The 105,810-nt window shown below is 56.3% G+C and carries 97 protein-coding genes and 2 pseudogenes (1 of these 99 cut by a window edge); 46 read left to right on the top strand and 53 right to left on the bottom strand.

What is annotated here, in order from left to right:
- Nucleotides 1-135: 135 nt before the first annotated feature.
- The 5 genes from BL107_RS07085 to menD are packed head-to-tail and all read right to left on the bottom strand — an operon-like array spanning nt 136 to nt 5,639.
- The gene (locus BL107_RS07085; protein ID WP_009789616.1) at nt 136-882 is read right to left on the bottom strand and encodes a hypothetical protein; all 747 of its coding nucleotides are present in this window, start codon (nt 880-882) and stop codon (nt 136-138) included.
- A gap of 12 nt (nt 883-894) precedes the next feature.
- Nucleotides 895-2,436 (bottom strand): glycogen synthase GlgA, encoded by a 1,542-nt coding sequence (glgA, locus tag BL107_RS07080; RefSeq protein WP_009789615.1) that lies wholly within the window; start codon nt 2,434-2,436, stop codon nt 895-897.
- A 59-nt stretch (nt 2,437-2,495) separates the two neighbouring features.
- On the bottom strand, nt 2,496-3,041 hold the full coding sequence (locus BL107_RS07075; protein ID WP_037988245.1) for a L,D-transpeptidase: 546 nt from the start codon (nt 3,039-3,041) through the stop codon (nt 2,496-2,498).
- A gap of 4 nt (nt 3,042-3,045) precedes the next feature.
- Entirely contained in the window at nt 3,046-3,915 is an 870-nt protein-coding gene (menB, locus tag BL107_RS07070; RefSeq protein WP_009789613.1) for a 1,4-dihydroxy-2-naphthoyl-CoA synthase, read from the bottom strand.
- Nucleotides 3,916-3,920: 5 nt separating this feature from the next.
- Nucleotides 3,921-5,639 (bottom strand): 2-succinyl-5-enolpyruvyl-6-hydroxy-3-cyclohexene-1-carboxylic-acid synthase, encoded by a 1,719-nt coding sequence (gene menD / locus BL107_RS07065; protein ID WP_009789612.1) that lies wholly within the window; start codon nt 5,637-5,639, stop codon nt 3,921-3,923.
- 78 nt (nt 5,640-5,717) lie between these two features.
- Here menD and lepB point away from each other — a divergent pair, with 78 nt between their 5' ends.
- Together lepB and BL107_RS07055 are read left to right on the top strand one after the other, a co-directional pair.
- Nucleotides 5,718-6,308 carry a signal peptidase I gene (gene lepB, locus BL107_RS07060; RefSeq protein ID WP_009789611.1) on the top strand — a complete coding sequence of 197 codons (591 nt, stop codon included), beginning with the start codon at nt 5,718-5,720 and terminating at the stop codon, nt 6,306-6,308.
- 48 nt (nt 6,309-6,356) lie between these two features.
- The gene (locus BL107_RS07055) at nt 6,357-6,707 is read left to right on the top strand and encodes a DUF760 domain-containing protein (RefSeq protein ID WP_009789610.1); all 351 of its coding nucleotides are present in this window, start codon (nt 6,357-6,359) and stop codon (nt 6,705-6,707) included.
- 28 nt (nt 6,708-6,735) lie between these two features.
- Here BL107_RS07055 and BL107_RS07050 read toward each other — a convergent pair whose 3' ends face one another.
- Both BL107_RS07050 and BL107_RS07045 read right to left on the bottom strand, forming a co-directional pair.
- Nucleotides 6,736-7,464: a 16S rRNA (uracil(1498)-N(3))-methyltransferase gene (locus BL107_RS07050; protein WP_009789609.1), complete on the bottom strand. Its 729-nt coding sequence runs from the start codon at nt 7,462-7,464 to the stop codon at nt 6,736-6,738.
- A 27-nt stretch (nt 7,465-7,491) separates the two neighbouring features.
- Nucleotides 7,492-8,676: a DUF4336 domain-containing protein gene (locus BL107_RS07045; protein ID WP_009789608.1), complete on the bottom strand. Its 1,185-nt coding sequence runs from the start codon at nt 8,674-8,676 to the stop codon at nt 7,492-7,494.
- 114 nt (nt 8,677-8,790) lie between these two features.
- On the opposite strand from BL107_RS07045, the gene BL107_RS07040 reads away from it, so the two are divergent.
- The 4 genes from BL107_RS07040 to BL107_RS07025 all read left to right on the top strand — a co-directional run bounded on the left by BL107_RS07040 (nt 8,791) and on the right by BL107_RS07025 (nt 11,617).
- Entirely contained in the window at nt 8,791-10,014 is a 1,224-nt protein-coding gene (locus BL107_RS07040) for a hypothetical protein (protein ID WP_009789607.1), read from the top strand.
- A 124-nt stretch (nt 10,015-10,138) separates the two neighbouring features.
- The gene (locus BL107_RS07035) at nt 10,139-10,624 is read left to right on the top strand and encodes a hypothetical protein (protein WP_009789606.1); all 486 of its coding nucleotides are present in this window, start codon (nt 10,139-10,141) and stop codon (nt 10,622-10,624) included.
- Entirely contained in the window at nt 10,608-10,976 is a 369-nt protein-coding gene (locus BL107_RS07030) for a hypothetical protein (protein ID WP_009789605.1), read from the top strand. Before BL107_RS07035 ends, BL107_RS07030 begins: the two co-directional genes overlap by 17 nt.
- Nucleotides 10,973-11,617 (top strand): HD domain-containing protein, encoded by a 645-nt coding sequence (locus BL107_RS07025; RefSeq protein ID WP_009789604.1) that lies wholly within the window; start codon nt 10,973-10,975, stop codon nt 11,615-11,617. Before BL107_RS07030 ends, BL107_RS07025 begins: the two co-directional genes overlap by 4 nt.
- A gap of 9 nt (nt 11,618-11,626) precedes the next feature.
- Here BL107_RS07025 and BL107_RS07020 read toward each other — a convergent pair whose 3' ends face one another.
- Nucleotides 11,627-11,935, bottom strand: a complete 309-nt coding sequence (locus BL107_RS07020; protein WP_009789603.1) for a hypothetical protein — start codon at nt 11,933-11,935, stop codon at nt 11,627-11,629.
- A 117-nt stretch (nt 11,936-12,052) separates the two neighbouring features.
- Here BL107_RS07020 and BL107_RS07015 point away from each other — a divergent pair, with 117 nt between their 5' ends.
- Genes BL107_RS07015 through BL107_RS06995 form a run of 5 tightly spaced genes read left to right on the top strand, consistent with a single transcriptional unit; the run spans nt 12,053 to nt 25,419 of the window.
- On the top strand, nt 12,053-15,631 hold the full coding sequence (locus tag BL107_RS07015; RefSeq protein ID WP_009789602.1) for a TM0106 family RecB-like putative nuclease: 3,579 nt from the start codon (nt 12,053-12,055) through the stop codon (nt 15,629-15,631).
- Nucleotides 15,628-18,711 carry an ATP-binding protein gene (locus BL107_RS07010; RefSeq protein ID WP_009789601.1) on the top strand — a complete coding sequence of 1,028 codons (3,084 nt, stop codon included), beginning with the start codon at nt 15,628-15,630 and terminating at the stop codon, nt 18,709-18,711. Before BL107_RS07015 ends, BL107_RS07010 begins: the two co-directional genes overlap by 4 nt.
- Nucleotides 18,708-19,160 carry a hypothetical protein gene (locus BL107_RS07005; protein ID WP_009789600.1) on the top strand — a complete coding sequence of 151 codons (453 nt, stop codon included), beginning with the start codon at nt 18,708-18,710 and terminating at the stop codon, nt 19,158-19,160. Before BL107_RS07010 ends, BL107_RS07005 begins: the two co-directional genes overlap by 4 nt.
- Before the next feature lie 10 nt (nt 19,161-19,170).
- Nucleotides 19,171-22,182 carry a DUF1156 domain-containing protein gene (locus BL107_RS07000; protein WP_009789599.1) on the top strand — a complete coding sequence of 1,004 codons (3,012 nt, stop codon included), beginning with the start codon at nt 19,171-19,173 and terminating at the stop codon, nt 22,180-22,182.
- A gap of 6 nt (nt 22,183-22,188) precedes the next feature.
- A complete protein-coding gene (locus BL107_RS06995; protein WP_009789598.1) occupies nt 22,189-25,419 on the top strand; it encodes a DEAD/DEAH box helicase in 3,231 nt (1,076 codons plus the stop codon).
- A gap of 18 nt (nt 25,420-25,437) precedes the next feature.
- On the opposite strand, the gene rmuC is transcribed toward BL107_RS06995, so the two are convergent.
- The 4 genes from rmuC to BL107_RS06975 form a co-directional block, all read right to left on the bottom strand.
- Entirely contained in the window at nt 25,438-26,847 is a 1,410-nt protein-coding gene (gene rmuC / locus BL107_RS06990; RefSeq protein ID WP_009789597.1) for a DNA recombination protein RmuC, read from the bottom strand.
- Nucleotides 26,848-27,168: 321 nt separating this feature from the next.
- Nucleotides 27,169-28,260, bottom strand: coding sequence for a type III polyketide synthase (locus tag BL107_RS06985; RefSeq protein WP_009789596.1), 1,092 nt, complete (start codon nt 28,258-28,260; stop codon nt 27,169-27,171).
- A gap of 3 nt (nt 28,261-28,263) precedes the next feature.
- Nucleotides 28,264-29,409, bottom strand: a complete 1,146-nt coding sequence (locus BL107_RS06980; protein WP_009789595.1) for an NAD(P)/FAD-dependent oxidoreductase — start codon at nt 29,407-29,409, stop codon at nt 28,264-28,266.
- Nucleotides 29,410-29,423: 14 nt separating this feature from the next.
- Entirely contained in the window at nt 29,424-30,140 is a 717-nt protein-coding gene (locus tag BL107_RS06975) for a class I SAM-dependent methyltransferase (protein WP_009789594.1), read from the bottom strand.
- A gap of 171 nt (nt 30,141-30,311) precedes the next feature.
- Between BL107_RS06975 and BL107_RS06970 the strand changes: the two genes are divergently transcribed.
- The 3 genes from BL107_RS06970 to BL107_RS06960 are packed head-to-tail and all read left to right on the top strand — an operon-like array spanning nt 30,312 to nt 34,070.
- Entirely contained in the window at nt 30,312-31,172 is an 861-nt protein-coding gene (locus BL107_RS06970) for a phosphatase PAP2 family protein (RefSeq protein WP_009789593.1), read from the top strand.
- A 52-nt stretch (nt 31,173-31,224) separates the two neighbouring features.
- Nucleotides 31,225-32,532 carry a YegS/Rv2252/BmrU family lipid kinase gene (locus BL107_RS06965; RefSeq protein WP_037988241.1) on the top strand — a complete coding sequence of 436 codons (1,308 nt, stop codon included), beginning with the start codon at nt 31,225-31,227 and terminating at the stop codon, nt 32,530-32,532.
- A complete protein-coding gene (locus tag BL107_RS06960) occupies nt 32,529-34,070 on the top strand; it encodes a metallophosphoesterase (RefSeq protein WP_009789591.1) in 1,542 nt (513 codons plus the stop codon). The genes BL107_RS06965 and BL107_RS06960 overlap by 4 nt, the downstream gene beginning before the upstream one ends.
- A 46-nt stretch (nt 34,071-34,116) precedes the next feature.
- Here BL107_RS06960 and BL107_RS13235 read toward each other — a convergent pair whose 3' ends face one another.
- Entirely contained in the window at nt 34,117-34,248 is a 132-nt protein-coding gene (locus BL107_RS13235; RefSeq protein WP_009789590.1) for a hypothetical protein, read from the bottom strand.
- Between the two features lie 44 nt (nt 34,249-34,292).
- Between BL107_RS13235 and BL107_RS06955 the strand changes: the two genes are divergently transcribed.
- Genes BL107_RS06955 through BL107_RS06945 form a run of 3 tightly spaced genes read left to right on the top strand, consistent with a single transcriptional unit; the run spans nt 34,293 to nt 36,629 of the window.
- The gene (locus BL107_RS06955) at nt 34,293-35,075 is read left to right on the top strand and encodes a GTP-binding protein (protein WP_009789589.1); all 783 of its coding nucleotides are present in this window, start codon (nt 34,293-34,295) and stop codon (nt 35,073-35,075) included.
- A 37-nt stretch (nt 35,076-35,112) separates the two neighbouring features.
- Nucleotides 35,113-35,928, top strand: a complete 816-nt coding sequence (locus tag BL107_RS06950) for a metallophosphoesterase (RefSeq protein WP_009789588.1) — start codon at nt 35,113-35,115, stop codon at nt 35,926-35,928.
- Nucleotides 35,925-36,629, top strand: coding sequence for a phosphoesterase (locus BL107_RS06945; protein ID WP_009789587.1), 705 nt, complete (start codon nt 35,925-35,927; stop codon nt 36,627-36,629). The genes BL107_RS06950 and BL107_RS06945 overlap by 4 nt, the downstream gene beginning before the upstream one ends.
- A gap of 12 nt (nt 36,630-36,641) precedes the next feature.
- Here the strand turns inward: BL107_RS06945 and BL107_RS13320 are convergent, their stop codons facing one another.
- From BL107_RS13320 to BL107_RS06935, 4 genes are all read right to left on the bottom strand, one after another.
- Entirely contained in the window at nt 36,642-36,872 is a 231-nt protein-coding gene (locus tag BL107_RS13320) for a hypothetical protein (protein WP_369791569.1), read from the bottom strand.
- A gap of 7 nt (nt 36,873-36,879) precedes the next feature.
- Nucleotides 36,880-37,323, bottom strand: coding sequence for an AAA family ATPase (locus BL107_RS06940; RefSeq protein WP_369791568.1), 444 nt, complete (start codon nt 37,321-37,323; stop codon nt 36,880-36,882).
- 535 nt (nt 37,324-37,858) lie between these two features.
- Entirely contained in the window at nt 37,859-38,026 is a 168-nt protein-coding gene (locus BL107_RS12935) for a hypothetical protein (RefSeq protein WP_009789584.1), read from the bottom strand.
- A gap of 285 nt (nt 38,027-38,311) precedes the next feature.
- On the bottom strand, nt 38,312-39,946 hold the full coding sequence (locus BL107_RS06935; RefSeq protein WP_156779499.1) for an FAD-dependent oxidoreductase: 1,635 nt from the start codon (nt 39,944-39,946) through the stop codon (nt 38,312-38,314).
- A 436-nt stretch (nt 39,947-40,382) separates the two neighbouring features.
- Between BL107_RS06935 and BL107_RS06930 the strand changes: the two genes are divergently transcribed.
- The 3 genes and pseudogenes from BL107_RS06930 to BL107_RS06920 all read left to right on the top strand — a co-directional run.
- Entirely contained in the window at nt 40,383-41,285 is a 903-nt protein-coding gene (locus tag BL107_RS06930; protein WP_037988236.1) for a MoxR family ATPase, read from the top strand.
- Nucleotides 41,272-42,129, top strand: coding sequence for a hypothetical protein (locus BL107_RS06925; protein WP_009789581.1), 858 nt, complete (start codon nt 41,272-41,274; stop codon nt 42,127-42,129). Before BL107_RS06930 ends, BL107_RS06925 begins: the two co-directional genes overlap by 14 nt.
- Nucleotides 42,126-43,373, top strand: a pseudogene (locus tag BL107_RS06920) (transglutaminaseTgpA domain-containing protein); the annotation flags it as partial. The gene BL107_RS06925 and the pseudogene BL107_RS06920, both read left to right, overlap by 4 nt.
- A 475-nt stretch (nt 43,374-43,848) precedes the next feature.
- Here BL107_RS06920 and BL107_RS13315 read toward each other — a convergent pair.
- Nucleotides 43,849-43,911: a hypothetical protein gene (locus BL107_RS13315; protein ID WP_369791580.1), complete on the bottom strand. Its 63-nt coding sequence runs from the start codon at nt 43,909-43,911 to the stop codon at nt 43,849-43,851.
- A 131-nt stretch (nt 43,912-44,042) separates the two neighbouring features.
- On the opposite strand from BL107_RS13315, the gene BL107_RS12040 reads away from it, so the two are divergent.
- From BL107_RS12040 to BL107_RS06905, 3 genes are all read left to right on the top strand, one after another.
- Complete coding sequence (locus BL107_RS12040; RefSeq protein WP_156779417.1) at nt 44,043-44,291, top strand: DUF3721 domain-containing protein; 249 nt, start codon at nt 44,043-44,045, stop codon at nt 44,289-44,291.
- Nucleotides 44,288-44,563: a hypothetical protein gene (locus BL107_RS06910; RefSeq protein ID WP_009789578.1), complete on the top strand. Its 276-nt coding sequence runs from the start codon at nt 44,288-44,290 to the stop codon at nt 44,561-44,563. Before BL107_RS12040 ends, BL107_RS06910 begins: the two co-directional genes overlap by 4 nt.
- Before the next feature lie 145 nt (nt 44,564-44,708).
- Nucleotides 44,709-45,191: an ureidoglycolate lyase gene (locus BL107_RS06905; protein WP_009789577.1), complete on the top strand. Its 483-nt coding sequence runs from the start codon at nt 44,709-44,711 to the stop codon at nt 45,189-45,191.
- 47 nt (nt 45,192-45,238) lie between these two features.
- Here the strand turns inward: BL107_RS06905 and BL107_RS12625 are convergent, their stop codons facing one another.
- On the bottom strand, nt 45,239-45,394 hold the full coding sequence (locus BL107_RS12625) for a hypothetical protein (protein ID WP_009789576.1): 156 nt from the start codon (nt 45,392-45,394) through the stop codon (nt 45,239-45,241).
- Between the two features lie 98 nt (nt 45,395-45,492).
- On the bottom strand, nt 45,493-45,660 hold the full coding sequence (locus BL107_RS12930; RefSeq protein WP_009789575.1) for a hypothetical protein: 168 nt from the start codon (nt 45,658-45,660) through the stop codon (nt 45,493-45,495).
- Between the two features lie 248 nt (nt 45,661-45,908).
- Between BL107_RS12930 and BL107_RS06900 the strand changes: the two are divergent.
- Nucleotides 45,909-46,307: pseudogene (locus BL107_RS06900) on the top strand (septal ring lytic transglycosylase RlpA family protein).
- 4 nt (nt 46,308-46,311) lie between these two features.
- Here the strand turns inward: BL107_RS06900 and BL107_RS06895 are convergent.
- The 3 genes from BL107_RS06895 to BL107_RS06885 all read right to left on the bottom strand — a co-directional run bounded on the left by BL107_RS06895 (nt 46,312) and on the right by BL107_RS06885 (nt 48,352).
- The gene (locus BL107_RS06895; RefSeq protein WP_009789574.1) at nt 46,312-47,139 is read right to left on the bottom strand and encodes an SDR family NAD(P)-dependent oxidoreductase; all 828 of its coding nucleotides are present in this window, start codon (nt 47,137-47,139) and stop codon (nt 46,312-46,314) included.
- 328 nt (nt 47,140-47,467) lie between these two features.
- Nucleotides 47,468-48,064 (bottom strand): DUF411 domain-containing protein, encoded by a 597-nt coding sequence (locus tag BL107_RS06890; protein ID WP_009789573.1) that lies wholly within the window; start codon nt 48,062-48,064, stop codon nt 47,468-47,470.
- Nucleotides 48,065-48,106: 42 nt separating this feature from the next.
- Nucleotides 48,107-48,352: a hypothetical protein gene (locus BL107_RS06885; protein WP_009789572.1), complete on the bottom strand. Its 246-nt coding sequence runs from the start codon at nt 48,350-48,352 to the stop codon at nt 48,107-48,109.
- A 168-nt stretch (nt 48,353-48,520) separates the two neighbouring features.
- On the opposite strand from BL107_RS06885, the gene BL107_RS06880 reads away from it, so the two are divergent.
- On the top strand, nt 48,521-48,994 hold the full coding sequence (locus BL107_RS06880) for a hypothetical protein (protein ID WP_232192821.1): 474 nt from the start codon (nt 48,521-48,523) through the stop codon (nt 48,992-48,994).
- A 196-nt stretch (nt 48,995-49,190) separates the two neighbouring features.
- A complete protein-coding gene (locus tag BL107_RS06875; protein WP_232192819.1) occupies nt 49,191-49,565 on the top strand; it encodes a 4a-hydroxytetrahydrobiopterin dehydratase in 375 nt (124 codons plus the stop codon).
- A 49-nt stretch (nt 49,566-49,614) separates the two neighbouring features.
- On the opposite strand, the gene BL107_RS06870 is transcribed toward BL107_RS06875, so the two are convergent.
- Nucleotides 49,615-49,938 (bottom strand): hypothetical protein, encoded by a 324-nt coding sequence (locus tag BL107_RS06870; protein ID WP_009789569.1) that lies wholly within the window; start codon nt 49,936-49,938, stop codon nt 49,615-49,617.
- Nucleotides 49,939-50,017: 79 nt separating this feature from the next.
- A complete protein-coding gene (locus tag BL107_RS06865; protein ID WP_009789568.1) occupies nt 50,018-53,713 on the bottom strand; it encodes a hydantoinase B/oxoprolinase family protein in 3,696 nt (1,231 codons plus the stop codon).
- 74 nt (nt 53,714-53,787) lie between these two features.
- Here BL107_RS06865 and BL107_RS06860 point away from each other — a divergent pair, with 74 nt between their 5' ends.
- The 3 genes from BL107_RS06860 to BL107_RS06850 are packed head-to-tail and all read left to right on the top strand — an operon-like array spanning nt 53,788 to nt 56,724.
- Nucleotides 53,788-54,744: a permease gene (locus BL107_RS06860; RefSeq protein WP_037988847.1), complete on the top strand. Its 957-nt coding sequence runs from the start codon at nt 53,788-53,790 to the stop codon at nt 54,742-54,744.
- Between the two features lie 10 nt (nt 54,745-54,754).
- Nucleotides 54,755-55,408, top strand: coding sequence for a TIGR03943 family protein (locus BL107_RS06855; RefSeq protein ID WP_009789566.1), 654 nt, complete (start codon nt 54,755-54,757; stop codon nt 55,406-55,408).
- Complete coding sequence (locus BL107_RS06850) at nt 55,405-56,724, top strand: hypothetical protein (RefSeq protein WP_009789565.1); 1,320 nt, start codon at nt 55,405-55,407, stop codon at nt 56,722-56,724. Before BL107_RS06855 ends, BL107_RS06850 begins: the two co-directional genes overlap by 4 nt.
- Nucleotides 56,725-56,991: 267 nt before the next feature.
- Here the strand turns inward: BL107_RS06850 and BL107_RS06845 are convergent, their stop codons facing one another.
- Nucleotides 56,992-58,071: a hypothetical protein gene (locus BL107_RS06845; RefSeq protein ID WP_009789564.1), complete on the bottom strand. Its 1,080-nt coding sequence runs from the start codon at nt 58,069-58,071 to the stop codon at nt 56,992-56,994.
- Nucleotides 58,072-58,119: 48 nt separating this feature from the next.
- Entirely contained in the window at nt 58,120-59,037 is a 918-nt protein-coding gene (locus tag BL107_RS06840; protein ID WP_009789563.1) for a metal ABC transporter substrate-binding protein, read from the bottom strand.
- 97 nt (nt 59,038-59,134) lie between these two features.
- Between BL107_RS06840 and BL107_RS06835 the strand changes: the two genes are divergently transcribed.
- Together BL107_RS06835 and BL107_RS06830 are read left to right on the top strand one after the other, a co-directional pair.
- Nucleotides 59,135-59,830, top strand: a complete 696-nt coding sequence (locus BL107_RS06835) for a metal ABC transporter ATP-binding protein (RefSeq protein WP_009789562.1) — start codon at nt 59,135-59,137, stop codon at nt 59,828-59,830.
- Complete coding sequence (locus BL107_RS06830; RefSeq protein ID WP_009789561.1) at nt 59,823-60,599, top strand: metal ABC transporter permease; 777 nt, start codon at nt 59,823-59,825, stop codon at nt 60,597-60,599. The genes BL107_RS06835 and BL107_RS06830 overlap by 8 nt, the downstream gene beginning before the upstream one ends.
- 495 nt (nt 60,600-61,094) lie before the next feature.
- Here the strand turns inward: BL107_RS06830 and BL107_RS06820 are convergent, their stop codons facing one another.
- Genes BL107_RS06820 through BL107_RS06810 form a run of 3 tightly spaced genes read right to left on the bottom strand, consistent with a single transcriptional unit; the run spans nt 61,095 to nt 63,487 of the window.
- The gene (locus BL107_RS06820) at nt 61,095-61,325 is read right to left on the bottom strand and encodes a hypothetical protein (RefSeq protein WP_009789559.1); all 231 of its coding nucleotides are present in this window, start codon (nt 61,323-61,325) and stop codon (nt 61,095-61,097) included.
- A complete protein-coding gene (locus tag BL107_RS06815; RefSeq protein WP_009789558.1) occupies nt 61,322-62,479 on the bottom strand; it encodes a glycoside hydrolase family 10 protein in 1,158 nt (385 codons plus the stop codon). Before BL107_RS06815 ends, BL107_RS06820 begins: the two co-directional genes overlap by 4 nt.
- A gap of 12 nt (nt 62,480-62,491) precedes the next feature.
- Nucleotides 62,492-63,487 (bottom strand): ribose-phosphate pyrophosphokinase, encoded by a 996-nt coding sequence (locus BL107_RS06810; protein ID WP_009789557.1) that lies wholly within the window; start codon nt 63,485-63,487, stop codon nt 62,492-62,494.
- Nucleotides 63,488-63,543: 56 nt separating this feature from the next.
- Here BL107_RS06810 and BL107_RS06805 point away from each other — a divergent pair, with 56 nt between their 5' ends.
- Nucleotides 63,544-64,074 (top strand): hypothetical protein, encoded by a 531-nt coding sequence (locus BL107_RS06805; protein WP_037988234.1) that lies wholly within the window; start codon nt 63,544-63,546, stop codon nt 64,072-64,074.
- On the opposite strand, the gene BL107_RS06800 is transcribed toward BL107_RS06805, so the two are convergent.
- Entirely contained in the window at nt 64,034-64,993 is a 960-nt protein-coding gene (locus BL107_RS06800) for an LCP family protein (RefSeq protein ID WP_009789554.1), read from the bottom strand. The two genes, BL107_RS06805 and BL107_RS06800, sit on opposite strands and share 41 nt — an antisense overlap.
- A gap of 84 nt (nt 64,994-65,077) precedes the next feature.
- On the opposite strand from BL107_RS06800, the gene BL107_RS06795 reads away from it, so the two are divergent.
- Nucleotides 65,078-66,106, top strand: coding sequence for an NAD(P)-dependent oxidoreductase (locus tag BL107_RS06795; RefSeq protein ID WP_009789553.1), 1,029 nt, complete (start codon nt 65,078-65,080; stop codon nt 66,104-66,106).
- A gap of 39 nt (nt 66,107-66,145) precedes the next feature.
- Nucleotides 66,146-67,699: a 4-alpha-glucanotransferase gene (gene malQ, locus BL107_RS06790; RefSeq protein WP_009789552.1), complete on the top strand. Its 1,554-nt coding sequence runs from the start codon at nt 66,146-66,148 to the stop codon at nt 67,697-67,699.
- A 346-nt stretch (nt 67,700-68,045) separates the two neighbouring features.
- On the opposite strand, the gene BL107_RS06785 is transcribed toward malQ, so the two are convergent.
- From BL107_RS06785 to BL107_RS06770, 4 genes are all read right to left on the bottom strand, one after another.
- Nucleotides 68,046-68,939 carry a RodZ family helix-turn-helix domain-containing protein gene (locus BL107_RS06785; protein ID WP_156779415.1) on the bottom strand — a complete coding sequence of 298 codons (894 nt, stop codon included), beginning with the start codon at nt 68,937-68,939 and terminating at the stop codon, nt 68,046-68,048.
- On the bottom strand, nt 68,936-69,679 hold the full coding sequence (locus tag BL107_RS06780) for a pseudouridine synthase (protein WP_037988230.1): 744 nt from the start codon (nt 69,677-69,679) through the stop codon (nt 68,936-68,938). The genes BL107_RS06785 and BL107_RS06780 overlap by 4 nt, the downstream gene beginning before the upstream one ends.
- A 412-nt stretch (nt 69,680-70,091) precedes the next feature.
- Nucleotides 70,092-70,511, bottom strand: coding sequence for a hypothetical protein (locus BL107_RS06775; protein WP_009789549.1), 420 nt, complete (start codon nt 70,509-70,511; stop codon nt 70,092-70,094).
- A 42-nt stretch (nt 70,512-70,553) separates the two neighbouring features.
- On the bottom strand, nt 70,554-72,203 hold the full coding sequence (locus tag BL107_RS06770; protein ID WP_037988844.1) for an AarF/ABC1/UbiB kinase family protein: 1,650 nt from the start codon (nt 72,201-72,203) through the stop codon (nt 70,554-70,556).
- Between the two features lie 49 nt (nt 72,204-72,252).
- On the opposite strand from BL107_RS06770, the gene BL107_RS06765 reads away from it, so the two are divergent.
- Both BL107_RS06765 and BL107_RS06760 read left to right on the top strand, forming a co-directional pair.
- Nucleotides 72,253-73,653, top strand: a complete 1,401-nt coding sequence (locus tag BL107_RS06765) for an aminotransferase class I/II-fold pyridoxal phosphate-dependent enzyme (RefSeq protein WP_037988229.1) — start codon at nt 72,253-72,255, stop codon at nt 73,651-73,653.
- 44 nt (nt 73,654-73,697) lie between these two features.
- The gene (locus tag BL107_RS06760; RefSeq protein ID WP_037988227.1) at nt 73,698-74,603 is read left to right on the top strand and encodes a phosphatidate cytidylyltransferase; all 906 of its coding nucleotides are present in this window, start codon (nt 73,698-73,700) and stop codon (nt 74,601-74,603) included.
- A gap of 44 nt (nt 74,604-74,647) precedes the next feature.
- Here the strand turns inward: BL107_RS06760 and BL107_RS06755 are convergent, their stop codons facing one another.
- The 5 genes from BL107_RS06755 to BL107_RS06735 all read right to left on the bottom strand — a co-directional run bounded on the left by BL107_RS06755 (nt 74,648) and on the right by BL107_RS06735 (nt 80,394).
- Entirely contained in the window at nt 74,648-75,256 is a 609-nt protein-coding gene (locus BL107_RS06755) for a DUF2993 domain-containing protein (RefSeq protein WP_369791567.1), read from the bottom strand.
- A gap of 7 nt (nt 75,257-75,263) precedes the next feature.
- Complete coding sequence (locus tag BL107_RS06750; RefSeq protein WP_009789543.1) at nt 75,264-76,130, bottom strand: alpha/beta fold hydrolase; 867 nt, start codon at nt 76,128-76,130, stop codon at nt 75,264-75,266.
- Nucleotides 76,127-77,227, bottom strand: a complete 1,101-nt coding sequence (locus BL107_RS06745; protein WP_037988223.1) for an iron-containing alcohol dehydrogenase family protein — start codon at nt 77,225-77,227, stop codon at nt 76,127-76,129. Before BL107_RS06745 ends, BL107_RS06750 begins: the two co-directional genes overlap by 4 nt.
- Entirely contained in the window at nt 77,227-79,758 is a 2,532-nt protein-coding gene (locus BL107_RS06740) for an ATP-dependent Clp protease ATP-binding subunit (protein WP_009789541.1), read from the bottom strand. Before BL107_RS06740 ends, BL107_RS06745 begins: the two co-directional genes overlap by 1 nt.
- Nucleotides 79,759-79,947: 189 nt before the next feature.
- A complete protein-coding gene (locus BL107_RS06735) occupies nt 79,948-80,394 on the bottom strand; it encodes a GNAT family N-acetyltransferase (RefSeq protein ID WP_009789540.1) in 447 nt (148 codons plus the stop codon).
- Nucleotides 80,395-80,451: 57 nt separating this feature from the next.
- On the opposite strand from BL107_RS06735, the gene lysA reads away from it, so the two are divergent.
- From lysA to BL107_RS06700, 7 genes are read left to right on the top strand one after another with little or no spacing between them, the layout of a single operon-like run.
- A complete protein-coding gene (lysA, locus tag BL107_RS06730) occupies nt 80,452-81,831 on the top strand; it encodes a diaminopimelate decarboxylase (RefSeq protein WP_009789539.1) in 1,380 nt (459 codons plus the stop codon).
- A 23-nt stretch (nt 81,832-81,854) separates the two neighbouring features.
- A complete protein-coding gene (gene cdaA, locus BL107_RS06725; protein ID WP_009789538.1) occupies nt 81,855-82,685 on the top strand; it encodes a diadenylate cyclase CdaA in 831 nt (276 codons plus the stop codon).
- Entirely contained in the window at nt 82,682-83,464 is a 783-nt protein-coding gene (locus BL107_RS06720) for an isoprenyl transferase (protein ID WP_009789537.1), read from the top strand. The genes cdaA and BL107_RS06720 overlap by 4 nt, the downstream gene beginning before the upstream one ends.
- Nucleotides 83,461-84,462: a biotin synthase BioB gene (gene bioB, locus BL107_RS06715; RefSeq protein WP_009789536.1), complete on the top strand. Its 1,002-nt coding sequence runs from the start codon at nt 83,461-83,463 to the stop codon at nt 84,460-84,462. The genes BL107_RS06720 and bioB overlap by 4 nt, the downstream gene beginning before the upstream one ends.
- Before the next feature lie 55 nt (nt 84,463-84,517).
- Nucleotides 84,518-85,435: a rhodanese-related sulfurtransferase gene (locus BL107_RS06710; protein ID WP_037988221.1), complete on the top strand. Its 918-nt coding sequence runs from the start codon at nt 84,518-84,520 to the stop codon at nt 85,433-85,435.
- A gap of 40 nt (nt 85,436-85,475) precedes the next feature.
- Nucleotides 85,476-86,447 carry a DUF952 domain-containing protein gene (locus BL107_RS06705; RefSeq protein WP_009789533.1) on the top strand — a complete coding sequence of 324 codons (972 nt, stop codon included), beginning with the start codon at nt 85,476-85,478 and terminating at the stop codon, nt 86,445-86,447.
- A gap of 59 nt (nt 86,448-86,506) precedes the next feature.
- Nucleotides 86,507-87,004: a hypothetical protein gene (locus BL107_RS06700; protein ID WP_037988842.1), complete on the top strand. Its 498-nt coding sequence runs from the start codon at nt 86,507-86,509 to the stop codon at nt 87,002-87,004.
- Here the strand turns inward: BL107_RS06700 and lipA are convergent.
- Nucleotides 86,989-87,888 carry a lipoyl synthase gene (lipA, locus tag BL107_RS06695; RefSeq protein WP_009789531.1) on the bottom strand — a complete coding sequence of 300 codons (900 nt, stop codon included), beginning with the start codon at nt 87,886-87,888 and terminating at the stop codon, nt 86,989-86,991. The genes BL107_RS06700 and lipA overlap by 16 nt on opposite strands.
- Nucleotides 87,889-87,961: 73 nt before the next feature.
- Nucleotides 87,962-88,540 (bottom strand): recombination mediator RecR, encoded by a 579-nt coding sequence (recR, locus tag BL107_RS06690; RefSeq protein WP_009789530.1) that lies wholly within the window; start codon nt 88,538-88,540, stop codon nt 87,962-87,964.
- A 55-nt stretch (nt 88,541-88,595) separates the two neighbouring features.
- Between recR and psbP the strand changes: the two genes are divergently transcribed.
- Nucleotides 88,596-89,174, top strand: a complete 579-nt coding sequence (psbP, locus tag BL107_RS06685) for a photosystem II reaction center PsbP (protein ID WP_009789529.1) — start codon at nt 88,596-88,598, stop codon at nt 89,172-89,174.
- A gap of 118 nt (nt 89,175-89,292) precedes the next feature.
- On the opposite strand, the gene BL107_RS06680 is transcribed toward psbP, so the two are convergent.
- Both BL107_RS06680 and BL107_RS06675 read right to left on the bottom strand, forming a co-directional pair.
- Nucleotides 89,293-91,392: a cation:proton antiporter gene (locus tag BL107_RS06680; RefSeq protein WP_009789528.1), complete on the bottom strand. Its 2,100-nt coding sequence runs from the start codon at nt 91,390-91,392 to the stop codon at nt 89,293-89,295.
- Nucleotides 91,393-91,453: 61 nt separating this feature from the next.
- Nucleotides 91,454-93,268: an ABC transporter ATP-binding protein gene (locus BL107_RS06675; RefSeq protein WP_009789527.1), complete on the bottom strand. Its 1,815-nt coding sequence runs from the start codon at nt 93,266-93,268 to the stop codon at nt 91,454-91,456.
- A gap of 44 nt (nt 93,269-93,312) precedes the next feature.
- On the opposite strand from BL107_RS06675, the gene BL107_RS06670 reads away from it, so the two are divergent.
- Entirely contained in the window at nt 93,313-93,507 is a 195-nt protein-coding gene (locus BL107_RS06670) for a hypothetical protein (RefSeq protein ID WP_009789526.1), read from the top strand.
- A 3-nt stretch (nt 93,508-93,510) separates the two neighbouring features.
- Here BL107_RS06670 and BL107_RS06665 read toward each other — a convergent pair whose 3' ends face one another.
- Complete coding sequence (locus BL107_RS06665; RefSeq protein WP_009789525.1) at nt 93,511-93,798, bottom strand: RNA-binding protein; 288 nt, start codon at nt 93,796-93,798, stop codon at nt 93,511-93,513.
- Nucleotides 93,799-93,999: 201 nt separating this feature from the next.
- Here BL107_RS06665 and BL107_RS06660 point away from each other — a divergent pair, with 201 nt between their 5' ends.
- Complete coding sequence (locus tag BL107_RS06660) at nt 94,000-94,188, top strand: hypothetical protein (RefSeq protein WP_009789524.1); 189 nt, start codon at nt 94,000-94,002, stop codon at nt 94,186-94,188.
- A gap of 7 nt (nt 94,189-94,195) precedes the next feature.
- On the opposite strand, the gene BL107_RS06655 is transcribed toward BL107_RS06660, so the two are convergent.
- From BL107_RS06655 to BL107_RS06620, 8 genes are all read right to left on the bottom strand, one after another.
- Nucleotides 94,196-94,447 carry a hypothetical protein gene (locus tag BL107_RS06655; protein ID WP_009789522.1) on the bottom strand — a complete coding sequence of 84 codons (252 nt, stop codon included), beginning with the start codon at nt 94,445-94,447 and terminating at the stop codon, nt 94,196-94,198.
- Nucleotides 94,447-96,270: a DEAD/DEAH box helicase gene (locus BL107_RS06650; protein ID WP_009789521.1), complete on the bottom strand. Its 1,824-nt coding sequence runs from the start codon at nt 96,268-96,270 to the stop codon at nt 94,447-94,449. Before BL107_RS06650 ends, BL107_RS06655 begins: the two co-directional genes overlap by 1 nt.
- Nucleotides 96,271-96,371: 101 nt before the next feature.
- Nucleotides 96,372-96,713 carry a phosphomannose isomerase type II C-terminal cupin domain gene (locus BL107_RS06645; RefSeq protein ID WP_009789520.1) on the bottom strand — a complete coding sequence of 114 codons (342 nt, stop codon included), beginning with the start codon at nt 96,711-96,713 and terminating at the stop codon, nt 96,372-96,374.
- Nucleotides 96,713-98,305, bottom strand: coding sequence for an ATP-dependent RecD-like DNA helicase (locus BL107_RS06640; RefSeq protein WP_009789519.1), 1,593 nt, complete (start codon nt 98,303-98,305; stop codon nt 96,713-96,715). The genes BL107_RS06645 and BL107_RS06640 overlap by 1 nt, the downstream gene beginning before the upstream one ends.
- Nucleotides 98,302-101,943 carry a UvrD-helicase domain-containing protein gene (locus BL107_RS06635; protein WP_037988838.1) on the bottom strand — a complete coding sequence of 1,214 codons (3,642 nt, stop codon included), beginning with the start codon at nt 101,941-101,943 and terminating at the stop codon, nt 98,302-98,304. The genes BL107_RS06640 and BL107_RS06635 overlap by 4 nt, the downstream gene beginning before the upstream one ends.
- Nucleotides 101,944-101,951: 8 nt before the next feature.
- Nucleotides 101,952-105,185, bottom strand: coding sequence for an exodeoxyribonuclease V subunit gamma (locus tag BL107_RS06630; RefSeq protein WP_009789517.1), 3,234 nt, complete (start codon nt 105,183-105,185; stop codon nt 101,952-101,954).
- A 230-nt stretch (nt 105,186-105,415) separates the two neighbouring features.
- The gene (locus BL107_RS06625; protein ID WP_009789516.1) at nt 105,416-105,661 is read right to left on the bottom strand and encodes a hypothetical protein; all 246 of its coding nucleotides are present in this window, start codon (nt 105,659-105,661) and stop codon (nt 105,416-105,418) included.
- A protein-coding gene (locus tag BL107_RS06620; RefSeq protein ID WP_009789515.1) for an MgPME-cyclase complex family protein crosses the window boundary here: on the bottom strand, nt 105,661-105,810 show its 3' portion. Its footprint extends 171 nt past the window's final position; the window shows 150 of its 321 coding nt (coding positions 172-321); the start codon falls outside the window, past its right edge; the stop codon is at nt 105,661-105,663. The genes BL107_RS06625 and BL107_RS06620 overlap by 1 nt, the downstream gene beginning before the upstream one ends.

The following is a 105,810-nucleotide window of genomic DNA, read 5'->3' as shown; positions in this document are numbered from 1 at the left end:
CAACGAGGGGCACAAAAAAGTCACCAGGTTGGAGCGAGCGACTGTCGGTACAGATCCGACCGAGGGCCATATCAGGATCTGGAATTGGCCCCAACGGAGCTCCCCAGCAGGCGATCAGCTGACGAACAGTGATGGTCATCCCACTGAGTTGGACTCAAACAAAATCATGCCGCTCCCAACGCGAGCCGAGCGCCCCAAAAGCGTCTGCTGACCATCAACAAGTTGCAAGCTGCTATAGCCCAAATCCCTAGACCGCTGCTGCCAGTCTTCGGCGATGGAGGTTCGCACCGATGGCCCTAGGTTGTTCCAGGCATCCGAAACCTGGAGCACCAGTCGGTTTTGCGCCGGTTGGGGTGTGGCCGATGCCAACAACCCTTCAGGGGCCGATCCATCCAAGAACAGATCCAACAAGGGGTTGAGATCGAGCTCGGGAAGGGGTGGATCCTCGAAGTCGAGCAGCGTTGGTTCGGGCTCCAACGCTGGCTGCGGTTGCGGGGTGATCAGCGGCTCTGGGAGGAGTGGTTCCTGGACAACCGTTTCCGGAAGGACGCCATCCAGCACAAGCCCATCTCTGGCCACAACACCCGGCACTGGTTCAGGAAGGGTGGGATGGGCGCTCTGCCACCAGCGCAGACTGGCCAGAGGCACAGCCACCACCAAGACAAGAACGACAGGCCAAAAAATCGAAGCGAGGTTCCGCGGCCAAAAGCCTGGAACGGAGAGGTCCCCCTCACCGTTTCGCCGCCAAAGCTCCTGCGCCCGTAACTGCAGATCCGCAAGCAATGCCTGCAGATTGCGGGCAAACTCCAACCATGGACTGACGTAGGGAGCCGGGAGGTTGCCTGGCTCCTGACGGGGATCTGATTCGCTGCCGACCTGCACGCTCAAGGGGAGTTAACCAGACCGACGGCCAAACAGTCGGTTTAATGGATTCCGTCCGGGGGGCGTCATCGGCGCGGGGCTGCTGCTGGACGGTTCCATATCGATCTGATCAGCGCGGGACGGATCCGCGTCTTGGCCCCGGGAGAACTGCTCAAGCAACGCTGCGTCGGGAGTGGGCTCCTTGATGCCACAAACGTCTTTGTACATCAAGTCGTACTCCACGGCGGAACGATCCCAGCTGTAGTCCTCTGTCATGCCGCGTTTCTGGAGGTCTTGCCAGCTACTGCGATGGCGGTAAGCCTCCCAAGCACGCACCAGGGCCGTGTAGAAGTCCACTGGCTCGAAACGGTCGAAGCAAAATCCAGTGCCCCGATCCGCATTTGGGTCGTGGGGGGGAACGGTGTCGACCAAACCACCCACTTTCCGCACCACAGGCACGGAGCCATAACGCATGGCATAGAGCTGACTAATGCCGCAGGGCTCGAAGCGACTTGGCATCAGGAACGCATCGCTGCCGGCGTAGATCAGACGGGAAAGATCATCGTCATAGGTCAGAAAAACAGCGCACTTACCCGGATAGCGGGAGGCCAGCTGCCAAAGGCCTGATTCAAGGCCACGATCGCCCGTTCCCAACACCACGATTTGCGAGTCGGTGTAGGAGAGCAAGCGGTCGGCGACCTGCAGAAGGAGATCAACACCTTTCTGATCCACCAGACGTGTCACCATCCCGAGCAGGAATGCGTCATCGCGCACCTCCAGCCCCATTCGCTCTTGAAGCACCTTTTTGCAAACCGCCTTGCCGGTGAGGTCTGCGGCGCTGTAGTTCGCGGGGAGCGCCTTATCGGTGGCGGGATCCCACGCCTCGAGATCAATGCCGTTCAAAATGCCGCGCAATTTGCCCGACACAAAATTGAGCAGGCCATCGAGATTTTCACCGTATTCAGCGGTGCGGATCTCTTGGGCATAGGTGGGAGATACCGCATTCACCCGATCCGCATTGATCAGGGCAGCGGCCATGGTGTGATCCCCCTGCATGTACCAAGGGCACCAGGTGATCCGATCCAGCTTCCAGCGCCACGGACCTTGGTATTTGAGGTTATGGATCGTGAAAACGGTGCTGATCTCTGGGTCTTGATGCATCCAGACCGGAATCATGCCGGTATGCCAGTCGTGGCAATGCAGCACCTGGGGCTTCCACACGTTCCATGAGAATTCCGCCGCTGCGCTGGCAAAAAAGGTGAAGCGCCAATCTTCGTCTTCGCCGCCGTAAATGCGCTCTGGATCGAAAACGGGATGCCCCACCAGATAAATAGTCATGCCATTGGTGGGGTGCTTTGCCTCATAAACGGCAAATTCCGTTCCCATGGTTTGAGCCCGCCAGATCGGCTCATCAGGAATTTGAAGCTTGCTCCAAAGCTGGCTGTAGCCCGGCATGATCAGGCGTACATCGTGGCCGAGCTTGGCCAGGGCGGGAGGTAACGAGCCGACCACATCGCCCATTCCACCCACCTTGATCATCGGCGCGCATTCCGCGGCAGCGAACAGGATGCGCATGGATGAGATACAGCGTTAGCGCGGCGACTTTACGGGGGATTTGCCGATCTGGTCCCGTCTCAAGGCAGCACAGTGACTGGCGTTCCCAGCTTCACTTGGCCGTAAAGGGTGCTCACATTTTCATTCAGTAGACGAACACAGCCGTGGGACACCGCCCGACCCACCGTCCAGCGGTGGGGTGTTCCATGAAATCCAGTGCTGGTGCAGCCCTTAATCGTGATCCATTGATCACCGTCATGGGCATCACGGCCACGGCAATCACGGTGAAAGCCAATCCAGTGGCTGCCGAGGGGATTCGCACTGCTCTGGTCGGCAACGCGATCACCGGACACCGGATGCACCCACACCGGGTTGTCGATTTTTTCCAACACCTTGAAGCGACCGGTGGGGGTTTCCCAGCCGGGCATTCCAATGGCCACAGGGAACGCTTGTCGCAAGGCGCCACTCTCGAGCAGCAACACGCGACGGCGGTCGCGCAACATCACCACGTGAAGGCCTGGCTTTTGACGCAGCTGCTTGGGCACAGCCACCAACGCGGCCATCACTGTGTCCATCGACGCTGCCTGCAACAGCGGTATGGGCTCTGGCAATGGCGACGGAATCATTAAATCAAGGTAACCAGCCCGTTTGGCCGAAGTCGGGAGGACGTTTTTCAAGAAAGGCATCGCGCCCTTCCATCGCCTCATCCGTTCGATAGAAGAGGTGGGTGGCATTGCCGGCCAATTCCTGAAGGCCAGCCAGGCCATCGGTTTCGGCGTTGAAGGCGGCCTTCAAACACCGAATCGCCGTCGGGCTGTGTTGCATCACCTCCCGAGCCCAGCGCACCCCCTCCGCTTCGAGCTCTTCGAGGGGCACCACAGCATTCACCAAACCCATCTCCAAGGCGTCCTTGGCGCCATAGCGCCGACACAGAAACCAAATTTCCCGGGCTTTGCGCTGACCGACCACCCGGGCCAAATAACCAGCACCAAACCCCCCATCAAAACTGCCAACCTTTGGGCCGGTTTGGCCAAAAACGGCGTTGTCGGCCGCCAGGCTGAGATCGCACAGCAGATGAAGCACCTGTCCACCACCCATGGCATACCCCGCCACCAGAGCGACCACCACCTTGGGCAGGCTGCGAATGATCCGCTGCAAATCCAAGACGTTCAGCCTCGGAAGGCCATCGTCACCGACGTAACCACCATCGCCACGCACGCTCTGGTCACCGCCAGAGCAAAAGGCATAAGCGCCATCCTCAGCCGGACCAACCCCTGTGAACAGCACCACACCGATGGCCCGGTCATCGCGGATGCGGGTGAACGCATCACAGAGCTCATTCACCGTCTGAGGGCGGAAGGCATTGCGCTTGGCGGGGCGATTGATCGCGACCCGGGCAATCCCTTCCGCGGAGCGGTCCACCAAGATGTCTTGGTAGGTGCCCCACGGCTGCCATTCGGTCAACGACGCCCCGGGTAGAACCTGTTGCGATTCGGCCATAGCTCCTAAACCCCAGGCTCAACATTCTGGGCAGCCAAACGAAGCTTGCGGCGAAATGCAGCATCGGCATGGCGATCCGTGCACACCCGCAGCAACACCGGACCTTGCTGAGCCAAGGCCCAGGAGAGCGCCTCAGGCAGATCGTCGATCGCTGCGATGGAGCGACCTGGCACACCGTGGGCCGCCGCCAGGGCGATGGGATTCACCCGCTGGGGCATGGCAAACAACGCATCAAACCGCTGTGGCGAATCTTGTTCAATCGGGAGTTGCTGGAAGATGCCCCCCCCACCGTTATCGATCAGCAGCACCACCAATGGCGGGCCATCCGATTGGCCGTGCAACCAACCGTTGCTGTCGTGAAGTAAGGCTAAATCGCCCGTAACCAGGAGCATCGGACCCGTTTCAAGGGCGAGTCCCATGGCCAACGACAAGGTGCCATCGATGCCAGAGGCCCCGCGAAAGCTGAAACAGCGGCGGTTGCTTCCGGCCCGGCCGCTCCAGGTGAGCCAATCGCGCACGGGAGAACTGGCGGCAAGCATCACCGGAAGGCCAGGCGGCAACAGGTCTGCCAGTTGAAACGCCAAGGCGGGTTCAGAAACGGGACCCTCGGGCACCAACTGTTCTTCCAGCCAAAGACCCAAACCCTGGTCGCGCCGCAACCAAGCCGAGTGGTCTGCAGATAGTGGCCGCGAAGCTTGATCCAACGGCTGCGCAGAACACCACGCCGCGAGTCCACCGCTCCACTGCTTGGCCAACCCCAGGGGATCCAAGTAGCGCGGCTCCCCCTCTGTGATCAGCACTTGATCACCTGAGTTGCGCTGGAGCCAGACCTCTAAACGTCGGCTCGCGGGCAACGGGCCCAGCCGCAACACCTGCAAGGGCTCAGGGCTGGTGAGCTGCTCGAGCTGTAGGTCCCAATGGTGCAATCGTCCTGGCAGGTCGACGGGCAAAGCAGCCAAGGGATCGGCCAAAAGAGGCCAGCCGCTGCACACCAACCAAGCGCGAACGGCCTGCTGATAAACGGAGAGATCTTGAGACAGACCACGCCATGGGCCAGCAATGACGACACCGGGCCGCGATGGATCCAATCGGGGGACATCGCGATGGGATTGGGTCGTCGACGGCCGGAGGGGGAAAAGCAATGCTTCGTCGTGGGCTAAGACGGCATCCAGCAGTGGCTGATGCTCTGCCAGCGCTGCATGGATCGGTTCCTCCACGGGAAGGTTGAGATGCACGGGGCCCGCTGCCGCTTGATCTACCGCTTGATTCGACCCGTGGGCCTGGCTCCAGGCCTGAGCCGCAAGCTCAAGCACGGCAGGGGAGGCCATGGCATGCAACCCCTCAGGGGCACCATCGCCAAACCAACGACAGGCGGGACGCAAAAAGTGCTCCTGATTCACCGTTTGATTGGCGCCACACGCCTTGAGTCGGATCGGACGATCAGCGGTGATAACGAGCAACGGTTGACAGGACCGATCAGCTTCAATCACCGCGGGCAGCAGATTGGCGACCGCCGTTCCCGAGGTGGTCACCACAGCCACGCCGGTGCCACCAGCGGTAGCCAGCCCCAATGCCAAAAATGCTGCCGACCGTTCATCAATGGCAGTGTTGAGCTGAAGCTGCCCAGACGACGCCAGCAAACCAGCTGCTGTCGCTAACGATCCAGAACGACTCCCAGGACAGAGCACCAAACGGCGCAGACCAAGCTCGATCAAGCCCTTCAACAGGGTTAGAGAGGCATGGAGATTGTCGCGGGCAATCGACAGGGGAACAGGCCAAGCTTGTGTGATCTTCGGTCAACGATGACCAATCCCACGCCTCCTTCCAACACTGATCAGAACAAAGGCTTCTGGCGCAGCTTGATTCTCTGGGCCGTTCTTGCCCTGTTGTTGCGGTGGTATGTGCTCGAACCCCGCTGGATCCCATCCGGATCGATGTTGCCCACGCTGCAGTTGCAAGATCGAATCCTGGTGGAGAAAGTGCGTCCACGCGTTCAGCGGATTCAACACAACCACCTGCATCGCAATGATGTGGTGGTGTTCGAACCGCCCGAGGCCTTGATTGCTTCGGGCTACGACGCCAAAGCGGCTTTGATCAAGCGTTTGGTGGGCCTCCCTGGAGATGTCGTGGCCGTTGAGGGGGGCGTGCTGATCCGCAATGGAGAGCCCGTCAATGAACCGTGGCTGTCGGAACGCATGGATTACGCCATGGCAGCGATCACCGTGCCGGAGGATCAGCTTTGGGTCATGGGAGACAACCGCAATGCCAGCCTGGATTCCCATCTGTGGGGAACGCTGCCGGAACAGAACGTGATCGGTACCGCGATTTGGCGGTACTGGCCGCTTCGACGGTTCGGTCCGATACGGTTGTCCCCCACCTCAGATCGCGGTTGAAACCAAGGGCTTGGGTTAGTGTCGGGAAACGGATGCAGAGCACACGGGATGTTTAACCCCGAGTTCCTGGCCACAGACAACAGTGACGGACAAGCGGGAAACAGCCTGATTCAGTATCTGCAGGATCAGTCTCCCGACACCCTTCAACGTGTCGCGAAATCAGCCAGCAACGATATTCAAGACATCATTCGGCACAACGTTCAAGGGTTGTTGGGTGTGTTGCCCGGTGAGCACTTTGAAGTGAAGGTGACGGCCAATCGCGACAACCTCGCGAACATGCTGGCCTCCGCAATGATGACTGGGTATTTCTTGCGTCAAATGGAGCAGCGCAAGGAGTTGGAAGAAACCCTGTTCGCTGATGAGCAAATGGCCGTCGACGACGACGAACTCAATCTTTGATAGTTTGCCTTTTTTAAGGCAACCACATTCAAAGCTCGTTTGAACCTGGGAGCGCTTGGGCAAGAACGGTTGTAAGGGCCGTATCAACGCTCAAAATTCGAGTGCCGAGATTGATGCGTTGGGCGATCGTTGTTTCCGCCAATTGGATTTCAAACGGAACAAAACCACCCTCCGGCCCGATCATCACCACCGCTGGGGTTGAAGAGCAATCCGATAGGGCGATTGGGGCCTCCATATCAGCAATCCAACAGGGGCGTCCTGCACAAATCTGAATGAGTTGGTCTTCCACAAACGGTCGAAATCGGGGGCACAAATGAACACGCGGCGCGATGGTATCCCGCGACCGTTCCATACCAGCGACCAAGGCTTGATCAATTGCATCGACTTGTAATAACGGACTCTGCCAATAACTTTTTTCCACCCTGGCGCTGTTGATTAGGTAGAGATTTTGGACACCAAATTCAGCAACAGCGCGAAAAATTCGGCGCAACATTTTGGGCCGAGGCAGGGCTAAAACAAGATCAAAATGATGGCGAGGTGGGGGTGAATCGTGGAGTTCAACGCTTAATTGCACCGCACCATCCTGGATCGATGTCACCTCGCCTTGGCCTTGCAGGCCATCTCTCAAACCAACACGCAGTTGGTCCCCCACAGTTGATTTCAAAACATCGCAAATATGGATGGCACGTTGATCACGAAGTAACACTGAATGATCATCCAGCCAGTGATCCTTAGATGAGAGCAGAATGATATTCATCAGATTATGGAAACACGCAAGTGATCACTAGATCTGTTTTGGAACAACCCCTAAATCAAGGAGTTGTTGATCAATCGAACCCAGAAATTCCCAACTACCGGTGCTGGGAGCCCAATCTCGTTGGGTTAATTGGCCGCGTAGTTCCTGGATGCGCTCAGGGGTGAAACTGAGCGGAGCGCTGTAGTGGGCGGGCACCAGCCAGCAAAGTTCAGAGCGTTGCGACAGTTGATCTAACCAGGCCAAAAGCGTGGCCCGAGCCCGCGGCAGCACCAAACGCTCAAGCACCGGCGCCACCTGGAGGTGGGGCTCCTGCTCTCCCATCAACGCATTGGCGGCCGAACGCCAATCGGGCTCCCACTGGAACGGATAGAGGCCGAAATGGGCACGGGCGGAGCGCAAGCCAGGCTTCATCGCATGCCGTAAAACATCCGCAAACGAGGGAACCACCAAGGGTTCGGGCCTCAAATAGGACGCAAACAACACCAACCGAGCCCAGCCCCGGCGACGGGCCTCCAGGCTGTCGGCCAAAGGTTCATCGCCCCGCTCGCGGGAATGAAACAACAAGGGGGTTGGATCTCGATCAAAAATGGCGGGGGGGTTGGCCGCGATGCCAACCAAGGCATCCGTCACCACTAGGGCAGCGGACGGGCGATGCAAACAACTGATCTCCTGAAAGCGACCCACGCCGAGGTCCAGTGGACCCAGCGAAATCCAGTCGCAAACGTCGGGATGGGGAACGCCATCTTCAAGCAATATCCGGGTCCGACTAGACGGAATGCCAAGCCAACTCAGCGGAAGTTGCACCGGAAAACTCCACTGCCCGGGGCACACCCAAAGCTCGGACTTTGGGAACGCACGCGCCAGCGCCGACAACGGCAATTTGTGCTCCAAACCAGAAGCGGTGGGCAGCACGATCGTGCAGACGGGGCCATGCTCGGCTTCGAGTTCTTTGATCGCGGCGCATAACTCAACCGTGGGCGGCAACGGGTTGATCAACATCAAGCCACCGGTTACCTTCACCACGGTGAGTCGGATCGGCACGGCCACGTAATAAACGCCTTGGAGCTGCTCAAAGCTCCACACCTGTCCGGGGATCAGCTCTTCAACATGGGTGGCTCGCTTGCCGTAGGGGTACAACGGCAGCAGCGGCCACCAAGGCCAGCGTTGATCAGCTGGCGAGATGCCCTCAGTTGCACTCAGATCGCTTGCCATCACTCAAATCGACTGTTCCGTGGTATCAGGTTGTGCAAGTGGGCATAACCTTGTGCAAGTGGCTTTAGGGACATTTTAGGGATAAACTAGGCAGATAAGCCGCCCTGTCCCTAGATGACAGACACCACTGGGCAACGCCGAAACAGCGCAAGGCTGAAGCAGCTCTCCCAGTATCTCCGGACTGTTCATCCAGAGCGACACGGGCTGTCCCTCAGACGTAAAACCAGACCGAATGGTCAGGATTTGGTCTATCTCTCGTTCAGGACGCGACCTGATGGGGGTGGTGACCAGAAGTGGCTGAAACTCACCGCGTCCTATGAGGACACAGACCTTGCTATTTCTCGTGCCATCGATCAGGCACTAGCGGACTTCGACAGCAACATCAGCAGGAATGCAGGTGGTCCGGTTGGCAGTTCTTTGGGCATCCATCTACGACATGCATTAAGTCGCATCGAAACAGACGGCAACTCTGAGAAGCACGCTGCTCGTCGCGTGAAGTGGCTTAAGGGCTGCGTTCAGTGGCTCTCCGAGAACAACGGCAGGGCTACGAGCCGAGAGGATTTGCTGCGTTGGATCGCGAGTTGGCCAGCAGAAGCGAGAAGTCGTCGAGACGCCATCTCCGCTGCCTGCTTGATCTTTGGGATCGCGACGGATGGCAAGCAACTGAACCCTGGCAAGGAGTTTGCTTACCAAGAACCTCAGGCAGGGCAGGGAAGACCGATTGATCCTGATGAGGTACAGCGCGTCATTTTGAAACTCTGGGATCGAGCTGAAACCTCTGAGCTTGCTCATGCAGCCGCTTGGCTCACCTCTTGGGTCGCTCTTACCGGTGCGCGTGGAGCGATGGTGATGGCGTCACAACTGTTGTGGACTTCGCCAGGCAGCGTGGAAGTAGCCGTTGGGGGTTATGTGGAATGCCGTGACAGCAAGAGGGGTAGGAATCGACAAGCCCAACTCTGCCCTTCATGGAGAGAGCTTCTAGAAGCCGTTGGGATTGAAAAACTGAGCACTCCTCCTCAACGCCTCCGAGATGCCGCCAGCCCATGGGATGAGAAACCCAACCAAGATCAACAGAGGAGAACAGAACAAGAACTAAATGCCATTCATGGGTGGATCTGGAGAGAATTCTCAGAAGATCACGGATTGAAAGCTGATCGCGATCTCATCGGGCTACGCACTCTTCGGCACAACGCTGCAAGACGACTGCTGGAAGTGAAACAACTCGACCTTCTCCAGATTGCAGGACTCCTCTCAACCTCTGAAGACATGCTCCGGAAGACCTATTCCGACCATCACCGCTTCCGCTCGAACGAAATCATCCGAGAGGTCTTTGGTTGAAGGTTTGAAATTTCTGAGCTGTCGGACAAAACCTGAGCTGATGCGAATCCTGAATATCCCCTGAGTGGGGGATCTAAAAAGTCGAAACCTCCTGCATGCTCTTAAAAGCACCTGTGGGATCCATATGACAACGTCGTTTCCTTCTACCGGGACGTTTCCAGCAGAACCGACTGAGCTGCAACGGGGCGAGCTGGATGCTGTTTACCTCGAACTGCGCAAGAGCTATCGCAGCCTGATGGTGAGTCGGGGGCTTTACAGGGGCAAAGCCGATCGCAATCGAGCAGCGATGCAACAGCTCGAAACGAAGCTCAGAGAGATTGCCACCCGCGAGGCATCCATCAGACAGGAGGCCTACGAGATGCTGGAGATCGTCACCAATGTTGTGGGCGAACTGGAAGACGCTGGCGACGATCTGGTGAACGAATTTGGGGCCTATCAGATGGGGCGCCGGACTTACCAAGGCGGCAGTTTCATTGGTCGCCTCGTGAAAGCGGTTGCCACCTTCATTCGCCGCTGGACCTCGACGAAGCAGCAACTCGAAGCGATCGTTGAGAAACAGCAAACGATGCAGGCCACGCTCGAGGACGGAATCGATGGGACGACTCGCTGAAGCCCTCCGCGCCAACCTGAAATCCGTTGCGGAGTCCGACGCCAGAGCGCTGCGTGAGATGGACCAGGAGCTCAAAGCTGCAACCTCTGGAGTTGTGCCTGCTGAGGCTCAACTCACGGGCCAGGTGAATGCCAAAGCGCTGCTGGGCAAGGGCAGTTTCAAGCAGCAAACCGTGACCACGCTCAAGCGCCTCTGCAAAGAGAACGGAATCAAGGGCTTCTCCAAACAGAAGAAAGCGGAGCTGTGCAAAACCTTGGAAGCTCAAGGCATTCAGGCACCACCTCCACCGCTCGAGAGCTTCAGCAAAAAGGAGCTTGTGGCCATGCTCAAAACCCTCTTGGAACTGAAATGACAATCACTCCCCGTTACGGGGAAGCACTGCTCTGGACAGAGGCGTTGCATCGCAAACAACGGCGCAAAGGAAAAACTGTTCCCTACATCTCCCATCTGATCAGCGTTAGCGCGTTGGTGTGGGAAGACGGTGGCGATGAAGATCAGGCGATCGCTGCGCTGCTGCACGACGCCATCGAAGACGCTGACCAAACCCATGCTTCGATCACCAAGCGCTTTGGGGAGGCGGTGGCCGACATCGTGCGGGACTGCACCGACACAAGCCCTGATGCTGCATTTGGAGAAAAAGAACCCTGGCTGCTGCGTAAGACCCGCTATTTGGCGTCGTTACAGAAGAAACCATTGACATCCCTTCTCGTGACAGCGGCCGACAAGGCCCACAACGCTGGCGACATGGTGATGGATGCCCGCAAACATCCAGCGATGTGGAGCAAATTCAATGCTGGCCTGGAGGGTTCCGCTTGGTATTTACTGCGGATGCATCAGGAACTGGTGGATCGGCTACCTGAGAGCCGGTCGGTGCAAAAGCTGGAAGAAGCGGTGCAAGAAATTCTGTCCAGCGCGGTTTACCAAGAGTTGGTGCCTCAAGGCCAACCAACAGAAGCTTGGACGCAGAGTTATCCAGAGCGCCATCAGAGCTAAGAACAGCTCCTACGCCAACTCTCGAGCGTCCACTTTTTGCCGAATCGCTCCAAGTAGCTCACGGATTAACGACTGATCGGTAGACATCCCGCCGCTATGACGTTCTCGGCGCGCTTCAAAGAACAAGGCACAGCGAAGTTCCGTGAGTGTTTTGGCCTCTCCACCGTTGGCTAAATCGGCACAAGGTTTAAATCCACCTTGAACGTCGTAGCCGTTGATTGTGTGAGCAAAGCGACTCCATGCATCCCAATTGACATCGGGATCCGGGATGTCGTCCAACTGCAAATCCTGATTACTGATCGGGTTAATGGATGACATTCTTCGATTTGGACTTGTCTGATGAGTTTGGATCGAACAATGAATGACTAAATCCCCCATTTGGGTGATCTCATCCATTTAAGAATTGAACAAACTGATGAGGCATTGATATCGACCATGCCCGTCCGCTTGATCACACCGAGCCAGCTATCGATGTTTTCGATCAGCCCGGTGATCGGCGCGTGGTGGCAGGAGCTGGAAGCGCGCAAGCTGTTTGATGAGACCAAGCCAGCGGTGAGTGAGCTGGATCAGCAACTGTTTGCCGACGGCCTGCGCCATGAGCAGGTGTTACTTAACAAGCTGGAAAAGGAGGGCCACAGCATTGCCCGGCTCCCCGGCAAACAAACCGAAGCCGACTACGCCGCCACCCAGGCTGCGATGGCGGAGGGGTTCGACTTCATCCATCAAGCATCTATTTGCCACGGCGGCATGCGCGGCAGTGCTGATCTGTTGCGCAAGATCGAGCAGCCATCGGCCCTGGGCAATTGGAGCTACATCCCGATTGAATGCAAGCTGGCGAGTAAGCCCAAAACCACCTTCCTGGTTCAAGCGTCGGCCTACTGCGAACTGCTCACTCCGCTGCTGGGGTATCGCCCCAATCAGTTCGAGCTCTATCTCGGCGGTGGCAAGTTTCAGCGCTACGCCACCGATCAATTCTGGGCCTGGTATCAACTGCTGCGTCAACGCTTTGCGGCGTTTCAAGAGAGTTTTGACCCCAGCCAAGTGCCGGAGAATGCCCCTGGTGATCACGGCGGCTGGACGGCATTCATCAACGAACGGCTCGAGCAGCAGCGCGATCTGATGCTTGTGGCGGGCATGCGCCAGAGCCAACGCCAGAAACTACGCTCCGAAGGCATCAGCACGATCGAACAGCTGGCGGCCTTGCCGGCTGGCAGCAGTGTGAAAGGGCTGTCTGGCGAGACCTTGCATGAGCTGCGTCAGCAGGCGGAATTGCAGCTCACGCCTGTGGATGCCAACGGCCGGCCGGCCTATCGGCTTCGGCCGCTGGTGGAGGGCAAAGGATTGGGAGCACTGCCGGCAGCGGATCCCGGCGACATCTGGTTCGACATGGAGGGCATCCAGGATTCCGTTGCGGGAACCAAGCTCGAATACCTCTTCGGCGCTTGCTACCGCGACAGCCCGGAGGGCAAACCCCGCTTCAAAGGCTGGTGGGCCCACAACGAAAAGGAAGAGAAAAACGCCTTTGAAGGCTGGGTGGATTGGGTGGAAGCGCGGCGGCGGAGCCATCCCGGCCTGCACGTCCACCACTACGCGGCCTACGAAAAAACAGCGATGCGGCGGCTGGCGCAGCAGCATGCCACGCGGGAAGCGGAGATCGACGCTTGGCTACGCAGCGGCCTACTGGTGGACCTACTGCCGGTGGTGACCAGCGCGATCGTTCTGGGTGAGCCGAGTTACTCGATCAAGAAGGTGGAGCACCTTTATATGGAGCAACGCCAAGCGGGGGTGACCAACGCCGGCGATTCGGTGGTGGCTTACCTGCACTGGCAGCTCTCCGGCGAGCCGGAGTTACCCGGTGAAGCACCTAAAGCCAGCCCGAAGCTGCAGGCGATTGAGGACTACAACCGCGAAGACTGTGAAAGCACGGTGTACCTGCACGACTGGCTGCTGAAGCTCAGGCGTGAGCAAGGCCTGCCGGAACAGCCCCTGCAGCTGCCTCTGGATGAGGCTGATCAGGAGCCCCGGGAACCACAACCCCTCGAGCTGCTCAGCCAACAGCTGCTCGAAGAGATTCCCGACCACCTGGCAGATGAGGGTGCACTGGGGCCACGCGGGATGAGCTGGCGGGCCCAAAGGCTGCTGGCTCAGCTGCTTCCCTTCCATCACCGCGAAGCCAAGGTGGGCTGGTGGGCCTATTTCGATCGCCGGACCAAGGCCGAACTCAGCCCAGCGGAGCTGATCGACGACGGCGAAGCGATCGCCGACGCCCAATGGGTGGGGATGGACGAACGACCCAGTGCCCGCACCGGCGCCGACATCCACCACTTCCGCTTTGACCCCAGCCAACCGCTGAAATTGCATGCCGGTGCTGGCGACAGTCGGCTGACGGTGGAACTGCCCGCCACCGGCCTGAAGCTGGATGTGGATGCGCTCGATGCCGAACGGGGAACGCTGAGCCTGAAGCTGCCCTGGAGCAAACGCGATCAACGCCTCGCCAATGGCGACGGCGAAGGCATCCCCAAAGACGCCACCTCGGTGATCAAGGTGCCGGCCGACATCAGCAAGAGCCTGCGCGAACGGCTGGAGGAGCAGGCCATGGCGTGGGTGCACGAGCACCAGCCGATCCCACCGGCAATCCTGCAACTGCTGGAACGGCACCCGTTGCCAGCACTACAAGAGCTCAATGCAGCGATTGCCGGAGATCCCAACGCCGTTGCCGATGCCCTGGCGGGGTTTCTGAAGGAGCACTCAGGCATCAGTCTGGCGCTGCAGGGCCCTCCTGGGACGGGAAAAACCACCGTCACGGGCCAGGTGATTGCCCAACTGGTGGCATCAGGCCAACGGGTGGCGATCAGCTCGAACGGCCACGCCGCTATCAACAACCTTCTCAAGAAAGCCAGGAGCACCTGCAGCGCTTCGGGGGTGGCGGGCGAGGTGGTGAAGTGCAGCAACAGCAAGGAAGACGCGCTGACAACCGAAGGCATCAGCGTGGTTAAGCCCGGTCAACTCAGCGATGCCATGGCGGTGGTGGGCGGCACCACTTGGATGTTCTGCAAAGAGGAGCTGGCGGATCAGTTCGATTGGCTGGTTGTGGATGAGGCGGGGCAGATGTCGCTCGCCAATCTGTTGGTGATGGCACGTTGTGCCCGCTCGATCTTGCTGGTGGGCGATCAACAGCAATTGGCCCAGCCCTCCCAGGCCGATCATCCAGGGGATTCAGGTCAGAGCTGCCTGGAGTATTGGATGGAGGGGGCCTCGGTGGTGCCAAGCGATCGCGGCGTGTTTCTCTCCACCAGCTGGCGGATGGAACCAAGCCTCACCGCAATGGTGAGTGCGCTGTTTTATGAGGGCCGGCTGAAGGCCAGCTCCGCCAATTGCAGAAATCGCATCGAATGGGCCAAACCCTGCCAAAGCAGTTGCGGACAGCTATACCCAGGGCAAGGCCTGCTGTTTGATCCGGTGGAGCACAGCGGCAACAGCGTCTGCAGCGAGGAAGAAATCAACCGAATCGAAGATCTTGTCGATGCCCTACTAGGGGACTACTACCAACACGCCAAAGCCGGCGGCATCGCAGAAGGCAAGCTGACGCCAGACAAAATCCTGGTGACGGCGCCCTACAACGTGCAGGTGAACCGGCTGCAGCAACGGCTGAATGGCAAAGCCCGGGTGGGCACGGTGGACAAGTTCCAAGGCCAGGAGGCCCCCGTTGCCATCCACTCGCTCACGGCGAGCAGTGGTGATGAAGCACCACGGGGGCTGAGCTTTCTGCTGGAACCCAACCGCTTGAACGTGGCGATCAGCCGGGCCCAATGCCTCTCGATCGTGGTGGGTTCACCCAGCCTGGCCAGCGGTATCGCCAACACGGTGGCGGAGGCCGAGCAGATCAATCGTCTTTGCCGAATTGCCACCTCTGTCTCCCCCATTCAGGGGATGGCAAGAGCCACAACTGGATCTGAAATAGACAACAGGAACACAGAACCTGATTTGCTCTTTCAGAGCTCAGTGCCGATATGAATACGCCAAACATTTACGAGCTCTGCCGGCCACGGGCCGATGTTTTGGAAGGGAGGATCCGCGATGAGGACTTTGCTGCCGACCTGAGCCAGGTGCTGAAGGGCACGGCTCCAGAGCTCTACAAGAACCCGGCCCTGTTCTTCGCGAATACGCATCCCACAAAAGGCCTGCGGGATCTGTTCTTGGCGGTGGTGGACAGGCTCACCAGCTCCAGCAGCCAGTTGGGCAGCATCCTCCGGCTCGATACCAGCTACGGCGGCGGTAAGACCCATGCCTTGATCGGCCTGAACCATATCCTCACGGCGGCTGATCAGATCCCGAACCTGGCGGAGTTCATTGATCCCGCCCGCCTGCCTAGCCAGAAGGTCACGGTGGCGGCCTTCGACGGGGAGAACGCCGACCCGATGAATGGCCGGCGCATGGAGGGCAACGTGCTCGCCTTCACTCCCTGGGGTGAGCTTGCTGTGCAGCTGGCAGGCCCGGCGGGCTACGAGCGCATCCGCAACAGCGACCGTCTCGGAGCGTCTCCTCCGGGCGCTGAAACCCTGCGGGAGCTGATCGGTGATCGGCCGGTGCTGATCCTGATCGATGAGCTTTCGATCTATCTGCGCAAGATCAAGGGCCCTGCCGCTGGCCAGGCAGCCGAGCAGCTCACCCCCTTCCTCACCGACCTGATCAAGGCGGTGAACTCCTCCCCTCAGGCAGTGCTGGTGTTCACCCTGGCTCTTGGCAAGGGCGGCCAGACGGTGGATGCCTATGGGGAGGAAAACCAGCGGATTGATCGGATTTTCTCTGAGCTGCAGTCAGTTACGGGCCGGCAGATCACGGCTCTTACCCCCACCAGCGAAGACGAAACGGTTCAGGTGCTGACACGCCGCCTGTTCGAGTCGATCGATCACAGCCGGGTGGAGGAGGTGGTTCAGGCCTACCAGGACCTCTGGAGCCGCACCGCTGAGGCCTTGCCGCCGTTGGGGCAAAGCGATGATCGCGCTGCCAATTTGCGCAAGGGCTATCCGCTTCACCCGGAGCTGATCGACACCCTGATGCAGAAGACCTCCACCCTGGAGAACTTCCAGCGAGTCCGGGGCATGCTGCGGTTGCTGGCTCAGACCCTTGGCCAGCTCTGGCGTGAACAGCCACCGGGTGTCACGGCTGTTCATCTCCACCACATCGATCCGGGCAATACGCGGATTCGGCTGGAGCTCTCCACCAAGCTGGGCTTGCAGGCCTTCATCCCGGCGATCAGGGCAGATGTGTCCACCACACAGGGCGAGGGAGGAAATGCCCTTGCCCAGAGGCTGGATGCCCAGGAGTTCACGGGGATGGAGCCCTACGGATCGATGGCAGCGCGCACGGTGCTGTTTCACTCCCTGGCATTTAACGAACCGCTGAAGGGCCTTAGCCGCCTGGAGCTGAACTACAGCCTCTATGCCCCGGCAGTGGATCCGGCTTTTGTTGATAAGGCGGTGCGCCTCCTCCAGGAAGAGTCGGAGTATCTCGACGACAGCGGCAACAGCAAGCTGCGCTTCCTCACCGACGCCAACCTCAACCAAATGGTCAGGAAACGGGAGGGACAGTTCGATCTGGAAAGCGTGCGCGAGGAGCTGAACCGACGCATCGGCACGATCTTCGCCAAGCAACGGCTGGAGCCTGTGCTGTTCCCCTCCAGCCCGGCTGAGATCCCAGACGACACGGATGGGCCATACCTGGCAGTGATCCACTGGGAAGGCCACACCGTGGAACAGGCGAGCATCCAGCTGCCGGAACTTGTGCAGCGGCTGTTCAAAGAGAAGGGTGACAACGCCAATGTGCGCCTGAACCGCAACAACCTGGTGTTCGTCTGCGCCGATGCTCTGCAGGTGGACGACATGCTGCGCAAGGCCCGCACCTACCTGGCGCTGCAGCAGATGCAGCAGGGGGATTTATTCGCGAGCCTCCAGTCACACCAACAGGACCAGGTGAAAGAGCGCTACGGCCAGGCTCAGCAGGGTTTCGCCCTGGCAGTGCAGCAGTGCTATCGGCACGTGTTTTATCCCGAGCGGGGCCAGTGGCCCGAGGTACCTCTCACCCACGCTGCGATCACCGTCACCAACGCCAGCAGTGAGCCTGGGGTGGGCCAGAAACAGGTGGAGCGGGTGCTGCGGGAAGCCCGGGAGCTTGTGTTGGCGGATGACGCGCCGCCGGCCCCGAATTACATGGCCGACAAGACACCCCTCAAGCGCATGGGGGTGATGAGCACGCGGGATCTGCGCAACGAGTACTACCGCGATCCGGCGCTGCCGATCCTGCTGGGAGATGAAGTGCTCAAGAAATGCTTGCGCATGGGCCTGGATCAGGGCCTGTTCGTTTACAAGGAAGGCGATCGCCTCGAAAGCCAGGGCTTACCACCCGGATCCATCTCGATCAGTGAGGACGGCAAGGTTTACATGATGGAGAAGGCGCTGGAGGTAAGCGTCTGGCCGCCGAAAACATCAGCTTCAGCCGCTGAGTCAGGTGTGGATCAACCCACCGTCTTTGGCGGTGAGGGAGTAACAACTCCGGTGACCGGAAGGGAAGAGATGGGAACCACTTTTCAGGTAGGACTTGGCTCCATCAGCACCGGCGGTGGCGGAGCAGGCGTTTCGCCACCTCCAGGGCCTGGGGTGATCGAGCGCACCGACAACGTGAAGACAGCCCTCACCCAGCTGGCCCAGCAGGTGAGCAGCTCGGGCCAGGGGATCAAGAGCCTCACCTGGCGGATGAACAGTGGCGATGGCTTCCTTCCCATGGCTTTGCTCAAGGCCGAGCCTGACGCCACGGTGCGGGTGGAAATGATGGAAGGCGGCTGGAGCAGTGGTGACGGCAATGCCGAATGGAGCTTCGACTTCAACGGCACTCCCGAGGAGGCAACCCATCTGCGGGGCTTCATCGAGGGCCAATGGCGGCGAGGCGGGGAGAGGTCACTAGACATCACCTATCAGCTCCGATACGAGCCTCCCTTGCGCTGGGATGACGGCGGCGAGGCCTGGATTACGCGCCTCACCCGAGCAGGTCTCAGCGCCCAGACCGCCACGATCCGCCTGGAGCTCACCAACCCATGACGCAGGCGATCGCTTCTGGCCGCCCGGCCTACGAACTGCGCAGCAAGCAGCGCGGCCCCAGCGATCTGGAGCTGGAGGTGTGGCAGGTGCCCAGCACAGCTACTCCGGAGCTCAAGGAGCCCAAGCGGGTCGCTGGTTTGAGTGGACACAAACTCCTCATCGTTGAGGGTTCTGTTCTTCGGAAGTTGAAAGCCGAAAAGGTGAGCCTGGCCAAGCTCAAAAAGGGCGAGAGCCGGCGAGACGCTCTTTCTGAAGATCTCGCGATGGCGATAGGTCTGCTGTTCAAGCTGTTGGCTCCCATGCGCAACGTGTCATTCATGGAGAACTGCGCCCGAGGTATTGATGGCATGGCCCGTGAAGAATCGGCCTATTGGCTGGGCATGGCGATGCACCGCAGGAACCCGCGACGGGTGTTGGCGGCACTGCGTCTTCTTCTCTCTGCGAACTGAGTTCAGAACCATGACCAAACGTCTGATCGAAGAGTGGTTGCCAATTGCCGAAATCGGCATCGAAGGCGTGCGTGAACGGACGCCGATGACGCCCTTCCCGGCGCCGAACCGCTTGCATGTGTGGTGGGCGCGGCGTCCGCTGGTGGCTTCACGGGCTGCGGTGTTGGCGTCATTACTGCCGGCCGATGCTGATCGAAGCACGTTCATGCACATGCTCGGGATCCATGGGGATCCGGTGGCGGCGAAGAAGCGGATCGCCAAAGCAACGCGTGAAGGTGTCCGTCTCGGTGCCAACGCCTACGGCTATAGCCGTGCGTTCAGTCACACACCCAGCGAGAAGGAGCTGTTCTGGCTTCAAGAGGAAGCCCAGAAGCTCGGCATTTCTCGGCCAACCGTGCTCGATCCCACTGCAGGTGGCGGGGCGATCCCGTTCGAGGCCCTGCGCCTGGGCTGCACCACCTTCGCCAACGACATCAACCCCGTGGCGGTGCTTGTGGAGAAGGCCACCTTCGAGTGGCCGGCGAAGTTCGGCCCTGCCTTGGTCGATGAGGTGAAGCGGCTGGGCAATGAACTCTCCAGCCGCGTGCGCGAGCGCCTGAGCTGGGCTTTCCCACCGGAACCCTCAGCAGATTGCCGGCCTGATGGCTTCCTCTGGGCCCGCACCATCCACTGCCCATACTGCGCCGGCAGGGTGCCGCTGTCTCCCAACTGGAAGCTGGCGCCTAATGGTACTGGCGTGAAGGTGGTGCCGCAGTTGGGCGATGGCCCAGGTGATGCCAGTCGCCACTGCAGCTTCGTGATCGTGGGCAGTGCTGGCGAGCAGAGTGACGGCACGGTGAAAGGCGGCGATTCCACCTGCCCCTATCCCGACTGCGGCCGGGTGATTGATGCCTCTCAGATACAGGCCCAAGCTCAGGCCGGTGACATGGGAGAGCAGTTGTATGCAGTGGTGTTCAAGCACAAGCTGCCCACCCAGTACACCAAAACCGGCAAGCCCAAGAAAGACAAGTGGGAACGTGGCTACCGAGCCCCACTCCCGGAAGACGACAACAGCGCCGCGATCGAAGCCGCCATGGCGGAGAAGTTGCCGGAGTGGGAAGCGCTGGATTGCATCCCTTCGGAGGAAATTCCCCCTGGCCACAAAACTGGGGACCATGGGGATTCTGTGGGTACTGACTTACCTCTAAAGAGAGGCGACACACACTGGTCAAAAATGTTCTCCCGCCGCCAGCTGCTCTGCCATGGCACCAGCGTGGAGATCTTCCGAGCGCTTCTGAATGAAGAATCGGCCAAGCCTGGTGGGCTCACAGAAACCGCTCGATCCGCTTTCGGCTGCATCGCCCTCGCTCTCGACAAGCTTCGCGATTACAACTCGCGGATGACGCGTTGGCACAGGAGCCGCGAAGTCATGGTCAACACTTTTGACAGTCATGACTTTGGATTCAAGTGGTCCTATGCAGAGATGGCTCCATTGATCGTGGGCCTCGGCTACGACTGGGCCTTCGGGCAGGTGGCCAAGTGCATCGGCGAGCTCACCGACCTCATCTCTCCAGACAATGGGTCGGTCGCTGACGCAGGTCCCCTGTTTTCAGCGAGTACGGCTACAGCTCAGCCCAGCTCCACAGCTCCGGTGGTGATCTCCTGCGGCTCCGGTGATTCACTGGACCACCTCGATGACGGCACGGTAGATGCGGTGGTGATGGACCCGCCCTATTACGACAACGTGATGTATGCGGAGCTGAGCGATTTCTTCTACGTGTGGCTCAAACGCACTGCTGGCCTGCTCTACCCCGAGCTGTTCATGGCGCCTCTCACCGATAAAGACAACGAAGCCGTTGCCAACCCCGCCCTACACAAGGGCAAGAAGGGCGCGAAGGCTCTCGCTGGCCTCGACTACCAGCAGAAGATGGCCGAGATTTTCGCGGAATGTCGCCGCGTCCTTAAGGATGACGGTGTGATGACCCTGATGTTCACCCACAAAGCCACGGGGGCCTGGGATGCACTGACCAAGGGCCTGATCGATGCCGGCTTTGCCATCACCGCCTCCTGGCCGATCAACACTGAGGCTGAGGGCTCGCTCCACATCAAGGACAAGTCGGCCGCCAACAGCACGATCTTTCTAGTGTGCCGCCCACGCCCTGATCAGAAGCTAGAAGACGGGGTGCAGTACTGGGAAGACCTTGAACCCCGCGTGAAGGCGGCTGTGCGCCAGCGCATCGAGCAGTTCCAGGCCGGTGGCATTCGCGGTGTTGACCTCTACCTCTCCTGTTTCGGTCCGGCCCTGGAGGAGTTCTCCCTGCACTGGCCGATCAAGCGCGGCCAGCCCAAGCCCATCGAAGAAAAAACAAAGAAGCGAGGTCGTGCTCAGCTCACCCTCGATGAACTGCTCAAGGAAGACGACCCCTACGCCGTCACCCCTGAAGACGCCCTTGATGCTGCTCGCCGTGAGGTGAAGGCCTGGCGGATGGAGAAGCTCACCTCCGGCTCTCGCCGCGCTCAGCTCGATCCGCTCACCGAGTGGTTCGTGCTGGCCTGGGATGCCTTTGAGGCGCCGCAGTTCCCGTTCGATGAAGCCCTGCGCCTCGCTCGCGTCGTGGGTCTCGACCTTGATAAAGACGTGGTGGGTGTGCTGGCCGAGAAGAAGACCAGCAACCTGATCCTTTGGGACAGCTCCACCCGCGCCACCAAAGGCAAGCTCGGCTCCCCTGATGGCACCCGCTCCTGGATCGATGCCATCCACCACTGTGCCCATCGGGCCCGCAGCATCGACCTCAACGCTGCCAAGCAGTTGCTCGATGACAACGGCCTGGCTAACAGCGCCGACTTCCTCACTGCTCTGGAGGCCGTGCTGGAGGTGCTGCCCCTCTCAGCCCGCTACACCGGCTTTGATCCGGTGAAGGCCGCTGCGCCTGCTGCCTCCGACTTCGAAGCCCTGGAGAACCTGCGTCGGCTTGCCTTAGCGGAGGAGGTGCCGGCACCGAAGCAGCTGGAAATGGTGCTCGCGGAACTGGCTGAGGTTTAGGCAGCCATGGCCGGCCTTGCCGATCACACCTGGAGAGGGCGTTTCAGCAGCTCCCTGGAGAGTCTGCTGGAGGGCTTCTACAAACCGGCCCTGATGGATGCCGTCCGCTACTGGCGCGTCACCGGCTACTTCACCAGCCGCTCCCTGCTTCAGGTACTGGAGGGGGTAGAAAACCTGGTGGCTGCGTCACCTGATGGCCTGGGCCGCGGCCAGATGCGGTTGATCACCGGCGTGTTCCTAAGCGAAGCCGACATCACCGCTCTGGCAGCCGGAACTCCCTCTGAAACTGTTCTCACCGATCACCTCTCAACCCACTTCCCCTTCGAAGGTGTTGAGCCGGGTGGCCAAGGTGACGCCGCTCTCGGGGCCGAGCTCCTGGCGTGGCTGGTGAGCCGGGGCCACCTGGAGATCCGCGTAGGGCTGCCCCTCATCGACGGGCACATCGTCAATGACGGCGCCATCTTCCACGCCAAGGAGGGCGTGATCGAAGACAAGCACGGGCAGCGTTTGGGATTCAGCGGCAGCGTCAACGAAACCCCCAACGGCTGGACCAGCAACTTCGAAACCATCCAGACCTTCTGCTCCTGGAAGCCCGGTGGTGTCGAGGCCATTGATGATCTGGAGGCCGGCTTTCTGCGGCTCTGGCAAAACCAGGACGCCGGCGCCCGAACCTTCACCCTCCCTGAGGCAATCCGCCAGCAACTGGCCATTTATGCGCCGTCCGAGCAGGCACTGCCCCGTCGCCTTAAACCTTTCCTCAACGATCTGCCAGCACCAGAGCCAGAGCCCGTCGTTGAGATCGTTCCCGACATCGATGAACGGCGCCGCATCGTGTGGAGCTACGTGCTCCAGGCCGCCGCTAGCGATCTGCCTGGAGCCGAACGGGTCGGTGAAGGCACCAGTGCTGTCACTCCTTGGCCCCACCAACAGCGCGCTTTCCAGCGCCTCTGGCAGCAGTGGCCGCCCAGGCTGCTGATCGCGGATGAGGTGGGCCTCGGCAAAACGGTCCAGGCCGGCCTGTTACTCCGCCAGGCCTGGTTGAGCGGCCGTGCCCGCCGCATGCTGGTGATGGCGCCTGCGTCGGTGCTCAAGCAGTGGCAGCGGGAACTGCGCGAGAAGTTTGGCCTCGACTGGCCCATCTACAGCGGCAAGTCACTCGACTGGCAACCCACCCGTTTCCGTCCCGATGGGCTCTCTCGGCCGGTAGACCGGAGCAGTTGGACAGCAGAGCCCTACGTGCTGGTCTCCAGCCACCTGATGCGGCGGCGCGACCGCCACAAAGATCTGCTGGAAGCCGAGCCCTACGACCTGGTGGTGCTCGATGAGGCCCACCACGCCCGCACCCGTCGGGAGAACAGCAGCAGCGGTGGCGAGCGCCTCCGCCCCAACACCCTGATGCAGCTCATGCAGCAGCTGAGCCAGCGCACCAATGGCTTGCTGCTGCTCACCGCTACGCCCATGCAGGTGAGTGAGCTGGAAGTGTGGGACCTGCTCGCCCTGCTGGGCATGCCCCCCGAGTGGACCGAAGACGCCTTCGAGAGGTTCTTCGAGTGGGTGGAAAAGGAGAACCCGGATGAGGCCACACTTGCCTACCTGGCTGGGTTGTGGCGCAGCAGTGTGTCGGCGTTTGGCGAGGCACCGGACAATGCCATGCCGGAAGAGCTGCGTAGGACGCCGCTGCGCAAACGCAAGGCCCTGCGCGCCCTCAATGACAGGGACCCCCTCTCCCGCCGCAATCTCAGTGTCGAGATCCGCCAGGCCTCCCTTGCCCTGGCGAAACGCTGGACTCCTGTGCAGGGGCTGATCTCCCGCCACAGCCGCAACCTGCTGCGGGCCTACAAGCAGCAGGGATCGATGGATCTGGCCATCGGAACTCGCCACGTGGACGACCGCTTCCTGGAGAGCACGCCGCAGGAGCGTGCGTTGTACGACGCTGTGGAGGGCTTCATCTCCAGTCAGTACGCCCAGGCAACCGGCCAGAAGAAATCGGCAGTGGGCTTCGTGATGACGATCTACCGGCGCCGCCTCGCCAGCAGCGTGGCCGCCCTGGTCTCCACCTTGGAGAAGCGCCTGGCTGGCCAGCAGCAACAGCTGGAGGAAGACGCGGCTGCCGCAGAAGACGACGACATCAGCGACGAGCAGTCCTTCGACCTGGAGGGCATGCAGAGCGCCTTCCAGGAGCCCTCGCTCCAAGGGGAACTCGAAGCCATCGGGGTGCTGCTCGATCAGGCCAAGCCCCTGGTCGGCCACGACAGCAAGGGGGCCGAGTTCCTCAAGGCCATCGAGCAAATGCAGGACCAGGGCTACAAACAGGTGATCGTCTTCTCCCAGTACACCGACACCGTCGATGCCCTCAAGGAGCTGCTGATCAGCGCAGAGCGCACCAGCCTGATGGCCTTTACCGGTCGCGGCGGAGAGATCCTGCAGAAGGGCGGGGTCTGGAAAGCCCTGAACCGCGAGGCCACCAAACGGGGCTTCAAGGAAGGCAATGCCGAGATCCTGCTCTGCACCGATGCAGCAGCCGAAGGCCTGAACTTCCAGTTCTGCGGTGCCCTGATCAACTACGACATGCCGTGGAACCCCATGCGTGTGGAGCAGCGCATCGGCCGTATCGACCGCATCGGCCAGACCCATGAACAGATGCAGATCGTCAACCTGCATCTCGATGGAACTGTGGAAGCCGATGTTTATCGGGCGCTGAAAGGCCGGATTGCGATGTTCGAGCAGGTTGTGGGCAAGCTGCAGCCGATCCTGGCCAAGGCCTCCAGCTCCATCTCCCAGGCCACCCTCGTCGGCCGTGATCAGCGGGAGAAGGCGAGGGCATCAGCGGTGGCAGCTGTGGAGCAGGAGTCCGAGATCAAGGGCCTCGATCTTGATGATGTCCTTCAGGACCTTGATGCCATCCATGAAGTGGTGAACAGCCTGCAGCCTTCACCGCTCACCCTGGCTGATCTCGAAGCGATCCTCAGACAGCCGTCGCTGCTGCCACCGGGATGCAGCTCTCGACCGATCGGTGCCTACGACTTCGCCTGGACCCAACCCGGCCTCGATGAGGAAATGCGCGTGACCTGCAATGCCTCCTATTACGAGGACAACAGCGACAGCTGCGAGCTATGGGTGCCGGGGAGTCCGTTGTTTCCAACAAAGGCTATGGAAGAGCTCGCGACAGGGGAAACATCAATGAGCAGAGAAGAGTTCTTGCAAACAATTTCAGCAGCTTCAAATCACTCGACGTAACGTCAACAACGGCTGAGATCACTCACCGGCCTGGATCTCCCGTACCACCTCATCAATCTGATCAGCTACATCAATCTCACCGCTTTGCCCTGCCAGCTCGGCAAAACGCCGACCCTGCGGCAACAGCCGGCTTTGCGCTGAACCCACCGCTGCATTGAAGCTCTTGTTCAAGCGATTCAGATTGCTGCCGATGTCGTTGAACTTGTCGATGAAGACGGTAAAGCGCTTGTGCAGTTCCACTGCATTGCTCTGAATCTCATCAATGTTTTTGGCGATCTCTGCCTGCTGGATCGTCATCGCCAATCCTTTCAAGATCGCTAGCAGACTGGTGGGAAAGGTGAGGATGATGTTCTTGCTGAAGGCGTACTCCAGCAGCTGCGGATCACGCTCCAACGCCATCGACAGAGCACCTTCCACAGGGATGAACAGAACCACCCCATCCACCACCTGGCCTAGGGCGCTGAGCTTGCCGGCGTAATCCTTCTTGCTCAGCAGATCAATGTGGCTACGCACCTTTTTCAAATGGTGGCTCAGAGCAGCCTCTCGTTGTGCATCATCAGACGCCTGTAGTGCATCGAGGTAGCTCTCAATCGGTGCCTTGGAATCAACAATCAAGCGCCTTGACCCAGGAATTGTGATCACACAATCCGGCCTGTAAGCACCTTCATTGGTGTCGATATGAACCTGCTCATCAAAATCGCAGTAGCTAATCAGCCCAACGAACTCAAGGATTCGGCGCAGGTTCACCTCCCCCCACTGACCCTTCACATTCGGTGAGCGCAAAGCGGAGGTGAGCTGTTGAGCTGCACCTTGTACGTCTTCGCTGCGCTGGCGTAAGTCCATCGTTGTTTGAGCCAGAACGCCAAGTTTTTCGTTGGAGTCTTTTTGAAGAGCCTCCATCTGCTGGCGCAGCTGTTGCACTTCTTTCGCGAACGGTTCACTCACCGTTTCCTTGGTGCTCTTAAGCAAGGCATCACGGGAGCCATCGAGCATCTGTCCACTCAATGAACGGAATTGAGTAAGGAGATCTGTGCGGGCCTTCGCCAGAAATTGCGTCTGACTTTCTTGGGAACGCAGCTGCTCTGCCACCTCAGCCATTTTTTTGCTTAGAGACTCCTTCTCCTGTCTGATCTGCTCCATCGCAGCCAAAGCAGTGGCATGTGCAGCTTTGAGCGCATCTCGCTCTTGGCTGACCCCTTTTAATTCCGTATTGCTTACAGCCGCAGATTCACGTGCCTGCTGTGCTTCGTGCTGCACAGACTGCAAGTCAGCACTTTGTTGTTCAAGCTGCCTGCTGAATTGCTCTAACCCCTGGTCCGCCTTCAGCAACCGCTCCTCCAGCAAGCGCGCTTCACCAGAACCACCACTGCTGCGGCCTTTGCTAAACACCCGGCTGAGGATGAAGCCAGCAATGACGCCTGCAAGCACGCCAGTTATAAAGAGCAGTATTGGGGCCATTTAGAGAACGTTGCTTTTGCCAGTCTCTTCTTAACTTGACCCTTAGACCTCCCCCACATAGGGGATAGAAAATGAGAATTGCCTTAGAAAACTCAAATCAAAATAGTGGCTGTGTAAGCCACGAAGGCCAGCGTTGATCTGCCCTTGTCAATGAACCGGGTGAGGCACAGACACCCTCGGATCTTTCCAATTCTCCCGCAGGCTCCAAACCATCCGACTGGGCCATGCCCCTGACCATGGAGAAAGGTTTGGTTCACCAGCGACATCCATATCAACGTCCTCAGATGAAAATCACACTTGTCGATCGAAAAGTGCCACCTCGGCGCTTAGGCCAGGGCCAAAGGCCAGTGCAAGACAAGGACCGGAACATTCCCGCCGCCTCAACCGCTCAAGGATGAACAGGATTGTTGCCGACGACATGTTGCCATGATCCTGGAGAACGGCTCTGGAATCGAGCAATAGGTTCGGCTCTAGCGACAAAACCTCGGAACAGGTCGAAAGAATCTTTGGGCCCCCTGGATGCACAGCCCAGCTCGTCACCGCTTCAAGCTCAATGGCCTGCTCTTTGAGCCAATCTCGCAGCCAAGGCAACAAGGCAGCTCCAACCGTTTCAGGAACAAGGGGCGACAAGCCCATGGCAAAACCGTGATCACCAATCTCCCAGTGCATGAGATCTGCACTATTCGGAATCACCATCGAGCCACTACGTCGCAACGCTAAGGACTGATGGGTAGGGGAAGGATTGGCGGAGGCGACAACGGCAGCCGCTCCATCGGCAAACAAAGCGTTGGCAACAACCTTCTCTGGGTGCCAGCCATAGGCCATATGGAGGCTGCAAAGCTCTACAGCGCACAGCAGAACAACAGCCTTGGGATCCATCTCCGCAAAGGCGTGGGCAACACGCAGTCCATTCATGGCACCGTGGCATCCCATGAAACCGATATGGGTCCGCTGAACACTCGGCGCTAGCGCGAGCTTTTCGATCAAATACAGGTCAACACCAGGCGACTGAAAACCGGTGCAACTAACGGTGACGAGATGCGTGATTGCAGCGGCTGAGAGATCGCTATCGCTTAACGCCTTTGCAGCGGCCTCAAGAGCCAATCCACCGGCGTAATCATCAAACGCCTGCATCCGTTCGGCGGTACTCGGGCTTTCGGCGCCGTAGAAACTGAGACGCTCCTGGATCGTGCCATCGTCTCCATCCTTCTCCAGCAGCACACTTCCACGGCTGAGCACCTTGGTTTTCTGATAAATCCGCGATAACAGCCTTGTCTGCTCAGGGGTTTCGGCATTGATCCGATGCGCCACCTGCACTGCGTCTGCCTGGCTCAGTCGCCGAGATGGCACCGCCGTACCAATGCCATGAAGGATGAGAGGCATGGATTAGGAGCTCGCCATCAGGGGAGACACCCGATTGAGGCTGCGAATAACGCGCTGTGGGATCGCAGGCCATTGGCACCCGAGGCTGAACAACGCGTTTGTGGTGAGCGGTTGTCGCAACAACGTCGACAACACACTGCAAACCCGTTGACGGCTAATCGTCAGATCCACCAACCTCCTTTGCCAACGCCGCTCGAGATCCACGGACCATCCCCCCTGAGCTTCCTCCACAAAAGGAGCAACCGCCGCCCCAGCGGCAAGAGCCCAGGCCATGCCCTCACCGGTGAAAGGCTCCACATAACCGGTCGCGTCGCCAAGCAACAAAAAGCGATCCCCTGCAAACAGACCAGCACGACGGGTGAGCGCAGGAGTTAACTGCCAGCGAGACGACTCCAAGCTTCGAGGCAAGGGGAAGCCAGCTTGATAGAGAACGTCTTCTGCCGCACGGACCACACCGCCAGACGACTTGACCACAGCGCGGTCGAAAGCGGCCGCAAGGTTGAGAGCACCATCCTCACGTCGAACCAAGCCGACATAGCCACGCTGGCCAATGGCCATATGGATTGCCCCAGGCTCGTAAGAACCGTCGTCATCATTGATGAGGCAACCTGCCCCAAGCCTCGATTCCGGCGTGCTCCTCGAGCTGGCCGCATGGGTCGGAGACATCACCTGGTGCTGCAGTCCGGCTGCAACGAGCACCACACGGGCCTTGATCCGTTCAATGGGAGCATCACCCGGCGGTCGTAATCGCACCATTCGCCCATCGGGAGTGATCTCCTCAAGCACGGCACTGGTTTGAAAGCGCACTGTTGCGCCAGCAGCCTCAGCCGCGTCGACCAAAGCCTGATCGAAGCGCTCCCGCGAAAGTGCCCAACCGCCTGGCAAGTCAAGCTTGAGCGCCTTACCACCCCAACCAAGACGAAGTTGATCGAGGGGCACAGCACCTTGATCATGAAAGACGTTCGGAAGGCCTGAGGCCGTGAGTGCTGCGAAGGCATTGGCGTTAAAGCAGCAACCACACACCTTCCAGCGGGGGAAGGAACGTTTTTCGACCAGCAAAACTCGTAGTCCGCGACGGGCACAATCAAAGGCGGCCAAGCCACCGGCAACTCCTGCCCCAATCACGATCACATCCCAGCTGTTCTGCATCTCAGGTCTGCATCTCAGTGGGGTCTCCAGCAGAGCCGGTAGCGCTCAGGCCAGGTCCGTTCCAAGGCACAGTCGCGCAAACCAGCTTGCGAGGCGAGGTCCAGGATCTCTGAAGGAGTAAAAGCTCCCTTGACCGACAGTGGACCATCGTGATGAACCACCCAAGATCGGCTCAGAAGTCGCGTACCCATCCAAGCCAAGGAATACCCAAGACGGCTCCTAATTAGATCGTCAACAATCACAAGTCGACGAGCCCTAGCTGCCATCCCTGTGAGGAGTCGCACCACATCGGGTGGATCGAGATGGTGAACAAAAAGGGTGCAGTACACCACGTCAAATTGTTTGGATTCAGACGGGTCCAAAGCATCAGCAACAAAAACACCAACGTTGCTGTCTGATCTGGCCACATTGCGGCGGGCGAGACGCACCGCTTCAGGATTCAGATCGCAGGCTTGAACCGATACATCCAAATCGCGTCTTCGGGCGAGCGCAGCAAGCTCGATCGCCGTATCGCCACCTCCGCAAGCCAGCTCAAGCACGCTCAATTGAGTGGCGGGACTCTCACCTGCGAGCGTCTCAACGTGACGAAACAGCCCTGGCACACAGCGACTGATTCCATTGATCCGACGCAGACCTTGAAGGGCTCGGTCATGCTCGGCTGGATCGAGCCCCGGCTGATCCATGACTTCGGGCCGCCGATCACGTTGCATCGAGGTCCAGCCCAACGACATGTGCTTTCACATTGCTTTTACAAGCTAGGAAGAACGCTGCCGGCGTCGCTGATTAAGGCGCTTCCCATTACAGGCGCGCAAAGGGATGGTCCGGTTTGAGCAGAATCGTCGTGGCGTGATTCACCAACTCAGACCAACGAGCTAGTACTGAACGAGAGAGCAAAAGTTGTCATGCTGCAAACCAGAATCAGCCGATTGATCCTGCTGCTGATCGGAGCAGGTCTAGCTGTCGTTGGTCCTGTTGAAGCAGGTGAATTAACGAGTTACTGCGAATCCAATGTCGGATCACCAAGTGATTTAAAGGAGCTGAAGCATGGTCTTGTGCAGGGCTACCTCGCTCCAGAGACTCTTCCGGACTCCCTCAAACTGCTGGCTCCACCGCCGGCTCCAGGATCAGCGGCACAGGCACTTGATGAGGACATCGCCAGGGCGAATTTTGCACTTGAAGCCACAGCACGCTGGACACAAGCAAGCAAGGATGCCGATCTCAATTTTCCTGCAGCCGCGTCCATCTTTTCCTGCAGCGTGGGAATTGAGATTTCCGAAGAACGCACACCGAGGCTTTACACGCTCCTGCGCCGCTCACTCACTGATGCCGGACTTGCCTCCTACAAAGCCAAGAACCATTACCAGCGAAGCAGGCCATTCATGGGCAATGGGCAGGCGATCTGTACTCCTGACGATGAGGCGATACTTCGAACCGACGGCTCTTATCCATCCGGGCACACCTCAGTGGGCTGGGCCTGGGCTCTGATCCTCAGTGAGATAGCTCCAAACCAACAGGATCAAATCCTCCAACGGGGGTTGGAATACGGAAGGAGCCGAAACATTTGCAATGTGCACTGGTACAGCGACGTGCAAGCTGGGCAGCTCATCGGGGCAGCAACCGTGTCCCGACTGCATACGAATGAAGTTTTCCGAGCAGATTTACGTGCAGCTGCGGAGGAGATTCATGCCCAGACATCACTCGGAAAAACTAGAAACAGTGACGACTGCAAACGAGAGAAGGTGGCTTTAGACAACAACCCTTAATTCAATTAATTTAAAAAAAGATTCCACTCAAAATTATAAATTTAGCGACACAATGCCCTCAACTCTAGTTCTCAATGCCGATCAAAATACTTGTCCAGCGCTTGGAACCTGGGTCAGCAACAACACCAAAATCCTCTCTGGATTTTCATTACTGATTGCAGAAGATATCCTCCAACAAATAGGCACACAAGAGAGTCTGAAAGATCTATCAATTACCCCTTGTCAATCGATCCGTAAAGGTGGTGATATTGCAATGGCAGCAAAGATCCTCCAAGGAGAGATCAGTGCGCTGATTCATTTCCCAGCACCACCCGAGGTTCAAGCCAACAGTGTTCTAACTGAACCACTGATTCGTGCGGCGCTGCTAAACGACCTGCCAATCGCACTGAACCCAGCCTCAGCAACAGGTCTTCTACAAGGTATTAAACGAAGTCGAAGAGGTTATCTCATCTTCAATCCAATCTCTGGTCAGGGGGATCCTGACATCGAACTTGCTGAAATTCGCCGATATCTCGAACCACAATTCATGTTGCAAATCTGGAAAACTCAACCCGGTTTAGACCCAGCCGAACAGGCAGAAGACTTGATCAAGGAAATCAACGCTTTCGATGGGGAAGATGGCGGTGATTCGATCATCATTGCTTCGGGTGGCGATGGAACAGTTGGAGCTGTAGCCAGTGCCATTCAAGGGAGCGATATCCCCCTTGGAATCATTCCACGTGGCACTGCTAACGCATTCTCAGTAGCACTCGGAATACCAACAGGATTAAAAGCCGCCTGTACCAATCTGCTGCTCGGCAATCTCCGTCAGGTCGATGTCGCTATATGCAACAACAAGCCAATGATCCTATTGGCCGGCCTTGGTTTTGAGGCGGGAATGGTAGACAAAGCCAACCGAAAATTAAAAAATATTCTTGGACCCATGGCGTACATCTTCTCGGGTGCGCGACAAATTGTGGATCAGAAACCATTCCAAGCCACCCTACAAATCGATGGCAAAGACTACCGCGTTGATGCCAGTGCAATCACAATCGCCAACGCCGCTCCTGCCACATCAGTGATGGCACAAGGATTCGGCAAGGTCATCCCTGATGATGGCTTACTCGATATCATTGTGGCGTCACCCAAAGACACCATAAGCGGCCTATCTGTGCTCTCCAGTTTGGCCTGGTCAGCTGTGATGAGTAGCAACTCAAACAACAATGACCTGGCCTGTTTTCGTGCCGACCAAATCAAGATTGAATTAAACGAATCTCAGAAGCTGGTCATTGATGGTGAAATTCTTGATGCACAACATGTGATGGTTACAGTGAACTCAAGAGCGTTGCAAGTTGTTGCACCAATACCTCTGAAATCTTGAACTTCGCAAGCGATCCGCCGATCCAAAAGAAGATCAGCAAAATGGCCGCTCGCGTGCGCTGGAAGCATCCGGAGTTCATCCGACAAGGGATCGACCAGACACGACTCGTTTTTGATCAAGAGTTCGAGACACCAGCAGGAGACGACGCCTTTCACTTTTTAGTGATCGGCGATAGCGGCACCGGTCGCCACCGCTTCAACAGTCCCCCCCGTCAAATTGCCGAACGTCTACTACCCCATAAAGCGAAGGCCGCCTATCTGCTCCACACCGGAGATGTCGTGTATCTCGTTGGAGCCGCGGATCAGTACCGCAACAACTTTTTGAAGCCCTATCGGGAATGGCTTCAGCACGGCAAGGATTGGGACACCATCAGCCATCGAGGTCTGGTCTTCAACAAGCCATTCCTCCCGGTGCCGGGGAATCACGATTACTACGACCTTTCCCTTCCCATCGCCTTACTGGCGGGCCTAACCCTTCCCCTACGTCGCCATCTGCAATGGTTCCACGACGTCGACATGGGATGGCGCGGTTCAAAACAAGGAGGAACCTATGCCAGCGTTTTTCTGGATGTGCTCGACGACATTTCTCCTGCTCAACTTCAAGATCACCTCAACACCAATTACGACGCGACGTGGAATAGGCAGCGCTGCATGCGGTACAGGCCCGGCACCAACACCCATCTGCCCAATCGCTACTACCGCTTCCAACATGCCGGCGTCGACGTCTTCGCCCTGGATTCGAACACCCTGATCACCCCCGAGCAATCAACACAGAATCGACTCGAGCTGCACCGTGAGTTGTCGAGTCTTGAGCAGCGACAATCCTCTCTTTACAAAGCTTTGGCCAACAGGAGCTTGGAGGAAGAGAAGCGCGACGAATTGTTCGATGAACTAGAGACGCTCCAGGAGCAATGCTTCGACCTTCAGCGTCGTATCCAACACGTCGCAGTGGTGGACCATGAACAACTGGATTGGCTGAAACAAGGGCTGATCGAATCCCACCGCGACACCAAGGTCAGGGGTCGGATTTTGACCATGCACCATCCCGCCTACGTCACCGAAAAAACAAAATGGAATCAGGCTGACACGCACGCCATCCGACGTCAGTTGCGAGCAGTTTTTGATGGCGTTGCCAGATCCCTAGGGCGAGACCTCAAATCCGCGAAGCCTGTGGATCTTGTGCTCAGTGGCCATGCCCATTGCATGGAAGTGCTGCGCACCCACGACACTGGACATGCCGACAGCCACCTCAACTGGGTGATCTGCGGTGCAAGCGGTTATGGCTTGAGAGATCAGCGACAGGAGGGAAACAAGCTCATGGAGAACGACGCCGACGGGGCCAGCAAAGTGGTAGCCGAAAGCCAACTGTTTATTGGTCGAAAATGGCAAGCCGCTGCAGACAAACCTGCTTACAGCGGCCTTCGAATCGATATTGAGTCTGGACGCCCCCTCAGCATTCGATTAACACCACTGGTGTGTGTCCGCGACGGCTCGACCTGGAACGACGTTGACCCTGATCCAATCACTCTGGTCCCTTGAACCGAAGGTTCAAATGGGGGCACCTAAAAGCAAACCTTTTTCGCCGTTACAGAAACAGCCTCCTACTAGCGATGTTGTATTCAATGGCCTGCCCGCCGTAATGCTCGGCATTGCTGACCTGCGCATTTGATTCAGCGGCAAGAATCATTTGAACGGCCATAATGAGAATGATTCCCATTCCGGCCTAATTCTGAGGCGGGGCGCTGACTTGAGCCTTTCACCATGCAGCAGACCTGGTTGATTACGGGCCCGCCTGGCTGCGGAAAAACCAATTGGATCCGCGAAACCCTGCTGAACCATGGCGGCGCCTGCGTTTATCTCCGTCTCGACGGGTCGACCCACGACGGCCTGGAACTTGGCCATAACGCAGGTATCGACCGCAGCTGGCTGATGGACCAGATCCCCCAGCTGGAGGATGGGTCCGAGCCGCCCTCCGATTCACAGCTGTCTTCGGATGAACGCTTCGTGCTGATAGAGGCCCAACAATTTTCTTCAACAGCCCAGAACGACGACGAACTTGATCCGCAAATCAAGCAGCAATTGCAGCAGTTCAATCTCACGCCAGATCGAACGCTGCATTTCGGGGTGGACCCGGAACTCCCCAAACAAGACACTCTGGACTTCACCAAACTTGAGGCCTGGCACCTCGATCTTCAGGGTTGCGTTTGGGATCCGAACAGCCTCAGCAGCTTCTGGTTCGAGTTGGTGAACGGAGCCTATGGGGATGTGTATCGCGCCAAGGCACTGATGAACATGCCGGATGGGCGCTCTTTTTTCTGCAACTGGATGGTGAGCCAATCGGGATCTCAATTTCTTCCTTTGCAGTCGGTGGTTCCGCCAACCGGCAGGCCCAATCGTCCATCTCACCTTGTGATCCAGGGAAAGGGCTTGATTCCGGCAGGCATCGAAAGCACGATTCACGACTGCTTACTCAGCGACGACGTGCTGGAGCTTCAGCAGGCACCGCTGCGGGACCAACAAGCCAATCTTCAACCCACTCTTTAACCGCTCTACAAACCACTCATTAAACCGCTGCTTAACGATGGCCCACGCTGTGATCTCCTGCCTACACGCCAACCTCGCGGCTTTTGAAGCCGTACTGGACGACATCGACCAACAAGGCATCAAAACCATCACCTGCCTGGGCGACCTGGTGGGCTATGGCCCCCAGCCCAATGAAGTGGTGGAACTCGTACGCCAGCGCGCTATTCCCACCTGCCAAGGCTGCTGGGATGAAGACATCATCGATGGCCTCAACGCCTGTGAATGCAGCTACCCCTCCCAGTTGGCCGAGCGGCGGGGCCATCACGCCCATCACTGGACAGCCGACCGTTTAACGGACGACAACAAAGCATTCCTCGCCCAATTGCCAACCACCCTGCGCAGGGACAAGTTGCTGTTCGTGCACGGGAGTCCCAACAGTCAGCACGAATATTTGCTGCCAGACATGAATGCTTTTGCAGCCTTGGAACGGGTGGAAACCGCAGGAGCCGAAACATTGTTCTGTGGTCACACCCATCAGCCCTATGTACGGGAACTGAGCGGTGGGTCAATTCGCGTCAGCGTGCAGCAACGCGGCAACGAGCCAGCCAGTGAACAGGAGATGACACTGCCGATGCGTCGCATCGTGAATGCTGGCTCCGTCGGAGAACCCAGGCACGGCAGCACCAAAGCCACCTACGTCGTCCATGACGACAACACAGGCGACGTGAGCATTCGTGAGGTGGACTACGACGTGGCCAAAACCTGCCGGGCCATTGTGGAAGCAGGCCTACCCGACGTGTTTGCCTGGCGTTTGAGCCATGGCTTCGAATATGCCGAGCGCGCCGAAGATGCCAGTCACGTGTGCGAGCGATGATTGAACGTTGGGCGCTGGTGAGTGGACTTTGCGGAGATCTTGATCTCTACGAGCGGATCCAATCCGACCTCAAAAAGCAGCGTGGGATAGCCCACCTCTTTGTATTGGGCGACATGATTGGCCCAGATCGGAATTGCGATGCGCTATTGACGCGCTTACGCCAACCGAAGCGCGGCGATCTGCAGCCCAACTGCATCTATGGATGGTGGGAAGAACAGCTATTGGTGGCGTACGGCTACCGGGGGGAACCGGCACAAAGCACCCAAAACAGAACAACATCGATTCAGGAATTGCGGAAGGCAGTAGACCCAGCACACGTCAGCTGGCTGGCTTCGCTGCAGTTCGGCTTCATCGAACTTGATTGTGGACTCATCCATGGCAGCTCCGCCGATGTGGGTGATCAGTTGAAGGACACCACCTCGCCACTGATCCTTTTGGATCGTTTAACGCGCCTAGATGTCAATCGACTCTTTACTGCGCGTAGTGGCCAGCAATTCCGATTAACGCTGACAGGGGGGCAGATCCAATCGAACGTGAAAGATCCCACCGGGGAGCAACAAAACGAGCAAGCGGTTCCCAAACGCAGTGTGGTCGGCATCGGTTCTGGAACGAATTACACCCTGTATGACCCAGCCAGTGACCGCATTGAATTTCTCAGCGTTGTAGGCAGATCAAATCCGTTAAAGCTTGGCTTTGGATGAACTTAAACAGAGTTATGCACAACGATCTTCTAAGCGCGAAACATTCCAGCCAATCGGCATCTGAATCACTTGCCTCTTCGGCATCAACAATTCAATTTCATCGCACGCTTGGGAATAGGCATAAAAACCAGACATCCGTCGCGGATCAGACCGGCCATTTTTCATCACAGCTCGATCAACAGTGACTCCCTGAGTCTCAGCATTTTCAAATGCATTGAGCAAAGGAATTTCGGTACGCAGCACTTCAATATCAAAGCCCTGCAAAATATCCCTGCGAATTCGATCGAAGATTTTTTTCTAGCATCAGCTTCACGATCAGTGCTGCATAGGGGATATCGAACTTATTCAGCATGCATGCCATTTCAACAGTGAGCTCAATGGATCGACTTTGCGCTGTTGTAGGAAGAATAATGAGATCTGAACCTTCAACTAAATTCTTTAGCTCTTCTTCGTTGCTACTGGCCTGACCATCCGTCACCACAATATCGGCACTTCTTGTAGCTTTTGCCGCCGCTTCCATTGGAACGACAGAGAATGGAAGTAGCCCCCTTGAGGCATAGGCGGTGGCTGACCGATTGCGATCAGCATCAACCAACACAACAGAGCGATCAGTCTTGGCCCAATGCGCCGCCAAATGGATGCTGGTACAGGTTTTAGCTACGCCACCTTTTTGCCCAAAAGTAGTGACAAACACAATGAGACTTCACAGTGATTACCTCTTTTACCTCATTATTTGATCAGCGCAAGAGTGGCGATAAGAGGATTCAAATGGCGCGGCACATGCCCCGTGGGATTGAGACCTAGAGAATGAAGGTGATGTTCACCTTGATGGCATAACTTCAAGGTGCCATCAATCCTGGTGGGTCTTTACGACCCGTTCAGACGGTTCTCCCCATGCTCAAAACCAGTTCTTTGAAAGAGAGTTAACCCACGTCATGAGAGGGCGGGCAAGACCTCTGGGGTACCCACTCCCCAGAGGTCTTTTTTTGATCTCCTAACCCAGCAGCAATTTTGTACTCATCCCTACAGGGGTTCTTGACTCAGTGCATAACAATCAACTCGTCACCGCAGGGGTGACGGCGTCGAGCGTGGGGAGGTCTGGGGAGACCTCCCTTTTTTTTATGAGCAACACACATTGTCCCGAGCGTTGACAAACGAATCTTCGGCACAATTCAAGCAATTGTTCAAAAAACCAAAAAGGGAGCGAAGTGCCCCCGTGATTAGCAGCTTCAGTTGGTCTCGGTCACTGCAGCTGGAGCGGCAGCTTTGCCGGACATTTCCTTCAAGGAATCAGCAGCACAAACACTCGAGAGAGCGATCACAACGAGGGCAACTGTGTTGACAACTTTGAGGACAACAGGCAAGTGCGTGTTGACCATGTCACGGACGTTGGACATCGGAAAAGTTCAGAATGAACAATCCCATGGTGCAGGGTCCGTCAAGACAACCAAGAAAACACGAACGAGATGAAGCCTGCGGCAAGGCCAGTACTGACCAATCGAAGATCAGTTCACTTGTGATCCTCTATCGATCAGCACTTTGTACCCGTCCCTACAAAAAAGTTCGAGACGATACATAACAATTGGAAAGTCCCTGAGGGAACGGGGATGCGTCGTACGGGGGAAGGTCTGGGGAGGCCTTCCTTTTTTATGGCCTGAGCCCTTTCGCTGCACCCCAGCCAACTAACTCGATAGCCAGGGCCACTGAATCCCGAGGGATTCGATGGGATCCATCACGAGTTTGTTGAGCGCACGGCCGAGCACCACTTGAGGTTCATCGGCGCGGATCGGCAACACGGGGTGTTGCTGGCCTGAGGATGCGTTGCTGCCCTTCACGATTCCTCGGCGTAGCAACGAATTAGCAGCTTCCAGCCCACTCACATAGGCCCGCTCCTGGCAGAGGCCTTTGGCACCATGCTCTCTTTCGCCCATTCGCACCCAATCTCCGGCGCAAACCACGGACGCCAAAGAGGTTTCCAGTGGAGGCCGCTGAATAAAGCTTCCTGGCGAAAACAGGGACACCGATCGGGGGTATCGACGCACCTCCTGATCCACAACCACAGCCCCACGGAAGGCAGGCTGCGCCATCGGCAGAAGATCCTGCATCAGGCAATCGACAACCTCTTGATCGCTGAGTTCAGCGATGGCGGAGGCGTTGTAAAAGTCGCTTGCGATCACCGAACCCTGTTCAGGCTGATCCCCCCAGAGCGCCTGCTTCGTGTCGTGTTGCAGTTGATCCAGCATGAAGAACGTGGCTCCAGCTCCCTTCAGCGCACTGAACCGTGAGAACACATTGGCGGGATCGGCAACTGAAATCGTGCGATCCAACCACAAACGCACCGACACCACATCGATCGCATCAAGGCTGCCGGCTCGCACCAGCTCGGGCGTCAACGCCGCGCACTCCGGCGAGTTGGCCATCAGCGCTCCCATCCCTTTGGCACCCACAGCCAGCACCACGGCATCGACGTTGTCGACGACACTGCTACGTCCAGTCGTTACCGATCGGGTCTCCACTGACCGCACGCCTCGGGTGTCGGTGGACATCTTGAGTGCTGTAGCCAATGTGCCTCCCATCACCTGCAGCTGATGCTCGTCCTGAAGCCGCTCACTCAAGGGGGCAAATAAGTGCTCGGCGATGCTCTTGCTCTTGATCCAGCGCACATCAAACGAATCTTGATGCGCCAGTGCGTAGTAGTAGAGAAGCTCCATCGTCACGGCTGCCGACAACTCCTCAGGCGGCTTGAACAATCCCACCAACAGAATCGGCCGCAGAAAATCATCAATCATGCGATCACTGATACGGAGCTGCTGAAACAGCGTCAGCGCACTAATCGCGTCGTACTTGCGATACACCGCATCACTGCGATTGAGATCGAGGATTGCGTAGAGCAGGCCCGCGATGCTGAGTCGATCCTGAACGGGTAGACGCTTGAAATTGCTGACCGTTGCAAAGGCCTGCCCCAAAGGACTCGGCAACGCCACGGCGTCACCGAACACAGGAGCCGTTGCCTCCAACCCCTCGGGCGACCAAAACGCACTGGTGGTGAAATCCGTGAAGATCGAACCGAGTCCGAGCTCTGCCGTCAGGGCATCGATATTGGGGTAGTCCTTCCAAAAACCTCGGGTGCCAGCCTCAAACGGCTTGCCGCTTGTGGTGGTGATCGGCTGACTGCCAGTGGGATCAGGCATCCCATCGATCAAGGTGACGCGAACACCGGCTTCGCAGAGAGCCTTAGCCGCCCCCCAACCGGCCCAGCCGGCCCCAACGACAACCACGTGGGATTGAGCTTTGTCAGAAGCAGCCGCGTTGGCCATGGAGCTGTGTTGCATCAACCCAAGCTAAGAAGACAGGCGTGGGGCGAGACGTGCGACCACCAACAGACACCTGAAAGCTTCGCCTTCCATCATTGATCTACGCAAATGCGCATACTCCAGAACACTTTTTATCTCAATTCGTTCTAGACAAAAAATCAATTATCACAATCAACTCAAAACACAGCCGCAAGGAGATTGAGCCCTGCCAAAAGAACAACGACTCCGGACAGCAAAGAAGCAACCAAAAAGTCAATAATTAATAACGAGAGCGCAACATTACTGAACAGTATCAATAATTTCTTCTATCCCTTGGATTAGACGCCGAAGACCATAAGTTTCTTCGCAGCGATCGGAACTTGATCGATAACAACGCTCAGCACCATTTCGTATCCAATGCACAGAAATGAGAAGGTGGACTTGAGGTTGTTTGTTTCCCTTGGCTTCACCCGCGCTCCAGCCACTGATCAACGCCGTTGGTCAGGTCTTGCTCGGCAAGGAGCAGCAGATACGACTGGCCTTGAGTTGTCTGCTGGCAGGAGGCCATCTTTTGATCGAAGACCGGCCTGGCATGGGCAAATCGACCTTGGCCGAAGCCCTCGCTCGGGTGTTTTCCCTTGGATTTAAACGGGTGAGTTTCACCAGTGATTTACTGCCCGCCGATCTCACTGGGATCAATGTGTTCAACACCGCCGAAGCATCGTTTCGCTTTCAACCCGGACCACTATTTACTCAGGTTGTCTTGGCCGATGAAATCAATCGCGCCAGTCCACGCACCCAAAGTGCACTGCTCGAAGCGATGGCAGCGGGACGGGTCAGCTTGGACGGCATCAGCCACGACCTTCCCGAACCATTTTTTGTCATCGCGACGCAAAACAGCCTCGATCAGGTTGGGACAAGCCCGCTACCCGAAGCACAGCTGGATCGCTTCCTCATGCGAGTGAGTCTCGGTTTTCCGGATCGTGAATCAGAAAAGGAGCTACTGCGCGGACGTTTCTCACCAGCCGCCACCACACCTCCATTGCTCGATGGCAAGTCTTTAAAGCAGTTGCAACAGCAATGTGCTGCTCAACATTGCTCAGATGAGTTGATGAATTACGTGCTCGATCTTGTTGCCGCAAGTCGCCATGGTCAGGAGGGTTTATCGCCACGGGCAAGCCAGGCGCTTCTCGCTGCCGCCCGGGCCTGGGCCCTGCTCTTCGGCCGGGATTACGTGACCGTTGAAGACGTTCAGTCCGTCGTGCCAGCGGTGGTCGAGCATCGTTTGGATGCCGGACGTCCGGCAGGTTCAGGGACTCCGTTAAGCACGAAGCTGCTGGAGCAGGTGAATGCCCTCCGCTGAACTCACGCTCGGACTCCGCAACCTGTACATCATTCCGAGTCGCTTCGGGGCTCTTTGGTTGGCAACCGCAGCCCTTCTGCTCTTAGTGGCGATTCAAACCACCAGCAACAGCACGCTGCTGCTGGCCTTTGTGATGCTCGCCGTGATGTTGCTGGCGATGTTTCTCACCCACGACACACTTCAAGGCCTTGTACTGCGCTGTGGTGAACCGGCGCCAACCTTTGCCGCTGAATCAGCCATCTACCCGCTGCTGATCGAAACGCGCCATCGGCGACCTCCGCTTCGTCTGCGATTCCGCAAGGCTCCGGAATCTGCGTTTGTCCAACTCTCCGCTGGTGTTTCGCTGGTTGGGCTGAGCTGGACACCGAAGCGGAGAGGCTGGCAACAACCTCCTCAGCTGCAGATCGAAACCATTGCACCGCTGGGCCTTTTCATCTGCTGGACGCGCTGGCGGCCCCCGACACAACAGTTGATCTGGCCGCGTCGGAGGCCGGGTCCAGTGCAAGAGCAACATCCTCCGCGATGGCGTGATGGCCTCGATGAATGGCAAGACCTACGCCCTTTGCTGCAGGGTGAACGTCCCGCGGTCGTCGACTGGGCAGGGGTTGCAAAAGGGCGCCCATTGCAGGCCAAGGTATTCAGCGTTCCTGAGGATGTGGAGCGGATTCTTAAACCAGCTCCTGGAGTTCCGATGGAGCAAGCAAGGGAGCACTTGGCCGATCGGATCTGGACCCTTCAACAGCGGGGTGAACGCTATGGCCTGCATCTCCCTTCGAAATCGTTGTCGCCAGGAAGGGGGCTTCAACATCGCAATGGTTGCCTCGAGGCGCTCGCGACGGAATGAACCGCACCGCTCGTCAGCGTGTCCTCCAGCCGGGAACTTTCGCCTGGCTGGCCATCCCACCACTCTTGCTGCAATGCCTTGCCCTGAATTGGTCCGCAGCACTCACCTGGCCGACCTTCGGACTTGTGATCTGCGCTCTACTCAAACTTTGGCGGGGTAGCAAACCCTTTGATCGAAGGCTTGCGGCCCTTTTGCAGCTGCTCTCCGCAGGGCTTCTCACCTCTCAATTACAAGGACTTTTGGCAACGATCCTGCAGCTGATCGCGGTCAGTGCAGCCTTTGCTGGTCTCCTGGGCCATGAGCTCGGCGGAATGCTCTCACTCCGTGGACTGTTGCGACGCAGTTTGCAGCTTTTGCTTGCAGCCCTCCCATTGGCCTTGGTGCTGTTTCTATTTGTTCCTCGAATTGCTCCTTTATGGACCACTGAGCTGGGGCCAAAGCGTGGTGCTGTAACCGGCCTTTCATCCAACCTGGATCCACTCAGCATCGAACGATTGGCCACCGTGAATGCATCCGCCGCCAGGGTGAGCCTTTCGGGTGTGGAGACGTTGCCCACCAACGCCTACTGGCGAGTCTTGGTGCATGAACAGTTCGATGGCCGGCGCTGGCAACACCGTGACGCAGCCTTTGCTCGGCAGCCCAACCGAGGATTACTCAATGACTCTGAGATCAGTCAGTGGTGGATCGTCGAACCGTCCTCAACCCGTGCGGTGCCCTGGGATGGCCGCTCCAAACCAACTGCCAAAGACCAGTGGGTGACATCGGAAGGAGAGTTAATGGTGGGAGCAGCGTCACGACAAAAGCGTTCCTTTCGCCTGAGCAAGGGCTCCGACCCAATGGGCTGGCAACGCCGGCCTCCGTTCAAGAGTGAACGAAAGCAGCCACCTGCTTCGTTACCGCGCTTGAACGAACTTGGCGGTCGATTTCGATCCCTACCAACAAACCAAGAGCGGCTAATGGCCGTCGAACGCTGGTTCAAGAGCCAACCCTTTCGTTACAGCCTGAGCCCTGGCTCGATGACGGATCTGGACAGTTTTCTATTCGAGAGCCAGGTGGGCTTCTGTGGCCATTACGCCAGCGCCTTAGCCGCAGTCATGCGCTCGGCGGATGTACCAGCACGGGTTGTCAGTGGCTACTTGGGTGGCCGACAGATCGATCCCATGACTGGCAGTCCTTATATGGAACTGCGGCAAAGTGATGCCCATGCCTGGGTTGAAGTCTGGCTGGAGGGCAGCGGTTGGCGGCAAGTGGATCCGAGCCTCTGGGCTGACCGCAATGCCCTCGACAATGTCAATCAAGGACAACAGCAGACAATCAATCCTTGGTCTGATCCTGCGAATTGGTCGCTAGGGGAGTGGTTGCAGGGTCAGTGGTGGGGGCTTGATATGGCCTGGACACGCTGGTGGCTAGGACTCGACCAAGCCAGCCAACAGGCCTGGCTCCAAGCCGTACTCGGTCCACATCAAAGGTGGCTAGGACTTCTTGTTGTGCTGGCCTGCATGGCCTCCTTATCGCTGGGATTGGTGATGACGCAGCTGCGATTGGGATCTCGCCAGCCCCTGGAGCAGTCTTTGCGCTTGTTGGCAGATTTAGGTGTCACACCGATGCCAGGAGACACTTTTTCTGAGCTCTGCCAGCGAGCGGCCATAGCCCATCCCGATCGATCACGATTGCTTGGCGCCATGGCCCATCACCATCAAGTGCTCACCCACGCCTTACTCAGTGCCGATCAACGGCGAGAACATCTATGTCAGTGGTGGAGGCTCCAAAGGGAACTTGCATCGACGAAGCGAAGAGGGGATTGAACGCAACGAAGCTTCCCCCTCAAAAAGCAACGAAAGCACTAGCCACAGGCAGTGAGACAGATCCATGGGTTAAACCATCAATCCACCCTGCATATGTCTGTGGGCGCCATGCCAATCGCGAGGGAACGCCGATTTCGCCGCTTAATCAACGCGTTCACAGCGGTCACGATTGTTCTAATCGTGACCCCAGCAACGCCTTTGCCAGCCCAGGCCCATCGCAAGGGGATCTACGCGAGCGAAGCTGAAGCATTCAGGCAAGCAGACAAAATTGGTTGCACTGAGGTTCACGAAAACAATGGCCGCTGGATGCCCTGTGCCGATGAGCGTCAATTGCATCAGCAGATGAGACGACAATGAACGGTCGATCCACAGCCACCCAACGCCGAGCCCGGCGCCTGCACCGATGGGTGGTCCCCCTAGCCGCCGCCCCCTTGCTAATCACGGCAGCAACAGGATCGCTATACAGCCTTTTACTTGAGCAAAACATCGACGCCTTTTGGTTACTCAGGATTCATACCGGCCAATTCGGATGGTTCAACCTTCAGCCCTTCTACCCAATCGTGCTAGGGGTTCTCACAATCCTTGTGAGCATCTCAGGCCTTGCATTGCTCCTCAGACCAAACAACTAAGCCCGCGATTCTGAATTACAAAATCATTAGACAAGTTCCAAGCCTAAAAAAAAAACGACTCGTCAAGATTGAGCACAACCTGCAACCATGAACCAGGCTTTGTACAAACCGTCAGCCTCGGCTTCCGTACTGCAATCCAGACAGCATGAGCATGGAAACACTCACAGCCCTGAGTCTTCATCAATGCAACTTTGAGCAGTTTGGTACGGCGATTTTGCCGGTGGACGACATGACACCCCACAGCAAGCGTGATGCCGAACTGAAGTTCAACGGTGCCAATTTGCGCTACTACGTCATGCGTCTTCGTCGACGCCCTGCGGTACTCGGAAGCATGACGCGACACACCTACTCCACCCAATGCTTGAGCTCTGCGGATGCCCAACCCTGGTGGTTAGCCGTGGCTGCAGCGAACCTTCAATCCGAGCAACTTGACCACAGCACCGTGCGATTGGTGGAAGTCCAACCAAGCGAGGCGATCAAACTGCATCAAGGCACCTGGCACGCAGGGCCATTTTTTCTTGCCCCAACCGCCCTATTTTTCAACCTTGAATTAAGCGATACCAACCTCACTGACCACAACTCTCAACCTCTAAAAAAGAAACTCAAGCTAAATCTCAATGGAGAATAGATATCCAAACAAATGAGATTCCAGGAAACTTAAATCAATCAATCTCATTAGCTAGACTTCAAATCATTCTCAAATTCAAGGTATAACGCGCGAGCATCTTTTGGCCGCTTTTCATCAACTAGTAATTCAAGGCGATCTTTCCACCAAAATCCTATTTGCTCATCACGCTCAGCCTCGGGGACTTCACCAAATGGAATCGTCATGTACTGCTAGCAACCCCATTAACGATAGAAAAAGAGAAGCAGCAACTGTGAACTGTCAAATCAGAATTCAGTAGTGATCACTACATCGCACAAATTAATCAAGGACCGCTCTGATCCCCATCAGCCTCAACTCCAAAGCCCTGCAATGGATCTGGTTCCCCGAGGGAAATCGCACGGGCCCGTTGATAAAACATCGTTTCGGTCAAACCAGCAGCTTCTAACCGTGCTGCAACACGAATCCAATTGTTAATTTCTGATTGATGCATCTCAATCCCAGGAATTCAATGATTCAGATGAAAACAAGAACACTACGAACCATCAGTAACACAGGCAACACTCTCTTCTGTAAATCAGCATTTCGAAAAATAGCGCCTCACAAAAGTAGGCCTTGAAACAATTTCAAGGGGTAATAATATAATTTTCGATGGATTGTCAATCAAGTGATCCTCGATACGGTTAGAGCAATCATTCCATTAGTTCAGAGTGAATGATCGACTCCTGCTGCTCCTTTTGATTGCGGTACCAGCCGTCGGCAGAGCAAATCCAACCCAAATCATCGACTAAATCTGTTCTACAAGAGTCTTCCCTCCAAGAACAAAACCATCCAGCATCCAATCTCAAACATCTCGGTGTCGGAATAGCGAGTTGGTATGGGCCTGGTTTTTATGGACGTCGAACAGCCAATGGTGAAATATTGCAGAAAGGAGCGTTCACGGCTGCACATCGCACGCTTCCCTTTGGAACAATTGTTCGTGTGACTAATTTAGAAAATGGAAGATACGTCAATGTATGAATCAATGACAGAGGACCATTTAAATATCACCGCTTGATTGATCTCGCCCATGGCGCAGCCAATGAATTAAAGATGATGCGTGCTGGCGAAATCAATGTCAGCCTTGAATTGATTAATTGATTGATTAGGAGCCCAATAGACGCCGTCTCACCAAGACATCCCAGAGGGCTGAAGGAACGAATGGTTGAAGCAGCACCGCTTCGGATTCACTTCCGCACAGATACCGCGATTTTGGCTGGTTGGTTTCAAGCGCCGTTGCGATAGTTCGTGCCACCAGCTGGGGGTCTGAACCCTTGCGGAAGCTCTCAGCCCATCCGGCGGCCACCCGTCGCATCATCTCTCCCCAAACGGAATCCTTCCCTGCTTCATCCATCGATTCAGCCGATGCTTGTTCGAATCCGGTGCGGATTAATCCAGGCTCGATAAGCACCACTTGAATTCCGAATTGATGCAATTCGAGGCGCATCGCATCACTAATCGCCTCCACGGCATGTTTACTGGCGCAGTACCAGCCGGCACCGGGAGTCGCGAAGCGACCAGCAATCGATGACACGTTGATAATCCGGCCACGACAGCGATCACGCATAGCGGGCAACAGCAGCTGCGTGAGCCCCATCAACCCGAACACGTTCACTTCGAACATGGATCGGGCTCGCTCCAACTCCATCGTTTCCATGGGGCCCACCTCCCCATATCCAGCGTTGTTGACCAAAGCATCCAGCCGTCCTCCGGTCCTGTCGTGAATCTCTGCGGCGAGATCTTCACGGGATCGAGCATCAGCAACATCCAGGGGAAGCACCACAGCCCCACGACGCTGAAGATCGTCCATCGCCCCCTGACGCCGTGCTGCAGCAAACACGTTCCAACCTTGATCCAACAACAGATGCGCGGTGACAGAACCAATGCCGCTGGACGCACCGGTGATCAAAACGGTGCGACGGGAATCTGCCATAACAACGCATGCAAGCAGTGCACTCTGGCGCGAGAACAAGAGGGATGACGACTCCGACTTGATTTCCCAACGCCAAATCCAAAGGCTTTTGCACCTTCATGCCCCAGAGGAAGGAAACAACAGCAAGGCACCCCAACGGATATGGACCCAATCATCTCTTCAAGAATTAGCAAAATTTTCGCGATAGCTTGATACAGATAGAGCCCATTAGTTGAGGGCCTTAATCAGATATTTACGAGCCAGAAAAATATTGATTAATCTCAATTGCTCCGATCAATGATAACTCAAACAAATAATCATTGACATTTACAGACATGGAATCGTTGGCTCAATGTGATCCATAAAAATCAATTTCAACCATCGTGCCGTTGTTGGCAATCGAAAAGACAGAAAAAGGATCGGCAACCATTCCATCAACCTCCATACCAGGGGAACCCATGGGCATCCCTGGAGCCGCCAGACCCTTAATTTCAGGACGCTCCTTCAGCATCCGTTGGATCGATGCAGCTGGAACATGACCCTCCACCACATAACCGGATACACGCGCGGTGTGGCAAGACGCCGAATCTGCCGGCACTCCCATCGCCTCTTTAATGCCATCCATGTCGTCGGCGACATGGTCTTGAACCACAAACCCTGCCTCAGCAATATGGGATTCCCATGCTTCACAACACTCGCAATAGGCTGAACGAAACACCACAACTTCCTCACCAGCCGTGGAAGCCATCGCCGCCGCAGGAGATCCAAAACACAGCAGCAATATCGCAATCATCCACATCAAATGCTGACGCAATCGTGTGATCAAGTAATTGGGGAAGACAAGGTATAACCAGGTGAGAAGCTGATATTTACGGTCTAATAAAATCGATTCAGCCATGGCTTCCATTGCATCGAACTGCCAAATTTCTGTCCAAATGACCAGCATTCAATCCCGTCAGGACATCCCATAAACCAAAGGTGAGCCCTGTCATTGGACATCCTCCTCCCCACCCATGGGCCTTGCATGAAAATTCCAGCTTTCGCCATCTTCAAGCCAAAGCTCCCAAGCGAATTGTGAGCCATCCTTTAAAAACAACTTACCGCCAAACCCCGCCGGTGATGGTTGATATAAATCTTCGATGGCCAACGCAATTGTTCCATCTCTCGTGCACAAAGAGTCAACTGTTTTTCCCAAACGAGACGTGAGATCAGCTTTTAAATCATTAATTGTCATCCGTTTTGTGAGCTCAAGGTTCGACCGTTTGAATCAAGCTTTGGAAAGCATGCCCCGATCTTCAATGCAACGAACACATGCACCCTGTTTCTTCCAGATTCTTTTTAACGACCTGGGAACTCTCCTCGGCAGTATGGAGAGAAGAACAAGGCTGTAATGCTGAACCGATTGCAAGCAGCACTGATCAGCCTGATGGCATCGCTGATCATTCTTTGGGGTCTCCAACCCGTTCAAGCCTGCGTTGAAGGCTTGGCCTGGGGCATGCCCCTCGACCAAGTTCACGCCCATCTCGGTGAGATCCACCAGGCCAATACAACGCATCCAGAACGCTTCTTCGCGCGCAACGTGATGCTGGATCGCCTACCCGTATCGCAAGTGACGTTTGACCTCACCCCAGATACTGGGCTCCAATCGTTGGCCTACGAATTCGCCATCGACGACATGACGGAAGTGTTGGCAGGGCTTCGTGCTCGCCACGGATCTCCGCTCAGCACCAGCTCCATGGATCCAAAACAGAACGAACAAATTTGGGTATGGAACACCGGAGAAGACCTCATCACCGCCGTTAAACACGACGGAACAAACCATCAACAATTTGTGATTGCTTATCGCCCCAGCCGGCTTCGACCAGAAACCCTTTAAAGGTTGGAACAGCTAGCCGGTCTTAATCCTTTTGCCCCGGAAACATACGATTGAGCCTTTTCCGCATGCGACGCATTTGGGTTCGTTGAATCTCATGACGCGTTGTCCGTGTAAATCCGTACAACAGCACCGTGGCCGTTGATGCCAAGGCAACGCAGAAGAGCGTGATCGAAATAGGATCGAAATCGTCCATGGGATGCAGACTAAGAACCGACCACAAATCCACTCGTACATTTTGGACTTAGCCCATCAGTCATGTACGCCATGCCAAATCGGGGCTCCCAAGCTCACGACATCAGAACTCGAGGCGGCACTCCCTGAACTCCCCGGTTGGTCGGTCATCGACAACCACCATCTCAGTCGAACACTTCGCTTTAAAGACTTTCAAAGTGCACTTGATTGGGTGAACGCTGCGGGTCAGATTTGCGAACAGGAAGGTCACCATGCTGAATTCAGCCTCGGCTGGGGGCGTGCTGATGCCACGATTTATACGCACAAAGTGAACGGATTAACACAAGCTGATTTGGTGCTCGCCGCAAAATTTGTGGGAATCACACCCCCACAACTCTGAGCAGAACAAGACCGACTTCCACCGCAATTCTGCCCGCAATCGTTGAGCTTTAACAGTGCTCAAAAACACCTACTCTTGTTTCACTTGCTTGGCTGGATTGTTGACGCCTCTCAGCGAGAAAAGCCTCATCAGCCGCACTTAAAGCATCTTTATCGCTTTGAAAGAAACACCGGTACATCAAATTCTCAATCCGATCAACATCGAGATTGCGATCAGCAACGTCTTGCCAGAGCCGTTTTGTCAGTTCCTGATCGGCAAGCTGAAACTGTGCAACCACCAGATTGCGGGCACAACTGAAGTACTCCTCCTGGTCTGAAGTCACCGGGGAGTTGTATCGAAGCAAATTCGTTTGAAGGGTGTGCAGAAATGCCATACGTCAAACATCGCTACACCAAGCCTGCGCCAAAACGTTGCGGGGGGTGAGCAGCCTTAAGACCAAATCAATGATTCCCTTACGCAGACACTCCATATCCCCCCCCACCGGGCGTCAACATCTTGATCGCCTCCCCTGCCTTGAGCTCCAGCTGAACCAAACCAGGTAATCGCTCTTCCGTTCCATCGGCACGGATCAACTGATTCTCGCCACAAGCACCGCTCGTTCCTCCATCGAGTCCAAAGGGCGCCACTCGCCGTGACCCACTGATCAGGGAGAGGCTCATCGGTTCGAGGAAACGGATGGTGCGCTCCAGCCCATCACCACCTCGCCAGCAGCCATCACCACCGCTACCGGAACGGAGTGCAAAACGCTCTAAACGCACCGGGTAACGAGCTTCCAAAACCTCAGGATCCGTCAGCCTTGAGTTCGTCATGTGCGATTGCAAGCCCACGGAGCCAGCAAAGCCCTTACCGGCACCACCGCCGCCGGCCACCGTTTCGTAGTACTGACAGCGCCCATTGCCAAAGCTGAGATTGTTCATCGTGCCTTGACCAGCAGCGAGCACGCCAAAGGCACCAAAAAGCAGATTGCACAGAGATTGAGACACCTCCACATTCCCAGCCACCACAGCAGCCGGTGCCTCCGGATTCAACAGGCAACCCAGCGGAACGCATATCTCCAACGGTGCAAAGCAACCTTCATTCAATGGAATGTCGTCGTCGAGCAGACAACGGATCACGTACAACACAACCGCACGGGTAACCGAAAGCGGTGCGTTGAAATTTCCCAGCTGCTGTTGCGATGTTCCACGAAAATCCAGCAGCAGTTTGTGTTGATCGCGGTTCTGTTGATCGCGGTGAATGCCAATCTGCACCGCCAGGGTGGCGCCATCATCCAAGTGCAGCTCATGGCTCGCATCAGCCAAACCAGAGATCAGACGCCGAACACAGGCCGCCGCATGATCTTGCAACCCCTGCATCTGTTCCTGCACCATCGCCTCTCCCTCCCGTTCGACCAAGCGTTGGAGCCCTTCGATACCCGCTTGGTTTGCGGCCACCTGGGCCTGTAAGTCGGCTAGTAATTCCTGAGGATTGCGAGGGGGTATCGCCATCTCTCGAAAGGATGTCTCCAAGCTTGAGATGTTGATCGCACCATTGCGCACAAACAACAGATTGCGCAGCAACAGACCCTCGTCATCAATGCTGGTGCTGAACGACGGCATTGAACCGGGACTGATCCCCCCAACATCGGCATGGTGACCACGGCTCGCCACGAAGAAGCTGGGATTCAGACCACCACAAAACACCGGCGTCATCGCCGTGATGTCTGGGAGATGGGTTCCGCCATGGAAAGGGTCATTGCTCAACAGGGTGTCGCCAGGTTGCAAGGGGAGTACCGCGCCAGCAGCCACCTGCTCGAACAGATCACGCACGCTGTCTCCCATGGAACCGAGATGCACAGGAATGTGCGGTGCATTGGCGACCAGTCCACCCTGGGAATCAAACAGCGCACAGGAAAAATCAAGCCGTTCGCGGATATTGACCGAACGACTCGTCAGACGAAGGCGCTCTCCCATTTGCTCAGCGATCGCCATAAAGCGATGGCGATATAGCTCTGCCAGCACAGGATCATCCTGGTTCAACGCTGACTTCTCAACATCTAATTGCTCAGCATCTTTTGAAGCGATGGGCCCCTGTTGCAACACCAAAGCGGCGGCACGATCCACCCGCGCTGTCCAGCCGCTCTCCACCACGACACAACCCGTGGCCTCAGCAATCAAGGCAGGCCCCTCGATGCAAATCCCAACGGGCAACTCCTCCCGATCGAACAAGGCAACGCTCTGCCAGCCCCCATGCCGCAGATGCATGGGTACGCGCTGGGGCATCAAATCCCGAGGCGATTGGCCAGCGTTGGCGCAAAGTTCTGGCGGTTGAAACTGTTGGGGGGCAGCCACCTCCACATTGAGCATCTCCACAATCAACAACTGCTCAGAACGGATGCAGTAGCCAAAGCGCTGCCGATGCCTCTCCTGAAATGCCGTTACCAAGGCAGACGACTTCATTCCCTTCTCGAAAGGCAGCATCAGAGTCTGCTCAGCACCGGGGTAGCGCAGCTCCAAAGACAGCCAAATTTCCGCTTGGTTATGGGAGCGGTCCGATCCATCCCCCTGATCGATCAACTGTTGGCGTGCTTGCTGCGTCAGCTCTTCGGCCCGCTCCAGCAGCGTTACGAGCAACGCATCCGTGAGCTCCGCACCAAGGTGAAATTGCAAGCGTCGACGTTGGCGGGCCTGTCCCATCCCGTAGGCAGACAACACGCCGGCCATGGGATGCAGCAACACCGAAACCAATCCCAGCTCTTCGGCCAGCCGGCAAGCATGCTGCCCGCCGGCACCGCCATAGGCCACCAACACGCCGCCACGGATATCCTGCCCGCGATGCAAGGAAACACGACGAATCGCAGCCGCCATTCGCTCGATCGCCAGTTGCAAAGCACCCTCCGCCAACTGCTCTGGGCGTTGGCCAAGCTCGGTTGCCAACTCCCCAAACTGCTGTTGCACCACCCCAAGGTCTGGCGGTTGATCAGCATGCACACCAAACACACTGGGGAAACGCTGCAGCTGTAGCCGCCCCAGCAGCAGGTTGGCATCGGTAATCGTGAGCGGTCCTCCGGCTCGATAGCAGGCGGGTCCAGGCCGCGCCCCCGCCGAGCGTGGACCCACCCGCACGCGATCGCCGTCCTTTTGCAGCACCGACCCCCCACCAGCAGCCACCGTTTCAATCGGTAAGCGTGGCGCCAGAAGTTGGAGGCCAGCGATGTCGGTTTGCTCCTGCACGAGGCGCAACGCCGCATCTTCAGCCGACTCAACACAAAACACGTCTGTCGACGTACCCCCCATATCGAACCCCAAGACGGGCACTCGCTCAAAGCCGGAGCCCCGTGCCGCAGCGATCGCCCCCACCATCCCAGCAGCAGGGCCCGAAAGAATGGTGTCTTTGGCCATCAGGCCCTTAATCGATTGCAAGGCTCCGCTGGAGGTCATCACTCGAACGGGCGTCGATGACCCAAGCGCCGTTTGCACCTGTTGCAGGTAACCATGCAGCACCGGAGCAACAGCCGCCTCCACCAGCGCCGTCTGACCACGGGGCACCAGGCGTGGCTTGACGCTGACCTGATGGGAACACACCACCCGGTGAAAACCCAGCGCCGTCAGTTCGTCGGCACACTGCAACTCGTGGGCGGGGTTGCGGTGGGCATGCAACAACGCCACCACCACATCATCCAAACCACGGGCGCGAAGCGCCGCGAGACGGTTGCGTAAGTCGTCGTTCCAGAGGGACGACTCCAACTCAGCACCATCGGCATCCAAACGTCCCGGCACTTCGACCACCTCGCTGGCCAAAAATGGGCGTTCCGACTGGACGAATGCAAAGAGATCAGCGCGATGTTGATCCCCGATGCGCAGCAGATCAGCCAAACCACGGTTGGTGAGCAACACCAGCGGTGCACCACGGCGCTCCAATAAGGCATTCGTGGCAACTGTGGTTCCCAACCGAACGCTCTCAATTTGTCCAGGCCCGATAAGTTCCCCGGTCGAGATCCCCAAAAGCTCCCGCATTGCCTGCACTGCTGGATCTCCCTCACCCCCTTCAGAGAGCACTTTTCGGATGTGCAGTGTCCCGGTGGGGTCACAGCCGATCAGATCGGTGAAGGTGCCGCCGCGATCCAGCCAAAAGCGCCAAGCAGCCATGGAGCCCAGAGCCATCTGCATCCCAGGATGAAGCCTTGCCGCTTTCTTTTTCGCAAACGACCTGAGAAGGTGAACACACCTTGTTGGCGCCGAGCTTGGAGAAAGTCTCGACCGCCTGGGCGATCTTCCAGGGCCTCTTGCTGGAAGCCATTCCCTTCCTCTTGTTGGGGGTTGCGATCGCGGGGATGGCGCGCTGGCTGGTTCCCCAGACCGCCTGGGTGCACAGGCTTCCCAAAAACCCACTGCTGGCTCCAATCACCGGGGCCCTGATGGGCTTTGCACTTCCCGCCTGCGAATGCGGCAATGTGCCGGTTGCCAGAAGGCTCCTGGCGAGCGGTGCACCCATGGGCACGGCATTTGGCTTTCTCTTTGCGGCGCCGGTTCTCAATCCCATTGTGTTGGCGAGCACCTGGGCCGCTTTCCCGGATCAACCCTGGCTGTTAATTGCACGGCCATTGGGGGCCTTTGTGATTGCCGTTTTGCTGAGCTTGCTGCTGGTCCAGCTACCGGAAACCCAATTGCTGGAATCGGCTCTTCTCAGCGAACGCAGGATGAGCCAACCCCTAAGCAGGATTGGGCTTTTGCATCGCAGCAGCGGTTTAATCGGTGATCCCCTCAGTGAGATTGCACCAGCCCAACCCGAACGACTCCGACCTTTGGAAGTGCTGGAGCAAAGCAGCCGCGAATTTTTGGATCTGTTAGCCCTGCTCGTGCTGGGTTGCCTGATCGCCGCCCTCGTTCAAACCTGGCTACCGCGCAGTTGGTTGCTCGCCGTGGGTGGGGCCCCAACGGGGTCAATTTTGGCGTTGATGCTGCTGGCCGTGGTGGTGTCGGTGTGCTCCAGCGTTGATGCCTTCCTCGCCTTGGGCTTTGCGGCACAGGTCACTCCCGGTGCACTGCTGGCGTTTCTTCTTTTAGGACCGGTGGTCGACCTAAAACTGGCCGGATTGTTCACTGTTTTGATGCGTCCGCGCGCCATTGCCATCACCGCCATCGCCGCCAGCCTTGGCGTGCTGCTGATCGGCCAATGGGTGAATCTTTGGCAGCTATGAGGCGCAAGGCATGACGCGAGCCGCACTGCTGATTGCTTGGGGCTGGATTGTGCTCTGGAGCGTCATCTCCGGACGCCTCGACTTGCTCCTTCGTGGCGTGTTCCATGGCCTAGTTGGGGTTGCGGGAGCTGCGCTGATCTTGGCGGGAGTTGTCTTGTTGATCCGACGTCGCGGTCGACGTGAACGGTTGCCCTGGCCGTGGTGGAGCAGTGCAGCCATCGCACTCCTTGTCTTACTGGTACCACCCAATCCATCCTTCAGTGATCTCGCCGACAGCCGACCGCAGGGATTACCAGAGCCCCCTGAACTTGCCTTCGTCTTACCACCAGAACAACGAACCCTGACGGAATGGGTTCGACTCCTGCGAAGTCAGCAAGATCCCGATCTTGTGGACGGGAACCCTGTCAACATCAGCGGTTTTGTTTGGACCCAGAAGAATGGCCCAGCTCTGATTGCACGCCTGACTGTGCGGTGCTGCTTAGCCGATGCCACCCCGGCCGGCCTCGCCGTGGATTGGCCCGATGGTTTCGAACCAACAACGAATCAATGGTTGGCAATCCAGGGTGAGATGGCGGTGGCCATGCGTAATGAACAACGGGTGGCTGTGGTGATGCCAAAAACAATCACCCCAATTTCCCGTCCCAAGCGACCGCTCGAACCATGAATCGTCGACTTGGACTCCTGCTCACTCTCACCACAGCGGCGGTCTTGGTGCAGCAGCAGATTCTGCTGCGCCGTCCGCCCCGTTTGGTTCAAATCAAGCCGCAACACCTTCACTCCGGCAGCGCTGGCCTGGATCTGAACTTCAGCAGGCCGATGCAGCTGAAGGCGGTGGACTCGCAAAGTCATCTAGAGCCTGCGCTTCGTCATCACTGGCTGGGGAGCCATGCTGCACTTCGGCTGATCCTCACGCCAACGACTGCCATCAAGGCGCCTATTCAGCTGCACTTGGCGGGACGCGATCAGCGGATGAATGCGCTGACAGCACAAACCTGGTGGTGGGATCCAAGACCATGGCTGCTCGTCACCCGTGAACTGAAGAACGGGCAGCAACTGCAACTGCTCGATCGCCAGGGGACCTGGCGCCCCGTCAGTCCCATTTGGACAAAACTCTCTGCAGTAGTCCCCCTGGGGAATGGCCGTGGTGTTGCCGTCGTGGCAAGTGACGACAACCGAAATGAACAGATCTGGTTGCAACCTCTCAAGCCTCGAAGCTTGCAGCACGATCGCAGTGCTCTGGAACCACCCGAACGACTGCCAGTGCAGCAGTTAATTAATGAGAACGTCTTATTTGGCCATATCAGCAGCAACCTGAACGGCGATTTATTGGTTCAAACCGGGGGCTTCTTACCGGAGACCGAGCGCAACGAACTCATCCAAGCCAACGGGAAACGACGCCAGCTCGATCTGCCATCTGCTGGACCCATGGAGTTACTGCCTGGAGGCGGGGGTTTGGTCGTGCCCTCCTATGACGGAATCAATCTGATGCCCCTCGCCAACAAAGGGGGAACGATGCAGTCGCTTCCAGGAAACCGTGAGCTTGGTGCCTTCTGCGCCGCATCAGGACGAGCCCTGTTAATCCGTCATTGGCCCGACTACCGCAGGTCGATTGAACTGGTGCTTCCTGGAGTCGCTCCCCGCCAACTTTGGCTGGGAGAGCAAGCCATTTTAGGCGTTGCTTGCGATGGAAAAGGTGAGCGGATCTGGGCTGTGATCGGACAATGGACGGGTGATTGGGCAGAGCACACACTCCTCCTTCTGGATGGCGAGGGCAGGGTGGCAAAACGTCAATCGTTAGATGCATGGAGGATGAAAGGAGGTACCCCACTGCAGTTCGATCCAGTCAGTGGTCGTTTGCTACTCACTGTGATTCGAGAACAGCAACACGACGCCCACCCAGCCTTGATTGATGCCGAATCCCTTCAGCTGCAAGAGGTACTTCCAATTGCAGTGGAGCAGGCCGTATGGCTCAACCCTTGAGATGCTTGACCAGGGTGCGCAACCCTGCGGCCGCGATCAGACTAGATAAATCAGTGAGCACAAGTATACAAATCACGTAGATCACAAGCCTGCATCATAAATATTAAATAGCAGCCAGAAGGAAAGCCTTTCTCAATAACAAAAGAAAGAAATTGAACAACTCACCATGGGAATACAGAGAACAAATAATAGATCAACATTAAAAAGCCGCGCTCTACGTGAAAGCGCGGCTTCTGATCCAGGAATAAAGCTAATTAAGCCACGAAATTAAAAGCTGAAGGTAACGCCAGTTCCAACATGGTGTTGCCAGCCTTCACCCCAACCAGGCGCATTGACAGAGCTATAAGTTGGTTGCCAGTGGGCAAACAACGTAGCCTGACCAACAGGAACTGAGACCTCTAACTCTCCAGCAAAATCAGTACGCTGCTTCAAGCCTGAGTAACTTCCAGGCGTATAGAAACGCGGGCCACCATCAAGCTTCACACTGATTTGATCACTACCAATGATGAAACCAAAACCAAGACGCGGGTCCGTGTAGTTCCCCATCCAGGTTCCATCAGATTCCCAACCATGACGATGTTCCAACGATAGGAAGAGTCCGTCAGCAAGACTTTCCAATCCATCACCAAGAGAGAAGTTCAGGTCACCATCACCGAGTGCCCATACGATTTCGGCACCAATTTCATTTTTAAGACCCTGGATGTCATCACCTTGATCTTTGGTGACAAAATAAGGTTTCCAATCAACGGAAACACTTAAGCGGTCATTAGGGGCATATCGAACCTGAAGAAATCCTCGGACGTCAGTCCGCTTATATGAGGTATCTCCATGATCGTGCCCAGCATGGTCATGGCCTGCATGATCGTCGTGATCATCGTGGTCGTCATGATCATCGTGATCGTCATGATCGTCATGATCGTCGTGGTCGTCATGATCGTCGTGGTCGTCGTGGTCGTCGTGGTCGTCGTGGTCAGCATGATCGCCGTGGTCAGCATGATCGCCGTGATCATCGTGGTCGTCGATATGGACCTTGCCGTAGAAGTGCTCCGCTTCTCCCCAAACCAAAGACGGTCCGACAGCAGCCTCTATGGACAAACTGCCACCAGAACCCAAACCCCACTGGAATACTCCACCGAACAATCCATCAAGCGCGTAATGCTTGGGTTTGTCGTCGAGATTCTGTTCAAAACCAGCATGCCCCTCGAGAGTCACGACCGGAGTAAATTCAAATTCACCAGCCTCAGGGACATCTCCACCGCCACCATGGGAACCGTGGGCAACAGAGGGTCTGCCTTGAATCAATGGCAAAAGAAGTAGAGCCAGCAGAAGAGTGCGTTTGCGGGACATAAGAAAAGGAAGAGTTGGAGAAGAGACGAAAATAAAAATAGAAAAGGGTTAGATATCAGCCCAACGATTAGCGAGAACGTTGGCAGCAGCTTCATCGCATGAAGCACCCTGACCTTTCAAAATTGCGCAAATATTTTTTGTGGCAGTTGAAACCGCAGTTTCACCCGGTGCGAGGCCTTCTCCATAAAGAGGAGTGGACGCAATAGGCAATCCGGAGCGTTTACTGATTCGCCTTAACGACTTATTAGCCGGTAAATAAGAGGAAAAAATCACCCTTGCACCAGAGTCCGTTACGGCTTTTGTAATTGCATTCAGACTTGATGGCTTTAAGGCGCCTCCAGTTGTATAGCTATCAAGCATGGAGATTTCTTCAAGATCATATCGATTAGCAAGATGGCTATACGTCTGATGATCAGTCACCAGCACTCTTTGATTGGCAGGCAATTTTGCAAACTGAACGGAAGCCCAAGTTCCAAGATCAGCCAGCACACTCTGAGCATTAGCGGCACGTGAGGCAAACGCCACACGTGCATCTCCCGACAACAAAGGAGAGAGACGATTAGCAATCGCAGATGTCATCGCTGCTGAATTGGCTGGATCATGCCAAACATGGGGATCATTGCCTCGATAGGAGGGCAAAGCCACCTCTCCTACGGCAACGACGGGGGCAGGAACAGAGATGTCCTTGGCAGACGGTGTGAGGTTGAAGCCAATGTGAACAACAAGATCGGCCTTCGACAGAGCTTGCCGGTCACTCGGCTTGAGTCGATAACCATGGGGATCACCACCAGGGGGAATCAAGCAGGTGACACTGACAGCAGTTGCAGCCAAGGTACGCGTTAAGTCACACAGAGTTCCATCCACTGCAACAACAGAAGGTTGCGATGCTTGAACAGGGATCTGGGCGAGCGAAATCGCCAAAAGCGAAGTCAACGAGCCCCGCGCGATCCACGAGGAACGACGCATATGACAAAAATCTGAGAATGATTATCATTCTTCCAACAAGTCAAACTTGCGCAACCACCCTTCAACCGGCTCTTCAATTGCACCAACAGAATTTGTGATGTCGACCCTTGCCAACAATGAAGGGTTACGCGCGTCTCGTGTCTGCTTCAGCTACGGCAACAAGCGGATCATTGACAACATCACCCTGGAACTGAAGCCCGGAACCTTGACGGCACTTGTCGGGCCCAATGGAGCTGGCAAATCAACCTTGCTTCACCTTTTACAAGGGCGATTGCAGCGAGATAGCGGATTCGTGGAATGCAACAGCAGTATTACGGTGATGCCGCAAAGAGCCTCCATTGATTGGACATTCCCCATCACCGTTTTTGAAATGGTGCGCTTGGGAGGAAAAACTTTCAAACATCAGCCAGGAAAGCAGATAGCGAAGCAACTGCTGATGCGGGTTGGAATGGAACAGCTGGCTCAAAGACGGCTAAGCGACTTATCCGGAGGGCAACAACAGCGCGTTTTACTGGCCAGGGCACTGATGCAACAAACCGGGGTCTTACTGCTCGACGAGCCATGTAGTGCAATTGACCCCCCTACGCGCGAACATCTACTTTCCGTGATGCGAGAACAAGCTGATGCAGGACAAACATTGTTGGTCAGCAGCCACGACTGGGGAAGTGCTCTCGACAGCTACGACAAAGTGCTCGTACTCGACAACAAATTATTAGCCAACGGCACTCCCTCAGAAGTCCGAGAAAAACTAAGCGATATGACATGCATGATGGGGAGTCACTGCTGTGGATGAGACCCAAATCTGGTGGCTAATTCCACTTATCATATCTCTATTAATTGGAGTAATTTGTCCTGCCACTGGATCCCTATTAATCACCCAAAGACGCATACTACTGGCCAATCTGATGGCGCATTCGGTGCTGCCAGGATTAGTCATAGCCTTGGCAATTGGTATTGACCCAACAATCGGTGGGCTGATCAGTGGATTACTGGGTGCACTAATAGCAGAACGTCTTAATCAACGATTTAAAGGCCGAGAAGAATCGTCGATGAATACTGTTTTAGCTGGATTTACAGCTCTTGGCGTACTACTTGTACCGTTACTCCAAACCCGCGTCGACTTAGAAACGATTTTATTTGGAGATCTACTGGCAGCAAACAGTAGCGACCTGACCCGAACCTTAATTGCAACAGCCGCAATAATCTTCTTATTGGTGACGCGTTACCAAGATTTGGTGTTCATTGGCGTTGATCCTGACGGGGCACAAGCAGCCAAACGACCAGTCACACAGATTCGTTTCATAGCAATCGTTATCACGGCACTTGTGATCATCAGTGCAATCACCGCAGTTGGAATCATCCTTGTCATTGCCCTGCTTTGTGCACCAGTTCTGATGCACATTGATAAGAGCACGAGCCTCAAACAATTAATCTTAAAATCTTCAGCAACAGGGTTGGCACTCACAAGCGGGGGCATGATGCTGGCGATTGCAGTCGATCTTCCGCCAGGCCCAGTGATTGGCAGTTTATGCATGATCATGCTCATTTTAAAAAGAATTTAAAAAACAATTACCCAGGAAGCTTCACTCTTACGTCTTAAAATCAAGCACAATCCTCACTCTTCATTAGTGATATCAAATGTCCCCAACTTTCGACGGTCGCACCGAGAACATTCACCCCGAATTTCCTTCGTTGCATTTCCAGCAACAAATCAGTTCCGATCTGAAGCGAATCAATGCACGAAAGCATCAAGAAGAAAGCTATAACTTATTGACATAAGCACCATTTTGCTTAAATCCATGGCGGTGCAACAGACATCCACCACGCTTTTGTCACTGCACGGAATATTCAAAATATTTTTCATCGATCAAAACCTCATATATTAACAATAATCGAAGGCTCCCTATCAACACAGAGGTCAGAAACATCCATCCATTCACCTCTAGCCTGAGCCCGAAGTGAAAATTCGTAAAACAATCAAAACACATCATTTTGAATGATTTTTTTAAATACGTAGCAATTTTCAGCACTAAAAATTTTCATATATACGCTGAATATCAAAAGGTGGCCAGGAATCCACCCAACACAGCTGCAATGAGTCCACACGCTAAAACTTGGGAAACAACCTCACGACTATCTTGCTTTTGCCATCGATCGATGGTTTTACAAGCCATGGCGTAGCTTTCGCAATTCACTTGGATTTTATGAACGTATTGATCAACAAATTCTTCGGAAAGCTCTAAGCGGCGTAGACGTGACTTGACTTGGTTGATTTCGAACTGGTTCATTGTTGTTCGAACTCACCAAATTCTTCGAATAGACCGTAGCGACGTTGACGATCCCGCTGTGGGACATGCATCCCCCACAAGCCTTCCCAATAAAAAAAGACGACGCCATGACCACGTTCTCGAGCCAGTTGCACTTTCTCTCTGAGAACCGGAATTGCCGTTGTGCGTGGACCAAAACCAGCCAAAATCCCGATCTGAGTAGGGATCCGCCACTCACGTGCCTTCCGCAACGCGGGTTGATCCAGGTCACGGGCAAACCCTTTCACTGAATGGGCATAGTTCTGAACCACAAGCTCATCGATCAACCCACCCATCGCCCAAAGTTCCCAGTCCTGCAGCCAAAGGTTGTAGGACTGGCGAAATGGACCTGGGGAGAGACTGATGCGCTGCGGCAACTGTTCTTGTTTCAGCCGGGTCCGTAAATCCCGCAACAGCCCCGTGAGTTGCCGCCGTCTCCAACGCATCCAGTATCGGTTGGTGTAATCAACAGGAGGCAACGTTCCCGTTTGTTGCTTGTACAAGTTCGACGTGAAGCGGTCGTAGCCAAATTCCACAGGCCAAGCGAAGTGGTCATCCAATTGCAGGCCATCCATGGAGCATCGCTGGAGGGTTTCCACCACCAAACCAATAAATCGTTCCCTCACCTCTGGATGAGCCGGATTCAACCAAGCCATGCGATGCCGCCCATGCATCGTCATGGTTTGTTCCCCATTCGCCTTCGCTAAAACCCAGTCAGGATGGTCTTTTACGACCCGCGCATCGGCGGGTTCCATCAAGCCATATTCGAACCAGGGCATCACCTTGATCCCGCGCTTCTGGCCTTCGGTAGCAAGGGTACAAATCGGATCGATCCCAACACCAACCTTGGCTAAGGGTGGTTCCACTGGCGCAAACCGACTCTGATGGAATGTGGTTCCCCGGCTCCAAACATTGGGGATCACCCGCGTAAATCCAGCCTGTTGCAGCTGGTCCATCGCGACAGTGATGCGCCAGTGGTCGTAATACAAAGGGCTTGGGCTATTGGTGAGCCATACCCCCATCGTGGTCTTGGTTCGCAACAAACGATCCAAGCTCGATTGCGACTGGGCATCGAGCGTTAAAACACCAACAGTGGAGAGCCCCGCAAGGACGCCGCAAAGCAACCGTTGAAACATCAAAGAGAGGTTTTAACGGAACATTGAGCTCACTGAGCTCTCTTCATGAATTCGCAGGATTGCCTCACCCAACATGTTGGCAGCGGAAAGAATTTTGAGTTGAGGGAAACTTCCATCCAGCTCAATGGGGAGGCTATTTGTAACAACCACCTGCTCAAAAAGGCCTTCTGCAGATAACCGTTCGCAAGCTGGTGGTGAAAAAACAGCATGGGTGGCGCAGGCGATCACCCGTTGTGCACCTTGTTGACGAAGCAGCTTCGCTCCAGCGCAAATCGTGCCGCCCGTATCAATCATGTCGTCGATCAAAACAGCCGTTTTACCCGCCACATCACCGATCACAGTGAGGCTTTCAGCTTGGTTATGACCTGTTCGTCTTTTGTCGATAATCGCGAGGGGCGCATCATTCATTTGCTTGGCAAACGCTCTAGCCCGTGCCACTCCACCCACATCGGGCGACACCACAACAATGTCTCCAAGATTTTGCGTTGATAAGTAATCCACCAGCACCGGTGATCCATAAATGTGATCACACGGAATGTCGAAGTAGCCCTGAATCTGAGCCGAATGAAGATCCATCGCCAACACGCGATCTACGCCAGAGGTCACCAACAGGTTTGCGGTGAGCTTGGCGGTGATCGACTCCCGGCCAGCTGTTTTGCGATCGGCCCTCGCATAGCCGTAGTAAGGAACCACCGCTGTGATTTGTCGGGCAGAGGCGCGTCGACACGCATCCACCATGATCAGCAGCTCCATTAAGTGATCGTTCACCGGAGCACAGGTGGGCTGGATCAGAAAGACATCACAGCCGCGGATCGACTCTTGGATCTGAACGTAGAGCTCCCCATCGGCAAATCGCTTCACAATCCGAGGTCCATCAGGCACCCCTAGGTACGCGGCAATCTCACGAGCCAAACCAGGGTTGGAGGTACCGCTGAAAAGTCGAAGCCTTGGGCTTTCGCCAGAAAACTTCTCTTGCTCGGCCCGCGGTGCTGTCAGGAAGCTGGTCACGGCGGCCGCGGAACGAATTCTGCTGTAATCCGATGGTAGTGGTGAACGCGCCCCCCATGTCCAAAGGTTTTCCGCTGATCCTGGGTGCAGGCCCCATCCCGGAGTTGGCCATGAGGCATGCCTGTGAAGCCATCGCCGAATCCTGTGGTTGTGGCCTGTTGAGTTATGCGTGCGGAGAATCTCCGCACAAGGTGTTGGCGTCGACAGAATCCAGGCGCGATTTGGTTCGACTGTGCGGTGATGCCGCTCGGTTCCATCGCGATGGAGGCAGTTGGTTGGAAGCCATTGCCGACTGGCGCCAACCCGTGTTGCTTTTGGTCCCAGGAGATGCCGATGGAGGAATTCCTGGGGTCGGCCCTGCCTATGCCGCGCTCTGCCGCGAATTAAAAGTGCCCTTGCTTGGCTTGGCGCAGCTTCACGGGGCATGGGATGCAACGGAACGCCGCAAAGACGGACTTCCATGGCGCGGCTGGATTCCAGCTGCGGAGCATCACGATCACAACGATGCTGTGGAAACGTTCAGTCTCTGGCTTCGACGCTCGCTCCTCAGTCCTGTGGCCACAGGGGCCATACCTGATCGGACTTGACTTGGCGCAAAATCTGATTGTCCACCCGCCTGGCCAAGGGAACTTGAGTAATGCGAACGGGTGGCGGACTGGCGATTAAGGCCACCGCCAAACTCAATTGCTCACGACGGCTGAGGTTGGTGTCCAGCTCAGATTCCAGCTGGCCTACCAGCAAGGGCAGCGAGGAGATCACACTCGAGTCCTTCAGCTGCTCAACCAAAGCGACGATCAAATCCTGCTGTCGGGTTCGTCGATTGGCGTTGTCCAGAGGGGTTTCTCGATAACGCACGAATTGTTCTGCCCTCTCCCCATTGAGCCGTTGCCGTCCGGCCTGGAGCTTGATGCTGTAACCCTGAGATTTGTCGTTGTGCTGGTAGGTCTCATTGAGAACCAAATCCACATCACCCAGACCATCCACAAGGGTGCGTAGTGCCATGCGAGGCATCACGACATATCGCTGAGGAGCCTGTTGCGTTTGCCCAAGAATTTCTTGAATGGCATCGTTCAACAGGGCTACACCACCTCTTTGCCAAAGGCTGGCCAGGCTGGTCGGTTGGTCGTTCCCCGGCAATTGCACGGCGATCTCGCTTGGAATCTGCAGCACCTGCAACGGCTCATCAGCGCTCATACGCAGCAGGAGCAGTGCATCGGCATTGGCTCGACCCAAGGGTGCAGCTTGATTTAGCGGTTCCCCGAGCTGATTGGCATCAATCCCCACCACAAGCACCGTCACAGGGCTTGCGGGGAACGGGGCCAAGCTGCTTAGGGCGTCCGACTTGGTTGAAGCCTCTTTGGCGGCGCGATCTGGCTCGGGCCAAAGCAGGCTGAGCATCCAACCAGTCGCGCCCACACCAAGGGCAATCGAGCTCAAGCGCAGCACAGTTCTCCATGGACGACGTCCAAACCAGCGCTTCAGGCGCGTCTCTTTGGAGGAGGTCATCGTCCGCCGCTTCCTGGATTACAGCAGACTTATCTTCACCCCGTTGTCCAGTCTTTAGCGTTGGGGCCTTGCATGTCGTCCTTTATGCCTCTGCGCCACGACTTTCGAGAACGGCCACCCGCAGACGTTCGGGTCGTGGTGTTCGGTGCCACGGGCTACATCGGTCGGTTCGTGGTGAAGGAACTCGTTAAACGGGGCTATCAGGTGGTGGCTTTTTGTCGGGAACGCAGTGGCATTGGCGGACGACAGAACCAAGATCAAGTGGTGGCGGACTTTCCTGGAGCAGAGGTGCGCTTTGGAGATGTCAAAGACGTCAACTCACTGAGCCGAAACGCTTTCCCGCAACCGGTTGATGTGGTCGTGAGCTGCCTCGCCTCGCGAACTGGAGGGAGACAAGACTCATGGGCGATTGACCACCAGGCCACCTTGAACACCTACACCGAAGGTCGGAAGGCAGGGGTTGCCCATTACGTTCTCCTCTCTGCCATTTGTGTGCAGAAGCCACTTCTGGAATTCCAAAAAGCCAAGTTGGCCTTCGAAAAAGCACTGCAAGCCGATGGCGAGATGAGTTACTCCATCGTCCGCCCCACAGCTTTTTTTAAAAGCTTGGGCGGACAGGTGGAAAGTTGCCGCAAAGGGGGGCCCTATGTGATGTTCGGCGGCGGAACACTTGCCAGCTGTAAACCGATCAGTGAGTCGGATCTGGCTCGGTTCATCGCCGACTGCATCTCGGATCCTGAGAAACGCAACCAAGTTCTTCCCATTGGTGGACCTGGGCAGGCCATGAGTGCCCGTGAGCAGGGTGAGATGCTGTTTCGTGCCCTCGGACGTCAACAACGCATGCTGTCCGTGCCGATCGCCCTGATGGACGGCCCGATTGCACTGCTCGAGGGCCTCTCGAAGCTCTTCCCAGGTCTTCAAGACACCGCTGAATTCGGACGGATTGGTCGTTACTACGCCAGTGAATCGATGCTGGTTTGGAACGCCCAAGACCAGCGATACGACGCCGATGCCACCCCGTCTTACGGAGAAGACACCTTGGAGCAATTCTTCGAACGGGTAGTGCGCGACGGAATGGCAGGTCAAGACCTTGGGGATGCCAGCGTGTTCTGAAGGAGTCATCCTTCAGGCATCGAGGAAGCAGAAGCGTTGATGACCGAGGCAACCACCCAGCGGGCCCGCACAAGCGGTGTGTTGCTCCATCCCACGGCACTCCCCAATAGTCCGGTGTGCGGAACCTTTGGGGAGCCCAGTCGTCGCTGGCTCCATCATCTGGCCAGTAGCGGCATCGGGGTATGGCAAATGTTGCCCCTTGCCCCGCCAGATCCGACTGGATCTCCTTACAGCTCCCCCTCCTGCTTTGCCCTCAATGCCTGGTTCCTCGATGCATCGGATCTGGCGAATGAACAGTTCATCAGCCAAGACGCCCTGAATGGTCTGCCTGGAGCATCCGACACAGAGAACGGGGCAACGGTTCTTGATTTCCAGCTCGCTAACCATCGCAGTGAGGCCCTGGCCGATGCCCTGCTCGAGTCTTGGCAACAACAGACGTCAGATCGACAAGAGGCCTTCCGGTGCTGGTGCAGTCAACAATCGTGGCTGGACGACCACGTGTCGTTCAGTGTTTTGCATGCCCAACACAACAACGCATGGTGGACTTGGCCAAAGCCACTGGCACAGCATCAACGTCGTGCACTCAAAGCCTGGGCAGCAGACCATCAAGCAGCGCTGTTGAAAGAGCGCCTGATGCAGTGGCAGCTTGATCGCCAATGGCAAGAGATCAAACGACTGGCCCACGACCTTGGCGTTGTGTTGTTTGGAGATTTGCCCTTTTACGTGAGCACCGACAGCGCTGATGTCTGGAGCCATCGGAACCTATTCAGCGTGAAGGAATCCGGTGAACTAACTCTCCAGAGTGGGGTTCCTCCTGATTACTTTTCCGAAACGGGGCAACTCTGGGGGTCCCCCGTCTATCGCTGGGGACGACACCGCATCACCCGCTTCCACTGGTGGCGCAAACGCATCAGCCGCCAACGGGATTTAGTTGATCTCCTGCGATTGGATCATTTTCGTGCACTCGCCGCTTTTTGGGCCGTTCCAGGAGGTGATTCAACTGCTCAAAACGGCGAATGGCAATCATCACCAGGCCGGGCCTTGCTGGCCAAATTGCAACAAGACGCGGGCGGCAATTTGCCCTTAATTGCAGAAGACCTTGGCGTGATTACGCCAGATGTCGAAGACCTGCGTGATCGATTTGCCTTACCAGGAATGAAAGTTCTTCAGTTTGCATTTGATGGCCAAAGCGACAATCCCTATCTTCCGGAAAACATGGATGGCACCCGCTGGGTGGTCTACACAGGGACCCATGACAACCCAACAACCCTGGGATGGTGGCAACGTCTCGATAGCAGTAGCCGGGAGAGAATTATGAATCGCATCAACGGCGAGATCTCAGCACCGGCCTGGCATTTATTTGATATGGCATTTGCGACATCCGCCACACTTGTGGTGGCTCCACTCCAAGATTTATTGCATCTTGATGATCGTGCACGATTCAATACCCCTGGAACATCATCAGGGAATTGGAATTGGCGCCTGAGTCAGTTTGACAACAATCTGGTGGGGTCTTTGAAGGGCTTTGGAGAACGCGCCAAGGTTTGGGGACGAAACCTTGAGAGCGCTACAGGATTGTTAAACCATGAATAATTTAGGGAAAGCTGATGACGACCAAGGGTGCCTGAGGTCGGCGAAAAGAAGAATCTGAAAGGGTTTTAATGTTGATTCAAATCTGTTTTTTGCAGATATAAAATCTTCCTAAATGGCAATTTTTTTACTACAAAAATAACAAAAACATCGACGACCACCACAACGTTCCAATACCCACAGAACCACTCGCAACGATTCAGCTACAGAGAGGTGAGTAATTACGCCGATGGCACGTGGGAAAGCACACACATAACATCGACTCAAGGGAATGCACCAGCAGCAACCTTAACCAAAGGTTGCTTTTTTATGGGATATTTATAATAGATAGTGAGGATAATTTTAATGCTCAAAGGGAAGATTTTTCCACTCGGTAAACCCCTACGCGCTTGGGAACTTGCTTTAAAGGAACACCGTTCCACATCACCTGTTGAATCTTTTCTGGGGGAGGGGTCATGGTGAGGTCAATGGGTGCTCTCAGCTGCAAGGTGAGCTGACCTTCCCCGGCAGCAAGCTGCACACGATCACCACCCTCGCTGTCGATCTTGAGTTGACTCGGTTCGTTGAACAGCAGTTGCAACACCCCATCGTTTGGATTGACGGACGTGGCAACACCGTTCAGCCAGTCTTGAGGCAAACGCTGGCGGGCCTGTTCGAGGGGGCGCAAACCCTCCAGGCTGGATGAAATCTCAGACTCCGACGTGACAGGCGCCGAAGCGATGACCTGAAGATTGGCTCGCACAGGCTCCAAGGCGAGACTGTTTTGACGGGCAAGAGTTTGCTGCTGACGATTAATCGCCACAAGGCTAAAAAGCATGACGAAGCCATACACAACGCTCCCTTGCCAGGTCGTGAAGACGTCAATACTTCCAAGGGTGAATCGACTAAAACCACGAACGGGTTTCCGCCTCGACTGGGATATGGGAACAGGAAGAACCGGTTCCAAGCAGCCAGATGGGAGTTCAAGCCGCCTTTCAATTTGAGGAAGCATGGAGGCCAAATAGGCCCTTTCAGGCAGACGATCAATCCAGCCACGCTCTAGGGCTTCGAGAACTGGCGTTGTAATCCTGATCTGAGTCGCTAGATCTCTCAGCGTTAAACCCAAGTGTTCTCGACGTTCGCGAATCATGGAGCCAAGAAGCTGAGCCTGCTGCTCGCGACTCACCGAATCACGATCAGACCGCTTCAAAGCAAGTCCAGAACGCATCCACCAACGCTTGGGGAATCTCAATCGCAGATTCATGATTGGTCCATGGACCGAGTTGCGTTCCCATCAACGATGTAGGCCCACTCTCTCGCGTCAAGACGACGCCAACAGCCCTCCGCAAGATCATCGAGATGAATGCCATCGATGGCAACACGCTGCAAATCGATTACAGGATGACCAAGCAACTCAGCGACCCGTCGAATTTGGCGATTCCGCCCCTCCCTTAGCTCAACTTCCAATAAAGATGATGTGCCTCGTGACCGAAGACAACGCACAAGCGCGGGGCGGGTCAAACGTCCGTCTAACTGCAAACCCTCACGCCAACGACGGAGGACAAGGGCATTGGGAATCCCTTTGACCAAAACGCGATAGGTCTTGGCATGGCTGTAGCGGGGATGGGTCAGCCGCAGCGTGAGTTCACCTTGATCAGTGAGCAGCAGAGCCCCACGACTATCAGCATCCAGTCGACCAACAGGGTGCAGACCTGGCCGTTCTTGATGGGGCAAACAATCCAACACCGTGGACCTGCCCTGAGGATCACGACAACTACAAATCACTCCCACTGGCTTGTTGAGCAAGAACACGCGTGGTTCTCGAACTGAAATCAGCGGAATACCATCCACCGCAATCAGCTGACAATCAGGATCGGCCTGATCTCCAAGGCTCGCAACACGCCCATCAACAGTCACACGACCAGCTTGAAGCCAATCTTCTCCACGTCGACGCGAACAAAGCCCCGCAGCAGCCATCAATTTTTGAAGCCTTTGCTGGGTCACGCCATGAAATCAAGCAGACATTGAGATTCAAATCATCATTGAATGTACAAGACAAGCAACAATCTCTGAGCAAGGGAGTCACTCATATAAAGATCACCGAACTCCCAACAAATCCAGAACAAACTAGGGAAAGCAGTCACTGGAACATTTCGACAGAAATGACTTACAAATCAAATAAAAAAGCAAACGAAGGATTCAAACCTCTGCGAGCGAAAAGCAACAAAGAATCATCGCATCAACATCAACGGGCAAACCCTAGATAAAATTTCAAACAAGCGACAAAGAGAAGAAAGAAATTAATGCAAAAGAATGCCTGATAAAAACTTATGAATTAACAAATTGGTGCGTAATAAAAATTATTCAACATGAATATTTGAATCGGGTCTATTAACCACAAGATTTAGGAGGAAAATTAGAAGAATTCGTCGAAATTATCAAAATCGACTGCTTTGAAATTGCCGCTTTCCACTTGTTGCATCAGTCGCTCCAATTGAGCGAACAATGCTCCTCCAGTTAGCAGAGACAGCAATAAAGCAACTAGGAGAGCAGTCCCTGAAGCGAACCCAAAGATTTGCAAGCAGCAACCGATGAACAGCGTTACACCAATCAAGGTTCCTGAAAAACTCAAAAAGATCTCAGCCGTAGCTAGTGGCAACAGGGGCAAGCGATCTTCCTTCCATCCGTCAAGCTTGTTCTGGACAAGGCGACCAAACGTCAATCCGCAGAGAACACCCATCAAAAGGCCAATGCCAGCCATCAAATAGGGGGGCTGGGGAAGAACCGCCATCATCAAGTACTGCTCAATCTGCTCGGCGGTGATCTCCTCAAGCATTGATGCAATTCTCGTAATGGGACGTCGACCTTAGTGGATTGATCAAGCTGCAACGAGCGGATTGAGCCGCTGCAAAAAGTCACCCGCGATTCGACCCGGTCCGAACGTTCTGCCAATCAAACGGGCTAGGGCTCGCACATCTTCGGTATGGAGGCGATCATCACGGATCAAGGTCAGCAAAAGGCGCTTGCGCAGATCAGCACCATCACGGCTAAACAAAAGACGAAGTCCTGCTCCTGCAACGGGTAAGAGTTCCGCGCCAGGGGAGGGCGCGCCTTGCCCAACAACCTCCAAAAGACTTTCCAAGCGCTCGAGACGGAGGCGACCCGACTCATCAAAAATCACGTCCAACAACTTCTCTCGCATCTCGCTGGTATCTCCAGCGAGCAAACGTCTTGCCACATAGGGGTAGGCAACGGAAATAATTTTGAAGTCGGGGTCAAGACGGAGTGCGAGACCTTCCTGACTCACCACCGCGCGAATGATCAAGGCAAATCGCGCTGGAACACGAAATGGATAATCAAACATCAACTCTGAAAAGCGATCTGTGATGGCTTTGAAGTTGAATGAACCCACAGACTCACCAAGACTTCCACCGAGCACTTCTTCAAGGGCGGGGATAATCGGAGAAAGATCTGCGGTTGGGCTTAAAAAACCCAGATCTTGAAAGTCTTCGGCGAGTCCTTCAAAATCACGATTAATCAGATGAACAACCGCACCAGTGAGCGTGAGCCGGTCCCGATCGCTGATCGAGTCCATCATTCCGAAGTCCACGTAGCCAACATGGCCCATGTCACCGCTGCGACCCTGCAAGGCGAAAAGGTTGCCGGGGTGGGGATCAGCGTGGAAGTAGCCGAATTCGAGAAGTTGCTGTAGTCCGCAAATCACACCCGTGCGGATCAAGGCAGCCGGGTCTAAACGCTGATCAATCAACTCCTGACTGTTTCTCATTTTCGAACCCTCAATCCACGTGGTTGTTAAAACACGGGTTGAGCTGAGCATGCGCTCAACACGGGGTACATAAACGGCTGGATTATCAACAAAAAGGGTTGCGAAGCGTTCTGCGTTATCTGCCTCTTGCTCATAGTCAATCTCTTCGAACAAGCTACGGCCGAACTCATCAATGATGCTTCCCAAACCAAAACCAAGATTGAGGGGAAGGAATGGCGCTGTGAGAACACCAAGCGCGCGGATCAAGACAAGATCACGGCGAAGGATAAAGGTGAGATTGGGCCGCTGAACCTTGACCGCCACCCAGGATTGACCTTCAAGTCGTGCTTTATAAACCTGGCCAAGACTGGCGGCGGCAATCGGGGCCGAAGGAAATTCCTCGAAGAGTTGATCCGCTGGGGCTCCCAGCTCCTGTTCGATTCGCGATAAGGCGATCGAGTGAGGGAAAGCGGGAAGGTCGTCCTGCAACCGCGTGAGCTCCTCGAGCCAATCGCGCCTGACGAGATCTGGACGGGTAGAAAGGGCCTGCCCGAGCTTGATAAAACAGGGCCCGAGACCCGTCAGGGTATTGAGAATGCGACGAGCCAACCCGCGTTGAACATCAGCGTCGGAGCTCGAACCCCGCAACAGCAAAACAATGACCAAACCACTGAGAGTCCACAGCACTTGAATTAATCGCGGTATCGCAATCCATGGCCGAAGAAGCAACCACCAAAAATCTCGCCCAGAGTCGTATTGCATCAAGGCGCCCATTCACTGGAGCAGACTCTAAGGACAATTGCTCTCAGCAATGGCGCTTTTGCCACTGTTAAAAAAACGGCTTGGCAGGAGCTTGTTTTTGCCCGCCCACGGCAGAGGACAAGCATTGCCGGAGGAGTTCAAACGTCTTTTGAGGCAAAGGGCTGGCGTCTGGGATCTCCCCGAATTAGCTGAGATTGGTGGACCACTCGAACCTGAGGGGGCTGTAGGCGAAAGTCAACGGAACTCGGCGGCCGCCATGGGGGCTGACCACTGCTGGTATGGCGTTAACGGAGCCACAGGATTGCTGCAGGCAGCCCTCCTGGCAATTGCTCAGCCCGGTGATGCCGTTCTCATGCCACGAAATGTGCACAGAAGCCTGATTCAGGCCTGTGTACTCGGCGATATCGAACCACTTCTATACAACGTTCCCTACCAAACGAATCAGGGACATTCAGCACCGCCAAATCTCGCCTGGATTAAAAAAGTCTTAGCGGAGCTACCTAATCATCAACGCAAGATCAAAGCGGCAGTTTTGGTTCACCCTACTTATCAAGGCTACGCCAATGATCCATCAGACATCATTAATACACTCCATCAACAAGGACTTTCTGTCCTTGTTGATGAGGCCCATGGATCACATTTAGCCGCAGCAATCGATCCTGATCTTCCACTTTCATCATTGCATTGTGGAGCGGATCTCGTTGTCCACTCTCTTCATAAATCTGCGGCAGGACTCGCTCAAACAGCGGTGTTATGGCTAAAGGGAACGAGGGTTGACCGAGAACGTATCGAGCGTTGCCTTGGCTGGTTACAAACAACAAGTCCAAGTTCTTTACTTCTCGCATCATGCGAGTCTGCTGTTAAACAACTATCTAATCCTCGAGGCAAAAGAAATTTAGCGAATCGAATCAATGAAGCCCGCCTGATTAAATCTCGTCTCATTCAATCAGGAGTCCCCCTTATAGAAACGCAAGATCCATTACGGATCGTTCTACACACTGGCTCAGCAGGAATCAGCGGCATCGATGCAGATACATGGTTTATGAAAAATGGGCTGATTGCCGAATTACCTGAGCCAGGAACACTGACATTTTGTCTTGGATTGTCCAAACATCGAAATTTACATTCAAAAATAAGTAGGGCCTGGAAAAAGTTACTTCAAGCCAACCAAAATCAATCAGCTCAACAAGACTTTGAGCCTCCTCCTTTACCACTTCTAACGAGCCCCGAAGTGAAACTAAGCAAGGCCTGGAATGCGCCAAGCAAAGTTGTGACATTTGAGCAATCAGAAGGAGAGGTTGCCAGTGAACTTGTCTGTCCTTACCCCCCCGGGATACCACTTCTCATTCCGGGAGAAAGAGTTGATCATGCTCGAGCACTTTGGCTCGCAGAGCAAAGCCGGCTCTGGAGTGATGTTTTACCAAATGGAATCAAGGTGATGAAGAACTGAGCAACGGAGATCGGTTGATAGGCTGACGGTCATCACGGGTTTGGGTGATCATCGAGGTCTATCCATCAGTTGATCAACCACGATCGACAGAGTCCTCACGCAAACGACTGTTAAGCGGATTAGCCGTTGGTGGTTTTGGCCTCGTAGTTGTCTGCCTTGGTGGATGGTGGTTCACCGCAGCCGTTGGGATTCTCGTCCATCTCGGCCTGTTGGAATTTTTCCGCATGGCCCAATTCAAGGGGATGCGCCCTGCCACAAAAACAACGCTGGTGGCCTGCCAACTGCTGTTATTCAGCACCCAATGGGCGGCTGTTTCTGGAGGATTGCCAGGAGAACTCTCGTCAGCCGTCTTGCCGTTATCAGGAGCAGCGATTTGTGCATGGTTGCTTCTGCAGCCAGTAACGGGCTCCATCGCCGATGTTGCAGCATCCATCTTTGGTTTGTTTTACCTGGGCTTTCTACCGAGTCACTGGCTGTCGCTTCGGAATCTCACACTGGTGGAACTCGCGCCTGGAACCTCAGAACTCTGCACTAGTGGGCTGGCGATCACCCTGTCGGCTTGTCTGATGATTGTGTGCAGCGATATTGGCTCTTGGGCCTTTGGCCGACGCTGGGGGAAACGTCCTCTGTCTCCAATCTCGCCTGGGAAAACAGTGGAAGGTGCCCTAGGTGGATGTCTGTGTGCCATGGCCATGGGCGAAATTTGCGCCCTTGTGATGGGTTGGCCTTATCTCGGTTTACCTGGACTGATTCTTGGCGCCCTCATCGCCCTCATCGCCATGGTGGGCGACCTCACCGAATCGATGATGAAGCGGGACGCTGGTGTTAAGGATTCCGGTGACGTTTTGCCTGGCCATGGCGGGATCCTTGATCGAATTGATAGCTATTTGTTCACCCCTGCCGTGGTGTATTACGTCGTAGCACTCATTCAGCCCCTACTGGTTCGGTGAGGCCGGCTGACTTCCACACAATGAAACGATCACGCGTGAAACGATCACGGCGTGACGTCAGCACAACCGTTGAGATGGAGCTGTCCCCCCTGGAGGGACGCCATGGTGATCTTGATCCCAGGGTCCATGGGGAGCAACATTGATGAGGCATCGGCAGCATCTTGCGATCGAAACCGCAACGTGTTGTCTGAGGCATCGATCCTGAAGCAACGACGCACTGGTTCTCGATGAGCCGCCACTGCCGATTGGAGCTCCATCACATCGTTCTCGATGGTTAAACCACCCAGGGTGGTGAGGCCCATGAGCTGTTCAGCTAGCGAATCGCCTAGCCAGCGCCACGGCTCCGCCAGCAAGGCATCATTCAGTGCGGTGCCACTGATCGACACCTCGCCCTCCACTTGAAAAGGATGCTGAAGAGCCAGCATTTGCCCAGGGCTCAGAACATTTAGATCAACAGTGATCGGACCACTACGAAGTTGAACATGCTGGAGCGGTAAGCCCTTAAACCCCACATCACGGGCGATCAAACTCACCCCTTGAAGACGACCACTCATCAACGTGAATGCCGATCCATGGAGGGTGAGCTCCAAACTGCCGAGCTGATCACAACGTGTCCGGATCCAAAGCTTGAGGGCTCCAGCGAGGAGCGTCATCAAAGGGTCAGCCATGGTCAAAAAAGGTAAGGCAGCGCTCGGCAACGCGTTGGGGGTGATCGAGGTGCGGCAAATGACCACAGGCTTCAAACGTTTCCACCGGCTCAGCCAAAATCTCAAGGGCAGCCCGTTTTTGCGGTTCCCGCAAGATTCTGTCCTGCGCACCCCAGATCACATGGAGAGGTTGGGACGGTAAAGGGATCCCACTGCCAGCGAATCCTCCGCTGCGAGCAAAGGCTGCCAACGCTTCGGCCCAGCCGGGGCACTGAAGATGCAGTGAAGCAATTTGTTCTTCCGCGGCTCCCACCGAGGCGTCGGGATCAGCAAAGGCCTGTCGACATAGACCACGCCGCACTCCTGGCCGGCTCAAAAACCAAGCGCCAAAACGATCGAGTAAGGGCGGCACCGGCATGCGTCGACCCGACAATCCAGCGGGGGCAAGCAGCAGGAGTGATCGCACCCGCTGGGGCACACGACGGGCCAATTCCACGGCCACCGAGCCTCCCATTGATGCACCAATCACCGATACAGGTCTCGCTGACGGCAACTTGTTTAGAAGAGCCTCCAAATGCAGCATCACCGGCTCAGTGCCGTAGTTGGCGGTGAGGGGTCGAGGCGAAAAACCAAATCCAAATAGATCCGGAATGATCAGTTGAAAACGACCGGACAACAACGGTGCCAAGCGCCGATATTCCAAAAAGCTGCTGTCGAAACCGTGCAGGAGAAGCAGGGGCTCACCCTCTCCCAAAACCGCTACAGGGAAGGGATCTTCAACGCCTAAGGACGGAAGCGACCACCATTCGACGGTATCCGTAAGGGCACCGGCTTGAGGATCCAATAAGCCTGAGCGAAGCTCTTCTAAAAGACGTTTCAAGATCGCACTGGGCTGCGTTCAGACAGTCCGACCAAAGCGTCTTGCAGCGCGTCAGGAGTCACCTTAAAAGGCAGATGGTGAAGATCGGAACCGTCTTGACAGGCAAATTCACACACGGTTTGGAGCTCGCTAGCGGTGACGTTCGCGAGACCCAAATCATCAAGGCATACGGGAAGACCAAGACTCTTTAGAACGGGCTTGAGCTGACGGTGGGCCTGAGCAGCAAGGCGGTTGTCGCCAAGATGCTCCTCTAAACGCAGTTGCACAAGAATTCCAAATCCCACTTTTTCTCCATGCAGGACGTGATGGCATGCGGGGAGTTGGGTCAGGCCGTTATGCACGGCATGGGCTGCGACGGTGCGGCAGCGAGCACCGCCGAGTCCTCCCATGACCCCTGCCGTTAAGCCACAGGCTTCAGTGGTGCGTTCCCAAGCAGCACTAGCGGAATCTTCGATCGCAAGGGGACTATCGATCAACAATTGATCGCGCAACACCCGTGCCATTTGCACGGCTTGCTGGACCAAACCATCGCTGCTATCTGCACTACTGACCGATGCTTCGTACCACTTAGCGAGTGCATCTGCGATTCCACTGACCAACGTTCGCTGGGGTGCTTGGCGTATGAAAGCGTGGTCAAACACCAATAACTCAGGACAACGATCCAACGCAACATCCCTCTGGAATGCACCATCGGGGGTGTAGAGATTGGCCAATGCTGTCCAGCCTGCACAGGTGGCAGCGCTCAATGGAACCGTGATGCAAGGAAGCTTTAAGCGGTGAGCAAGCAGCTTTCCTGCATCAAGAACTTTTCCACCACCGGCAGCCAAAATTGCATCACAGGTTTGGGCTTCACCGGCAAGACGATGAAGATCGACTTCACAACAATCAAATCGAAGATTTGCGGCTGTGACCGTAAGACCAACGGCCTCTAGATCGCTGCTGAGTTGGTCTCGCAGGATTTTTGTGGCCATTGAACGACCCAACAAAAGAGGTCGCTGACACAGCTGAGGTAAACGAGGAAGAGCTTCATCCCAAGCTCCTTGCCCCCTCAACAATGTTGCAGGGGCAATGGCCTGGGAAGAAATGGGCGACAACATCAGACGGCAGCACCTGCCAACTCGGGTTGCGCTTCAACACGGCCCATGTGGCGGACGACAACTTTTTTGTTCTCGTCGACGTCAACCTCTGCGTGATCACCATCTTTGATGCGACCCGTCAGAACTTCCTCAGCAAGGGAATCTTCGAGCAAACGCATCACGGCTCGGCGAAGCGGACGAGCGCCGTAGGCAGGGTTGTAGCCCTCTTCAACCAAACGCTCTTTAAAGGCATCCGACACGGTGAGGGTGATGCCTTTCTCTCCCATGCGGCCAAACACTTCTTTGAGCATAATCTCGGCGATCTCTTTGACTTCCTCTCGGTTGAGTTGGCGGAAGACAATGATCTCGTCGAGGCGGTTCAAGAACTCAGGGCGGAAATACTGCTTGAGTTCTTCATTCACAAGGGAACGAATCCTTGTGTATTGAGAATCTTCAGCACTTTCACCAGAGAATTCGAAACCAAGGCCACCGCCTCCTTTTTCAATCACCTTCGAACCAATGTTCGAAGTCATGATGACCAATGTGTTTTTGAAGTCGACTGTGCGACCTTTTGAATCGGTCAGGCGACCATCTTCAAGAAGCTGGAGCAAGAGATTGAACACATCGGGATGCGCTTTCTCGATTTCATCGAACAGCACAACTGTGTAAGGACGACGGCGAACGGCCTCGGTGAGTTGCCCACCTTCGTTGAAGCCCACGTATCCCGGGGGGGAACCAATCAACTTGCTGACCGTATGGCGCTCCATGAATTCCGACATGTCCAAGCGAATCATTGCTTCTTCGCTGCCAAAGAAGTAAGTCGCTAGGGCCTTGGTGAGTTCGGTTTTACCAACACCCGTTGGACCCGAGAAAATGAAGCTCGCAATGGGACGATTTGGATTTTTCAACCCAACGCGTGCACGTCGAATGGCCTTCGAAACGGCCTTGACGGCTTCATCTTGTCCAATCAAACGTTGGTGGAGAGTTTCCTCCATATTGAGCAACTTCACAGACTCACTTTCCGTGAGTTTCTGAACAGGAACGCCGGTCCACGAGGCCACAATGTGGGCAATATCTTCTTCGCTCACCATGGGAGTGGTGTCGACAACAGCTGGAGTCGTTACGGCAGATTCGTCGGATGACGCTTCCTCCGACGACGAACGGCTGGTTTGCATCAGCGCACGAATTTTTTCGCGCAACTCCACTTCTTTTTCTCTCAATTCACCAGCTTTGGCAAAATCTTGATCGCGAACAGCATCCTCTTTATCCTTTTGGACGGTCCGCAATTCCTTATCCACTTCCTTCGCTTCAGGAGGAAGTTTTGAATTCATTAAGCGAACCCGGGACCCAGCTTCATCAATCAAATCGATCGCTTTGTCTGGTAGGAAACGATCCGAGATGTAACGATCGCCAAGTGTTGCGGCAGCAACTAACGCCTCATCAGTGATCTTGAGGCGGTGGTGTTGCTCATAGCGTTCACGCAACCCCCTCAAAATTTCGATGGTGTCATCGATGGAGGGCTCTCCAACATTGACTGGCTGAAAACGACGTTCTAAAGCTGCATCTCGCTCGATGTGTTTTCTGTATTCGTCGAGGGTTGTGGCACCAATGCATTGCAACTCGCCTCGAGCAAGTGCTGGCTTAAGGATGTTGGCGGCGTCGATGGCACCCTCAGCGGCACCCGCACCAATCAAGGTATGGACTTCATCGATGACCAGGATCACATTTCCGGCGGATTTGATCTCCTCCATGATCTTTTTGAGGCGCTCCTCAAATTCACCTCTGTACTTCGTGCCGGCAACCAACAGGCCGATATCCAGAGTCAGCACCCGCTTGTCTTCCAGAATGTCTGGGATATCCCCCTGCTGAATGCGCTGGGCCAAGCCCTCTGCGATTGCGGTTTTACCCACCCCAGGTTCACCGATTAGGACCGGATTATTTTTGGTGCGGCGACCAAGAATTTGAATCACACGATCGATTTCGTTGTGACGACCGACCACAGGGTCCAACTTCGACTCAGTAGCCAGTTGGGTGAGGTTGTTTCCAAATTCGTCCAGGGTTGGGGTTTTGGTGGACCCCTTCGCACCACTGCCACCACCACCAGCGGTGACTTCAGCGGTTTCACCGAGCATGCGAATCACCTGAGTCCGAACCTTCGCAAGGTCGACACCCAGATTTTCCAGTACGCGAGCAGCCACACCTTCGCCTTCGCGAATCAGGCCAAGAAGGAGATGCTCGGTGCCGATGTAGTTATGACCGAGTTGACGAGCTTCTTCTAAAGAAAGCTCCAAGACACGTTTGGCACGGGGTGTGAAGGGAATCTCAACCGCTACAAAACCCGATCCACGCCCAATAATTTTCTCAACTTCAATCCGAGCATCTTTGAGGTTGACGCCCATGGACTTCAAAACTTTGGCGGCGACACCCGTGCCTTCGCCGATCAAGCCGAGCAGAATTTGCTCGGTGCCAACAAAATTGTGACCAAGCCTTCGAGCCTCCTCTTGGGCCAGCATGATCACCTTGATGGCCTTTTCGGTAAACCGTTCGAACATCGCTAGGCCGATGTGAAGATGACACCAAGCTATCAGGACTTGGTGTCACCTGTGAAGAATCATTCCAAACATCAACCTGCTTGTCCACGACTGGGTTTTTACAGCACAAAAGTATCAACCAAGTCGAAAAAATGGGCGGTTTCTTTGACTGTCGAAGACGGGAAACCGAACAACAAAAATAATCGATATTTAGCTATTTGAAGCGTTGATCCGACACCACTGAATCAGGGCATCGCTTCCATCGCTGTAGTACTTGAGACGTGTGCCAGCAGATTGAAATCCACCATTTGCATAAAGCGCTATGGCAGCAAGGTTGTTAGTCCCTACTTCAAGAGTCGCGTGAATAGCGCCCTGTTGCCGTGCCTGTTGCAACAGAGCCGACAACAAACGTTTGCCATGGCCTCGACGCCTCACGGACGGATCAACGGCAATCAACGTGATATGCAACTCATCAGCGACAAGCCAGCCACAGGCCACACCCAACAAGGTCTTGGCTTCGGTCCAGCCAAGGCATAGGCGTCTTGGATCCTCCAATTCGCGGCGCCATTGCTCCTTGGTCCAAAGCCCCTGAAGAGCAGAACGATCGAGGGCCAAGCAATCGGCCAACCACGATGGGTCAAGTGTGATAACGGCCATACCAGAACCAACGGGTTCGGGATCAATTCCTACATTGCCTTCCTCTGCCCAACATCCGTGACCCAGACCATCACCAATGCAAGGCCCTATGAGGCGAATCTGGATCCGGAGAGTCCCAACCGAAATCTCACCCCCTTAACAACATCGTTGGATGCCGACGATCGGCTGATCGTGGGCGACTGTCTCCTCAGTGATCTCGCCCAGCGCTATGGCACTCCTCTTTATGTGCTGGATGAGCAGACCCTGCGCAGCACCTGTCGTGCCTACCGCGATGCGTTGAAGCGTCATTACCCCGGGCCTTCGTTACCGATTTATGCCTCAAAAGCGAACAGCTCACTCGTGATGAGCAGCTTGGTGGCGTCCGAAGGCCTCGGACTCGATGCCGTATCCGCCGGAGAGTTGCTCACCGCGCTCCGCGGCGGCATGCCGGGCGATCGGATGGTGTTGCACGGCAACAACAAATCGGATGAAGAGCTGCTGCTTGCGTACAACAACAACGTGACCGTGGTGGTGGACAACCAGCACGACCTCGACCGCCTCTCAGCCCTCATTCCCAAAGACGGCAATCCCGTTCGGTTGATGTTGCGCTTCACCCCCGGCATCGAATGCCACACGCACGAATACATCCGTACGGGGCACCTCGACAGCAAATTTGGCTTTGATCCCGACCAGGTGGAACCCGTCCTGCGCGGTTTGATTGGTCAGTCCTGGGCCCGGTTGACGGGCTTGCATGCCCACATCGGCTCACAAATTTTTGAACTCGAGCCCCACCGCGACCTTGCTGCAGTGATGGCCGATGCCCTCAAACTGGCCCGAGACCTCGGACATCCCGTCGAAGATCTCAATGTGGGGGGCGGACTCGGCATCCGCTACGTGAAATCCGACGATCCACCAAGCATCGACCGCTGGGTGCAAGTCGTCGCCGAAGCGGTGATTGCCGCGTGCCAAGCACGGAGCCTCGACTTACCCCGGCTGATGTGTGAACCAGGCCGATCCTTAGTCGCCACGGCGGGGGTGACGTTGTACACCGTTGGCTCAAGAAAAACGATTCCCGGCATTCGCACCTACGTGGCTATTGATGGCGGCATGAGTGACAACCCACGGCCGATTACCTATCAATCGCTCTACACCTGCTGCGTTGCTGATCGCCCGTTGGCCGAAGCAGATGAAACCGTCAATCTCGTCGGTAAACACTGTGAGTCGGGCGATGTCTTACTGAAAGATCTCCCTCTTCCCAGCACCAAAAGCGGAGATGTCATCGCGGTGTTCGCAACCGGCGCCTACAACGCTTCGATGAGCTCGAACTACAACCGCATTCCAAGACCAGCGGCCGTGCTTGTTCACGACGGCGCTGCAGAACTGGTGCAGAAACGAGAGCAGCCGGATGATCTGCTGCGCTACGACGTGCTGCCGCAACGGTTCCACGAGGTACGTTAAAGGGAGAGGGGAGTCTGGAGAGGTTGGACGTTTTCGCGGAGGAAAATCTGCGCATTGTCCTCGACGTTCTGTTCGCCTCTGCCATTGGATTTCTAATGCTGTCCAGGGTTCGTGAAGCACGAACCCTTTGGTTGCTTAGGGGATACCTTTTTCTTGTTGCGACAGCCTGGTTTGTTCAGCGCTTCGCCAACCTTCCACTCACCACCCAATTGGTGGACGCGTTGGTCTTGGCATGTTCCTTGTCCCTGGCCATCCTTTGGCAAGGGGAGTTGCGCCGCTTGATGGAACTTCTTGGGACGGGGCGGCTCGCTGTCCTGCTGGGAAATCCACAAAAGGAATTTAAAGCTGCAGAAGGCACGATTGCTCAGCTCACCGAAGCCGCAGGGCGGCTCTCCCAGCAGCGACGGGGAGCCCTCATCGTGGTGGATTTGGGCAGCGACCTGCGACCGGAAGATTTTCTCAATCCAGGTGTCGCCATTGGCGCCCAACTCAGTCGTGAGTTGTTGCTGAACGTTTTTGCCGCGGACACTCCACTCCATGACGGAGCCGTTCTGGTGCGTGGTAATCGCATTGAATCAGCGGGAGTGATCCTTCCTCTATCGCGTCACAGCGTGAGTCGTTACGGGACAAGGCACCTCGCAGCTCTTGGGATCACAGAACGCTTCGATCGCTGTATTTGCATCGTGGTGTCTGAGGAAACTGGAACTCTGTCCTTGGCCAATCAGGGAAAGCTCGAACGTCCAATCACCAGCAGCCGCTTGGAGACATTGCTGAGGGAACTGTTCAGCAACACAGAGTCCCGGCAGCCAGCGAGGCGTACCGTGGGTACCTCATCATCCGATTCGCTGACTTGAGCCGAACCCCGGCCACGAGCACCTATCTCACAGCTTCATCGCTCTGCCCGCCGGAGCTCGATCCGGCTCGGTTACCAGCCCATGTTGCTGTGATCATGGACGGCAACGGACGTTGGGCAAAGGCCAAAGGATTGCCAAGGGTGGTTGGCCATCGCGCCGGGGTTGAGGCCCTGAAGTCAACTCTGCGGCAGTGCAGCGATTGGGGCATCGGAGCGCTCACCGCCTATGCCTTTTCAACAGAAAATTGGTCCCGTCCCGGTGATGAGGTGAATTTTCTGATGACCCTGTTTGAGAGGGTGCTTCAGAGCGAATTGCGGTCGTTGGAAGACGAACAAGTGAGGATTCGCTTCCTTGGTGATCTGGATGGACTGCCAGAGAAATTGCAAGTGCTGATCGACGACGCTACGGAGCGAACTGCGAAAAATACTGGTATCCATTTCAACGTTTGCACCAATTACGGAGGCCGTCGCGAATTGGTACGAGCAGCCCAACGCCTTGCCAAACAAGCAGCATCTGGAACGATCGATCCAGAAGCAATCGACGAAAATAGCTTTGCTCGGGAGCTTTTCACCGCCGGAGATCAAGACCCAGATCTTCTGATCCGCACCAGCGGTGAATACAGAATCAGCAACTTTTTGCTCTGGCAGTTGGCCTACGCCGAGATCCACGTCACTGATGTGTTTTGGCCTGATTTCAACGCAGATGTCCTGAAACAAGCTCTACTGGACTACCAAGGGCGCAACCGCCGTTTCGGTGGGCTTGATCCGATCACACCATGACCATTCCGATCCGTCACGACTGGACCACCGAAGAGATCCAAACGCTGCTGGAATTGCCGCTGATGGATTTGTTATGGCAAGCCCAAACCGTGCATCGGGACGCCAACCCTGGCTACCGCGTTCAACTCGCCTCCCTCTTGAGCGTGAAGACAGGAGGATGCGAAGAGGATTGCTCCTACTGCTCGCAATCGATCCATAACAGCAGCGACGTTTCAGCCTTTGAAGCCCAAATGCGGGTAGAGCCTGTACTGGAGCGGGCCCGCGCCGCAAAGCAGGCTGGGGCCGATCGGTTCTGCATGGGATGGGCTTGGCGCGAAATTCGCGATGGCGCTCAGTTTGAAGCGATGTTGGAAATGGTGCGGGGTGTAAGAGGCATGGGCATGGAAGCCTGCGTCACCGCAGGAATGCTCACCGACGATCAGGCCGGACGGCTCGCCGAAGCCGGCCTCACCGCCTACAACCACAACCTCGACACAAGCCCAGAGCACTACGACAAAATCATTTCGACACGGACGTATGAAGACCGCTTGGAGACGCTTCAACGGGTGCGTAAGGCAGGCGTGACGCTCTGCAGCGGTGGAATCATCGGTATGGGTGAAACCCTCCGAGATCGAGCCTCAATGCTGCAGGTGTTGGCGAGCATGAACCCCCATCCAGAGAGTGTTCCGGTGAACGGGCTGGTGGCCGTGGAAGGAACGCCCCTCGAAGCCCAACAACCCTTTGAACCACTTGAATTGGTTCGCATGGTGGCAACCGCGCGAATCTTGATGCCGCACGCCCGGGTTCGCTTGAGTGCGGGACGCGAGCAGTTGAGTCGGGAAGCGCAAATTCTCTGCTTGCAAGCGGGGGCTGATTCAATTTTTTACGGCGACCTCTTGCTCACCACTGGAAACCCCGATGTGGAGGCTGATCGTCGGTTGCTGGCCGATGCCGGAGTGCAAGCCAACTGGCAAAACAACCCCAATTCTTTGGTGAGCCAAGCTCCCGCATCAACCTGAGCAAAGTACCCAGACAACGTGCTTTAAGTTGCCAAAGACCCTGTTGAACAGCAGCATGAATCGGCTGCAGGTTGCTGCCTTTTATGCCTTCACGCCGCTGAATGGACAGCAGCGCGAATCGCTCCTTATCAACCTGCCGACGCTGGCAAGTAAGAACAGTGTTGTGGGTTCGATCCTGGTGGCCCATGAAGGGGTGAACGGCACGATCAGCGGCCCTGCCTTGGGGGTTGAAGCGTTATTGGAGAACCTCCGTGAATCCATCGCCCTCGGTGGCGAGCATTTTGAGCGGCTGGAAGTGAAACGCAGCTGGGCTGACCAAGCCGTGTTTCGTCGTTTTAAGGCCAGAGCGAAAAAAGAAATTGTCACGATGGGGGTCACGAGCGTGAACCCAAAGCAAAGCGTTGGCACCTACGTGGATCCCAAAGACTGGAACGCTCTCGTTGATGATCCCGACACCCTGGTGATCGACACCCGCAACAGCTACGAAACAGCCATCGGCAGCTTTGAGGGATCACTAGACCCGGGCACCGATAGCTTTCGAGACTTCCCCGAATGGGCAGAGGCCAGCTTGCGCCCCCTCCTAAACAACCAACCACCGAAACGAATCGCCATGTTTTGCACCGGGGGCATCCGCTGCGAAAAAGCAAGCAGCTACCTACAAAGCCATGGATTTGGTGAGGTGCACCACCTCCGCGGCGGCATCCTCAAATATCTCGAGGAGGTCCCAGAACAACAAACCCGTTGGCAAGGGGAGTGTTTTGTCTTCGACCAACGCGTTGCCCTCAACCATCAGCTGGAACCAGGAGTGCACAGCCTGTGCCATGCCTGTGGTGTTCCCCTTTCCCCAAGCGACCGAGCCGATCCGAGCTACATCAAAGGCGTGCAGTGCATCCATTGCGTAGAACGCTTCAGCGATGCGGACCGTGCCCGCTTTTCGATGCGACAACAGCAGTTCGATCAAAAGTCGCTTTGAGCGATAGCCCTACTTGGTTCCCTTAACGACCCATCCATCCGTGCTGCCAATCCTTTACAGCTTCCGCCGGTGTCCCTTCGCCATGCGGGCCCGATGGGCCTTGCTCGAGGCGGGCCTGATCGTGCATTGGCGAGAAATCGAACTGAAGCACAAACCAGTTGAGATGTTGGAGAGCTCAGCCAAGGGCACGGTGCCGGTGTTGGTGCTGCCCAATGGCACGGTGATCGACGAAAGTGAAGCCGTCATGCGCTGGGCCCTGGCGCAAGCCGACCCCCGCGGGGTACTCCGCGCCGCTGATGCATCGGCCTTGATCGCGCAGAACGACGGGGTGTTCAAACGCCATCTGGATCGGTTCAAATACATCGACCGCTACCCCGGTGAAAGCCGAGAAGAACATCGTGATGCTGGGCTGCGCATCCTCGCGGACTGGAGCCAACGCCTTGAGCAGAACCCTTGGCTGCTCGGACCGGTTATCTCCCTGGCGGATGCTGCCCTATGGCCATTTGTGCGCCAGTGGCGCTTTGCCGACCCCGACGCATTTGAAGCCAATGGGCAGCTGGCGCCCCTGCGCGAATGGCTGCAACGGTTTCTGGACGATCCCAGCTTCGAACGCTTGATGCAACGCGCCGACCCCTGGTGTTCAAGGGGGTTACAGCCTTTATTTCCGGCCGATGCCATCGCCGTACCCGTGGATCAACCCCTTTTCCACCTCGCTCTCAAGGGCGACTGGGAGCAAGCTCAAGACTCCGGTACGTATCAATGGTCGACCCGAGGTATGCGCTTGACCGAGGTGGGATTCATCCACTGCTCATGGCAAGAGCAGGTGCCGAAAACCTTTGAACGCTTCTACGCCGATGCAGGGGAGATTGTGCTGTTGGAGATCGATCCAATACGGCTAAACAGCCCACTTCGGGCCGATGCCATCCCCACCGGGGAACTGTTTCCCCATCTCTACGGCCCCCTCCCCATCGAAGCGGTGCGTTCGATCACTCCCTACAGCAGTGATTCCTAACCAGTTCCTCAATCGAACGAACTACAGCGGTGATGATGGATCGATCAGTCCCGAGCCTGATGCTTGAGCACCTAGAAGCCCGGGCCCGCGACCGGGGCTTGCTGCTGCGATTGCAGGTCGGTCGTCCGCTGGGCCAGTGGAGTTTGCGTGTCGTCGTTGCGCGTCCGATCGACGCGTCGCGGATCCAGCTATTGGGTGAGATGAAGGGCTGGGCTTACAACGCCGAAAAAGGCCTGCAACTCGACACGATGCGGGTGATTCCCTCCCGATCGGTGGGAGTTGGGGATTTGATTTGGGCAGCGACGATGGCCTGGGCCATGGAGAAGACTCCCTGCCGCCAAGCCCGACTCCTCGCGATCCGGGATGACGAGCGCCAGCACCGACGCCTCAGGCGGTATTTCGAACAACGGGGCTTCAACACCGTGCGGGAGGTGGAAGCAGCGCTATGGGATTTGCCGCTCCGGATGATCTGGGGAGGAGCCGGAGCGTTGATGACGGGGAGCGTGGAGACCGTGCTGCAACGCAGCATTCGTGGCTGGGATCAATCCGCAGCGTGATAGCTGCTGCGCACCAAAGGGCCGCTGCGCACCTGGGCAAACCCCAGCGATTGGGCCACTGCCCCCAGCTCATCGAATTCCTCGGGAGTCCAATAGCGCTGCACGGGTAAGTGAGCCAAGGAAGGCCGCAAATATTGGCCAAGGGTGAGGCGCTGACAATCCACAGCACGAAGATCGTGCATCGCAGCGATCACTTCCTCTCGCGTTTCACCCAAACCCAACATCAACCCAGATTTGGTTGGGGTGGAGGGGGCGAGCTCACGGGATGCGGCGAGCAGAGCCAACGAGCGTTGATAGGTGGCTCCACGTCGCACCTCGCCTTGCAACCGCTCCACCGTTTCGAGGTTGTGGTTGAAGCAAACCGGCTCAGCCGCAAGCACCGTGCTGAGACGTTCCCGTTGGGCTGCCACGGCACGATCGGCATCCGCAACACCGCCCCAAAAATCAGGAGTGAGCACTTCGATCGCAATCAACGGGTTACGGGCCCGAATCGCAGCCATCGTGCTGGTGAAGAGGCTGGCGCCGTGATCGAAAAGGTCATCACGGGCAACGGCCGTGAGCACCACATAGCGAAGAGCCATGGACTCCACGGCATCAGCCACTCGTTCCGCCTCCGCAGGATCAACAGCCATCGGCGCACGGCCCTTGTCCACCTGACAGAAGGCGCAGCTGCGGGTGCAGATCGAGCCGCCCAACAAGAACGTTGCTGTTCCGGCCGCGTAGCACTCACCACGGTTCGGACAGCGCCCTTCCTCGCAAATCGTATGCAGGCGATTCTCCTTAACCAAGCCCTGGACGCGCTCCAATTGCGAGGCGTTGCCAATGGGTCGACGCAACCACTCCGGCAGCCGTTCAGCAGGCGCAATCGAGCTGTATTGACTCATCTCAAATCACCACATGCAATCAGTCTGGTGAGCCAAAAGGGAATTGGAAGCCGATCTGCGGGGGCACACACGATTAATCCATGGGGCGCCGCCCTTCCAAGGCCCGACTGAGGGTGACCTCATCGGCATATTCGAGTTCACTGCCCATCGGTAAGCCATAGGCGATCCGGCTGACAGGGCAAAAGGGCTTGATCAAACGTGCCAAATACAAGCTTGTGGTGTCCCCTTCAACACTGGGCGTCAGCGCCAGGATCACCTCGGTGATCCCATCCTTAGCAATGCGCTCGATCAAAGGCTTGATATGAAGCAGCTCTGGGCCGATGCCATCCATCGGCGAAATCAAACCACCGAGCACGTGATAGCGACCCTTGAACTCCCGTGTGCGTTCCAAGGCCAACAAATCGCGGGAATCAGCCACCACACAAATCAACCCGTTGTTGCGCTCTGGTTTGCTGCAGATCTCACAGAGGGGATCGGCCGAAAGATGAAAACAGCTCTGGCACTGGCCGACTTGAGAGCGGGCTGCCAATAAAGCATCGGCAAATTGTTGAACCTGATCTTCGGGCTGATTCAGTAGATGCAGGGCGAGGCGTTGCGCCGTGCGCGGTCCAATACCAGGCAGTCGCTGGAACTGATCGATCAGCCGCGCCAACGGTCGAGTGAAGCCGCTCAGGAATCTGGCGCTACTGGGGGCAACTCTAGGCAGAATGGTTGAACTTGTTCTGGTTCTGATGCGGCTGCTCCGATCGCTCACCCGCTTGATCGCCTGCCTCGCGCTGGCGTTCACGTTGGGGGCTTGCGCTGCAGGACCGACTGCAGGGCTGCAGTCGTACCAAAGCCCCGATGGCCGCTTCGCCTTCCTCTACCCAACGGGGTGGACCCAGGTTCAGGTAAGCAATGGACCGCGGGTGGTCTTTCACGACCTCATCCACAGCGATGAAACCGTGAGTCTGATGGTGAACACGGTGGACGAAAACAACGATCTCACCGAACTGGGCAGCGCTGTTGCCGTTGGCGAACGGTTGCGCCGCGAAGTGATCGCGACCGCCGGTAGCGGCCGAACCGCTGAATTGGTCGAGGCTGGGGAGCGCGAAGTGAACGGCCACACCTTCTACGACCTGGAATATGCGGTGCACTTAGAGGATCGCGACCGGCATGAACTCGCCACAGTGGTTGTGGATCGCGGAAGGCTCTACACCCTGGCCACCAGCACCAATGAAGAGCGCTGGCCAAAAGTGCAGGATCTTTGCAACCGTGTGACGCATTCACTCAACCTCTTGATTTGAGCCAGATCACCGAAAAAGATCACTAGTTCATCGTCAGGGCGCTCACTTGCTGCAATTAAATATCTTTCCTCAAGCGATATATGAGTCAAAATAAATAAGAAAAAACGATATTATCGCCTTAAGTGACTGGATCGCTTATCACCATTGATGCACAGGGCAACTGCTTAATGAGCTTGCTCGTGCGATCGCTGCCTGGAATCGGAAGGCCGGCCACGCGTCGGCGCTGCGTTCGCAAAATCACCAAATCATGCTCGCGACTGAGGCGATGTATGGCTCCATCGATGCCAGGCCCTCGAACTAATACCGTGTGAAAGCGCTCTGCCGGGATAGCAGCTGGTCGCCAACGAATCAGTTGTTCTTCCATCCAGGTTCGATCTTGATGATCAGACCGAGGATCATGGACGTGCAGCAAAGTGATCCGCGTTCGATGTAAATTTGGAGCGGAATGAATCACACGTAAGGCCAACTCAAACTGTTCACGAGCGCTGGCAGAAAGATCCTTAATCGGCACCAAAATCCGTCCCAAAGGTTGTTCGGGTTCTCGTCCCACATTCACCACAACAACCGGGCAATGGGCGGTGCGACAGACACCATCCACGATGTCTCCCATCAGCCAAGCCCGCAGTTGATCAGTACGACCAGCTCCGATCAATAACAAGTCGGCACCTTGCTCCAACGCCGACCGACTCATCCCGCCGGGGATGTCTTCATCCAGACGCAGCAATGTTCGGGTTGGCACGGCAAGCTCAGTGCCAATCGCCTCGGCTGTCGCAAGACGGCCCCGAGCCGCGGCCACCGCACGCGTGAGGCCACCCCGCAATTCTTCAAGGCTGGGATTCACCAGCGCCAACGGCAACAACAAGCCTTCCCCCCCCGCAGAACCCCGCACCAAGCGTGCCGCCATCCCCAATAACCCCTGTTCCGTGCCTGGGTTCGCCACCGGCACAACAATTCGCAGCGGCCGTTGCACAACCTCACTCACCCCATCCAGAACCGCTGCTTCCTCCCCAAAACTGGTGGGGACCATGCCAAGCGGAGCATCCATGAGCCGCTGCACCGAGCGTTCCGTCAGGATCGGCCCCAAGGTGGCCGTCACCACCATGACGGCCAACACGCTATTAAGCACCGTCTGGTTCAGCAGTCCAGCCTGATAGCCAATAAAAGCCGTCGCCAAGGTTGCCGCCACCTTCGGCATCGTGAGCGACCACATCATCAGGATCTGGGGCCGCCGATAACCAAACAACTTGCCACTGATCCACGACGCCAGACCCTTGCCGCCAATAGCGCCCACGAGCATCAAAGCGGTGAAGCGAAAATCCCTGAAGCTCTCACCAAGGCTGCCGAGGTCTAACAACAAGCCCAGATCGATGAAAAAGATCGGAATAAACAGCACACCGCCGAGGAAGATCACCTGTTCTTTCACACGCCCTTCTGGCAAGACGGAGTTCACCGCCAACCCCGCCAAAAACGCACCCACAATTTTTTCAACGCCGGCCAACTCAGCGCCAAGAGAGGCGAGAAAAAGAGCCACCATCACCGCGAGCACCATCCTGTTCTCGTCGTTAATTCCCCGCAAAATGAGGCGTCGGCCCAACCACCGAATCGCGACAACCACCAGCAGTGCAAAACCACCAATCCGCAACAACAACAAGCTGAGATCCATGCCGCTGAGGTTGCCCTGGCCTAAACCCAAGCCCACAGCCAGCAACAAAAGGGCCACGATGTCGGTGAAGATTGTGCTGCCCACACTCACCACCACCGCCTCATCTTTTTGGGCGCCGTAGCTGCGCACAATCGGGTAGCCCAACGGCGTATGGGTGGCCATCAGGGCGCCGAGCAGCAGGCACGACACCGAGGCAAAGCCTGCCAAAAGGCCAATCGTGACGCCGGTACCAATCCCAATCAGCAGAATCAACAAGCCATAAATGAACGATCGACGCTTCACCCGGTTGAACTCCTCCAGGTCGATCTCCAACCCCATCGTGAACAGCAAATAAACCGCGCCGAGATCGGACAACAACCGCACGGTTTCACTGCCGCTATCCACCCAGCCCAAGGCATGAGGACCCACCAAAATCCCTGCTGCCAGCAATCCCACCAAGTCAGGTAGGCCCACCCGCCGAATCAACGGTGGAATGGCTGCACTGATGGCAACCAGGAGGGCAAAAACTCCAAGTGGATGGTGGAAGACGTGCTCCACCGATGCCTGCATGGCCATCGATTTGTTGCCGATCAGACCGCCAGCATGCTCCCCCTATCCCTTGGACACAACGCCCTGTTCAGGAAGCGAAGAGCCGTTCACCCGCCTGCACCTGCCAAAGGTTTTGATAAACCCCGCCCACGGCAAGCAATTCGTCATGACAACCCTGCTCCACGATCGTTCCGTTCTCCATCACCACGATCCGATCGGCATGGCGCACGGTGCTCAAGCGATGGGCAATCACCACGGTGGTGCGATTTTGCGTGATGCGTTCCAACGACCGCTGAATCGCTGCCTCCGTGTCGTTATCGACCGCTGCGGTGGCTTCATCCAGCACAAGAACTGGAGCATCTTTAAGAATGGCGCGCGCTAGGGCAATCCGCTGGCGTTGACCACCCGACAAGCGTTGTCCCCGCTCGCCCACCAACGTGTCGTAGCCCTGTGGCAATCCATCGATAAATCCAGCAGCTTCCGCCAACCGTGCCGCCCGCTCAATCGCATCGGGCTGAGGATCAACCATCCCATAGGCAATATTTTCAGCCACCGTGCCGTGAAAGAGGTAGATGTCTTGACTCACCAAGGCAATTGAGCGGCGCAAATCGTCCAACCGCAGAGACTCAATCGGATGGCCATCCAAAAGAATGCGGCCTGCGGAATGCTCATAAAGGCGCAGCAACAGTTTCACCACCGTGCTTTTGCCAGACCCCGTGGAGCCAACGATGCCGAGGGTCGTGCCGGCTGGAACCGTGAGATTGAAACCATGGAGCAACGCCTCACGCCCGACGTAGGCGAATTGCACATCTTCAAACCTCAGGTCACCGCGCACATCAGCGGTGGGCAAGGCAACAGAGCCACCATGAATGATGACGGGAGCATCAATGAGATCCAGCACCCGCTGGGTTGAGGCCATGGAACGCTGATACTCATCGAGGGTGCGACCTAAGGCCGTAAGCGGCCAAAGAAGGCGCTGGGTGATGAATACCAAAACGCTGTAGGTGCCAACCGCTAACTGACCAGCAACAGCCTGAAAGCCACCAATCAGAAGAATGGCGAGGAAGGCAAACAGAATCGCAAAGCGAATCAACGGAATGAATGCCGCAGACAGGCGAATGGCCTTGGCATTGCTATCGCGATAGGCCTCGCTTTCCTTACGTAACCGCGCCAGTTCCAACGGCTCGGCCGTAAAACTTTTAATCGTGAGCATCCCGCCCAAATTGTTCGCCAAGCGAGCTGAAAGATCTCCGGCTCGAGCGCGAACCTCGCGGTAGCGGGGAGCGAGCTGGCGTTGAAACCGCAGCGACCCCCACAGGATCACGGGGATCGGTAGAAAGGCGAACAATGCCACTTCAGGGGCCACCACCACCATCCCAATCCCAACCACCGAAACGGTGGTGATCAGCTGCAAGATCTGATTCGCACCACGGTCGAGGAAACGCTCGAGTTGGTTGATGTCGTCGTTGAGAACGGAGAGCAAACGACCACTGCTGTCGTGCTCAAAAAACGCCAGCTCAAGCTTTTGCAGATGGTCGTAGGCCTCGAGGCGCAAGCTGTGTTGGGTGCTCTGCGCCAGGTTGCGCCAAAGAACGTCGTACTGGTACTCAAAAATCGATTCGGCAGCCCAGATCACAAAAGTGAGAAAAGCAAGCACCCACAGCTGATGCGACACCGTCTGAATGCCATAGCCAGCAAGCAGTGATTGCTGCCCACGAACTACAACATCCACTGCCAGACCAATCAGGGCTGGTGGAGCAAGGTCAAACAGCTTGTTGAGAATCGAACAACTCATCGCCGCAAAGACCAAGCGACGCTGGGGCTCGAGATGACGAATCAGACGTCTCAACGGAGCGGCTTGAACGGAAGCTTCGCTGAGAGTTGTCTTCACCACGGTTTTCAACGCAAAAGTGGGTGTACAACGGGAGAACAACCGAAGGAGTTGCAATGAACCGTTCCAGGTCGTTCAACCGCTTTCACCGATACCTGGCGCGTCAAAAGCGCCATGGACTCAAAGCAGTTTTGCCCCAATCAAATCAGCTCGGGGACATGGTCAACAGTGGTGTTGATCAACGCCGAAACCAGCTTGATCGCCTTAGCCACCAAGACGTTTTGATGGAGCTACTCGAAAGCCAGGCTTAACGCTCAATCGCGATAACCACCGCCGCCACCACGGGGACCACCAGAGCGTTCCCGCGGGGTGGCTTTACTGACGCGAATCATGCGGCCCATCCACTCCACGTCTTGAAGGTCATCGATGGCCTTTTGCTCGTCGGCATCGTTGACCATCTCCACGAAAGCGAAACCTCGCTTACGGCCCGTTTCACGGTCGAGGGGAAGGCTGCAATTTTTCACTTCGCCGTACTCGGCAAACAGATCAGAAAGATGCTCTTGTTCGGCCTGGAACGAGAGATTGCCGATGTAGATGGTCATGGACCGTGGAACCGTGAATGAAATCGAGCGCGTGAGCCGGTTCCGAAAACGAAGTCGAAATGGGCCGGTGGTCAGGCGTTAACCCTCAAACGTTACAGGGCTATCGCACGGAACAACACAAAAAACAAAAGCAATTCCGAAGAGCAAAGCGAATTCGAACAATTGGCTCCATTGTCAGCAGATCCTGACGAAAGGAGCACGATGGCAATCCTTCACCTCCAGTCCCTGCGATGGACATCCGACGGCGAGCTCCATGATGCCGACCGGGTGATTCTGCTCAACACCCTGATTCCCCAATGCATTCCTTCAGTTCAGACTGAACTGATTCAAGCGGTGGAGCGGATCGCCCTAAGCCAAACCACCCTCACAGCGCAGGTCTGCGAGTCCTGACAGCACGTCAGGACTCAGATTTGTAATTAGCGGCAGCACGCCGCTTGCACGTGTCGCGAGCTGTGTCGATCCCCGCACCGCCAGCAATCTCATCGAGGAAACAACTGCAAGTTTCCTCACCCATTCCTGGAGGTGGGGTTTCTCCAGCTTGTGCCATGGCCGCTTGGAACGCAGTAAGACAAAAACTTTTGAGCAAATTATTGTCTTGGCTCGTCACCGGAGTTGCAGCAATCAAACCGGCAATGAGAACCGAAATCATCAGGAATCTTGGGTGATTTGCAACTCACGATTCATCACACGAAGGGTGCGCAAACTATTGAAGATGTCTTCAGGCATGCCCTTAGGGAGATCCACAAGGCTGTGGTTGTCAAAGATTTGAATCCGACCAATCGAGCGACCTTGTAAACCGGTTTCACCGGCAATTGCACCGACAAGATTGCCGGGTTTAACCCGATCACGGTGACCAACAGCAACGCGATAGCGCTGCATATCTTCCTCAGGAGCCCGTGCCGGTCGGTCGGTCCGACGCTCACGGCGTTCTCCACGATCTCCCCGATCACGGTCCAGCCTCTGGGTGTTCTGAATCCAGTCGTCATCTCCTTTACGCAACAGGCCATTGGGACCAATGGCCAGGTTGAGAGCTGCCAAGGCAATCTGTTCTGGCGTGAGTTCCAGCTCCGTCGCCACGCGCTGCATCAATTCTTGGATGAGTGCGCTTTCATCCGAATTGGCAGCCACACCGTTGGCCGCTTCACTGAGTCGCTTCCGCAATCGATCCAAGCGACCCTGGTTGATCGCCGTATTACCGGGCACTTCCATCAGTTCGATCGGTTGACCAGTTGCTCGCTCGAGATTGCGAATGAACCGACGTTCCCGCGGGGTCATGAACAACACGGCTTCACCGGTGCGGCCTGCCCGACCTGTCCGACCGATGCGGTGCACATAGGCCTCGCTATCGAAAGGCATGTCGTAATTGATCACAAGACCAATCCGCTCCACATCCAATCCGCGAGCCGCCACGTCCGTGGCCACCAAAATGTCAACAGAACCGCTGCGCAAGCGTTCAACAGTGCGTTCCCGTTGGTTTTGGGGAACATCGCCGTTTAAAACTGCCACCTGATGCCCTGCAGCCTCGAGGGTTTCAGCAACCGTCAATGTGATCACTTTGGTGCGAGCAAAAATGATCACACCCTCCCCCCCGCAAGCATCCAAAACCCGTTGCAAGGCCTCAAGCTTGTGGCTCATCGGCACGGTGATCGCCCGCTGGCGGATCAGCTTTCCGTCTTGATCTTTGGTTTTGATCGTGACTTCAGCTGGATCGTTGAGATAGCGCTTCGACAAGCGACGGATCTCGGGAGGCATCGTTGCTGAGAACAAAACCACCTGCCGTTCCTTGGGCAGCTGCTCAAGAATCCACTCGACATCGTCGATGAAGCCCATACGCAACATCTCATCCGCTTCATCGAGCACCAAACTGGTGAGCCCGGAGGTATCGAGGGTGCCCTGGCGCATGTGATCCATCACGCGGCCCGGCGTTCCCACCACCACATCAACGCCCCGACGCAACGTGCTGATTTGGGAGCGGAAATCCGTGCCGCCGTAAACAGCCAAAACTTTGAGGTGGGGATGACCCGCGGCATAGGCCTTGAAGGAATCAGCCACCTGCATTGCCAACTCCCTTGTGGGAGCCAGCACCAGCACCTGGGGCGTCTTCCGACCACTCTCGAGACGCTCCAGCAAAGGCAGTGCAAAGGCCGCTGTCTTACCGGTACCGGTTTGAGCCTGACCCACAAGGTCGCGGCCCAACATCAGTTCAGGAAAGGCTGCCTTTTGAATCGGTGAAGGATCGCTATAGCCCTTCTCTGCAAGAGTTTTAAGGAGAGCTTCGCTGAAGCCAAAACCATCAAATCCGGATTGAGGCTCTGCTTTGACCACATCGGGCATGACCTCGGTTGTGGATGCCTCGATGGTGGTGGTGAGAACTTCTTCTTGATCGTCTTCTTTTTTGTCTTCTGGCAATGCAGATACGGAAAGATCAACTGCGCACGAGGGATCCTCGTGCTGCTGCTGCTGTTCAGTCATGGAAGGTGGGCCTGATTGATCTCTGAAATCAGGCTCACAACCTCCCAACAATCCAACAGATTGCAATCCGGTTGTGTTGCCTACGCTTCAAAGGTTGGCGCTCAAGCTATCACCCTGCCGTAATCATCCTGCAATCGTTCGATGTCCTCCTCCCGAAGATCATCACCATGTTGAACCTCAATAATCACCAAATCACATTGCCCTCCTCTCGCTCGATGCACTGCGCCAACTGGGATCGTCAGCATGACTCCGGGATGTGCTTCAACCCATTCGTTATTGCACAAGAGCAACCCATCGCCTGAAGCGACAGTCCAACTTTCACTGCGATACTGATGCCGCTGCAACGACAATTGCTGGCCTTTGAACACCAAAAGCCGCTTCACCTTGTAACCGTCACCCGACAGCAAGTGTTCGTACCAACCCCAGGGTCGATCAACGCGCATCACGGCACGATCATTAAATCCAGGCTGACACGGGCCCGTGTGATTGCCGTATAGAGAAGACGGCAATCGTGGTCAGACCCATCCGAGGAATCCAGCGGTTGTGGCCACAGCACATACACCGCATCGGCCTCACTTCCCTGGGCGCGATGAATGGTGAGCGCCACCGCTGGCTCCAGACGTCGCAAGCGTGCCGGATGTAAACGCTTCACGTCCACACCTCCTTCGTCCGTCGCCACCCGAAACAACAAACGGCTCTGGTCGCCTGCTCCAACCGTGATTCCCAGATCTCCATTGGCCAGGCCTAATTCAGGCTGGTTCCCACCACAAATCACCGGCAGGCCACTGGGCCAACGGCGGGGATCCTCTGCAATGACCTCCCCCAACAACGAGCGATGCACATCCTCCAAGCTCCAAGGCCCACGGCGGCGGGGACACAGCACCAAATTTTGCTCCAGAGCTGCCAGCAGGGGCTTCGCCTGTGCGCTCAACTCCGCGTCTGAACATTCAAGAAGGCCCTCCGCCAACTTCTGAAGTTGGCGGTGATGCGCTTGCCAATGCTTGCGAATCAAAGATGGCAACCGGCGAGAGGATTCGCGGTGAATCCGAACATTCGCCTCGGCATCCAGCCCAGCCAGACTCCCCTGAAACGCATCGATCCCACCATCCCTTAAGGCACTAGCCAGTTGAGCGACAGCTCCACGGTTGCGATACGTCTGCTTGAGGTGAATGGCACCCATTCCAAATCGCTCTCTGACATCGGATTGCTGTAAGCGATGCCATACCGCACCACTCCCCACGGGTGGCAATTGAGCCGGATCACCAACCAGCACCAAACGACAGCGCGGAGGAAGTGCAGATAGCAGCGCTTGCATCAATGCCAAATCAAGCATCGACATCTCATCGATCACCAAGAGATCCAGCTCCAGCGGTCGCTCCGTGTTACGAGCAAATCCATGGGCTCCAGCCTCAAGCCAGCGGTGCAATGTGCCGCATGGCAACCCCTGGAGCCGAGGGCTGACCGCATCGCCCAAGCGTCGAGCCGCCTTGCCCGTGGGTGCGGCCAGCCCCATACGCAGATCGGGATGATGGAACTGCACCCGCGCCAACAATTCCACGACGGTGCTGGTTTTACCTGTACCCGGTCCGCCACTGATCAACACCACTGAAGCTTGATCCAGGGCCAATACCGCGTCGCGTTGCTCACGGTTCAAGCTCGACGGAAGATCAGTAGAACCTGGATCAGTAGAACGTGAATCGACAGGTCTTGGATCAGCAGGTGGAAGGTCGTTCAGCATTGCGCGTTCCACCAGCGCTTCCACCACGTCGTCCATCGCCTGCATCCAACGACGCCAACCCAGCCGTTGGCCCTGCAATACCAACGGCGAGCCCTCTCCCTCCAGCCAACCGCTCTGCCGCACCAGCTGCTCGCGTTCGGGAGACAACGGCACCGTGAGGTTGCCCTGCTCCAGCGCTTCGATCAAGGCAAGGCTGAGCTGCTCGAGCTGTGGACCATTGCGATCTGGTGGAATCCTCCGCACCAGCGCAGCATGCAAGCCAGAAGCAAAGGATGCGGGCCAACCAGAATTGTTCATCGATCAACCTCAGACAGGGCACGATCCAGGGCCAAAACCCGCTCCAACGGTGCAGGTTCCACAAGACGTCCCGGTCCCACAGTTGAGCTGTCCTCAAGAGACACGAGCTGATCTCCAGGCATCCCCCTCAAAAAGACATAGACGTACCCACCCAGGTGATGTACGGGGTTGTAGTCCGGCAGACGCCAACGCAAGTGTCGGTGTAAGGCAACTAAGTAGAGATGGGCTTGCAAGGGGTAGTGATGGTGAATCATCTGCTCTTGCATCGCATCCTGGTGATAGTGACGAGGTCCACATCGGCCCGGACTGCCCTCCGATCGACGTTCCCCAATCCAATTGCTCTTCCAATCCAAAACCCACCAGCGCGACTGATGGGGGTCGCAAAACACCAGGTCGATCGAGCCGGTGAGGAAGCCACGGCTATTCACACCCAACGTGGCGAGGTGATCGATGTATCGCCCTCCAAAACGTGCGTTTGGGGAACGACGAAAGGCCTGAACGAGATCCTTGGTGCTCACATGGCCCACCGGCAGGTCAAAGCTCAACTCATGGATGCGTTGCTTCAGCCCCAATTGGCTGAGTTGCAACTGCTCTAAAGGGCCACCGAGAGGGGTTTTGAGTACATAATCCAGACCCTCCATCACCATCGATTGCAGGTTGCAATCCAACCCAGCCCGCCTGAGTTCCGCGTCGATCACAGCTTCCCGAAGACCATCCAACTTGGAATGATCCAAGGGGCATTGGTCGTCGGCTTCCGCGGCATGAAACGGGATCTGCTCAAAAATCCGATGCAAGCAATCTCCAGCCACCGCCCCCCGAGGGAAATCGGCAAGGGGCCCTTGCTCTGGCCAAAGATCCGATCCGGTGAGGCTGCACTCCTCAGCTCCGGGGTCAGGGTCTCGACCTTGTTCATGCACGACAGGATCCACAGGCGCTGAGATCCAAGCGGAATAACTCGCCCGTCCCCAGCTGCGATCGATTCGCCCAGGCGTTTCTCCAAGGCCGAGCGGCTGCTCGCTCGGCAGTGATCGCCAACGCTGAGATGGCAGTAGGGGATCGGGCAAAACACGGCGCAACAGCGACACACCGCGCTCGCTCAGGGCCAAGTCGAGGCGGTCGTCGCTGAACTGATCCACCGAGTCATCGATGGCGTCCGCACCAAACAGCCAACACGGCAGCGGAGCGCCCTCTTGCCCCGTCGAGCGCACCCAAACCACCATCAACTGGGAGCGGGCACGGGTCATCGCGACGTAGGCCAACCGTTCCGCTTCCGCCATGGCGTCGTCAGCCGCTTGTTGCGCAGCACGGTGTCCCTTACCCCAATGGGAATCGATCGCAATGAACCAGCGACCATCGCCCGTTTCCCGCCAGAGCGGTCCACTTTCTTGGCGCGGGGCTTGCCAGAGATAGGGACAGATCACCACGGGATACTCCAGCCCTTTGCTGCGATGGACAGTCACCACAGCCACGGCGTGATCGGCTTGGTCGCTGTGGGGCTGACGGGCTTCTGGCACCGGAGTTGTGGGATGCAAGCGCTCGCGACGCAGCCAATTCGCTGCAGTTGCACTGTCCAATCCCTGCCGGTGCATTGCCTCTTGCACCAATCGACCCACCTGCTGCAGGTCCCCCAACATCCGGCCCCGTTCGGACAAATCCGCAGTGCGCTGACCCTCCAGGAGTTGGGCCAAACATCCCATCAGACCGAGCTTGGGCAAGGCGCGTTCCCAAAGTCGCAGCTGCTCAGCAAGCTGATCAAGGGCCCCTTCATTCTCCATCGCCTCTAAGGACCAATTCATGAGCGGGGAGCTCACCAGCAGCCGCAAACAACGATCGTCACCGGGGTCTGCCAGGGCATCTAACAAGCGCTGCACCACCAGAGCAGCTTCGCTTTCCAACACATCGCCCTGGGTGACCAACCGACTGGGGATGCCAGCAGCACCAAGGGCCCGGCGTAGGTCCGTCGCCTGCTGATGACGACTCACCAGCACACAGAGATCAGAAGGGTCGGGTTGATCAGGACCCTCCAAAATCTCGAGCACCAGCGCAGCGAGCTGATGCGGCAACTGCTGCTCCAATGCCGTCCTTGATGCAGGCGTATCCAGCTCCAGCTCAAGAAGCTGAAGCGCGGCTGTCTTCAGAGACACCTGATCAATAGCCTGAGCTCGCACCGCAGGAATCTCCAAGTGAGAGCGAGGCATGCCAGGCGCCATCAATGTGTTCAATCCCTCCATCAACGACGCGGTGGCACGGAAGTTATCGAGCAAGTGATCGATGCGATCAACCTGTTGACGAGCTTTTAAGTAGGTCCCGAGATCGCCGCCACGAAAGCGATAAATCGCTTGCTTTGGATCGCCAACCAATAAAAGGAGATGGTTGATGCGATCGCCAAAGGTCCGTTGCAACAAACGCCACTGCACCGGATCGGTGTCTTGGAACTCATCCACCATCACCGCGCGATAGCGCTCCTGGAGCGGTGCCAGCCAATCCACCTGTCCATCACCGGGATCCATCGCCGCGAGTAACCCAGCGAAGGTGATCGCCCCACGACGAGCACGACGCTCCCGTAATTCCTGAAGACCACGCTCCAGCAGATATCGCCATACCCGTTCCAATGGCTCATCCCAAAGGGCACCAATCGCGGTTTGCAGTGCCGACACCACCAAACTGGGCTCGTCCTCTCCGCACTTCCGGGCCATCCGGCACCAACTGCCGGGGTGGAAATACTCCTTCAAGGGTTTCTCAACGGAGGCAATCGCAGCCAGCGACGGCACACCCTTTTGCATCGCGATCCATTGGTTGATCACGGCGCAGCGATCCGTACGTGGCTTCGCGCTGTAAGGCGATGTTGAGCCACAACCCTGGGCTTTCCACTGCGCAGCTGCAGCGCGAAAACCCGACTCCAGAGCAGCATGATCGCGCTCCCAATGGGATTGGAACGCATGCCAAAGGCTTTCGATCCAGCACGGAAGCTGATCACGTAGCGGCGCTAGCCCATCGACAAGTGCCGAATCGCCAGCCAACCGGGGATGGGGATCTCCATCCAGTCGCGCCAAGGCCGCACCAAATGTTTGCGGCGACAATCCCCGTTGCCGTAGCCCTTGTAACTGCTCATCGGGGAGGGTCAACAGCTCCTGCTGCCAGAGGTGTTGCACCACCTCTGCCTGAAGCGCCGCCGCATCACTCTCGAGTTGGGGTTCGATCGCTGCCCCGTTGTCGAGGGCTAATCGGCGCAGGCTGCGGCGGCAAAAGCCATGGATGGTGGCGATGTCAGCCCGGTCGAGTTGCTCGAGTGCCACCAACAACCGTCGAATTCTGATGCGTCGATCCGAAGACGCCATGCATTGCTCCCACCATGCGGCCATGACCGGGTCGGGAGCCGAGGGAAACGTTTCGTTCTCCAGTTGCTCCAACCCAACCAGCGCCTGCTGCAAACGCTGACCAATCCGAGATCGCAATTCCTCAGCGGCCGCTTCGGTGTAGGTCACGACGAGCAGGGTCTCCAGCGGGTAAGCCGCCTCGGTGATTAAGCGAAGGGTGAGATGGGCAAGCGCGAAGGTTTTGCCCGTCCCAGCACTGGCTTCCAACAGACGGATTCCAGGCCCAAGGGGATAGGTGTTGGCGTTAAAGCGTTCAGCCATGGTTGCGATCAACTCCGCCGCGCTTGAAACAGGGGTTGATACAGCGCAGAACAGGCTTCATCGAAGCCTGGTGTCTGCAACAACGCATCCGCCTCCAGCTCCGCTCCGAAACAAAGCTGAAGCGCAGGCGACAGGCACTCCTCTTGCCAACATGTTCGAAAACGATCCAAGCCCGTACCTGGTTTGCGCTGCTCATGCCAAACCATCTGCCAACCACTTTTAGGGGGAACAGGCCAGCACTGATGCATCCCCTGCTGGGCGAGTCGTTGCAGCGTTACCAGCTGCTCCTCCGCCTGATCCGCTGGCAACGCCATCCAATGCAGGTGAATCTCCGCACCGATGACACGGGTACTGCGGGCTATCACCGCTGTGGGAGTTGGCGTCAACCGGCAAAGGTGGAGATGTTGAAGCCATCCACGCATCACCCCCCTCACACTGAGCATTCCCGCCTGAACAACCACTTGGGTCTCCCCAGCAAAAACAAGCGGTCGGAGAACACCTTCAATCACGACGCCCTCACGACGGCAAGGGCCGAGGCTGTCGAGCTGACGTCTGAGGCGTTGCCAACGATCTGCCAACTCCTGTTGCTCTAGGGCCGCACCAGCTCCAGCCGGCATCACCCCCTGACCGGCCAGCAGCGAAGGCCAATCCGGCAGCGTTCCGGCGACAAGCAACGGCTCCAGGTTTTGATCCAGCAGCTGATAACGCTCAAGGGCATTGAGCTCGAGGGGGTCGAGATCCTCCACGGCATCAATCCCCTCACCTGGTCGTAGCCCCTTCGAGCGCAACCAAGCTGCCTGGGGTTGATGCATCCAGCGCAGGAGCTCTTCAAATACCAACGGCTCCTCTGGCATGGAACTGATCCTTGAGTCCGCGAGAGGAAACGTCCAGGCCGGCGGCCACGCCAAGGCCTGTTGCGGTTCCGGTCGAGAACGATCCAACCAGCGGCGGGCCTCCAACTGACGGCGATCGCAACTCAAAGGAGCCTCGATTTGAAAGTTGCTACGTGCAAGGGGGTTGGCAGCTGGCGTTAGCACCAACCCATCGGTGCTGCTGCTGGACAACTCCTGCTGGAGTTGGGCCAACCATTGCTCCACTGGAGCCGCAGGGGGTTGGGCCTCTCCGGTGCGTTCATTACGACCACACCAACTGATCAATAGGTGGCGTCGTGCCGACATCAACGCCTCCAATAAGACGTACCGGTCTTGATCACTACCGCGGGGATCCCCAAGCCGTCGGTGCTGCTCGAGCAAATGGAAGCCGGGGCGTTGATTGGGACGCGGGAACACGGCGCCATCCAGCCCCATCAACACAATCACCTTGTGGGGGATCGCCCGCATCGGTTCCAAGGCGCTGATGGTGAGCGAGCCAGTGCGATGCCCAAAGCGACCGCTATCCACCGACAGGGCTTCATTGAGCACCTCCAAGACAACGGCAATGTCCAGCTCCAGCGCACAATCCACGGCCCGCAATCGCCAGTCTTCTAAAGCAGCAGTCCACGTTTGTAATTCACCACTCCAAGCACGACCATCCCCAAACAACTCCTGGAGTACCGACTGCAGCAACGCCACCCATGCAGCACAAGTCTGGGGTCGCCTGAACTGCTCGAGCATCCGAGCCATGCGATCCAACAGCGTCCACCACCGCACTAAGCGTTCCGGATCCAATTCCCACTGGAACGGTGCCGCACCCGCAGGGGCTAATCCATCACGAACAGGCAACACCAGGCCCAAAAGCCAGCGGTCTAAACACCAACGCAACCCATGGGTTTCGTCTCCACCCCGTTCCGTTGCATCCAGACCCCAACGGAAACCGGTGTGCTGCAAAACCCGCGTCATCAGAGTGCAGTCCTCGGACGACAACCCCTGTAATTCTTGAAGAGCAGGGTTGGCCAACCATTGCTCTAAGCCGGTTGCCGTTAGACGCCCCGCCGCCAGCTCCAGCAGATTGAGCATGGCCATTGACAGGCCAGGGCTGCTTTGCTGAGTGCGGTCGGTGAGACGCCAGGGCAGATCAACACCGATGGCATCGGCATCGTTGAACACTGAATTCAGCAACGGGGCATATCGATCCACCTGCGGCGTCATCACCAGCACATCACGCGGAGCGAGGTCTGGATCCGCAGCAAGCCATTGGAGAATCCGATCGCGCACCAGTTGCACCTCCCGCCAAGGTCCAGGCGCTGCTTGGAATAAGAGGGATTGATCCTTGGCTATTCGGTGTAGTCCTCCCGACTGATCCGGATCAACAAGCTGCTCCTGCAGCTGTTCCAGGAGGGATGGAGAGCCCGGAGATAGTGCAGCCATCTGCACCGGTGACGCAAAGAGATCTCCCTCGCGCCGCTCACCCAATTGCACATCACCCGACCCCTCCAACAATTGCTGGAACTCAGCCCCCATGCGGCCAAAACTGGCCTCCAACCTCGGTGCCGCCTCAAGCCAACGCCCATCTGGGGGCTCCAACCAAGCCTCCTGAAGCAACTCCCGACGGCTACCACAGCGTTGCCAAAGATCGGGGCAAGGCGTGAGGAGATACACCTCTACATCAAGAACACCCGAGAGGGCCTGAATCAAATCCACTTGCACGGGGGCAAGGGCACTGATTCCAAACAAACGCAGTCGCTTTGGCAGAGAATCAGCGGACACGACACCGCGCCGCAATCGGTCGATGGCGTCACGGACCTGCAGGCCAAAGGGTGGGCGGTTCAGCTGATCCGCCAGACGACGCCAAAGCAGTGGTTGCCAATCGGTCTCTGCTGATGATGGAGAGGCACTCCACTGAGCCAGTTGATCAGCGCGATAGAGGGCGTAATCGTCGAAGGCATCAGCGATCATTCGGGCCAGCTGCCAGCGATCACGGCTGAGGGCTTGGGGATGGCGACCTCCCTCCCGACCATCCAACCAACGCTTGAGCGGCAGGGCGGCTGGCTGCTCGAGCAACTCTGGGAGGATTTCCAACACCGGCCACACCAATTGGTTGGCGCGCCAAGGATCGGCTTCCTTTGGCGGGAGGTCTAAAACCTGACGAACCAACTCTCGAAATCGACTACCTGGGAAGGGGAATCGAACCAAGGAGCTAATTCCATTCGCCACCGCAAGTTGTTCCCCCAACCAACGGCTGGTGGGCCAGGTGTTCACCATCACCTCCAGCGTCTCCAACGGGCCCGGTTGCTGGTCAATCAGTTGCTGAGCCAGCAACTGAGCGAGGAATTCAGCGCGGTTGCTGCGATAGAGGGTCAGCAAAATCCTGAATCATCAGTTGGAACAGAAAGCACCCGCTCGAGCTGGGCTGGCCTACCCCCACAAAATAATCAGCTCCTGACTTGCCAGACATCAGAGGTGGCAGTGCCAAGAACAAGACAAATCATTGACCGAGTCGATAGCGATACCCATCAACCTCGAAAGAATTGATTCAAAAAGAAAAAACTTATAGCGATCATTCGACTTTTCACTAAATCAACTAACCTTTTAATTCACTTGCCAATTGTAATTAAGGGTTGGTTATTTTTAAACCAAATCCAATCGCGAATGGGCGGAGTTTCAGTCAGATCGCGGCGCGTCAACCCAAGGCCAAGCTTCGCGGATGCACCCAACAAGATATCCACCATGGCATCGCCATCCGCACATGTTGCGAGGGCCTGATTGGTTTTTTCGGCACCATTCAAAGCTCGAACCAACAACGTGATCCGTTTGGAAACGGGTAATGAACTTGGATGCATCAAATGCTGCCAGACAAGGGGTCAGGAATGGTCGAGGAGGGAGCTTCGAAACGTCCCACGGCAACGTATTCCAACCGTAATTTCAAAAATGTGATGAATTTTTCATCTGTGGATACAACCGCGGCGGCCGGTTGAGGCACTTGGCTGGC

It is taken from the genome of Synechococcus sp. BL107 (genome assembly GCF_000153805.1).
Classification (GTDB): domain Bacteria; phylum Cyanobacteriota; class Cyanobacteriia; order PCC-6307; family Cyanobiaceae; genus Parasynechococcus.
The sequence above is the reverse complement of the archived record's forward strand: the minus strand, read 5'-3'. Positions and strand labels throughout refer to the sequence as shown.

Excerpts from the sequence above, each read along its gene's own strand:
- glgA (WP_009789615.1), bottom strand. The coding sequence starts at position 2,436 with ATGCGCATCCTGTTCGCTGCCGCGGAATGCGCGCCGATGATCAAGGTG.
- BL107_RS07075 (WP_037988245.1), bottom strand. The coding sequence starts at position 3,041 with ATGATTCCGTCGCCATTGCCAGAGCCCATACCGCTGTTGCAGGCAGCG.
- menB (WP_009789613.1), bottom strand. The coding sequence starts at position 3,915 with ATGGCCGAATCGCAACAGGTTCTACCCGGGGCGTCGTTGACCGAATGG.
- lepB (WP_009789611.1), top strand. The coding sequence starts at position 5,718 with ATGACCAATCCCACGCCTCCTTCCAACACTGATCAGAACAAAGGCTTC.
- BL107_RS07055 (WP_009789610.1), top strand. The coding sequence starts at position 6,357 with ATGTTTAACCCCGAGTTCCTGGCCACAGACAACAGTGACGGACAAGCG.
- BL107_RS07050 (WP_009789609.1), bottom strand. The coding sequence starts at position 7,464 with ATGAATATCATTCTGCTCTCATCTAAGGATCACTGGCTGGATGATCAT.
- BL107_RS07045 (WP_009789608.1), bottom strand. The coding sequence starts at position 8,676 with ATGGCAAGCGATCTGAGTGCAACTGAGGGCATCTCGCCAGCTGATCAA.
- BL107_RS07040 (WP_009789607.1), top strand. The coding sequence starts at position 8,791 with ATGACAGACACCACTGGGCAACGCCGAAACAGCGCAAGGCTGAAGCAG.
- BL107_RS07035 (WP_009789606.1), top strand. The coding sequence starts at position 10,139 with ATGACAACGTCGTTTCCTTCTACCGGGACGTTTCCAGCAGAACCGACT.
- BL107_RS07030 (WP_009789605.1), top strand. The coding sequence starts at position 10,608 with ATGGGACGACTCGCTGAAGCCCTCCGCGCCAACCTGAAATCCGTTGCG.
- BL107_RS07025 (WP_009789604.1), top strand. The coding sequence starts at position 10,973 with ATGACAATCACTCCCCGTTACGGGGAAGCACTGCTCTGGACAGAGGCG.
- BL107_RS07020 (WP_009789603.1), bottom strand. The coding sequence starts at position 11,935 with ATGTCATCCATTAACCCGATCAGTAATCAGGATTTGCAGTTGGACGAC.
- BL107_RS07015 (WP_009789602.1), top strand. The coding sequence starts at position 12,053 with ATGCCCGTCCGCTTGATCACACCGAGCCAGCTATCGATGTTTTCGATC.
- BL107_RS07010 (WP_009789601.1), top strand. The coding sequence starts at position 15,628 with ATGAATACGCCAAACATTTACGAGCTCTGCCGGCCACGGGCCGATGTT.
- BL107_RS07005 (WP_009789600.1), top strand. The coding sequence starts at position 18,708 with ATGACGCAGGCGATCGCTTCTGGCCGCCCGGCCTACGAACTGCGCAGC.
- BL107_RS07000 (WP_009789599.1), top strand. The coding sequence starts at position 19,171 with ATGACCAAACGTCTGATCGAAGAGTGGTTGCCAATTGCCGAAATCGGC.
- BL107_RS06995 (WP_009789598.1), top strand. The coding sequence starts at position 22,189 with ATGGCCGGCCTTGCCGATCACACCTGGAGAGGGCGTTTCAGCAGCTCC.
- BL107_RS06985 (WP_009789596.1), bottom strand. The coding sequence starts at position 28,260 with ATGCCTCTCATCCTTCATGGCATTGGTACGGCGGTGCCATCTCGGCGA.
- BL107_RS06980 (WP_009789595.1), bottom strand. The coding sequence starts at position 29,409 with ATGCAGAACAGCTGGGATGTGATCGTGATTGGGGCAGGAGTTGCCGGT.
- BL107_RS06975 (WP_009789594.1), bottom strand. The coding sequence starts at position 30,140 with ATGTCGTTGGGCTGGACCTCGATGCAACGTGATCGGCGGCCCGAAGTC.
- BL107_RS06970 (WP_009789593.1), top strand. The coding sequence starts at position 30,312 with ATGCTGCAAACCAGAATCAGCCGATTGATCCTGCTGCTGATCGGAGCA.
- BL107_RS06965 (WP_037988241.1), top strand. The coding sequence starts at position 31,225 with ATGCCCTCAACTCTAGTTCTCAATGCCGATCAAAATACTTGTCCAGCG.
- BL107_RS13235 (WP_009789590.1), bottom strand. The coding sequence starts at position 34,248 with ATGGGAATCATTCTCATTATGGCCGTTCAAATGATTCTTGCCGCTGAA.
- BL107_RS06955 (WP_009789589.1), top strand. The coding sequence starts at position 34,293 with ATGCAGCAGACCTGGTTGATTACGGGCCCGCCTGGCTGCGGAAAAACC.
- BL107_RS06950 (WP_009789588.1), top strand. The coding sequence starts at position 35,113 with ATGGCCCACGCTGTGATCTCCTGCCTACACGCCAACCTCGCGGCTTTT.
- BL107_RS06945 (WP_009789587.1), top strand. The coding sequence starts at position 35,925 with ATGATTGAACGTTGGGCGCTGGTGAGTGGACTTTGCGGAGATCTTGAT.
- BL107_RS12935 (WP_009789584.1), bottom strand. The coding sequence starts at position 38,026 with ATGTCCAACGTCCGTGACATGGTCAACACGCACTTGCCTGTTGTCCTC.
- BL107_RS06935 (WP_156779499.1), bottom strand. The coding sequence starts at position 39,946 with ATGGCCAACGCGGCTGCTTCTGACAAAGCTCAATCCCACGTGGTTGTC.
- BL107_RS06925 (WP_009789581.1), top strand. The coding sequence starts at position 41,272 with ATGCCCTCCGCTGAACTCACGCTCGGACTCCGCAACCTGTACATCATT.
- BL107_RS12040 (WP_156779417.1), top strand. The coding sequence starts at position 44,043 with ATGCCAATCGCGAGGGAACGCCGATTTCGCCGCTTAATCAACGCGTTC.
- BL107_RS06910 (WP_009789578.1), top strand. The coding sequence starts at position 44,288 with ATGAACGGTCGATCCACAGCCACCCAACGCCGAGCCCGGCGCCTGCAC.
- BL107_RS06905 (WP_009789577.1), top strand. The coding sequence starts at position 44,709 with ATGAGCATGGAAACACTCACAGCCCTGAGTCTTCATCAATGCAACTTT.
- BL107_RS12625 (WP_009789576.1), bottom strand. The coding sequence starts at position 45,394 with ATGACGATTCCATTTGGTGAAGTCCCCGAGGCTGAGCGTGATGAGCAA.
- BL107_RS12930 (WP_009789575.1), bottom strand. The coding sequence starts at position 45,660 with ATGCATCAATCAGAAATTAACAATTGGATTCGTGTTGCAGCACGGTTA.
- BL107_RS06895 (WP_009789574.1), bottom strand. The coding sequence starts at position 47,139 with ATGGCAGATTCCCGTCGCACCGTTTTGATCACCGGTGCGTCCAGCGGC.
- BL107_RS06890 (WP_009789573.1), bottom strand. The coding sequence starts at position 48,064 with ATGCTGGTCATTTGGACAGAAATTTGGCAGTTCGATGCAATGGAAGCC.
- BL107_RS06885 (WP_009789572.1), bottom strand. The coding sequence starts at position 48,352 with ATGACAATTAATGATTTAAAAGCTGATCTCACGTCTCGTTTGGGAAAA.
- BL107_RS06875 (WP_232192819.1), top strand. The coding sequence starts at position 49,191 with ATGCAGACTAAGAACCGACCACAAATCCACTCGTACATTTTGGACTTA.
- BL107_RS06870 (WP_009789569.1), bottom strand. The coding sequence starts at position 49,938 with ATGGCATTTCTGCACACCCTTCAAACGAATTTGCTTCGATACAACTCC.
- BL107_RS06865 (WP_009789568.1), bottom strand. The coding sequence starts at position 53,713 with ATGCAGATGGCTCTGGGCTCCATGGCTGCTTGGCGCTTTTGGCTGGAT.
- BL107_RS06855 (WP_009789566.1), top strand. The coding sequence starts at position 54,755 with ATGACGCGAGCCGCACTGCTGATTGCTTGGGGCTGGATTGTGCTCTGG.
- BL107_RS06850 (WP_009789565.1), top strand. The coding sequence starts at position 55,405 with ATGAATCGTCGACTTGGACTCCTGCTCACTCTCACCACAGCGGCGGTC.
- BL107_RS06845 (WP_009789564.1), bottom strand. The coding sequence starts at position 58,071 with ATGTCCCGCAAACGCACTCTTCTGCTGGCTCTACTTCTTTTGCCATTG.
- BL107_RS06840 (WP_009789563.1), bottom strand. The coding sequence starts at position 59,037 with ATGCGTCGTTCCTCGTGGATCGCGCGGGGCTCGTTGACTTCGCTTTTG.
- BL107_RS06835 (WP_009789562.1), top strand. The coding sequence starts at position 59,135 with ATGTCGACCCTTGCCAACAATGAAGGGTTACGCGCGTCTCGTGTCTGC.
- BL107_RS06820 (WP_009789559.1), bottom strand. The coding sequence starts at position 61,325 with ATGAACCAGTTCGAAATCAACCAAGTCAAGTCACGTCTACGCCGCTTA.
- BL107_RS06815 (WP_009789558.1), bottom strand. The coding sequence starts at position 62,479 with ATGTTTCAACGGTTGCTTTGCGGCGTCCTTGCGGGGCTCTCCACTGTT.
- BL107_RS06805 (WP_037988234.1), top strand. The coding sequence starts at position 63,544 with ATGTCCAAAGGTTTTCCGCTGATCCTGGGTGCAGGCCCCATCCCGGAG.
- BL107_RS06800 (WP_009789554.1), bottom strand. The coding sequence starts at position 64,993 with ATGACCTCCTCCAAAGAGACGCGCCTGAAGCGCTGGTTTGGACGTCGT.
- BL107_RS06795 (WP_009789553.1), top strand. The coding sequence starts at position 65,078 with ATGCCTCTGCGCCACGACTTTCGAGAACGGCCACCCGCAGACGTTCGG.
- malQ (WP_009789552.1), top strand. The coding sequence starts at position 66,146 with ATGACCGAGGCAACCACCCAGCGGGCCCGCACAAGCGGTGTGTTGCTC.
- BL107_RS06785 (WP_156779415.1), bottom strand. The coding sequence starts at position 68,939 with ATGAATCTGCGATTGAGATTCCCCAAGCGTTGGTGGATGCGTTCTGGA.
- BL107_RS06775 (WP_009789549.1), bottom strand. The coding sequence starts at position 70,511 with ATGCTTGAGGAGATCACCGCCGAGCAGATTGAGCAGTACTTGATGATG.
- BL107_RS06770 (WP_037988844.1), bottom strand. The coding sequence starts at position 72,203 with ATGCAATACGACTCTGGGCGAGATTTTTGGTGGTTGCTTCTTCGGCCA.
- BL107_RS06765 (WP_037988229.1), top strand. The coding sequence starts at position 72,253 with ATGGCGCTTTTGCCACTGTTAAAAAAACGGCTTGGCAGGAGCTTGTTT.
- BL107_RS06755 (WP_369791567.1), bottom strand. The coding sequence starts at position 75,256 with ATGACGCTCCTCGCTGGAGCCCTCAAGCTTTGGATCCGGACACGTTGT.
- BL107_RS06745 (WP_037988223.1), bottom strand. The coding sequence starts at position 77,227 with ATGTTGTCGCCCATTTCTTCCCAGGCCATTGCCCCTGCAACATTGTTG.
- BL107_RS06740 (WP_009789541.1), bottom strand. The coding sequence starts at position 79,758 with ATGTTCGAACGGTTTACCGAAAAGGCCATCAAGGTGATCATGCTGGCC.
- BL107_RS06735 (WP_009789540.1), bottom strand. The coding sequence starts at position 80,394 with ATGGCCGTTATCACACTTGACCCATCGTGGTTGGCCGATTGCTTGGCC.
- bioB (WP_009789536.1), top strand. The coding sequence starts at position 83,461 with ATGACCATTCCGATCCGTCACGACTGGACCACCGAAGAGATCCAAACG.
- BL107_RS06710 (WP_037988221.1), top strand. The coding sequence starts at position 84,518 with ATGAATCGGCTGCAGGTTGCTGCCTTTTATGCCTTCACGCCGCTGAAT.
- BL107_RS06700 (WP_037988842.1), top strand. The coding sequence starts at position 86,507 with ATGCTTGAGCACCTAGAAGCCCGGGCCCGCGACCGGGGCTTGCTGCTG.
- lipA (WP_009789531.1), bottom strand. The coding sequence starts at position 87,888 with ATGAGTCAATACAGCTCGATTGCGCCTGCTGAACGGCTGCCGGAGTGG.
- psbP (WP_009789529.1), top strand. The coding sequence starts at position 88,596 with ATGGTTGAACTTGTTCTGGTTCTGATGCGGCTGCTCCGATCGCTCACC.
- BL107_RS06680 (WP_009789528.1), bottom strand. The coding sequence starts at position 91,392 with ATGGCCATGCAGGCATCGGTGGAGCACGTCTTCCACCATCCACTTGGA.
- BL107_RS06670 (WP_009789526.1), top strand. The coding sequence starts at position 93,313 with ATGAACCGTTCCAGGTCGTTCAACCGCTTTCACCGATACCTGGCGCGT.
- BL107_RS06665 (WP_009789525.1), bottom strand. The coding sequence starts at position 93,798 with ATGACCATCTACATCGGCAATCTCTCGTTCCAGGCCGAACAAGAGCAT.
- BL107_RS06660 (WP_009789524.1), top strand. The coding sequence starts at position 94,000 with ATGGCAATCCTTCACCTCCAGTCCCTGCGATGGACATCCGACGGCGAG.
- BL107_RS06655 (WP_009789522.1), bottom strand. The coding sequence starts at position 94,447 with ATGATTTCGGTTCTCATTGCCGGTTTGATTGCTGCAACTCCGGTGACG.
- BL107_RS06650 (WP_009789521.1), bottom strand. The coding sequence starts at position 96,270 with ATGACTGAACAGCAGCAGCAGCACGAGGATCCCTCGTGCGCAGTTGAT.
- BL107_RS06645 (WP_009789520.1), bottom strand. The coding sequence starts at position 96,713 with ATGCGCGTTGATCGACCCTGGGGTTGGTACGAACACTTGCTGTCGGGT.
- BL107_RS06640 (WP_009789519.1), bottom strand. The coding sequence starts at position 98,305 with ATGAACAATTCTGGTTGGCCCGCATCCTTTGCTTCTGGCTTGCATGCT.
- BL107_RS06635 (WP_037988838.1), bottom strand. The coding sequence starts at position 101,943 with ATGGCTGAACGCTTTAACGCCAACACCTATCCCCTTGGGCCTGGAATC.
- BL107_RS06625 (WP_009789516.1), bottom strand. The coding sequence starts at position 105,661 with ATGCATCCAAGTTCATTACCCGTTTCCAAACGGATCACGTTGTTGGTT.